Genomic DNA, 86,750 nt, shown 5'->3' on the forward strand with positions numbered 1-86,750 from the left:
CCGCCGACCAGGCCCTTGATCGCGCCATCGATGACGCGGGACGAGGCCACGAACTCGGCGGCGCTGGCAGCGTAGGTGATCGAGAATTCCAGAGCTTTACTGTTCAGGGACACCAGTGCGTCCTCGGCAGTGCCCAGGGCGCGCATGTCACCCAGCGCCCGGTTCACTTCCAGCGCCGGTTCCAGGGATTCAGTGATGGCTGTGCCCGCACCCACCATGCCAGCCAGGCCGGCGCCCATCTGAATGATGTTCTGCTGACTCTGGGCGGCAAGGTCGCTGAAACTGGTTTTCACCTTGCCCAGGGGCGCACTGACCTTGTCGGTCAGGTTCAGGATGAAAGCCAGGCGGGCGGAACGGTCAGCCATCAGGGTTATCCGTTAAAGGCAGTGGAGATGCCGTTGGCCACGGCGATCTCCATGCGTCTCCAGTATTCGTCTTCAAGCCACTTGGCGGTGCCCATGACCTCAATCGTGGGTTCTGCGCCAGGCAGCCAGCGGTGGGTCAGGGCCAGCAGTTGGCCCAGCCCGTCTTGGGTCAAGCCTTCGGCGTGCTCAAGGACTTTTTTACGATCACTTCCACGTCCGGCGAATACTCTTCAAGCAGCGCGCCGGCCAGGGTCATGGTGGTGATCGGGTTTTCCAGCAGCGCTTTGAGCGCGGCCTTGTCCTCGTCCTTGACGGTGCCCATCAGCAGGTTGTGAGCCGGGGCGACCTTGTTGGCCTGGGTGGTGGCGTTGAAGTACTTGGTGATGACCTGGGGGCTCAGGTTGAACGTGAATTCCTTGTCGCCACGTTCCAGGGTGATGCTGCGGTTTACTTCGCTCATGTCTGTGTATCCGTAAGGTTGAGTTGCAAAAGGTCAGGGTTGTGCCGGCGTGCGTTGCACGACCTGGCGGATGTAGTCCTGCAGGGCGAGGATCATTTGCCGGCTGCGGGCAAGCTCGTCTCGTAAGGTGAAATAAGCCGATCGAGCGTCGGCTGTGAGTTCGGCGGTTCCTGCATCAGCCAGGCTGGCGGTGCCGGCGGCACCGGATCCGGCTGGACAAGTGGCGTGGACACGCAGCCGCTCAATGCCAGCAGCGACAGCGCGCTGCAGATCGCTGTTCTTGGTAAGCGCACGGTTCAATTCCTTCGTGTGTTGGGTGTCGAGCTGGTCACGCGCTGCGAGCATCTCGCCGCTGATGCGTGCGGCTTCGCGTAAGCCATCGCGCTCGCTTACGGCGCTGTCGCGCTCCTGGACAACGGTTTCGTACCGACCAAGCGCCCAATCGACGGCAAGCCAAATGACGAGGCCGACGAACAGGGTGCGAAATAGCAGCTGCAGCGGGCTGATGGTCATTTCAGGCAAAGCCTCATTTCAGCCAGCCGGCGGTTGTGCAAGCCACGCACGAAGGTCTTGCGGCCATCGCCACCGGTCACATAGGCCCACACCGGTGTTGTGCCGTCTGCGGACCAGGCCAGCGCCTTGCAGCCCTCGGCAATGCGGCCCGCGTTGATCAGGCCCACGGCCCGGCTCGCGCACGTCGTCGGCACGCCGAAGTTGTGGCCATGGCTGCTCAGGGCATCGAACGTGTTCTGTCCGATCGCCTGGTTGGTCAGGCAATCGGCCAGGCTCAGTTGCCCCTTGGCGATGACCAGGCTTTCCACCTCGGCGCAGCGCGCGTCGGACCAGAAGTCACCGACCCGCACCGGATCCGGGCTGGTGTACCGGGTGATGCCCTTGCAGACGGTGGGCAACCCGCCGGCCAGCTTGTCGGCGTACACCACGTTCTGGCCGTTGCCTTCCCACTCGCCCAGGAACGCGGTCAACGTGCCGCTGCAGACCAGCAGGACGCCGGTAAGGATCTTGACGCGCAGGCTCATGGCTTGATCCTCCAGTCACGCAACATCTGGCGGTATTTGGGAATCAGCAGCAGGATCTGCAGCACCATGTAAATGGCGGTCAGCATGTAGGCCACCGACGACCAGTCGACGGTCCCTGTCGCGCCCGTGGCGGCCACGCCGATGGCCGGCGATGCCTTCACCAGGGCGATGGCGGTGTCCTGCGCGACCTGATTCGTACTCATCGGCGCTGTCCTTTTTCGGTCAGGGATTGGCAAGGCACGCAACGGGTCATGCCGCCCAGCGCCTGGCGCGCCGATGGGATCTCCTTGTCGCAGTCCTGGCAGTGGGTGAGGCTTGGCCCGCTCGCTCGCGGCTTGGCCAACTGGGCAGCAATAGCCTGGTCGCGTTGCCGCTGCTCCAGGGCCTGGGCGCGATCGAACGGGCAGACCATTACGTCAGGCCCTCGATTTCAGCAGCAGCCAGGTATGGCACGCCGTTGATCTTGATGAAGTCCGGACTGGTGACATCGAACGGCACCTTGTGGGTGTTCTTCGCGCCGCCCTTCGGATCGATGCTCAGCAGGCTGGAAACGCGGACCTTGCAACCGAACGCCTCGATGCGCAGTTCCTCTTCGCCGGCCTTGGCAAAGAACACGATGTCGAACGGCTCCAGCTCGCGGAAGCTGCCGGACGCTTTCGCCTGCTCGATCAGCAGATTGAAGTTGGTGGTGTCCAGCTCCAGTTCGCCAGCTGCAGCCACATCGCCGTCGACGTGGCCGTTGGGCACGCCCTTGGTTTGGGCCACGGTGCTGTTGTCCGTGATGTCCAGGGTGCCGGCCTCGACGTGAACGAGCAGATCGCCCAGGTTCACGTCGAAGTTCTTACCGCCAATTTTTGCGGCCATGGGTTACTCCGAATCCGTAACGGAAAGGTCCAGCGCGATGTTCGCGGTCAGGTCTTTCGGGCAGTTGAGGGGGCGCAGCTTGAGGTAGGCCACGACAGAGGTTTTGCTCGTCCAGGTCAGCACGATGTCGCCGTCCTTGGGCTGCTCGATCTCGCCTGGAAACACCTGGCCGGCGAACTTCGTGGACTTGGCCATCGCACGCAGCGGGGCCATCAGCTTGGACGTGGTGGTCGCCATGCTGTTGGCCGAGCTGTTCAGGGTCCGATCACCCACATAGCGGATCAGCAGGATCCGGACACGGCGCGCAGCCTTGTCCACGACGCGCAGGTTTTCGATCACCTGGAAGTCACTGCCTGGGGTGTCCAGCAGGTTGCCGTCGCCCCAGTAGGTGCCGGGATAGTCCGGGTAGGTCTGCGGTACTGACAGACGCGCTGCGTCCAGTTGCGTCAGCACAGCGGTGGTCAGCGGAATACCGTCCAGATCCTTGGGCTCAGCGCCCAGCCCCACGACCGCGCCGGTGGCCACACGCATGGGGGTGTCCGCAACGCTGACGGCGGCGTTGGCCAGGCGGCCGGCGAGCACGCCGAGGTTGTTGCCGTGCAGTTGCGGTACCGGCAGCACGCGAGGCGCGGCCAGACCGTCGACAACGGCTTTCTGCTCGACGACGTATGCGCTCCAGGTCTGCTGCGGAGCGATGCCGGCTGTGGCGGCCATCACGAAGATGCGTCGACCCAGCTTGTTGCTCAGATCGGTGGCGGCGACGTGCATCGCCGACAGCTCGGCCTGGGTGGTCGACGGCTTGACGATCACGACCGCTTCGAACGAATAGGTGCGGGTCGCGCTTTCCAGTGCCTGTTGCCAGGTGACGTCGTCTGCGATCGGAGCGGCCACGCAGGCCCAGCGATCACCGCCATTGCTGCGCGCTGCCAGGATCTGGGTTTTCAGGTCGCTGTCCGGAACGCCCAGCTGGACGTCCAGATCGCTCTGGGTGTCCAGCGGGACCAGCTTGCCGACGTTTTTGGCAGCGGGACCGATGAACAGGAAATAGCGTTCGATCTCGGTCACGGCACCTTGGCCGAGGTTGAGATTGTTAACGCTGACTTTGCCGAGTGCCATAAAGCGGTGCCTCGTTAGCGGGGTGAAGTTAGGATTTGTTGCAGCACCAGGTTCACCAGCTGGCTGGTTTCGCTGTCGCTGGCACCGAGGAACTGACGCGCAGGCAGCTTGATGTCCCAGCTTTGCGCACCCGTGGATTCGGCTCGTTCGTCGTCCAGGACGCGGATCAGCAATCCCGCCCTGGCGTAGTTCAGGTGTTGCTGGATCCACGCCACGGATGGGCGGGTCAGGGTCTTTTTGCCTTCCTGGCGGGTCTTGAAACCCAGACGGCGCAGGCGCTTGGCCTGCTTTTCGGTAGCGGCGGTGCCCTCGGGCACCTTGTTCCACTGGCGCATCTGCGCGGCAGTACGTCGCTCCGACACCCCGTTGTGTTGCTGGGAAGCAACCCAACGGGTCAGGGTATTGCGCCAGCCCAGTTCGGCCTCGTTGCCGGTCAGCCGGGTGACATCGAGCAGCTTGCCCAGCCCCGCTTCCATCTTCTTTTTGCCCTTGGACGTGTCCTTGCGGGCTTCGAACGGGGTGCCGTCCAGGTTCTGCTGGTTGCGGATCCGCTGTCGGCTCATGCTGCGCACGCGCTTGGCCACGTTGTTCAGCAGCCGCTTGCGCTTGGGCGTTGGCAGTTCCAACAGGGACAGCAGATCCTGCGCATCTAGCATGCCGCGAATGTCCAGATCGAACGTGCTACGCGCCATGGCTGGTCACCTCGCCCGACTCGGCCACCCACAGTTCGAAGGGCACAAACGACCAGGTCTTGCCGTAGGCCTCGATTTCGCCGTTCAGATCTTCGGCCAGGTACTGGGCCTCGGTGAACTGCAGCTTGATGTCGACGTCAGCCAGGTCGTTGTCGAGCATGGTCACGTCGAACACCACATTGGGCAGGCCGTCGCGGTCCTGATCGTGGGTTTCCAACCAGCTGCCCACCAAGGCGAACAGGCGCGCCGGGTGATCCGCGAACCGCTCGATCGTGATGGTCGCGCCATAGTTCATGTCACCCATGTGCATACCGTCGGTGTCGGGCTTCCAGATCAGCTCGACCTGCACCTGGTCGGTCCAGCTGTCGAGCTGCTCCGGGGCGACCAGCTGGCGATCGAGCAGGTAGGCGGTCAACGCCTTGAGCTTGATCACAGCAGTGCCACCGTGATGCGGCCACGGCCCTGCAGCGACCGAACGGCAGCCTGGCTGAAGGCGAGGAACGTTTCCGAACGCTCGGGCAGCTCTTTGCCAATGTTTTCGGCACTTTCGCGGCGATTGACGGTGGCGAACTGGGTCAGCAGGCTGGCTTTGGCCCGGCTGTAAACGGCACGCTTGTACGTGGCCGCCTGAAAGGTGCGCTCTGGCAGGACGGTGGTGTCTGCGGACTCAACGTTGGACACGCCAGCGCCCTGCCATCGCGCTTTAAGCTTGGCGAGGTCGGTATTGACCTCGACCATGGCCATGGTCAGATCAGCAGTCAGCATCTCGACCAGGTATTCCGCCGGCAGGCGGTAACCCTTTTGAAACTCGGCTATGGACAAGTCGGGCCAAAAGCCGTCGTTCTGGATCCGTTCGTCCACCAGCACCGTGGGTTTTCCGGAAAAGCTCATACACTTTTCCTGTCACTAATGGAGGAACACGGGAAATGGACGATGTTGATAGAAAAATCATTTGCTTGAAGGAACGACTTAGAACCCGCGAGATGGCTATGAAGCGAAAACAGACCCTGACGGAAAGGAAGCTCAGACAGGCCCACTCGCTGGCCCTGATGTGTCTGGAAACCCAGGATCTTCCGCCTGAAGCAGTTGCAGAGGCGCTGAAGATTTCTGACCGGTACGTGGAGACGTTGAGAGGTTGTATCCAGATTCTTGGTGGCAGTAATCTGGAGACCACCGTGACCTTTCCCGAGGGGAAGGTGGCGATGGACAAGCTCTCGCAGTAACCCGTTAAACATCAGAAACCTCTCAAAAGCCCCGCCGAAGCGGGGCTTCTTGTATTAGGGGCGGGAAAACTGTTTCAGTGGGTCAGGGCCATAAATGGTTGGCTCACATCCACAGTTTCTCGCCGGGGGGGTAGTCGGTTATTCGGTGCCGTTGCCGGCGTTCTCTTTGGCCTGGACCTTGGCCAGTGCCCTGCGGCAGTCATTCAGGCGCGTCCCTACGCCGATGCTTTCGTAAAGCGCTTCTGCCCGTTCGAAGTGAGCAATCGCGACCGGCCAGTCCTGGCGGTTCAGTGCGATTAATCCCAGCAACTTGTGGTAGCGAGCCGGAATGCGTTCGAAGAGCTGCCATTCCCCATCCACGCGGGGCAACAGGTTGGAAACGTAGGGCTCCGGGCTGCGCCTGGCCTTGAATTCAGCCTCGGCCCAGTCGATCACCTCGTCAGCAACGAACGTCGGAATGTCGCGGTTGAAGCGCTCAGGCAGCGCCTGGCCCTGGGACATGGCGAAGTCAGCCAGCTCCAGGCCCTGGGTGAACTGCTCGGTGTCGAACAGCCAGATCAGGACATACGCCAGCACCGAGTTCTGGAAATTCAATTCCGAATCGCGGTACCGCTGTACGTATTCCAGGTACTTGGGCAGCAGCTCTTCGCGCTTGAGTGTCTGCCGTTGTTCGCGGCTGTTGATTGCGCTGATGCGCTCCAGATCGCCCGCCAGGGCGTCCTCCATCAACTTCAGGTGCTTGCGGGCATTGGCGGGGCTGGACAGCGCGGTGTCAGCCGAGTAAGCCATGGGGGCACCGGCGCTCACGGCCGCAGGGCCATCGGCGATCACGCGGCGCTTGTGCGCCAGTGCCAGGCTCACGCTTTCACCAGTTCGACGTTTTCAGCCATGGCGAATTTTTCCAGCTGCTCGATCACATAGCCTTCGTTGCGGCTGTTGTAATCCTCGACGCGAGAGCGCTTCGGGTTATCAACGGTCTGCTTGCGCCAGCTGGAGTCCTGGAAGTAGATCGACAGGTTGTCGAAGCTGGTGACCACCACGGCGTTGACCGGGAAGAATGGCACGCTGAAGCTTGGCAGACCGCCATAGGTCGCGATGACCTGAGCGTCTTCGATGCGTTCTTTCTCGGTCGGTACGTCGCCTTGCTTGGCGTACAGCTTGGCCTTGTCAGCGGCCAGCAGGTCGCTACCGATGAGTGCGATCAGGTCGCCGCCATCACGGACACGTTCATCGACCATCTGCTTGGTGTCATGCACCAGGGCGTCGAGGTTGGCATAGTCGCCACCTTCACCCAGCGTGATCTTGCCAGCTGCCAGGCCCTGACTCAGGACCTGCTCCGGGATCTGCTCACGAGCGATCTGCAGCCAGCCCTTGTTCACGTCCTGCAGCATCGGGAATTCGATGAGGTTGGTCTGCGGAGCCGCCTTGATACCGTGGAAGCCGATCATCAAACGGTCCAGGGCGATCTGCTTTTGCACAGCGGCGGAATAGCGCTGCTGGAAGTCCGGGAACTTGGCCCAGGCGTCGATCTTCGCGTAAGGCAGGCTGACGTCAGACTCGGTGGAATACAGCTCATACTGGCTGTCATCCAGCGCCGAGGCGTCCTTGGCTTCGCGATCGGTGGTCTTGGTGTTGGTGCGACCGGTCACAGGACCTGACACGCCGAGGAACACTTTCTGACCCTTGATCTCGGTCACGCCGATGACGTTGATGCGCTGCAGGAAATCGGACTTGTGGGTGATCGCCTCGTTGAGTTCCTGGGCAATCGAAGGCTCGACGCTGAACGTCTTGCTGGCCAGCTCGACTCCGTAGGACTCAGCCAGGGAAACCTGCAGGGCCGCGAACATCTTCGCGCCGTAAGCGCTCAGTGACTGGGCCATGTCAGAGTACCCGCTTCGGTTTCGGGTCATTCGCACCGGTGGTGCGCGACAGATGGCGACCTTCTGGCTTGTCCACCAGTGCGGAGAATCGCGCCTCAAGTTTGGCGAGGCCGGCGATAACGGCAGCGTTGCTGGAGGCCTTGCGGCTCAACTGCTTCTCTTCTTCGGCGGTGGCCACGATGCCGTCGACGGCTGCCTGCACGTCATCGATCGGAGCCTGGTCAGGGGCTGGTGGGGCTTCTGCGAAGCTGTCGATCAGCGCCTGAATGCCGGCGGCAATGATCAGTTGCTGTTCGATCAAGGCCTGCAGCGCTTTGGCTGTAGCTTCATCCATTGGGGGTTTGCTCTCGATAGGGGTTTGCGGGGTGGGTTCTTCTGGCACCTCTTCAATGCCAAAGCGCTTGAACAGGCCGGTGAACAGGTTGAACAGCTTGGCCACCTCGCCCTGCGGTTCCTCTTCACCGATCGTTCCGAACGGGACAGCCGCCGCGTAGTGCACGGGCTTGCCTGTCTTGCGGGAGAAATAGAGTTCCTGGGTGCCCAGGCTCGCCGGCTCGTCAGTGACGGCCAGCCCGGTCAGGTAGGCCCTGCCGGTGCCCGCAAAGTCGGGCATGATCTCGATGCTGGTGAAGAGCTTTTCGCCCTGGTCGTTAAGCCACAGCAGCTTTTGGTTGGGCTTCAACTGCGCTTCCAGCGCGACCTGGCCGGGGGCCAGGCCCTCGACATCTTCGATCAGGCGCACGGCGAACACGGTGCCGTAGGAGCCTGGCCAGCGTTCATGTTCAGCCCAGATGGTGGCCGTGTAGGTGGCGGTGCTGTACGTCTCGGCGATGTCGCGCAGTTCCTGGGGCGTAATGACGCGACCATCGACGGTAGGACCGCTGGTGGCGACGCGTTTCCAGAAGCTGACAAGGGAACGGGGCATGGGAGGAACTGCGCTCATCGGTTGGTTGAGGCCCCAAGATAGGGAGCCGCAACCCTTCCAACAAACGGTTTACTTTCGCGCTTCTCCTATATCCAACTTCTAGGAGAGACGCGGAATTTAACAGCACGTTTTCCGCGTTTTCGCCGCATAGACTGCGGCCCATGTACTACTCAACCGAAGTCAAAGAAGCCGCCAAACGTCTGTTTCTGCGCCGTCACAAGGCCAAGGAAATTCAGGCGCAACTCAACCTGCCCAACATCCGGATCGTCTACCACTGGATCCGCGTGGGTGGCTGGGAAGACATGCTGACGGATGAAGAGCCGCTGACTGCCGTCAGCCGGCGAATCACGCTGCTCCTTGAAAAGACAGAGAGCCTGAGCAAAAGCGATCTGGACGAGCTGGACCGGTTGACGACGGTTCGAGAGCGGCTGGCCAAGCAATGCGCAAAACCAGCTCCCGCGCCGGCGCGTGATGAACAGAATGACGATGGCCATCGACGTGACGAGCAGCGCGGCGAACGTCGGGATCGCGGCAAGCGCGACGGCAAGAAGCGGGAAAAGAAGGTAAAGAACGACGTCAGCGAACTGACCGAAGTCGACTTTCTCGACAAGTTCATCAGCAAAATGTACGGCTACCAGAAAGAGCTGTTCGCGGCCAAACAGAACCCGCTGACCGCCAGGATCCGGAACATCCTCAAAAGCCGCCAGGTGGGCCTGACGTACTACTTCGCCGGCGAAGCCTTCATGGATGCGGTGCTGACCGGTGATAACCAGGTGTTCCTGTCGGCCAGCCGCGCACAGTCCGAGATTTTCCGCAGCTACATCATCGCGTTTGCCCAGTCCTGGTTCGGCCTGGAGCTGACCGGCAACCCGATCGTGCTCAGCAAGGATGGCAAGCCGTGGGCCGAGCTGCGCTTTCTCAGCACCAACAGCAGCACCGCGCAGGGTCACCATGGCCATGTGTACGTCGACGAATATTTCTGGATCCGCGACTTCGAGAAACTGAACACCGTGGCCAGTGCCATGGCGACCCATAAGAAGTGGCGCAAGACCTACTTCTCAACGCCCAGCGCCGTCTCACACCAGGCCTATCCCTTCTGGCAGGGCGAGAAATTCCGCAACAGCAAGCGCAAGACCGCGAAGGATCCTTGGCCGAGCGATAAGCAGATATCAGCCGGCGCACTGTGTCCGGACGGTCAATGGCGCAAGGTGATCACCATCCTGGACGCGATCGCCGGCGGCTGCGATCTGTTCGACCTTGAGCAGCTGCAGCTGGAGTACGACGACGACAAGTTCCAGCAACTGTTCATGTGCAAGTTCATCGACAGCAGCCAGAGCGCGTTTTCCCTGGCAGATCTGGAGCGCTGCTATTCCGACCTGTCGCTTTGGGCCGACTTCGATCCGGACGATCCGCGACCGTACGGCAACAGTCCAGTCTGGATCGGTTACGACCCGAGCCGGACCCGCGACGACGCCACCTGCGTGGTCATCGCACCGCCGCTGGAGAACGGTGGCAAGTTCCGGATCCTGGAGAAGCACAGCTGGCGTGGCCAGTCGTTCAAGTACCAGGCCGAGCAGGTCAAGAAGCTGACCGAGCGCTTCAACGTCCAGCACATCGGTATCGATACGACCGGCATCGGCTACGGCGTTTTCGACCTGGTGCGCGACTTCTACCCGCGTGCGACCTCGATCCACTACAGCCTGGAGACCAAGAACCTGTTGGTGCTCAAGGCGCAGGACACCATCCAGGGCAGCCGCATCGAGTGGGACGCCGGCTGGAACGATATCGCCCAGGCTTTCCTGACGATCAAGCGCGGCACGACCGCCAGCGGCCAAGTCACCTACAGCGCTTCGCGCACAGACGCTACCGGCCACGCGGACGTGGCCTGGGCGGTCATGCACGCCCTGCAGTACGAACCCCTCAACACGGACAAAAAGCGGCGCAGTCGCTACGCACTCACTGGATCAACTTCCCATGGCAAAACCCAAAACCCTGCAGCAGGAAAAACCGGCGCAACGGCCCATGCGAGCGTTCACATTCGGCGCGCCGGAATCGGTGCTGACCGACAACATCGCGCAGTACCTGGGCGTGTTTCCCAGCGACGACGGTCGTCTCTACACGCCACCGGTTTCGCGCAGGGGCCTGGCAAGGCTGCTCAAGGCCAACGCGCACCACGGCGCGATACCAGGGTTCAAACGCAACCTGTTGCTGCGTGAGTTCATCCCTTCAGCCGGCCTAACCGTGGCCGATATGAGTCGGGCCGCGTTGGACTTCATGGTGTTTGGCGAAGCCTACTTCTACCGGGTGCCTAATGCGTTCGGCCAGATCCTGGAGCTACGGCACCTGCCCGCCATCAACATGCGCGTGAAGGTCGACGGCGGGTTCGCCCAGCTGGAGCAGAACGGGCGTGAAACCGAGTTTGAAGCGCACGAGATCGAGCACGTCCTCAACTACGACGTCGAGCAGAACATTTATGGCGTACCGGAGTACCTGGGCGGCCTGCAGGCGCTGCTACTCAACGAGGCCGCCACACTGTTCCGCCGGCGCTACTACAGCAACGGCGCGCACGCGGGCTACATCTTCTACACCAACGACCCGAACCTGACTGAGGAAGACGAGGACGAGCTGCGTGCCCAGATCACAGCCAGCAAGGGCGTGGGTAACTTCCGCTCGATGTTCGTCAACATTCCGGGCGGTTCCGAGAAGGCGATTCAAATTATCCCGGTCGGTGATTTCCAGGCCAAGGACGAGCTGGAGAAGGTCAAGAACATCACCCGCAACGATGTGATTGCTGCCTGGCGCATGAACCCTGCTCTGGCCGGGATCATCCCGGAGAACAGCGGGGGATTTGGCGACATCGAGAAGATCGATCGCGTTTACACCAGCAACGAGATCAGGCCGATCTGCCAGTTGTTTGATCAAGCCAACGCGACATTGCGAGAGAACAGGCGGTTTGCCTGGAGACCAATACCGGAAATATCTGTAACGGCCTGATTTGACCGAAGACACACATAGTGCCATCAGTTATATGGCAAAATACTGGCTACAAGCTGGCCCTAGGGAGGGAAGACATGCGGATTTATTGCACAACATGCGGGCACAAGGGACGGATTAGCTCAAGGGAGGAAGTGACCAGGGCTTACGTGAAACTTTACTGCCAGTGTCTCGACGCAAGTTGCGGCCACACTTGGGTGGCCAACCTCACTTTCTCGCACACACTTCGGCCATCTGGGCAGCAACTGGACGTGATGTTGTTCGACCGGCTACGTGATCTGGCGCCTGACAAGCAGAAGGAATTGTTTGATCAGTTGGGACGGCAGGCAGTTGCATAGGGGGTGGATCGCCGCCCTGCAGGACGACGACCAAACGCGCTATCCGTTGTGGGTTGGCTCTTCGGGCACGACCAATAGGAGATCAGCAAAACGTCTCAGTTTTTTCTGATCCTTATTATCAAGCATCCGGTAATGTCCGACGAGATGACGCTCAAACTCACTGAGAGCGTTCCAATCTAGATGCTCTTGTGTCGGCAGAGGGCCAACCATTTCTACGCGATTCAACATGCTTTTTACTCCATAAGCGCATGGCTGATTCGACGTAATTTTGATTGAACAGCTCACATTACGAAGCTTTGTACCAACACTGCGAACGCTCTAGTGGGCAGCTTTAAGGCTCTCTGGCAGCGTCAATAGCCATAGCGCGCACGATACGTTTCACTGCTGCACGATCGTCATCGCTGATCGTGCGGTAATGCTCAATCAACGCATCCTCATCGGAGTTTAACGATTCCTTAGACTTCGGGCTCCGCGCTCCAAGAATTATGTAGTTCACGTCAAAACCAAGGTTTTCTACAGCTCGGTAAAGATATGCGGCTGGAGCATCACTGCTGCCGGCCTCGTAGTTAGCTTGGGTCCGCTTAGAAACGCCCAAGGCTTCGGCAACCTGGTCTTGAGTTAGACCACGCCTTCTTCTTTCCTCGCCAAGACGGGAACCAATGTCGACGGAAACGTGCAATATTTTTCATCCAAGGCATTTACAAATGCACATTTGTGCATCATTCTGCATTTCACACCACATGAAAATGCATGGAATTGCACTATGCCGAACACCTGTATCAACGAGCAAGCCCGTCAACAAGCGCGTGAAGCACTTGAACGTCGAGGCCAAACCGCTAAAGGGTTTGCAGATCAGCACAACCTGAACCCCAGCACCGTCTATGCAGTACTGAGTGGGCAGAGCCAGTGCCGTCGAGGGGAGGCTCACAGAGCTGCCGTTTTGCTGGGGATCAAAGACGGCGTGATTCCACAATAATGGCGCGGATCAGCAGGGAAAAGCAGAACATGAAAAGTCCGGTTCTAAAAACGCGACGCGAAGTAGTGAGCGCAATCATCTGTAGTTATCCAGGTGGACGCGAGTGCGCAGCTGCTCGCATCGGTTTGGCATTGAAGAAGTTCGATAACCACGCATACGAAAACAACAACAGCAGACCACTCAATGACGCCCAGTTGTTCCAGCTGGAGCAGGACGCTGGCACTCAGCATCTGCCCAACTATGTGGCGTCAATGTATGGCGGTCTATTTGTCCCGGTGTCTGACCCTGAATCGCTCGATAACGTTGAGATGTACGCCCTCTCGATTCAAGCGGCGGCAAAGCGCGGGTGCGTCGACCAGGAGATAGCCAAGGCTCTTGCAGACGGGTACATCAGCGCAGCGGAGGCCGAACACATCCTAAACGCACACAACCTGCACATGGCGGCTCGACATGCCGAGGTGCTCGCAGCCATCGATCTGTACCGCGCAAAAACAGGGACCGAACAATGAACAACGTATCCGTCGAAAGGGATTATCAAGAAACCATCCGCGCCGCAGCTCAGGCGTTCATCGAGCGTCATCAAGGCGAACACCTCGGCGATCTCGGTCAGTTGCTTGGGCGAGCAATCGACCATCTGGTGGAAAGCCTCGAAGTCAAAGAGCCACTCGCGAATCACCTGGTGCATCAGGCATACAGCAACGTATTGGCGGTCATCGGTCGCCAGCGCATAGATCTGCAGGCAAGTGCAGAAATGTCGGTTGTGATCAGCGACCCTGTTCGGGGACTCGCCTGGTCAGTGCCCGTTCACTTGATCTATGAACACCTGATTGCTGCCGGTCACGGCAAACCTATCTCCCCCGCTACCTAAAACCACCCTAATTATTGCCTGCCCCACAGCCGTGGGTATGGGTGAGCTGCGCCCGAATTCGAGGTTTAACGATGGCCAACGCCGTGATCGTCACCACCCAATTGCCGAAAGCCCAGGCAAAAGCACTGCTGGAATCCCTGCGTGAACAGTACCGCTTGAGGCTCAACGAATACTGGTATGACGATCAATACCGCTTCGTTGCGGACGGCCAACGTCATGGCGCAATTCTCGCCCGTGTCCCGGTAATGGCAGCACAAGTACGCCTTATGGCAGCCCTGAGCCAAAGCCTCAAAGCAGTGAAAGATTAATGAGAGACGACCTGCGTCACGACGTACTGCACCGCATCCAGTCCGACTTCGGATTGAAGCATCGCGCCCCGACCAAATACATGCGCGGCGGCACTTGCCCGAAGTGCAACAAGAAGGAGCTTTACACGCGCTTTGACAGCCCGTGGCAGCTGATCTGCGGCAGGCAGGAAAAGTGTGGCCATACCCTGCACGTAAAAGAGCTTTACGACGACCTGTTCGAAGACTGGAGCAAACGCGCACCGGCTACCGAGAATGCGCCGACTGCGACCGCAAGGGCCTACATGGAGTTTGCACGCAGCTTCGACATATCGCTGATCGCTGGCTGGTTCACGCAGGAAACCTATTTTTCGTCACACCATGACGCCGGTAGCGCCACAGTGCGTTTTGCGCTGGAGAAAGGCGGCTATTGGGAACGGCTGATAGATCGCCCTGCCCGGTTCGGCAAGATGAAGGCGCGGTTCAAACCAGGTGAAAGCTACAAGGGTGTCTGGTGGTGTCCGCCCTGCGTCGAGCTGCTGGACGTCAAAGAGCTCTGGATTGTCGAAGGGATCTTCGACGCCATCGCACTGGTGCATAACGGCGTGGCAGCCGTATCCGCAATGTCTTCCAATGCGTTCCCCGATGAGTCGTTGAAGCGCTTGGCCAAGGAGCGTGATGGGAAACTGCCGAAGCTGGTGTGGGCATTGGACAACGAACCCGGCGCACACGCTTACACCAAGCGCTGGGTTCGCCAGGCGCGTGAGCTGGGCTTTGTCTGCGAAGCGGCTCAGATCCCCCAGCGTGACGGCCGCAAGGTCGACTGGAACGACCTACACCAACGCTGGTGGGCCATTGATGAGGATGACAAGCGGGCCGAGCAGATCCAGAAGGACCTGACCGTCGCCAGGCACCACGGTGCTCTGCTGATCGCCGACAACGCCACCGAGAAGGCATTGGTGCTTTTCGACTGGAAGCGCCGTAGCGAATTCCACTTGGAGTTCGGCAACCGCCTCTACTGGTTCAAGCTCGATCTGGAGAAATTCAACCGGGCGATGCAGGACCTTGAGGACAGCGAGCATCAGGACGATCAACTGCTGAACGACAAGCAGCGTCGGGCCAAGGCTATGCAGCAGTGCGGCGCGATTCAGCGGATCGCAACCTGCAACCCCAAGGCCCTGTACTACCAGGAGAACAAGCTGACCGACGAGTCCTGGTATTACTTTCGGATCACGTTTGCCCACGACGCCGCACCCATCAAGAACACCTTTACCAGCTCGCAGATCGCCTCATCCGCCGAGTTCAAGAAACGACTGCTCGGGATCGCACCCGGCGGGATGTTCACCGGCAGCACGCAGCAACTGGACGCGTTCATTGAAGAGCAGACAAACGCGCTCAAGACGGTGCAGACCATCGACTTCACCGGCTATACCCGCGAACACGGTGCCTACGTGTACGGCGACGTGGCTGTGCGTGACGGCAAGGTCTACGAACTGAACGAGGAAGACTTTTTCGACATGGAGAAACTGAGCATTAAAACGCTCAGCCAGTCCGTCATGCTGAACATCAACACCGACCTGAACAAGTTCACCACGCGCTGGCTCGACATTCTGTGGCAGTGCTTTGGGGCCAAGGGCATCGTCGTTCTGGCGTTCTGGCTGGGGGCGTTGTTCGCGGAGCAGATCCGGCAGCACCAGAAAAGCTATCTGTTCCTGGAAGTGGTAGGCGAAGCCGGTGCGGGTAAGTCCACACTGATCGAGTTTCTATGGAAGCTACTCGGTCGCCTCGACTACGAAGGGTTTGACCCGTCCAAAGGTACGCCGGTCGCCCGCGCCCGTAACTTCGCCCAGGTCGGCAACCTCCCCGTCGTGCTGATTGAGTCCGAACGGGAAAAGACCGACGGCAGCGCGACAAAGCAGTACGACTGGGACGAGCTGAAAACCGCTTACAACGGTCGTAGCGTCCGCTCGACCGGCGTCAAGAACAACGGTAACGACACGCGAGAACCACCGTTCCGCGGTGCTTTTGTATTTGCGCAGAACCATGCCGTCAACGCTTCGGAACCCATCCTGCAGCGGATCGCCCACGTTGGGATGACCAAGGACGGCCAGACCGCCAAAACCAAACTGCTGGTGGAAGAGCTCGAGCAGATGCCCGTCGACAAGGTGAGCGGCTTTCTGTTGATGGCTACAACTCGGGAAGCGCAGGTGATGCAAACCGTGAAAGCGGGTGTGCCGATCTACGAACAGCGGCTGCTGCAGCTGCCCGAGATCCGCACGGTGCGTATCGCCAAGAACCACGCCCAGTTACACGCGCTGGTCGACGCGCTGGTACATGTCGTCCCGCTGCAGCAGCACCAGGTCGATGCCGCCCATGCCGAGGTACAAAGCATGGCCAAAGAGCGACAGCTGGCAATCAATGCCGATCACCCGATGGTCGTTGAGTTTTGGGAGCTTTATGAATACCTCAACAGCCACGCCGGCGCGTTGAATCATTCCCGCAATGAGGGGCTGATCGCCGTCAACTTGAACGACTTCGCCGAGGCGGCTGCGAACAGGCGGCAGAAAGTCCCGGACCTGGCTGAGCTCAAGCGCCACCTGAAAACCAGCAAATGCCCGAAGTTCATCGAGACGAACCGCAACGTCTGTTCGTCGTGGGACATCGATGCCGCCGATAAACCGAAAACCGTCCGGTGCTGGATTTTCCAGGCCGCTTGATCATCACCAGAGGGAAGCGCGATGCAGGTTCAAGTGATGGATGAGGCCCGCACCAACGAAGCAGAGGACGCCGTTGGCTCGTTACTGGCCGGGCTTAAGCGAACAGAGCATGGCTATCCATTGATCCATGCGGATGCATACGCCGTCGGAGGGCTACTAGGAATTCTGGATGTGCGCGCTGCTCGGGGTGAGCTGGAACTGATGGTGCTGCAGTGCAGCCGTGAGCAGATCCAGGCGGTGCTGGAGTGGCAGTCCGAGACGGAAGACTTGCTGGATCTGGAAGACCTGATGATTCACCTAGTGCGTAAAGCAGAAATTTAGCCATCGGACAGGGACATCGAAGAAGTCGGCAAAAAACGGCACTGGGGAGTTGCAGCTCCCCAGTACACACCACAACCAAGGAGTACGGCTATGAAAACGAAACACCTCAATCGCGAACGTGCGAAGGCTAGCACACCATCCCGAAAACACATCTTTGTTGCCATGATTGGTGCGGCACTCATCGGCTATCTGGTGCACAAGACTCCCGATGCACGAGGTCGACTTGAAAAACTGGCCAGCCTGGCGCAACGCCAGGGGGAGCTGACCGCCAGCGATGCGTTGGTCATCGCTCAGGTACTCGCCCGTCCCACCGTCAGTAACTGAGCCTTTAGGTTCTGGCTTTTAGCACCAGGGCGAAGCGATACACTTCCCCTGGTGCTGCTTCCTCGCAGAGAGCAATCATGAATTCCCCAACCAGCAATGTCCTCACTTTTGAGGACCTGCAGCGCATCACCGGCTACCAGCGCCGCTCCGACGTCGAACGCTCGCTGATCACCCAGGGCATCCGCATGTTTCGCGGCCGCACCGGCCCCTGGACGACGCTTGACCTCATCCATCACGCGGCGGGCATCGAGTCTGTCACCTCTGAGCGCTACGACACCAACATCCTATGAGGAAAGCGCGTAAGCGGAAGCACAATCCGCATATTCCCCCCCACATCGATCAGGCCGCCCTTCCGGCGGCCATCTATTTCGATCATCGCAATGCCGGCGTCTGGTACACGCTACATTACGACGAGACCGGCAAACAGCGTCGGCGCAACGTGGCACCGGCTGACGTGACCCTGGCCGAGCTGCACCAGATCATGGAGCAGACCTCGGGCGTCGATCGGGGCACCTTGCGTTACGTCTGCGCCCAGTTTCACCAGAGCGATCGTTACCAGAAGCTCAGCCTCAAGACTCATGACGACTACTGCTATTCGCGGGACGTGCTGCTGGGCATACCGACCCGGCTGGGCAAACCGTTGGGGGATCTGCTGGTCAGGAAATTCACAGCGGCGTTGATCCAGCGGATTGTCGATCGCCTGGCCGATGAGGGCACGCCGTCCAAGGCGGCGCATGTGCTGCGCTATCTGCGTCGGGTGCTGCAGTGGGGCCGCAACCGGGGCTACCTCGACAGCAACCCTGCGCAGGGTATTGAAGCGCCGGTGGAGCGCAAACGTCGGCGCTTGCCGGAGCATCGAGTCATGGACGCGCTGGTCGACCGTGCCCTGGCGTTCGGCCGTCTGGCCCGAAACGAGAAAGGCGGTTGTCCGGAGTACCTGAGCTACGTCATGGAGATCGGTTACCTCTGCCGCTTGCGGGGCATTGAAACCATCACCCTGACCGATGCGCACGAGCTGGCCGACGGGGTCCTGACCAACCGGCGCAAAGGCAGCCGGGACAACATCGTGCGCTGGACGCCGCGTCTGCGCGCCGCCTGGGAAGGGGCAAAAGCCTATCGGGAGAAGGTGTGGGCCGGCAAATCAACGGCCGTTCCGATCCGTCCTGATCGACGCTACATCATCGTGGCCAGCCACGGCGGCCCATTGCGCAAATCCAGCCTGGACACCGCATGGCAACGGTTTATTATCTCGGCCATCGAGGACGGCACCATTGCGGTCGAGCAACGGTTTGGCCTGCATGACCTCAAACGTAGAGGCATCACAGACACGGTAGGCACCCGGGCGGACAAACAGGAAGCCAGTGGTCACCGGGATGGGGCCATGATGGACGTCTACGATCTAAGCATTCCGCTGGTAAATGCCTCGCAAACATAGCTAGAGCCTTTTGGCTCTATTAGTAGCCGTCCGGAGCGGTAGCGTATCCACATTATTGATGTAGTGATGGCCGGGCTCTCGGGATGATCGTTTCCAGAAGCAGCAAAAAAACCGCCGGAGCGGGCTTAGGTGCAGGGATCCGACTGAACATAAGCGCTATTGCGCTCATCTCATCGGGATTAACAGGCGCACCCTTTTGCTGCAGCACCAAGCGCTTTAGCTGCCACAATTCGAAGCGAATCCGTCTTCAGACCATCTTTCATTATTTTTGACAGCGCCTTACAAGCGACCGGACCTCCTGCGTGACCTAATCCTTCAGCCGCTGCAGCACGAAGAGACTCTGTCTTAAGTCCATCCTCCAATATTTTAATAAGTTCTTTAATAGCTTCTTCGCTTTTCATTTTGTACCTTCCTTTGAACCGCTGGCTTTAATTTCCAGCCGAATTGGCATGAGTACCAAGTCAGGCACACACTTTTACGCCAGAAACCAACTCATCTACTGAGAACTTATTTATATCTTCAATCAGCTCTGGATGCTTGTCGAGCAAATACATTATCAAAACCAACGACTTAGCCGGTGTAACTTCCGCTTTTTCATATCTAGAAAATGCATTATGGCCACCACCAGATATCTTTTCCACTGCGACCTTTTGCGTTATCTTCAACTTGCTTCTGACTTGTTTTAAATACACACCAACTGCTTTCTGTTTATCTAAAACCAATTCATCTAAAGCTTTTGAGTAGCGTAATGCACTTTCAGCATCGAACTCAATCTCGCCACACTCGGGGCATTCGAAGCCAACTAGCCCATGAAGGCCCCTTTTCAGGGACCCACGGCCTATATCATAGCTCCTGTCCTTGAAGGGATGCAGACCTGCCGCACCACAGCAATGACACATTTCTTTGTTCATGTTTCCTCTCTTCTCTTGAAGGAGATAACAGTAACATCACGATCAGCGTGCAAAGTAAACTTAATGTATAACGGAATGCCGCTGGGCGAAACCGCATAGTACACGTCTTGCCAAATAGTAGAATTATTATAAGTACTCATGGACTTATAAAAATTTTGCTTCCTGGTAAGACTATTAATCACACCAATCGCAGTGCTTAACACCATATCTAAATCAGCAATGCCATCCAAAGCGGATTTAGTAAAAGCTGGTGCCTTAATTACTGCAACTCTACGTTTAACATCGTCCAAATTGTGAGATGGCTTGTTTTTCTCGCTCATGCACTGCGCTCCCGATTACTAGAATTTTCATAAGTCACCTCACTAATAGATTTGAGCCTTAAGATTACCCTTTATGGGTATTCCTGTCAACCAAAATTACCCATAAAGGGTAATCGTGAAAGCGCTGTGAATTCAGTGCGTTACGAAGCATCAGGATCGCAGCATGAGTTCCGAGCCCTCAATTCTTCAGCTATACCCCCTCCCTCCGGAAAGAAATCCGATCTTGGGCTACAGCAGCTGAGTCAATGGCCAAGCTACGAGCGGCTTCAACCACGACGAGCTTTCCATTGAGCAATGACGAGACGTAATAAGGAAGTGCAACGCAAAGCGGACCAGGGTCTTAAAGAAAGCATCACGTAATAGGAAAATCTATAACTCATTGATTTATATCTTAAAAGCATCTTCCTTGTAATCAGTAGGTCCCGGGTTCGACTCCTGGTGCCGGCACCATACGCAACACCGAAGAAGGCTCACCGAAAGGTGGGCCTTTTTTGTTTTCCCATTCCCGAGCTCTCCCCTCACCGCACGCAAAGCGTGCTAAACAATCTGACTCCGATTACGAGCCCAATCTGCGCGCTCACAAAATGCGTCAGAGCGCGATATCAAAAGAGTGGCACTCCTGCCCACTGACTGGCTATTCTCTCTCCGATTTTGGCGAGCGCTTTTGCTCGCCGTCACAAGGACGAGTAAAGCTGATGACCATTGCACAACACGAACTGAAAGACATGAATCAGATGCTGGAAAGCGGCGTCAACATCTCTCAGATCGCAATCAAATACCCAAGCTATGACTATTGGGAAATCTACGGAAGCGTTAAGGATTACAGCCTACTCGGTAAGAAGCGGATCATTACCAATCGTCTTAATACCCTGCGGGACAGCACAACCAAGGCGGAACGCTCGGACTTGATTGACGAAATCGACACGCTGATCACCGAGATGTACAACCTGACTAAAAGCAATGGAAAAAAACTGGTGGAGATCAGCGAGGTTCTAAACCGTTGATTTCACGAAGGGTTGTGGACTACTTTCGAAGCGTTCTTGGGCGTAGAGCACCGGTCTTAAACCGCGCCCCTAAAACGGGTTGTCACGCCCGCGGGTAACCAGATAGAGTCTACACACCAAACACGTGTCTACACCGTAGACAGCACCATCAGGAGTGTTCTCATGGCCTCGCCTGTCCTGTCTTTCCGTGTGGAAGCAGAACTGATCAATCAGCTCGATCAGCTCGCCGAAGCAACCGATCGGGATCGTCAGTATCATCTCAAGCGCGCCTTGGCTCGTTACGTGGAATCGGAATCCTGGCATTTTCAAGCGGTAGCTGAAGGCATTGCGGATGCAGAAGCAGGCAACCTGGTCGATTTGGATGCCGTGAAGGCTAAGTGGGTAGCTCGTGCTGAAAATCGCATTAACCAGCAAGGCGGAAAGTGATCTCTACGGTATTTACGAGCATTACGAACCGTTGTTGGGCGCTGAGGCTTCTGAAGGCGTCGTCTTTCACATTATCAGTGCGATAGAGATGCTGGGGACCTTCCCACAGCTGGGGAAAGCTTCAGATCTGCCCGACTGCAGGGAATTGATAATTTCGAAATATCCCTATCGGGCGGTCTACTCGCTGATAGACAAGACGATCCGAATTTATCGAATTCTGCATCAACGCATCGAACGGGCCGAGGATTGGTAAGCTCGGCTCCTGCTAACCCAGGCAAGCATGCGCTCTTGGAAAGCCCGTAAGGCGCTTGTCTGGAGGAGGATAATGCCCAAGACGAGCCTCATATTCTGTAACTCCCCCGACACACCGCCCGTCACCCCCCTCTAAAGCTACACCCCCACCCCGTCGATACCCTGTGGACAAACACAATCATGGATCGATGAATATGCTTACCTCTCTAAACCCATCCGCTATCCCATCTATCGTCGCCAAGCTCACCCCCTCCGACGTCAAGCTCACGCCTCAGCCCATGAGCGATGCCGCGAGAGAAGCGTTGCTGAATGCCAAGCCGATCGTGGTTTCGCCTCCCGTTGTCGTACCTCCGACCACCACCGGGCCCATCGTAGTGATCGACACGGTTATAGGGCCTGAGCAGTCGCCGGATTTTCCTCGACTGGCGGAATTGAATAAATCCATCACTGCGCAGATGAAGGGCTCGTTCGAGGACTTCAAGGCTGGCTTGGCGTATCTGTATCCGGACCTGGCTGACAAGAAGTTCGGTTTCACGGTGCAGGAAGATGGCAGTCTGAAGGCGATCAACAGTTCCGGGCAGTTAAGTGACTCCGATATGGAGCGTTTGAATTCGCTGTTGAATGCGTCCAGTGATTTGAAATCAGCGGCGGTGGCTTATCGCGATTCGGCCATCGATATGGTGAATGCGGATTCCGCTTTCTCGGGCAGCTACCTCGGTATGTACAACCTGACCAAGGAAAACTTCGCCAATACGCTGGATCTGGGAGCGTTGTTGATCCCCAAGACCTCGACACCGTCCAAGGAACAGTTTGACGGGATGTTCTTCAATCAGATGGCCTCCAAGGCCGAGCGGGCGACGCCGGAAGTTCTGACGGCGAGGATGGAAGCGCGTTCGAAGGGGTTTGCAGCGACGGCGTGATGACTGATCAGGGTTTCCGATAGAAATAGCGGTGATCGAACTCGCTGATTTCATTAACTGGAAGCCGTGGCGGATGTAGAAGCGGTTTGAGTCGTTTTCCTTGAGAGCGCCGACTCAAACCGCTCAGATCATTGGAAGAACAGGCAGCTCGACTTCCGGGGTCACTTCCGGGGTGACTTCCGGGGTCAGCCCTCAATCAGCCATGCCACGTTCCATACGCCCCACCCACTCCTCCCGCGTCATCTCCCAGATCTCCTCCGCGAACCTGCCGCTCACGTAATCACTTTCCCCCGTCGACACCAGCCGCATGCCTTCCTTGATCGAAACCCGCCGCGACCCTCCATTTGGCGCAGCCTTGGGAACCTGCATCACGGGTTGGCCGAGGGTTTCAAACCAGAACGCGTTGATCACCACGCAGGCTTCCTGCATGTAGCCGTTGCCTTGCCAGTCCGGGTGCAGCCAGAAGCCGCGGTTATTGCCGGGGGTGGTCATCAGGCTGATGCTGCCGATGATGTTATTCGGCGCAGTATGCAGGCGGATCATCCAGTGCCACTGGGTGCCTTGCTCGGAGGCTGGCAGGGCGACGTCCTGGATGTAGCGCAGCGCGCCGTCTTGGGGATACGGCCAGGGCACGCGGTTGTTCAAGAATCGTACGATTTCCCACTGCGGGAAAAGCTGCTGCATGGCGGGTGCGTCGGCCAGCTGGAGAGGTGTCAGCAGCAGGCGCTCGGTTTGCAGGGTTGGGGTCGTGCTCATGACGAGGTCCTTGTCGTGTCGCCGGATTTACAGGATGAACGGTCCCCGTTCGGGCAATTTTGGTCGAACTGCTCAACTTGAATCAGGGTCTACCCAGCATCTTTAACATTCGGTATCAATTAACTGTGTCCAGAATTATCACAGACGAGACGCCCGAGCACGTCGTCGACGAGCAACAGGTCAAATTGTTCGGCTCGCCCAAGGAACGGCTGGATTTCTATCGGCGCGAGATTCATTACGAAACGACCAACCTGTCGAACCGCACCAACGCCTATTTGTCGGCGCAGTCGTTTCTGGTGATCGCCTATGCGTCGTCGATGGCGAATGCCAATACGGATTGGGGTGTGATGTTCACGCTGGTGGTGCCACCAATGCTGGCGTTGTTGGGGCTGTTCTGCACGATTGCGGCATGGCCGGGCATTCGGGCGGCGTGCGACATCATCATGCACTGGCATCGCAAGCAGGCGGGGTTGCTGCGCAGCGAGCCGGTCATCGGGCTGACCTATGACGACTCGCCGCTGTTCAGCGACTGGGAATCCAGCGAAACCGGGCCAAAGAAATCACTGCTGTTCTCCAAGCGCACGCCTTGGCTGTTCAGTTTTTTCTGGCTGTTTCTGGGCAGTTTCGCGGTGTTCGTGCAGTTGCTTGCACTGGACAACTAATCGCCGTTTCAAGGCACCAGAATGATCTTGTCCCCCCTGCCCTCGTTGACCTCCGTATAGCGCGCGACACCTTCGCTCAAGGGCGATTCAACCAGATCGCCCGGTAGCGCCAGCAGCCCCTGATCGAAGAACTGACCGAACTGATCCAGCATGGTGGCGCAGGTCGCGCAGTCGTAGAGCAGCGAGTTTATGCCGACCACCGATCCACCCTTGCGATACAGCGCCAACGCAGGCAGTTGCACGTGGCCGTCAGCGGGCGCGGCAATGATTGCGATGCGCCCGAACGGCGCCAGTGCAGGGACGGCGGCGGGCAGCCAGAAGCCGGTGGTATCAAAGATCACGTCGGCGCCACCTTTGAAGACTTCGTTGACCTGACTGCCGAGGCTCTCCGGGGTATCGAGCAACAGTCCGGCGAAACCATCGGCTTTCAGCGCCTGAAGTTGCTCGGGACGACGCACCGCACCCAACACCTGAGCACCGAGAATCTTGCCCAGCGCCATGGCGGCACTGCCGACCGCGCCATTGGCACCGATGACCAGCAGGCGCGCTTCACTTTTTACCAGGCTGCGCTGCAGAGCATCCCAGGCGGTGGTGTACGGCACGCCAAGGCTCGCGGCCTGAACGAAGCTCAAGGCTTCGGGTTTGAGGGCGACGCCTGCGGCAGGCAGGGTGATGTATTCGGCGTGCGAACCATCGCGAAAGAAGCCGGGCTCTTTACCGGTGCCCCAGACTTGCTGACCGATCAGCGCTTGCGGGCCTTCAATGACCACACCCGCAAAGTCGCGACCGGGAATGCGCGGCAGTGTGGTGTAGGGGAAGCGACCCAGCACGTTTTTCACATCACTGGGGTTGAGGCCAGCGGCTTTTACCTGGATCAGTACTTCGCCTTCGGCAGGCTTGGGTGTTGGCAGTTCGACGTATTGCAGGGCGGCGAGGTCGCCTGTTCGGGAGAATTGCAGGGCATTCATTGGGGAGGCCTTTTTTGAAAATGGAAGACTGAAGATCAGGAAACCCAGGAGGTCAGCAGGTGCTTGCCCATCGGCCAGGCCTGTTCACCCAGTTGCATGCCCAGCAGACCGACCAGCGCAATGGCAGGCGGTGCGGGCGAGCGGAAATCCAGTGCGCCGTACAACAGGCCGACGGCTGCGCCGATGGCGAGGGAAATGAGGTAACTCATGCAGAAGCTCCGAAGAGGTAAGCGATGAGCAGAGTGTATGGAAGGGCTGGAATGCGGATCGGCCAAGGGCTTCTGTTTATCGGCCAGATGTAGGCGTTATCGTGATCTTGCTCTGCGCGTGCATGCCTTCGGTGAAGCTCTGCGTCGCGTGCGAGATCTGACGCGGAGCGTCCTGGGCGGCGTTACCACGCAGGAGCGTGGGAACGATCATCGGTCATACACAAGTCTCGCGGCAACCAAGCCGCCTCTTATCAAACAATCTGCAACCCACTGAAGAAACTGGATTTTGTGGGAGCGGACTTGTCCGCGAAAAGGCCGGTACATCCGACGCATATGCAGTGGCTGAAATACTGCATTCGCGGACAAGTCCGCTCCCACGGGTTTGCTGCGCGACAGCGCTACGTCGAAGACGTGGTGGCGCCTCCCACGGGGGTATGTATTCAGTCAGGCACTTTCGCGTTGATCGTTGCTGGCAACATACTGCGATGGCGCGACGCCCAGTTCGCGGCGGAACATGTCGCTGAAGCTGCTGGGTGAATAGCCGAGTGAGCGGGCGATGCGGCTGACGGGCACGCCCTGGATGACTTCGGCCACGGCAGTGGCCAACTGCACTTGCCTGCGCCATTCGGCGAACCCCATGCCGAGGGCGCTTTGAAACAGGCGCGATAGCGTCCTTACGCTGGCGCCGGCATTTTCGGCGTGCTGTTCGAACGGGATGTCCAGTGAAGGCTCGCTCATGACCGCCTGACACAGGTTCATCAAGCGCCGGTCCGAACCGTCGGGCATGGGGATTTTCAGCAGCGAGCGGCGGGCGCGCTTGAGTTCCAGCAGACCCAGATTCACCAGCGCGTCGTAATACTCCTGCTCGCGGTCGCGATCCAGCGCCACCAGATTGAGGATGACTTCGCGCAACAGGCCGCCGACTTCGAACACCTGCACGGTGCTTTCCAGCGTCTGGGCAATGGCCGGGCGCAGGTAGATGTTGCGCATCTCCAGGTCCGACACCACGCGTATCCCGTGCTCGACGCCGGGCGGCAACCAGACCGCGCGTTGCGGCGGTACGACCAGCGCTTCCAGCGGTGTTTCGACCCACATCACGCCGGACATGGCGTACAGCACCTGCCCCCACACATGCTGATGCGGCTCGATGAAGCGCCCACGCGGATAGGTGCGCGACAGCGGCTGAACGGGAACGGCGATGTCAGAAAGATCGGGCGGTGCGGCAAGGGCCATGACAGTGACCGGCTCGGGGAAGTGAGCGCATGGTAGCAAAGCCGTCAGCGCACGTTGAGCGGCCTGAGGTCAGCGCAAACAAAAATGCCCCGGTCCGGAACCGAGGCATTTTGATGAAGCGCTAACCCGTCAAACGATCAGAAAACGTTGATCGGGTAATCCACAAAGATGCGGGTTTCGTTGCCTTCGCTGTTGTACGCCTGAGCATCGGCCGACACGCGCAGGAACGAGTTACGCAGACGAATCGACAGATCCTTTGCCGGGCCGCTCTGCACGACGTAGGTCAACTGGCTGAAGATTTCGCGTTCGGTACCGTTGCCGCTACCTGCAGTGCCGTCGTCGATGTTGTCGCCACGCACGTAAGCAGCGCGGTAGCTCAGGCCAGGAGTGACCAGACCGGACAGATCGACGCCATAGGCAGCCTGCCACGAACGCTCGTCCTTGCCGTTGAAGTCGGACCAGTAGGAGTTGGCCAGGTAGATGGTGTTGCCGCCATCGCTGGTGCCGCCGTCGTTGCGATAGCCGCCGTACACATAGCCGATGTCGCCGCTGCTACGCTGGTGAGCGAGGGTGAACGAGTGGATGCCCACCGCCCAGGTCGCCGCCAGGCTCCAGATCTTGTTGTCACGGTCGTCGCTGTTGGCGAAGTCCTTGTCCAGTTTGGTCTTGTAGCCGTTGAAGTCCAGGGTCAGCGACTGTTCCTGCGGCAGAGCGAACACGTAGTTCAGGTTCACGTACTGCTTCTTCAGGACGTCTTCGTCGTCGGACGCGTAGAAAGCGGCAGAGAATTCCTTGGTGAACTTGTAGCTGGCACCGTAGACGTTGATGCTTTTCAGGTCACCGCTGTCACGGCCTTCGGCGCTCTTGCGCGCCTGCTGGGTGAAACGACCCGCCACCACTTCAAGGCCATCGATCTCCTTGGAAGTGATCATGGTGCCGGTGTAGCTTTCCGGCAGCAGACGGGAGTTGTCGTAGCTCAGCACGGGCAACTGAGGCATCTGGTCGCCGTACTTGATGACGGTGTTGGAAATACGGGCCTTGACGGCCGCGCCAGCACGGGTCAGGTCATCGGCGGCGTCGCCCTGACCGTTGTCGCTTTTCTTGAAGAAGTCGATACCGCCGGCACCGGCGCGACCTTTGCCGCCATCCAGACGAATGCCATACAGGCCGAAGGCGTCTACGCCGACACCGACAGTGCCCTGCGTAAAGCCTGACGTGAACACGCCCATGAACGCCTGGCCCCATTCGGCCTTGTCTTCACGGTCGTTCTTGTAGTCGCGATTGATGTAAGCGTTGCGCAGATTAACGGTCAGGCTGCTGTCTTCGACGAAACCCTTGGAGTCTGCCTGCCCTTGAGCCATGGCCTGGCCAGCGCTGATGATGCCCAGTGCGAGCATACCCATACGTGTGTTAAGCATCTGTCTTCCCTTTTTATACGAGTTGACACGCGCTGTGGCGACGGCGGGAGCCGTTCAGGACTCTCAGGTTCCAAACCTGACAGCCGCACGATGTCATCGCAGTGGACTACTGATGCACGTACATGGCGCAAAGCCACAAGCGGTGGGACGCGAATCCTAGTCCCAGGGCTTGAAGGGTGTCAAACACGCAGAGGGCCGAAACAGAACAGTCGGCACTTAATCCTTCAGCACACCCAGCAACGCCTCCAGTTCGGCATCGTTGAATAAACCGGCCGGATAGCGCTGCAGCAACATGGCGCGTACATCCGGTCTTGGTTTTACAGGCCTGGTCGTCCTTAACCAATCCGCCATCAACTGACGGGCCTCGTTACTGGAAGAAGCAGACAACCCACGAGCACGATGCTGGCTGATAACTGCGTTCATAGTGACAACCTCTTAATTCATGAGGGGCTAAATTTACGGACGCTGTGTGACAGTCACGCGAAGAAAACGAATCAGGCCTCCTGTTGATTAAAGATGAGATTCCGATAAACGCTACGAGGTATTTCGCAAAAAAAAGCCCATCGGACGATGGGCTTGAAGCAGCAAGAACAGGACCAGTTGGCCACTATCAGATGTTACTAATCATTACTGACTAGTCCTTGTGAGGGGCCGGTTGCTGCTGTGTCAGGCAGTGAATATTGCCGCCGCCCAGCAGCAATTCCCGACCTGGAACCATCACCACTTCGTGCTCTGGAAACAGTTGTTGCAGTATTTGCCGGGCTTTTTCGTCCATCGGATCGTCAAAACTCGGGGCGATGATGCCGCCGTTTACAATCAGGAAGTTCACGTAGGAACCGGCCAGGCGCACCGATGGATTGCGCTCCTGACTGCCATGCACCTGATCGACGCCCGCGCATTCTTCGTCCGTTGCGAACAATGGACCCGGAATCGGCATTTTGTGCACGATAAACTCGCGACCCTGGGCGTCACGGGTGTTTTCCAAAATACTCAACGCGGCGTGGCAGCGTGGGTAGTTGGGGTCTTCGGGATCATCGGTCCAGGCCAGCAGGACTTCACCCGGACGGATGTAGCAGCAGAAGTTATCCACATGCCCGTCGGTCTCGTCGTTGAACAGGCCGTCCGGCAGCCAGACGATCTTGTCCACCGCCAGGCTGTCACTCAGTACGGTCTCGATCTGCTCGCGGGTCATATGAGGATTGCGGTTGCGATTGAGCAGGCATTCCTCGGTGGTGATCAGCGTGCCTTCGCCATCGACGTGGATGGAGCCACCTTCCAGCACGAAACCTTCGGTCACGTAGCGCGGGCAGCGCTCGATTTCCATGATCTTGCTCGCCACTTGCGAGTCGAGGTTCCACGGCGCGTAAAGACCGCCGTCAAAGCCGCCCCAGGCGTTGAAGTCCCAATCCACACCACGCACTTCGCCACGGTTATTGATAACGAACGTGGGGCCGGTGTCGCGCACCCAGGCGTCGTTGTTGCTGATCTCCACGACGCGGATGTTCGGCATGTCCAGGCGAGCTCGGGCGTTGTCGTACTGCGCGGCGGAAACGGCAACGGTCACCGGTTCGAAACGTGCGATGGCCTTGGCAACTGCTACGTGTGCAGCCTGAGCAGGCTTGCCACCCAGACGCCAGTTGTCCGGGCGCTCGGGCCAGACCATCCAGACCTGAGTCTGCGTGGCCCATTCGGCAGGCATGTGAAAGCCATCGGCGCGTGGCGTGCTGTTGAGTGTGGTCATGTCAGTCAGGACTCCAGTGGGAGGTCGAAGGTGTTGATCGTGACCTTAACAGACCGGCCATGACAATCTGGGCGACTTTATAGCGGATAAAAATCCGCATAAGAAGGGCTAATTGGATTATTTTGGTACCTTACCGCTTAATTTATCGATATTAATCTGGATTTTATATCAGCCGATCCAATGTGACGCGGAGCGTCACGGGCTGCATACCCACGCGGAGCACTCATCGTTATACACAAGTCGCAATGAGCATCTGGAGCGAGCACTATTTCGACCGTGGGAGCGGACTTGTCCGCGAAAGCTGGTACATCCGATGAAGATGCAGCGTATGAAATGCAGTATTCGCGGACAAGTCCGCTCCCACTTTCAGATACCGCATTCCTTCAGGTCGATTTGTGTATAACGATGAGCGCGGAGCATGGGCATGATCGGTGTGCTTGAGACCCCTGATCGTTCCTACGCTCCAGCGTGGTAACGCCTCTCAGGACGCTCCGCGTCCGCTCTCGAATGCGACGCGCAGTCATGGGCACGATCATTCTGGCCCTCAGCTCACTCAAGCTCGCGCAGCACCTTCGACACCATGTCCACGAAGAAGTCGGCGCTCTGGCGGGTGGTGCACATCGGCGGTTTGATCTTGAGGATGTTCAGGTAGTCGCCAGTCGGCTGCATGAAGATGCCCAGCTCGCGCAGGCGTTCGCAGAGTTGCGCGGTTTCTTCGGTCGCGGGTTCGAGGGTCTGGCGGTCACGCACAAACTCCACGCCCAGATAAAACCCCATGCCATGCACCGCCCCCACCAGCGGATGATGATCGGCCAAGGTCTGCAGACGCGCCTTGAAGTGATCCCCGATGACCCGGGCGTTTTCCCAGAGCTGTTCTTCTTCCATCACATCCAGCACGGCCATGCCGATCCGACAGCTGACGGGGCTGCCACCTGAAGACGAGAAGAAATAACCCTCGGCCTCCAGCGCCTCGGCGATCTCACGGCGAGTGATGACAGCGCCCAGTGGATGGCCGTTGCCCATGCCCTTGGCCATGCTGATGATGTCCGGCACCACACCCTGCTCTTCGAAGCCCCAGAAGTAATGGCCCAGACGCCCGTAACCCACTTGCACTTCGTCGGCGATGCACACGCCGCCCGCAGCACGAACCTTGTGATAGACCTGTTGCAGGTAACCCGGCGGCAGGGAAATACCGCCTGCGTTGCCATACACCGGCTCGCAGATGAAACCCGCCACCTGGCGCTGCTGCCCGGCCAGTTTTTCCAGCACCTGATCGACGCTGCGCACGTACTCGGGCGCACTGTCAGGACCGCGATACGGCCCGCGATAAACGTTGGGCGCCGTCACCGGATGCACCCAGTCTGGCCGGGTGCTGAGCGCCTGAGGGTTGTCGGCAATCGAGGTGGAAATCGCATCGGTCGCCACCGACCAGCCGTGATAGGCCTCCAGCACGCTGAGCATGTCGCGCCCGCCGCTGTAGGCCCACGCCAGCCGGATCGCCAGATCATTGGCTTCAGTGCCGCTGTTGACCAGAAACACTCGGTCCATGCCCTCCGGCGCCAGCTCGAGCAGGCGCTCGGAAAACTCGGCGATGGCCGCGTAGTGAAAGCGTGAGTTGGTATTGAGCAGCGACCACTGACGACTCGCCTCGTGAGCCATGCGCGGATGACCATGGCCCAGCACGGCCACGTTGTTGAGCATGTCCAGATAGGAGCGGCCATGCATGTCGATCAGGTGGTTGCGCCAGCCGCGCTCGATCTGCGGCGGCGCGTGGTAATAGTGCTTTTGCGAGCGGGCGAAACTGGCGTCACGTCGCGCCAGCAGATGCGCAGGGTCTTCCAGCGCCGGTGCATCGCAATCGAAGCCCAGCAGCGCAGCAGGAGACGGACAGAGCGTGCGCCAGGCACCGGCCCATGAGGCTGTGGTGAATAACGGCGGGCTGAGATCTGACACGGTACACAGTTGCAGCAGCAGCGAGCCTGCGCCGTGCCCGATCAGGTCACCCGCGCTCACCGCCCCCTGCACAGCCAGAACAGGCATGACGCCCCACAGACGCAGGTTCACACCCTCGCCTGCCAGCATCACAGCGCCATCGGCCATCAATCGGAGCGCGCCCGCGAAAGGTGCGTGCAGCGGCGTTTCGGCCGGCACATGAAGCTCGACGTACAGGGCAAACGTCTCAGGCTCTCTGGCGCTGTCGGGCATCGTGCGCGACAGGCGATATTCGCCAAAACGACTGGCAGCCAGACCCGTGTGCTCGGCGGCTTCGCTGAGCAGGTATTCATCGATACCGCTCTGCTCCCAGTTGCCTGCGACGAAGTGCTCGCTTAGGACGCCCAGATCGACCAGCGCCGGCTTCACGCCTGCCAGCGTCGGCAGCAACGGTGCGTACGCAGGTTGCTCGAACGGTGCAGGGTTCAAGCCCACCGCCTGCAGAATCGCCGCCTCCATCAGAACCATGGGCACTGAAGTCGCAACGTCGAAGATGTTCCACTCGCCTTCAAGGTTGGCCTGGATATACGCATTGCCCGGCTCGACGCTGGCCTGCTGCTCGCTGCTGAGCACCAGCACTGCCGAGCGGGCGACGATCAGCGGCCACAGCGCCTGTAACTCTTCGGTCTTGAGCGGGTTGATGGCGTGGTAGGCCTGAATGGCCGGGAGGATATACAGCGGATCGCCTTCGGCATGGTGCAGCAGCGCCGCGCAGGTGACCGACAGATCCGCCACTCGCCAGGTGGTCAGCAGATCGCCGAAATCGATCAACCCTTGCATCTGCCATTGCCGCTGGGCGTCGCGCAGCCAGACCACGTTGTGCTCCGTGATATCCAGATGCACGGCCTGAATGGGCAGCGCCGGGATCAACGGCAGCAGCCGTCGATGCGCCTGCTCGCCCGCCTCGATCAGACAGGCGCGGGCGTCAGCGCTCTCGATCACCGGCAACAGGTGCTTGATCAGTGCATAAGCATGGCGCGGGTCCCATTGCAGAATGCGCTCAAGGCCCGGATGTTCGAAGTCGGCCAGCGCCCGGTCGACCTTTGCACACAGCTCGCCAAGCCCGACCACGACGTCACGTCCCAGATGCGCGACATGCCCCAGTGACTGCCCGTCGATGAACTCCAGAAGGCGTACGTGCACCGGCTGGCCATCGATTTCGAGGGAGAGCAGTTGTTCGGTGTCATTGGCGCGGATCACGCCAGGAACGCTCAGCCCACCGTGCCCGGCAAGATGTTTGAGCGCGCCGTGCTGGGCGTCCAGCTCTTGGATCGAGTAGGCGCCGTGACAGATTTTCAGCACATAGCGCCGCTTTTCGGTCTCCAGCAAAAAATTGCGGTCCTGCTGGCTGCCCAGGGTTTTCAGCGTGCCACTGAGCCCATAGTGTTGCTGGAGCAGTTGCAGGGCCTGCTCGGCACTCACCTCCGGACAAGGCAGGCTGGAACGACGGATAAGCGTGGCGAGCGGCATGTGGACCTCTGTTTTTATTCGCTGGAACGGCAGAGCGCTTTATTTTCGGTGCAGCAACTATAAGGGGATTGGCCCGCCGTACCCAATCACGTTCGGGAATAAAAAGACGACGTCGGTTTCGTGTCGTATTCAGCAACAGGAATTGATTTATTTAATGCCCCGAGAGCCGATTAATGCCCGATCCTGTAGGTCGTATTCGGGCAGCTATGCTGCTTTACACTTCACCCACACCAAAGGTCAGTTCATGCGAATTCTTGTTACAGGAGGTGCAGGTTTCATCGGTTCGGCATTGATTCGACACCTGATCCAGAACACCGATCACGACGTGCTGAACTTCGACAAGTTGACCTACGCGGGCAACCTGGAATCGTTGCACCCTATCGCAACCAATACCCGTTATGAATTCGTCCAGGCCGACATCTGCGATCAGGCGGCCGTCAGCGCCGTACTCTCACGTTTCGAGCCGCAGGCGATCATGCACCTGGCGGCCGAGTCCCACGTCGACCGCTCCATCGATGGTCCGGCCGAGTTCATCCAGACCAACATCGTCGGCACCTACAGCCTGCTGGAAGCCACACGCGCCTATTGGCTGAAATTGCCCGAGGCCGAGCGCCAGGCGTTTCGCTTTCATCACATTTCGACCGACGAAGTGTACGGCGACCTGCACGGCGTCGATGACCTGTTCACCGAGACCACGCCCTACGCGCCCAGCTCGCCGTATTCGGCCAGCAAGGCGGCGTCCGACCATCTGGTCCGCGCCTGGCATCGCACCTACGGCCTGCCGGTGGTGCTCACCAACTGCTCGAACAATTACGGGCCATATCACTTTCCCGAAAAGCTGATTCCGCTGGTGATCCTCAACGCTCTCGCGGGCAAGCCGCTGCCGGTCTATGGCAACGGCCTGCAAGTGCGTGACTGGCTCTATGTGGAAGACCACGCCCGCGCACTGCTCAAGGTCGTGACCGACGGCGTGATCGGCGAGACCTACAACATCGGCGGCCATAACGAGCAGAAGAACATCGATGTGGTGCGCGGCATCTGCACGTTGTTGGATGAACTGGCGCCGCAGAAACCGGCGGGCGTGCAGCAGTACAGCGAGCTGATCACCTACGTGGTCGATCGCCCGAGTCATGACCTGCGCTATGCAATCGACGCCGGCAAGATTGAAAGGGAGCTGGGCTGGACACCCGAAGAAACCTTCGAGTCCGGGCTGCGCAAGACCGTGCAATGGTATCTCGATAACCTGGACTGGTGCCGCAGGGTTCAGGATGGCAGTTATCAAGGAGAGCGACTGGGCTTCACTGACCACAAGGACCTGATTGCATGACCAAAGGCATCGTTCTGGCCGGGGGCTCCGGCACCCGCCTGCACCCCATCACGCTTGGCCTGTCCAAGCAGTTGCTGCCGATCTACGACAAACCCATGATCTATTACCCGCTGTCGGTGCTGATGCTGGCCGGTATTCGGGAAATCCTGATCATCTCCACGCCGGAGGATTTGCCGCAGTACCGCAAGCTGTTGGGGGATGGCAGCCAGTTCGGTGTGCAATTCAATTACGCCGAGCAGCCGAAACCGGACGGTCTGGCGCAAGCCTTTCTGATTGGTGAGCAATTCATCGGCGACGATTCGGTGTGCCTGATCCTGGGCGACAACATTTTCCACGGTCAGCATTTCAGCGTGCAGTTGCAGCAGGCTGCGGCCCAGAAGACCGGCGCGACGGTATTCGGTTACTGGGTCAAGGACCCTGAGCGTTTCGGCGTGATCGACTTCGACGAGACTGGCCGAGCGCTGTCCATCGAAGAGAAGCCCAGGGCGCCCAAATCCAGCTACGCCGTGACCGGGCTGTATTTCTACGACAACGAGGTGATCCGGATTGCCAGAGACGTCAAGCCGTCACCCCGTGGCGAGCTGGAAATCACCGACGTCAACAACGCCTATCTGCAGCGCGGCGACCTGCGTGTAGAGCGCTTCGGACGTGGCTTCGCGTGGCTCGATACAGGCACTCATGATAGTCTTCTCGACGCCTCGGCCTACGTACAGACCATCGAACACCGACAGGGCCTGAAAGTTGCCTGCCTTGAGGAAATCGCCTATCAGAACGAATGGATCGACCGTGACCATTTGCTCAGGCGTGCCGACTACTTCGGCAAAACCGGTTACGGTCAGTACCTATTCAAGATCGCAGGGGAAACCACGTGAATGTAATTGCAACAAAGCTGCCCGATGTCCTGATTCTGGAACCCAAGGTGTTCGGCGACGAACGCGGCTTTTTCTATGAAAGCTTCAATGCCAAGGCGTTCAGTGAAGCCACCGGCCTGGACAGGCAGTTCGTGCAGGACAATCACTCCCGCTCGCAGAAAGGCGTACTGCGTGGCCTGCACTACCAGATCGACAATGCCCAGGGAAAACTGGTGCGCGTCACCGCAGGCAAGGTTCTTGACGTTGCAGTGGATATTCGTCGCAGCTCGCCGACCTTCGGTCAGTGGGTAGCCGTTGAGCTGTCTGCCGAGAACGCCCGTCAGCTGTGGGTGCCGGAAGGCTTCGCACACGGCTTCGTGGTACTGAGCGACTACGCCGAGTTTCTGTACAAGACCACCGACTACTACACGCCGTCGGCAGAGCGTTGCATCAGCTGGAACGATCCGGACCTGGCCATCGACTGGCAGCTCGACGCAGCACCGCAGTTGTCGGCGAAGGATCAACAGGGCAAAAGCCTGAAAGAAGCCGAACTGTTCGCCTGACCGTTCCGGCAGCGGCGGTTTGTCCGGGTGCCTGACGCGGTCATGGCGGGCATAATAGGCTTTTGATGCCCACGTCAGGATCGACCGGGTTTTCCATTGCCCGCAGGGACATCATCGCGAGGCGCCGCAGTCGCTGCCAGGGGTTGAACCTCTGTTCGACGCCAGCGGCGGCGTCCGCGATAGCCGCTGCAGGCACCGCCAACCACTCGGCGATTGCCAATGACCACGACCTCTGCCCTGCCTCCCCGCCCCCGCTGGCGCAGCCTCGCCCTGCTGGCCATCTGTCTGGCACCGCTGTTGTGGCCGCTGGAACACCTTGCCGAGCGCTATTACCGCAACGAGCTGGCCAATCAGAACCGCCAGACGCTGGACCTGTACGTCGCCAACCTGCTCGGCACGCTGCATCGTTACGAAACCCTGCCACAGATCCTCGGTGACCTGCCCGCCTTGCGCGCGGTTCTGACATCTCCTGGCGACGGCACCGCACAGGGCAACGCCAACCGCCTGCTCAGGGACATCTCGCAACAAACCGGCGCGGACGTCATGTACCTGATGGACGCCAAGGGCCTGACCCTGGCGGCATCCAACTCTGATCAACGCGACAGCTTCATCGGTCGCAACTTCTCGTTTCGTCCGTACTTCACGGACGCGCTGGCGGGCAGAACGGGCCGGTTCTTTGGTCTGGGCACCACGTCGGTCAAGCGCGGTTATTTCTTCGCAGGGCCCGTGCACGATGGCGAGCGGGTGATCGGCGTGCTGGTGGTCAAGGTCGATCTGGACCACACCGAAACGCTCTGGGGCAAGACACCCGAGCAACTGTTGCTGACCGACCAGAACGGCGTGGTCATTCTGACTTCCAACCCGGAATGGCGCTTTCGGGCGACGCGGGATCTGACTGACGACGAGAAAAAAGCCATCGTTGCGATCCAGCCCTATCCGACCCGCGATCCGCGCCCGCTCAAGATCGATGACCACGCGTGGCTGACCCAGAGCCAGGCCATCACCGAGACCGGCTGGAACGTGAACATCCTCGCGCCCCGTGCGCTGATCGACCGTCCCGTACGCACCGTGCAGGCGATCGGAGGCGCAGCGTTGCTGGTCCTGATGCTGTTGCTGGGTCTGATGATGCAGCGTCGGCGTCACTATCTGGACCGCATCGCCTTCGAGGCCAAGGCCCGGCGTGAACTGGAAATGCGCGTCATCGAACGCACCAGTGACCTTGAAGGCCTGAACAGCCGGCTGCGTCAGGAAGTGCTGGAGCGTGAACAGGCGCAGCAGGAGCTGGTGCGGGCTCAGGACGAACTGGTGCAGACCGGCAAGCTGTCGGCACTGGGCACCATGTCGGCCAGTATCAGCCATGAACTCAACCAGCCGCTGGCCGCTATTCGCAGTTATGCGGAAAACGCCGAAGTGTTGCTCGATCATCAGCGCACCGAAGAGGCACGCGGCAATCTGAAGCTGATCAGCGAACTGACCGGGCGCATGGCCTCGATCATCGCCCACCTGCGCGCCTTTGCCCGGCGCGACCGGCATGCGCCGGAAAGCGTGGCGCTGCAACCGGCACTGGACGACGCGCTGGCGTTGCTGACCAAACGTCGGCGCGCCATGGAAGTCGAGTTGATCCGTGACGTGCCCGACGCGACACTGTGGGTACAGGCGGGCGAAACCCGCCTGCGCCAAGTGCTCGGCAATCTGCTGGCCAACGCGCTGGATGCTCTCACTGAAAAGGGACCGCCGCGCAAACTGTGGATCAGTGCCGAGCAGACCCGCGAAGGCGTCAATCTGTACATTCGCGACAACGGGCCGGGCTTTTCCCAAGAGGCGCTGACACGGGCACGCGAGCCATTCTTCACCACCAAGACCCGCACTCAGGGCCTTGGGCTGGGGCTGGCGATCTGTGACACCCTGATGCGTGCGCTGGACGGCGAACTGCTGTTCGCCAATCACTCGAGCGGCGGCGCACTGTTGACCCTGCGCCTGCGTGCCGGCGCTTCCGGCGCCAACCTTCAACCGCCAGAGGACCTATCTGCATGAGTTCGGACACAGCCATCGACAGCCAGATTCAGGTGGTGCTGATCGACGACGACTCCCACCTGCGTCAGGCACTGCGCCAGACCCTGGATCTGGCGGGCCTGAACGTTCTGCCTCTGTCCGAAGCCGACGGGCTGGCCGAGCGCATCGGTCGCGACTGGCCGGGCGTGGTGGTCAGCGACATCCGCATGCAGGGCATGGACGGACTGGAGTTGCTGGTGCAACTGCATGAACAGGATCCGGACCTGCCGGTGCTGCTGATCACCGGGCACGGCGATGTACCGCTGGCGGTGAAAGCCATGCGCGCCGGAGCTTACGACTTTTTGGAAAAACCGTTCGCCAGCGATGCCATGCTCGACAGCGTCCGCCGTGCCCTGGCCTTGCGTCGGCTGGTGCTGGATAACCGCAGCCTGCGTCTGGCACTGAGCGATCGCCAACAGCTGAGCACGCGTCTGGTCGGTCAGTCGGCGCCCATGCTGCGTCTGCGCGAACAGATCGGTGCGCTGGCAGGCACTCGCGCCGATGTGCTGATACTGGGCGAAACCGGTGCGGGCAAGGAAGTGGTTGCGCGGGCGCTGCACGACCTGTCCAACCGTCGAAACGGTCCGTTCGTGGCAATCAACGCAGGAGCGCTGGCCGAGTCGGTGGTGGAAAGCGAGCTGTTCGGCCACGAGCCGGGCGCCTTTACCGGCGCGCAGAAACGCCGCATCGGCAAGTTCGAATTCGCCAATGGCGGCACGCTGTTTCTCGATGAAATCGAAAGCATGAGCCTGGATGTTCAGGTCAAGCTGCTGCGCCTCCTGCAGGAGCGTGTGGTCGAGCGCATGGGCAGCAATCAGCAAATCCCGTTGGACATTCGCATCATCGCCGCCACCAAGGAAGACCTGCGTCAGGCGGCGGATCAGGGGCGCTTCCGTGCCGACCTGTATTACCGGCTGAACGTCGCCTCGCTGCGCATTCCGCCGTTGCGAGAGCGGGGTGAAGACGCGCTGATGCTGTTCGAGCACTACGCCGATGCGGCCAGCATGCGTCACGGCATTCCCACGCAGGAACTCAAGCCGGGCCAGCGCGCATTGCTGCTGCGTCACAGTTGGCCCGGTAACGTTCGGGAACTGCAAAACGCTGCTGAACGCTTCGCGCTGGGGCTTGAACTGGAACTGGAGGGCAATGCGATGCCGGACGCGCCGCCCGTCAGTGGCGGCTTGAGTGAGCAGGTGGAAAGCTTCGAACGTGCATTGATCGCCGCCGAACTGGCCCGCCCGCACAGCTCAGTGCGCAGCCTGGCTGAAGCGCTGGGCGTGCCGCGCAAGACCCTGCATGACAAGCTGCGCAAGCACGGTCTGAATTTTGGCGACAGCAGCGGAGCGTCCGATGAAACCGACTGAGCCACAGGCACCGTTGTCCGGCAACGCAGCGGCCGAACTTGAGCAGGTGCTGCACCATGACATCCCGCTGACCCGCGAGATGGGCATCCGCGTCATCGATTGGCAAAACCATCGACTGCGCCTGCACCTGCCGCTGGCACCCAACGTCAACCACAAGAGCACGCTGTTCGGCGGCAGCCTGTATTGCGGCGCGGTGCTGGCCGGATGGGGCTGGCTGCACCTGCGCCTGCGTGAAGCAGGGATTGACGACGGGCACATCGTGATTCAGGACGGGCAGATCAGCTATCCGCTGCCGGTCCGCGAAGATGCCATTGCCGTGTGCGATGCGCCGGATGTGGCGCAGTGGGACCGGTTCATTACCACCTACCAGCGGCGCGGCCGCGCACGCTTGGAGCTGCCGACCCGCATTCATGCGCAGGACAGCGATGAACCGGCAGTGAAGTTTACCGGGCAGTTTGTGTTGCATCGGTGACCGGACGCGGAGCGTCCTGAGCGGCATTCCCACGCGGAGCGTGAGGAACGATCATCACATGCCACGGGCATGCAGCAATCAGCTCAAGACTGCGCCAGCACCAGTAATTTCTCGCGCCATTCGGCCTTGGCGGGCAGCGCCAGGAAAAACGGGTTGAGCAGCGACTCGCGGGCGGGATAGGAGAAGCGCTGGCCGTCGAGTTGCAGGACTTCACCGCCGGCGCCTTCGAGAACACCCTGCGCCGCAGCGGTGTCCCACTGCGAGGTCGGGGCCAGACGCGGGTAGCAGTCGGCAGCGCCTTCGGCCAGCAGGCAAAACTTCAACGAACTGCCGATGTTGGTCAACTGCAGCGGACCGAGGCCTGCTGCCAAACCTGCCAGCAAATGCTCCTGCTCGGGGCTTGAGTGTCTGCGGCTGGCGACGACAGTGAACGCTTGCCCGCTGTGCAGTTCGTGACGCACCTGAATCGGCGCGCAATGACCGGGTGAGTCACTGCGCCACGCGCCCAGTTCTGCGCCTCCGAAATAGCAGCGGTCATTGGTCGGCATGGACACCACGCCAAACACCACGCGACCGTGCTCGATCAGCGCGACGTTGACCGTGAACTCCTCGCTGCCGGAAATGAACTCCTTGGTGCCGTCCAGCGGATCGACCAGCCACCAGCGCTCCCAGGTCGCACGCTCGCTGAGCGGGATGTCGGCGTCTTCCTCGGACAGCACATGAATCGTCGGATCCAGCGCCAGAAGGCCCTCGACCAGTACCTGATGGGCCGCCAGATCAGCCGCCGTCACCGGCGAATCATCGGCCTTGGAGGTCACGCTGACGTTCGCGCGCCAGAACGGCAGAATGGCCTCGCCCGCCAGACGCGCAAGGTCGATGACGGGAGCGAGCAGCGGATGCGGCAGGTTGTCGAGCGAGTCGGTCATGATTGGAACAGTCCACGTTGGGTCAACAGGTCACGGGTGAGGTACAACGCAGCCAAGGCGCGCCCTTCGCTGAACTGCGCATTCTGGGCCAGACTCGCCAGCTCCCTGAGATTGATCTTGTCCACACGGATCGGCTCAGGCTCGTCACCTTCCAGCCGCTCTTCGTACAGATCGGTCGCCAGCACGACCTGGATTTTCTGGTTCATGTAGCCGGGCGACAGCGACAGCTCGGTCAGGTGCTCCAGTTGGCGCGCGCCGAAACCGGCCTCTTCCTTGAGTTCACGGTTGGCCGCGGCGAGGATGTCTTCGCCCGGCTCGATCAGCCCTTTGGGCAGCGACAGCTCGTACTCATCGGTGCCACCGCAATATTCTTCGATGAGAATCGCGTGATCGGCATCGAGCATCGCCACGATCATCACCGCGCCATAGCCTGTGCCTCTGCCAACCAGACGCTCATACGTACGCTCGACCCCGTTGGCAAAGCGCAACTGCAGCTCCTCCACGCGGAACAGACGGCTGCTGGCGACGATGGCGCGGGCGAGAACGGTTGGTTTCTGACGCATGACAGGCTCCTTCACATGGACGGGGTACTATAACGCGGCTTTTCCGAATGTTCGTGTCGGATATGCTTACTCATCAGAACCCACTTCCATGAGGCAACCATGCTTTCCATGCCCTGGAGCGAAATTGATACCGTCCTGCTGGATATGGACGGCACCTTGCTCGATCTGCATTACGACGACCACTTCTGGTTGCACCACCTGCCGCAGCGTTACGCCGAACTGCATGGCATCAGTTTCGCCATGGCCTGGTTGGAATTGAAACCGTTGTTCGAGCGCAACGCAGGCACGCTCAACTGGTATTGCCTGGACTTCTGGAGCGCCGAGCTGAAGCTGTCGGTGCGCGACCTGAAGCGGGAAATCGCCCACATGATTGCGCTGCGTCCGGACGCAGAGACCTTTCTGGCGGCGATCAAACAGGCAGGCAAGCGGGTGATCATGATCACCAATGCCCACCGCGATTCGCTGTCGTTGAAGATGGAGCGGATTGAACTGGCGCCCTACTTCGAGCGGTTGATCAGTTCCCATGACTATGGCTTTCCCAAGGAAAACCAGCAGTTCTGGGACGCGCTGCACGCCGACACGGCCTTCGACCCGGCGCGCAGCCTGTTCATCGACGACACCCTGCCAATCCTGCGCAGTGCTGGCCGTTTCGGTGTCGCGCATTTGCTGGCGGTCAGCCAGCCCAACAGCCAGAAAGCCCCGAAGGACACTGAAGAGTTCGCGGCCGTCGAGGATTATCGGGAGTTGATCAAGGGATTGTGATGGGCCCGCAGACACTTTGCGTCGCACCGCAAAGCGGACGCGGAGCGTCCTGGGAGGCATTCCCACGCGGAGCGTAGGAACGATCAGCGTGAGGGCTGGCATCTGTACCCGATCATGCCCATGCTCCGTGAGGGTATGCAGCTCGTGACGCTCCGCGTCACATTCGAGAGCAGACGCGGAGCGTGGGGACGATCAGTTGCCCGAGCGACTACTCACTCCGGAATGCGCAGCTTCTGCCCCGGATAGATCTTGTTCACATCCTTGAGCATGGGTTTGTTGGCGTCGAAGATTTTCTGGTACTTGTTCGCATCGCCATACATCGCTTTCGAGATCGCACTCAGAGTGTCGCCTTTTTTGACCTCATAGAATCTGGACTCGGTCGCGGCTGGCGCGCTGCTGGCGACGGTCATCTGGTCGTCCACTTTCTCGACGCCCTCGATATTGCCCAGTGTCACCAGGATTTTTTCCTTCTCTTCCTGACTGGCCACCTCGCCCTTCACGATGACTGTTCCGCCGTCGACTTCTGTCTGAATGTTGGGGTTGCCCAATCCGACCCTGGAAATATGATCCTTCAGGACTTCATCTGCGTTGGCATTGCCGGGCGTGATCGCATCAAGGATCTTTTCTCCCGCCTCTTTCACAAAACTCCAAATGCTCATAATCCGGTTCTCCTCAATTGAGTTGTCAGATGTGCACCATCAACCATAGCCCTTATAAACCGTGGCCTGCAGAGTTCCGACCAACGTGGACTGACCATCGTTCAGCCTGAACGCGTAGAATCGACCACCTGGACTGCCCACCGGAGTGAATATGGACATCAAGCAACTCAAATTCCTGATCGCCCTCGACGAAACCCGCCACTTCGGGCAAGCGGCTGCGCGCTGCAATATCACCCAGCCCACGCTGTCGATGCGGTTGCGCAATCTGGAAGAAGAGCTTGGCTTGCCGCTGGTCAATCGCGGCCAGCGCTTTGAAGGTTTTACCGCACCGGGCGAGCGCGTGCTGGCCTGGGCACGCACGGTGCTTGCGGCCTACGACGGTCTGCAGGCCGAAGCGGCGGCCTGTCGGGGTCATCTGGTCGGTACGCTGCGCCTGGGCGTGGTGCCGCTGTCGAGCTTCGATCCTCTGCCGCTGCTGCACCGGCTGCATCAGATGCACCCCAACCTGCGCTTCGAACTGTCTTCGCTCAGCTCCGAGCAGGTGCTGGAGCAACTGGCGAGCAATCGTATCGATCTGGGCGTCTCGTACCTAGAGCGGCTGGACAACGACCGTTTCGACTCGCTGGCGCTGGACGACACGAAAATGGGCCTGCTCTACGACCGACGCCACTTCACCTTCGGCGATGAGCCGTTGAGCTGGGCGGATCTGGTCGAGCTGCCGTTGGGCATGCTGACCAGCGGCATGCACTTCCGCCAATCCATCGATCACAACTTCCACAGCCGGGGTCTGCAGCCCCAGCCTTTGCTGCAGACCGATGCCGTTCATCAGTTACTACAGGCCGTACATGGCGGTTTCTGCTGCGCAATCATGCCGCTGGACGGCGGATTGGAGACGCTGACCGAGCATCTTGCCATGCACCCGATTGCCGATGCCCGCACGTTGGCCCAGCTGGGGCTGATCATGCGCCGCAGTGCACCTCGCTCGGCGCTGGCGGAAGCGTGCTTTGCGCTGGTGGCAGAAATCCCTCGATAAGACATTGATCGACGTCATCTATCAGTGCATCGGAACTAGCGATTAGACGATACCGGACAACACGCCTAGTCTTACAGGTGTCAATCTGCCGGTATCTCTGCCCATGCAAGCCAAGCGCACGGTCGGCACCGCGTCTGCTTTCGCGCCCGCCCCCGAAGCCAGCCAGTCCTACAGCTACGCGACCCTCGAAGGTCAGGACGGCGCACGCACCGAGCTTGCTGAAGAAGTGGCGCTGGCCATCGCCTACAACGGCATCAGCCAAGCCGTCATGCTGGTCAGTCCGACCGATCTTGAAGACTTCATCGTCGGTTTCAGTCTGGGCAGCGGAATCATTGCCTCTCGCGATGAAATCTACGACTTCAAGCTCAGCGGCTGCGGCTCTGCGATGCAGGCCGAAGTCGAAATTGCCAGCCGTGCCTTCTGGGAAATGAAACAACAGCGCCGCCAACTGGCTGGCACCAGCGGCTGCGGCCTGTGCGGCGTCGAAGCGGTCGAACAGGCGCTGCCGGAACTGAACGTTCTGCCCGGTGCACCGCTGCCACCGATCCAGTGGCTGGAAGGCCTGCGTCAGCGCATCGGCGAATTCCAACCCTTGGGCCGACACTGCGGTGCGGTGCATGCCGCCATCTACATGGACGGCAACGGCCAGTTGCTGCTGGGCCGCGAAGACATCGGTCGCCACAACGCGCTGGATAAGCTGATCGGCGCGCTGGTTCGTCAGGACATCCCGCTGGCCGGTGGCGTTGCCATCGTGACCAGCCGATGCAGCCTGGAGTTGATTCAGAAAGTTTTGCGCGCAGGCATCCAGACACTGGTCAGCCTGTCGTCGCCCACCGGCCTGGCCCTGCAATGGGCACGTCGGCACAACCTCAATTTAATTCACCTGCCGCAGCACAGTGCGCCGCGGGTCTATAGCCCTGCGATGGAGATTCAAGCGTGAGCACTCATCACCAAGCCGACAAGACACCGACCCCTCGCTACAAGCCATACAAAGGTGCGGCAGGCGGCTGGGGCGCACTGATCAGCGTGACGCAGGCCTGGCTGGGCAGCGACAACGCGCTGAAAAACCTGCGCATGATGCTCAAGACCAACCAGAACGGCGGCTTCGACTGCCCTGGCTGCGCCTGGGGCGATTCGCCGGAAAGCGGCATGGTCAAGTTCTGCGAGAACGGCGCCAAGGCGGTCAACTGGGAAGCCACCAAGCGTCGCGTCGACCCGGCCTTCTTCGCCCGCCACAGCGTCACTTCGCTGCTGGAGCAGAGCGATTACTGGCTTGAATATCAGGGTCGCCTGACCGATCCGTTGGTCTATGACGCCGAAACTGACCGTTACAAGCCGATCGCCTGGGACGCAGCGTTCGCGCTGATCGCCAAACACCTGAACAACCTGCCCAGCCCGAACATGGCCGAGTTCTACACCTCGGGCCGCGCCAGCAACGAGGCGGCGTATCTGTATCAGCTGTTCGTGCGCGCCTACGGCACCAACAACTTCCCCGATTGCTCGAACATGTGCCACGAGGCCAGCGGCGTTGCGTTGTCGCAAAGCGTGGGCGTCGGTAAAGGCACCGTCACCTTCGACGACTTCGAACACGCGGACGCGATCTTCGTGCTCGGTCAGAACCCAGGCACCAACCACCCGCGCATGCTGGAGCCACTGCGTGAAGCGGTGAAGCGTGGCGCGCAAGTGGTCTGCGTGAACCCGCTCAAGGAGCGTGGCCTGGAGCGTTTCCAGCATCCGCAGCACCCGGTGGAAATGCTCACCAACGGTGACCGTCCGACCAACACCGCCTACTTCCGCCCGGCTCTGGGTGGCGACATGGCGCTGCTGCGCGGCATGGCCAAGTTCCTGCTGCAATGGGAACGCGAGGCACAGGCTGCCGACGCGCCGTCGGTTTTCGACCACGCGTTCCTCAACGAACACACCGAAGGCGTGCTGGATTACCTGGCCGCCATCGATGACACCTCGTGGGACGAGCTGGTCGAGCAGTCCGGTCTGACGCTTGCCGACATCGAGCAGTCGGCGCGCATGTACGCACTGGGCAAGAACGTCATCATGTGCTGGGCGATGGGCATCACTCAGCATCGTCATTCGGTGGCGACCATTCAGGAAATCGCCAACCTGATGATGCTGCGCGGCAACATCGGCAGGCCGGGCGCAGGTCTGTGCCCGGTTCGCGGCCACAGTAACGTGCAGGGCGACCGCACCATGGGCATCAACGAGCGCCCTCCGGTGTTCCTGCTCGACGCGCTGGAAAAACGCTTCCAGTTCAAGGTGCCACGCGAGAACGGCCACAATGTGGTCGAAGCCATTCACGCCATGGCCGAAGGTCGTTCCAAGGTATTCATCGCACTGGGCGGCAACTTTGCCCAGGCCACACCTGACAGCCATCGCACTGCAGAAGCACTGAGCAACTGCGACCTGACCGTCCAGATCAGCACCAAGCTCAACCGCAGCCACCTGTTCCATGGCAAGGACGCGCTGATTCTGCCGTGCTTCGGTCGTACCGACATCGACATTCAGGCCAATGGCCCGCAAGCGGTCACGGTGGAAGACTCGTTCAGCATGGTTCACGCCTCGAACGGTCAATTGCAGCCTTCGTCGTCGCAGATGCGCTCCGAGCCTGCGATCCTGGCCGGTATCGCCAACGCCACGCTAGGCAAGCAGCCTGTGGACTGGCTGTGGCTGGTCGAGGACTACAACCGCATTCGCGACCTGATTGCCGATACCATTCCGGGCTTCAAGGATTTCAACGAGCGCATCAAGAATCCGGGCGGCTTCTATCTGGGCAACGCGGCGGGTGCACGTCGCTGGAACACGCCATCGACCCGCGCCAACTTCAAACCCAACAAGCTGCCAGGCACTCTGTTGCACGAGGGCATCAGCTCGACTGGAGAGGTGCCGGACCTGATCATGCAATCCATGCGTTCGCACGATCAGTACAACACCACTATCTATGGCCTGGACGACCGTTATCGCGGCGTCAAAGGTCAGCGCGACGTGCTGTTCGTCAACGAAGCCGACATCATTCGCCTGGGCTTCCAGCCAGGCCAGAAAGCCGACCTGATCTCGATCTGGGACGACAAACGCGAACGCCGCGTCAAAGGCTTCACCCTGCTGCCGTTCGACATCCCGGCCGGTCAGGCTGCCGCCTACTACCCAGAGGTCAACCCACTGGTGCCGCTGGAAAGCGTCGGCGAAGGCAGCAGCACGCCAACATCCAAGTTCGTGGCGATTCGTCTTGAGCGTTCCACTGAGTCGGCGCGGATTATCTGACGCCCACAAAAAAGGCCCGTTTCGCTGGAAACGGGCCTTTCACAAGTAACCTCAGACTGCGTTTTCAGGTTTAAGTTCCTTAGCCAAAACAATAACTTAGCATTCTGTGTTGCATTCGTGTTACTCGTCGGATTTGCATTGCTACATTCTTCACTTGACACGAATATCGCGCCGTCATCCCTATGAGATTCCCTACATGAAGTATTCCTCGATACTGTTGTTGTCTCTTACCCTGACCACCGGTTTCGCCTCTGCAGGCGATAACGTGACGGCAGGCGTAGGCGGAGCATTGGGTGGGGTACTCGGTTCAGTCGTCGGCCAGCAGCTCGGCGGTAGCACCGGTTCAGCGATTGGCGCTGGCGTCGGCGGCGCAGCCGGTGGTGCAGTCGGCGCAAACCGCCATAACCGCACAGAAGCAGCCATTGGTGGCGGTCTGGGCGCGGCAGGCGGTAACGTGATAGGCCGCAGCGTAGGCGGCAATACCGGCAGCCTGGTTGGCTCGGCTGCTGGTGGCGGCGCAGGTGCGGCGCTGGGTAACTACATGGGCACTGAAAGCCAGAAAGACGAGCGTGGCTATCGTGGTGGTCGTGATGACCGTCGTGAGTATCGTGGACACGGCAACCGTGGCAAGCATTACGGCCATCGCAAACATGGTCGTGGCTACTACCGCGATCGTTGATCGTCAAAATGTCTGAAAACCGGCCGCTCTTGAGCGGCCGGTTTTCGTTTGGGGCTGACAGCGCGCGCCAGCTCTATTGCCGGCAAGCCGCCTCTTATCAAACAACACGTAATCTGCTGAATGGAAACGTTTTTTTGTGGGAGGCGGCTTGCCGGCGATGCAGTCGACGCGGTGTGTCAGGAAAATCGCGTAATCGTTCATCGCCGGCAAGCCGCCTCCCACGGTCCGGTGTTTGCTGCGCGACAGCGCTACGTCGAAGACGTGGTGGCGCCTCCCACGGTCAGGTGTCTGCTGCAGATAAGCGCTGTGTCAGGCTTATAGGCCTTGGCCGTCGTTATGAGTCCATCCGACCCTGCACCCACGTCCTGACCTGCGCATACGGATAGTCCTCAAGCTCGGCAAACCCTGCGGTCGCCCGCGCCTTGAGTTTGGTGAACAGCGGCACGCTAATACCGCACAGAAAACGCGTCAGGCATTCAGCGCTGGGTAACTGGCCGTTGTAGTCATGGTGCTTGCGGATGAAATCGCCACACAGGTGCTGAAAATCCCTGTCCTCAAGCGGCTGTAGTGCGGGCGGCTCTGGCAGGTAGGCAACCTGGCCGTGACATACCGAACAATGCCCGCAACGCTCGGGCGCATTATCGTCCCCGAAGTACCGGGCCAGGCGATGAGTCAGGCATTGATCGCTGGCAAACACCTCTATCATGGTGTGAATCCGGGCGACCTCGGTCGTTTCGTGCTCACTGAAGTAGACGTGCAACTCGTTACTCAGCGCATCCGGGTCAAAGTCGGTGCGCAGCAGGCTGTAGACCTCGGTCATCTGCTTGCTTTCCAGCTCGATCCAGCCCTTCTCCTGAAAGTAATCCAACGCCGTGACCACACGCCCGCGCTCGGCGCCGTATTGCTGATACAGCGCGTCGAAATCCACCGTCGCCCAGGTTCGCGCCCGGCTGGACGTCTGAATCACAGCTTCGACAAACTGACGCCGCTCGCCTTCGAAGCGCGCCATCAATTCAGCGGGCTCGATCAGGAATTTGAAACGGTATTCGGCAAAGTACGCATAACGCGGCGCGATGATCCCGCGCAGCTCCAGTTGCACCAGCAGGGTCTTGAGCGGCAGCTGGCGGATGTTGCTGAGATCGGCCAGCGGGTTCAGCAGAAACTCCCACTGTCCGTCACCACGAGCGCTCAGCAGGTCGTCCAGCACCCGTGCTATACCCTCGCGCTCCGGCGTGTCGCCATACACGAAGTTTTCCAGCACGTTGAGGCTGTCGCGATTGGCCAGCACCAGACAATCGGACGCCGCGCCGTCTCGCCCTGCCCGACCGATTTCCTGGCTGTAGTTCTCGATGGACTTGGGCAGATCGAAATGCACCACGTTACGAATGTCGCTCTTGTCGATGCCCATGCCGAAGGCGATAGTCGCCACGATGCAGTTCAACTGGCCACTCATGAACTGTTTCTGGATCGATTCACGCTTATCGTTCGGCAGACCGGCATGATAGGCACTGGCGGGAAGTCCGTTCTGCTGCAGATGCGCGGCGATGTATTCAGCGGTCTTCTGCAACGTGACGTAGACAATGGTCGGCTGGCCGCCTCGCTCGCTCAGCCACTCGACCAGCCGCCGACGCTTGTCGCGTCCGGCAACCGGCTCGACCCACAGGTGCAGGTTGGGGCGGTAGAAGCCGGTGGTGACCACGTCCTGCGGGGCGATGGCGAATTTCTCCTGCATGTCGATGATCACCTGCGGCGTGGCCGTGGCGGTCAGCAGCAAGGCTTGGGGGATGTTGAACTCACGCTGGTAGTCGGGCAGCTTCAGGTAATCGGGACGGAAGTTGTGGCCCCATTCGGAAATGCAGTGCGCCTCGTCCACCACCAGCAGCGAGATCGGCACTTGCGTGATGAACTGTCTGAAACGCTCGTTCTTGAGGCGCTCCACGGAGATCATCAGAATCTTCAGCTCGCCGGACCGCGCCCGCGCCATGACCTGCGCGACATCTTCCCGGCTCTGCGCCGAATCGATACTTGCCGCCGAAATACCGTGACGCTGCAGAAACGCCAACTGGTCCTGAATCAACGCCAGTAACGGCGAAACCACCAGCGTAAGGTGCGGCAACATCAGCGCAGGCAACTGGTAACACAGGGACTTGCCCGAGCCGGTGGGGAAAATGGCTGCGGCAGAACGCCCGGCAAGCACGGCGCTGATCGCAGCCTCCTGCCCTGGACGAAACTGCGAGTAACCGAAAACCTGTTCAAGACGCTCGTGCATAGGCAAAATTCCCTGGTGAATCAAAACGGACTCGACCTTAGCCTGTCGAGCACCGCGAATACACCTCTAAAACATTTCAGAAATCCCGCCGAACGCCGATATCCTTGAAGTTTCATGCCCGCTGGACGGCAACAAGACCTGACAGCGCAAGATGGATGACTCAAGGAGCAGGGATGAATTCCAATCAGCAGCAGCCTGACGATGACGGCATTATCCGCATCCAGCGTCTGGTGCCCGGTCAGGTCGATGTGGTGTTGGGTTCGCATCCGGCCCGGCGATCAACGCCACGTCCTCGCAAGCCGCGCGCCTACGGCCTGTGGCTGGCAGGTCTGATCGTTGTGGGTTGCCTCGGCGGCATGATTGCTTCGCAGCTGCGCAAGCCCAAGGTCATTGTTCCTGCCATTGAGCAGCCCGCCGTTGAGGCGCAAACACCCGAGACGGACTCCGAGCCCGCACTGCCTGCCAGCACGCCTTCTGCCGCCTTGCGCCAGGAGCCTTACGTGGTGCCGACACCTGCTCCTGTGACCACGGCGGCACAAAACGTCCCGGTGCAACCGCTGGATAACTGCCTGAAGAACGGCAATGTCATCGACGAAAGCGTTCTGAACTGCCGCTTCGGTCAGGTCCCGCGAGCCGTTCAGGCCGAGCCTGCCAAAGGCATGGTGTCCGCAACCTACATGGCTGAATTCAAGGCCGATGCCGCTCGCCCCGCGGCCCGTCCGTCACGCCCTTACAAGGTCGCAACGGTGTCGATACGCGAATGGGACGGCCGCGACCGCTATCGCGCGCAATGGCGTGTCTATGACAACACCATCGACGGCGACAGCGTATGCGAAAACTTCCTCGCCCGCTCGGTGGAGCGGCGCGAATGCCGCAGATCCGCTCAGGTCAATTTCCGCGAAGAATGCCGGGACTGGACCAAGCGCGCCGGCCGGGACCGCGATCAGGAAAGCAGAAACGCCGAACAACGCTATTGCGAAGCAGCGGCGACCTTTACGCCCTGATCGGTCTGGCCATTTTTCGCCCAATCCCGTAGCAGAAACTTCTGGATCTTGCCGGTCGAGGTTTTCGGCAGCGGTGTGAACACCACGGTTTTCGGGACCTTGAAACCTGCCAGGTGCTCGCGGCAAAAACGCATGATCTGCTCGCCCGTCACCTCGTCACAGCCAGTCTTGAGTGTGACAAAGGCACAAGGCGTCTCGCCCCACTTTTCGTCGGGTCTGGCCACCACAGCGGCCTCCAGCACGGCAGGATGGCGATACAGAACGCCCTCGATCTCGATGGTCGAAATGTTCTCGCCGCCAGAAATAATGATGTCCTTGCTGCGGTCACGGATCTCCAGGTAACCGTCGGCATGCCAGACGGCCAGGTCGCCGGAATGAAACCAGCCGCCCTCGAAGACCTTGTCTGTTGCGGCCGGGTTGCCCAGATAGCCTTTCATGACCGTGTTACCGCGCATGTAGATCTCGCCAATGGTCTGGCCGTCCTTCGGCACCGGCTGATGGGTATGCGGGTCGGCGACCATGACGTCTTCAAGCGTCGGGTAACGCACGCCCTGACGCGCCTTCAGTGACGCACGCTCGTCAGGCGGCAACTCGTCCCACTCCGCCTTCCAGGCGCAGACGGTGACCGGACCATAGGTCTCAGTCAGGCCATAGGCATGAGTAATACAGATGCCCATCGCCTCGACCGACGCAATCACCCGGGCAGGCGGCGCAGCACCAGCGGTCATCGCATTGACCGCGTGCCCGAACGAGACGTTCGCAGCATTGGGCAGATTGGCCAGCGCATTGAGTACGATGGGCGCCCCGCACAAATGGCTGACCTTGTGCTCGCTGATCAGTGTGATGATTTTCTGCGGATCGACCCGCCTCAGGAATACGTGCGTACCGGCCTGCGCAGTGATCGTCCACGGATAACACCAGCCATTGCAGTGAAACATCGGCAGCGTCCATAGATAGACGGGATGCAGACCTATGCCCCACGCCATCTGATTGCCGATGGCGTTCAGAAACGCGCCGCGATGGTGATAGACCACCCCCTTGGGATCGCCGGTCGTGCCGGAGGTGTAATTCAGGGAGATCGGCGCCCATTCGTCCTCAGGCCATTGCCACTCGAACTCGGGATCGCCCACGGCGAGCAGTGCCTCATAGTCGAGCTCGCTGAGTGCCCGCCCTTCGCCGTATTCAGGATCGTCCACGTCAATCAACAGCGGCGGATGCTCCAGCATGGCCAGTGCCGCATGCACCACCGCATGAAACTCCCGGTCAGCGATCAACACCTTGGCTTCGCCGTGCCCGAGCATGAAAGCGATGGCAGACGCATCCAGGCGCACATTCAGCGTATTGAGCACCGCCCCCAGCATCGGCACCCCGAAATGCACTTCAAGCATTGCCGGAATATTGGGCAGCATCACCGCAACCGTATCGCCGCTTTGCACGCCCAACTGGCTTAACCCTGAAGCGAGCTGACGACAACGGCGATACGTCTGCGCCCAGTCCCGACGGACCGCGCCATGGATGACCGCCGGATAATCCGGGTAGGTCGCGGCAGTACGCTCAAGAAAACTCAGCGGCGTAAGCGCCATGTGGTTGGCCGGGCCTTTGGACAGCCCCTGATGGAAGATCGACATAGACACACCCTGGCGAATTATTAGCTCTGGACCCCAGCGGGCCGGTGATTTCGTGATTCTGCTGTGCTCAGTTATAGCTTGCGCAGGCAGGACTGCATCACCCGACCTTCGACTAAATCCCACGCAGGTATAGCGAAAGGCTTACACGCTAATGAGCCATCAGCTATTTTTGAACCTATGACATAGCCGTAATATTGGATCCAACAACTGGTGAACAAGGAGTTCGCCAGGATCAGGGACGATCGACCATCGCCACGAAGGCAGCCGACAGGGAGTTGGAATGGTCTTGGTACAAACCCGCTTCGGCGGGTTTTTTATTGCCTGCGATTTGTGAAGCGTCATGAACGACTGATCAAAATATGTACGCCTTCCTCCTCCCACGCATCACTTGTCACATTCCCACGGCATGTTGGATGCAGGAACAGGGCTGCAACGGCCTCGTATAGCCAAAGGCTTACACGCCCTAGGGGTAGTTGGCTATTTTTGTCCAACAACAAGAGCCGTAATATTGGATCCAACAAGTGGTGAGCAGGGAGCTCACCAGGATCAAGGATGATCGACCATCGCCTAGGAGGCGTCCGACAGGAAGTCGGGATGGTCTTGGGAAAACCCGCTTCGGCGGGTTTTTTGTTGCCTGTCGAAAACGCCCCCGCTATCGACGGCTCGCCTTCCTCTCGCGCAGCATGGCCCTGCGACTCTCGATATGGCGCTTACGCGCATCCCTGAGCTTGTACTCTTCACGTAACACCTTGCGCTGAGCGCGATTGAACACAAACTGCTCACGCAACTCCCGGTGACGCTTGCTGTTCAACGACAAAAAGCCAAGCAACGGAAACAGCACGCCCAGCATCGAACTGATCACATCGACACGCCGATCAGGCAAAGCCCAGGTCACCAGCACCGCTGCCAGACAGATTGCCAGCAAAGCCACCAACACCCACATCCCCCACAGCCGCCCTCTTGCCAGCAAAATGCCCCCGGCTGACATGATCACACTGGTGCCCATCATGAGCTTGAAGGCATCCATGGAAGCATCGCGGTCATGAGCAAACCAGGCCTGCGTGATGATGCTTGTCGTGATGGCCAGCGAAAAAATGCACATGAAAATGGAAAACATGAACATCGGAAAGTAGCGGGCGCGAAAGGTGTACGGGGCGTAGAAATACATCAGCTTTGGGTCGAGGGGGCCTGGCTTGTTGCGGGATTGTTTGCCCAATTTCGGTCTTCCTTGATGGGGTCATGACCTGTCCTGCAGAACGAACTGCGTGGAGCCTATTTCAACCGCAACTGGACACGGTCCGGGATTCTTTTTGCAGGGGCTTTTGTCAGCATGGCATCACGGTAAATGGCGTAGTGAGATTTGGCATCGACGCATGCGAACGGCCCGAAAAATTGGTAGGTATAACGATAACAGCTCTCAGAAAATAAGGGGGAGCGAACTATTGACGATTAACATCGGCTATCCTTTTTATTCTGCATTTCTTCAGCTCAGCTACCTCATGCAAAGCAAGCACCTGATTCAACATAAAAAACGCAGCAATTATCGAAAGTCTTCATCGCTTTTATTAATCGAATGGATACCCTTATCGGCCTTTCGGTTGATAAATGCATACCCGCCCTCATTACACGTACGCCTCAATACCACTTTTTTGCCCTTCAACACAGTCAGATAACTCACAAATGCCTGCGACAACAGATACGTATATTGCCCATTTTTGAATTTGATAATGTTTTTATTAACACTACCCTCTGAGGCATCCACAAGGGAAAAAAGATTTTTTGGTGAAACCTTCTCATCAGGATAATACATTTCTATATTGTCAGCCGTACCGTAGCGATATTGAACGTATCCAGCGGTGGGACTGGTGTTGTTAGATGCACATATTGATACGATCTTATCCCCCGGCAAAGGGCAACTGAAGTAGATATCTTCATCTGCCGCGCACAGTGTTAAGCCTAGACTTTCTGGATCACTTGGAGCGGCGCATACCGAGGTCATGAATAGGAAAAGCGATGCTAATTGATACACTATTTTGCCAGGGAAATTCTTCACGCCCATTTCACTTTATGCTCCAAACATTGACGACATAATAAAATAACAAACAAACTTATTTTCCTCAGCCTTCGCTTTTGGAGCATTCAAGTTCGTATATCGTATAATTTGAGACAGGAATGACGCAAGCTTAAGACTCATCTTTAATCGGCGTCAAGGGTGTAACATACAAATCAAAATTGATACCGCCGCTCGAGAGGAAAATATTTTTCGTCTTCGCAAAATCAAAATCAAAATCAAAATCAAAATCAACCAGCAACGATTTCGAACCCGAACTACAAATATTTTTTCAGATACGACATGCCTAGATTTACTGGGGTCTAAAATCTGGATAACCAGACAGAGCGAAACGAATTCTTTTGTAATTAACACATAAGCTCGCAACTGGAAATTCCCTGCAATAGCTCATTTGAAATCCTCGGCACTTTTAAGCACGTTCTCAATACCCTCTCTAGCCTCTCTAGCCTCTCTAGCCTCTCTAGCCTCTCTAGCCTCTCTAGCCTCTCAGCTTATGACTTTATTTCCGCCCTTATCACATAATTTCCTCAGAACCACTTTTCCGTTTTTTATCACAGTTAAATTACTCGCTGTCATCTGTGAGACAAGGTAGGTACAGCTTCCACCCTTGAACTTGATAATATCTTCACTCACGCTTCCTTCGGAAGCATTCACCACAAAAATTCTTTTCTTGGGTGGAATCTTTTCCTGGGGGAAAGTCATCTCAATATCGTTTGGAGTGCCATATCTATACTGAACGTATCCAGTATAAGGACTGATGTTACCGGAAGCACAGATAGAAACTATTTTCTCATCCGGAAAAGGACAACTAAAATAAATTTTCTCGCCAATGCTACATAAGGTTGTTTCTGTTTTTTCCTCATCCGCTTGCGCCCAAGGCGTGCAAAGCATTGAACAAAAAACAAAGTTAATGGTAGTGACTTTAGACCTGATCATAGAACCCGCGCATTCATGCAGATTATTCTGCCAGCTTCTTAAATTGGTTTTCCACACTACGAAGCAAGCTAAAATAATAAGTAGCCCTTAACCGTCAGCCATTCTTGCGATTACTCTTTCTGGAATGTTTATTTTCTTCCCAGCTGCCAATATAAGTTTGTAGTATCTCTTATAATTTTCTGTTGCTTCAATTTTCTTACTCATTCCCCAATAGGCATCCGCCAAATTTAGGTAAGTGACTTTTCTATCTGAATTACCTTTTGCTGCCCAATGGAGGCTACCACAGGCGGATGCAGGTGTCCTATTGACGGACTATCAACAGCCCAACATTTTGGAATGCTTAGCCCAATAAAAAAGCATTACCTCCTAATCCTTTAGATGCCTTCAACAATCTTTTAATTTTGTATATACCTTCCCCCCCAGCGCTCACCTTGTTTCTTTGGTCTTTATTAATGCTTTCTCGCTATCACTTTAAATCATAACGATCCATTACCCGGCTAGGTATTTTTTTTTGCTTACCCTGCTTGGTCATAATAGAAACGTAAATATTGTAGTTTTTTTGTGCAGCTTGCTTTTCGCCTTCTGACCAATAGGCATCTGCAAGATTCAGATATGCAACCACTCTTTCGGGATTGTTATCAATTACTTTCTCAAGTAGCCAGATTGCATCACTATTGAAATTGGCCTGTTGCCAAAAATAGGCTATATCATTAAGCACCTGCTGATCATTTTTTGAATAACCATACTTATTCAAGTAAGGCTCCATGAAAGCTTTTTTCGGAAATTCGGCGAATTTGGTTTTTTCTTTATATAACCGGGAAGTAGCATTTTTAAACTCAGTTAAAAATTGCTCTTTATATTTCTTACCAAAATCTGCGGCGATTTTTTCTTTATCCATGCATGTTTCAGACAGACACGATTCTGCCGAATCTTGCTTCATCAATGAATAGCAATAAGGCGCCCCAGCAGATGCATTACTTGGTATCTTTTCAAGAAAAACAAGCCTACTAGAATGTGACTGCACTGCACTGCAAAAAGGAACGACCCCGAAAGTATCAGGCACACCTTGCTTATTTTTAATTAAATCCACTGAACTTGTTACTTTGCTCGCATCAAGAGACTTAACATTTCCACTCGAGTTTATAATCCAAAAGCGGTTTTCCTGTGCAGTGCAGTCACACTCACAGCTTAGCACATACTCTCCACTCAACATGTTCCATCTCGAAGTAGCAATCTCGCCATCGTCACAATAATTTTTTTCAAGTTGAATAGAACACAAGCTACTATCTGGATCACATACTATTTTATCTGCGTCGGCGCATGCAGAAGAGACAAACGTAAAAACAACGGCAAATAACAATTTATTAGAAATCACAGACGTGCCCTTCGATTATCATATTGTAGTTCGTATTCGTACGCGCAGAACTTTCGCCACTCATACTTACGGGATATGTCTGCCCCGTGATAATACCCATGCGCCTACTAAAAGCGTCAGCGCGATATTTCGTGGCCGCTTTTTCTGCTCTTTTTCTACATACGAAAATTAATAGTTCTTTTTGGCTAGTTATATTAGCACTAGGGAATTCGGACCTGATAAGCTCTTCAGCTTTAGCCAGATTATTTTGCTGAACACATAGATCGTACAAGGCGCAGTACGTTCGTAACTCTACCTTCTCCATCAAATTCGGTGAAAGTTCACGCATTAATTTCACACAGGAAACTATATTACTATTGTACTTCGCCGCATGATTAAGTTGTATTTTCTGAAAAGCCTCAACTTCTCCTATTTTTTTGAACGCAGACTTCCAACCGGCTCTGTTACTGGCGATAATACCAACAGCCCAGTTCATCTGATCTGCCTTGTTGGCGGAGGTCAGAGAGTTCAACAATGCCTGAAAATTCATATTCGCCCCAAAGCAGCTATCGAACACTGCTTGGTTTGCCGCTCTCATTTCTAGCAATACCGGCCCTAGAGTTCCTTGGCCAAAGTTCCATTGTATCACCCCAAATGACATACCCTGCCCGTCAAAATTGTCAGCCAACGCCTCATAATCAAGCTTACTCTTGCCTTCGTATCCCGACGAAACGAGTAGCGCGATCTCTTTAGCTTTATCTAAAGGAATGCAGCTGACTGAAAGAAGATTGTTTACAAAAGCAATCGGATGTAAATGCCATAAAACGCCTTCGTTAAAGGGCGCAGACTGTGATACGACATCTTTCCAAAAAATCAAACCATCAATGCGCTTTTTTTCATGTTCCAATACACTTGGACTATCTTTTAACAAATCTGTCAAGCGGCTCCACTTCGGACTATCAGCGCTGTCCTTCCACTCTGTAGGATGATAAGCAACCAGGTTCGACCACTGGTCTCTAAGCTCGCTATTTTTGAGTGCCTGCGTAAGATCGTCTGACGTGACTTTTCCGTCGGAATTACCAAATTTATCCAAGCTATCGTAAAGCCCCTTGAAAAAACCCGGTATATCATCAGGGTCTAGAAAGCCGTCAGCATTGGTATTTTGTTCTTTTATAACTCGGAATCCTAACTTTTCCCAATCATGTTGCGTGATCAACTTGGCTTCGCTTTTTTTAATGAGCCCCGTTTTGGTCACATTTTCATCCAGTACAGAAACCTCATACCAATCTACCGTATCTTTAAAAGGGATAGCTTTAGTCAGATCAACCGCATGCTCTTTTTTCAGATCGATCTGGCCGGTTTCAGGGGCCTTCTTATTTAGCTTGGTGTCGGCCGTCAGGTGAATGTATTGCTTGCCCTCCTTCACACCAGCCTTATTCTTCAAAAAATCCTCAATTCTAGGATCAGCCGAAAAGACCTCCACATGCACCTGATGCTTGCTGGAAACCCCACCTGTTGGTCCTGCAATGTTTTCGTTAAGACCCAGATACCCGATTGGATCTCCTGCTTTTATCGCCGTATCCATTGGAACGACGACATCGAAAACGGTAGGCGTCAGCTCTTGCCATTGAACAAAGCGATTGGGGGAGACATCCTCGACGCAAGCCCAGAAAGACGCTGGCACTGGCATGGTATGGCCTTTCAAGCCCGTCGTCGGACCTGAGGTGCTCGGAATGAACGTACACTCAGCCATTCGAACTGTCTTGGTTCCAATCTTGAGATTGAGCACTTTTGCACTATCGAACTCAATCGTACTGTTCGTGCATAAAACAAGGCCCTGACTGGTGCCCTGGGTCGTTGCGGCGCTTATGGGTTGTCCTGCCGGAGCACCATGAGTGAGTGAAGCAGGCGGCTGGCGGAGCGTGAGCCCGCTTGCGGTAACCACCGCTCTGACCTTGCCTTTCCAGTAGCCTGGCTTGGTTCTCTCAGGCGGGACTACTTCTTGCCAACTGGGAGTGCCATCAGATTTGGGGTATGAAGCGCCATTCTGTTTGTAGGCAAACCAGAACTCCTGCCCTTCTGTGCGCCCACCAACTGCACCTTTTATGAGTTTACCTTTCGCATGAACGCGATCAGCGTGTTCTTCCAGAATTTCAATTTCGGCCCCTGCGGAAATAGCCCCGTATTCCTTACAGTCGGTTGCGCCTTTGACATCGCTTCTCGCCCTGAAGCCGCTTGCAATCATCTTGATTCTTGGCGCGGGGATCTCGTCTTGCGGAACAGGATACCGCTCAAAAGGCAACAGATGCATGTACAGGCTGTAGAACGTCAATTCGTTGCTAGTGCCAGGCTGCACTTCAGTGTTAGGCGGTGATTTGTAGTCATGACGCACGAGACAGAACGAATTTGAATATTTCAGGGTTTGGGTTGCCTCAGCACCTGCAAATTCGCTTGTCAGGTAATCCTTGTTCAGGCGGTAGGCGACGACTACACCGTTGCCTATACAGCGTACAGGTTCTTCTCGAACGCATTGCGGCGCGCTCTGATCGCTGATGTGGATGCCACCGTGCCAAAATTTATGGCTTCCCAAAAGATAGTGGCCTGAAGTTTCTTTCTCCAGAGCGGCAAACAGTTCTTCCGCATCCTTGAATGGCGATCCTCCCGCCTTGCGAATAGGAAATTGCCAAGCACCGCCGGCCGCTACAGCTTCGGCAGGCGCGGGGGCTGGTGCAGCGGGGCTGACGCCATCAGGATGGGTCAAGTTCGAAATATCGAAGCCGCGGGGATTAACAGTCGCATGCCCGAGTGCTAGATTTGGCTGGCCTTTAGTGCCGTTTCTCAGCACTTCAAAATGTAAGTGTGCGCCTGTCCCTATACCGGTATTTCCACAAGGACCTACTGTGGCTCCTTTGGCAACGGATGCCCCCAATGCTAGCGGAGACGGCGCACTCATATGCGCATATAGGGTATGAACAATTTCAGTTCCGTTGGCGTGCTCTAGCACTACCAGATTCCCATACCCATTCATAGTGCCTTTGTAAACCACCTTTCCTGCGCCAGCGGCGGGGATAGATGTGCCAGCAGGAGCGCCCCAATCTTCGCCTCTGTGCGGACGGACCTGTCCGGTAACAGGGTGAGTGCGGGTAGGGTTCCATTCGCTTGTATAATGAAAAGCTGCACCTGGATTGTAGAGTTCCATATTATTACTCACTGTACTCATCACAGTAGAAAACTGAACTTCCCTGTTGTTTTGGGTTCGTTATCAAAATGGGTGACTTACCATCTTTTTGATTCAGCTTGAGATTGGAAAACCTGGCTCTCAACGTAGCCTCAACGGTAGTAGGGCTGTCTTTTAAATAAATAGCATGGACGCTAAACGGCCCTTTGTAAGGTATAGCTATTTGATTTACTGTCAAGCCATAGAACGTATCGTTTACGCAGTAAAAGGCAGCTTCGTCAACCCTGCAAGGCTCAAGCTTTCGTTCAGTAAAATACGCACCGCTGGCTTTTTTCGTTACAGGATCAAGGTAGATATTATTGATCTGACAAGCTTCAATTCCGCGAAATTGCTCTTCCAACGTGGTATTCGAGCATGCGCTTATAGCGATCAGAGCTAAAACAGAAAAAGTCAGCCTTAAGCTTCTCAACGTCGACAGTGAATTAGTGTTAATCATGAGTTTATCCTTATTCAGAAAACACAAAAAAAGCCTTCGGCTCAACCTTCCCGGGCGGCGCATTCACCAACGCCTGATCCATCAAACTTCCCGCCTTGTCCTTATCCACAACCCCCGGCAATACCGGCGGTTTGATGCCGATCCCGGTGCCGTTCCCTGCGGAGCCTCCAGCGTTGACCTTCACGATCGGTCCGACCATGGTGATTCCGCCGGCGTCGAGCTTGATGAAGCTTCCGCCCGCTTTCACGGTGAGTTCCACGCCCGCTTCGATGACGATCTTCTCACCGGCTTTCAGGTGGATCTCGGTGCCTGCACTGGTCAGTTGCGCGGTGCCCAGTTTGACGTGCTGGTTTTGCGCGACGGTCAGGTGGTCGTCCATGCGGACTTCGGTTTTGCGGTCGGCGTAGGTGGTGCGGTGTTCTTCGGCCTTGAGTTCGGTGTAGGTGTTCTTTTCGACGGTGTCGTGGCGTTCGTTGCCGACGCGGATTTTCTGGTCGTGCTCGATATTCTCGTCCCAGTCGCGCTGGGCATGGATGAAGATCTGTTCGGCACCTTTTTTATCTTCGATGCGCAGTTCGTTGTAACCGCCGCCGCCCGGCGAGCTGAGGGTCTTGAACACCGTGCGGGTTTTGTTGGTGGGCAGCGGGTACGGAACCTGGTTTTCCTTGTGGTACAGGCAGCCGGTCACCAGTGGCTGATCCGGGTCGCCCTCAAGGAATGACACCAGGACTTCCATGCCGACGCGCGGGATGCTGATGCCGCCGTAGCGGTCACCCGCCCAACTGCTGGAGACGCGCAGCCAGCAGCTGGTCTTGTCATCGGCAAGGCCTTCGCGGTCCCAGAAGAACTGGACCTTCACCCGCCCATACTGGTCGCAGTGGATTTCTTCGCCCTTGGGGCCGGTGACCACGGCGGTCTGGCTACCGAGCACGCGTGGTTTGGGGTGTTCCAGCGCAGGGCGATAGAAGACGGCCCACGGGGTCGCCAGGAATCGATTGCGATAACCCTGGTGGAAGTCGTCCTTATTGTTGGTGGTGTCGCTGGTGACCGACTCTTCGAGTACTTGCGGCTGTTTGCCCTCATGGAAGATTTCGGTCAGCAGCCACAGGTCGTTCCACTCGGCGCGAGGGTGCTCGGATAGCTGAAGAAAATGCCCGCTCTTGAGCGCGGTCTGATCGCCCCAGCCGTCGGCTTGCTGGTAGTCGGCACGATGACGCTCCAGCGCTCGCTGGCTCAGGAACTTGCCCCGTGCGCGATCAATGAAGCGGCCCGGATAGTCATAGTCCTCCAGGTCCGGCTCGTTGCTTTCGTTGGCGGGTTTGTAAGCGGCTTCAAGTTGCAGTTTCGGTTTCTCGAAGTCGTAGTCGCGTCGGGTCACACGGCCTGTGCGGGTTTCCAGGCGCAGCTTGAAGCCCTTGATGACAGGCACGTCAGCGACCAGACCGCTGCCTTGCACATACGCCGTGGGCTCACCCAGCTTGGGGAAGACGGTCTGGTCATCGCCGAACACCAGTACATGCCCTTCCTGGCTGTGCTGGAAGTGGTAGTGAACACCCTCTTCCTCGCAGAGTCGCTGCACGAAATGCAGGTCGGTTTCATCGTACTGCACGCAGTAATCACGCTCAGGGCACGGCTGGCCGAGCTGGAACTTGTAGCCGTTACCCTTGATGCCGTGCTCTTCCAGGATCAACGCGATGATTTGCTGCGCCGACATCTGTTGATAGATACGCTGGTTGGTACGGTGATGCAGATACTGCAACTGCGGCACCAGAGACAGGGTGTAACGCGTCAGACGCTTGCCCGCGTCCCCCTGGGCTGCGCGGTAGATCTGCCCGTGGATGCCATTACCCTGAGGGTCGAACGCCAGAAACGCCTGCTTGTGCAGAAGCGCTTCCAGATCGATGTCCGGGTTTTCGCTGACCAGTTCCAGGTCGAAACGAAACGGCTGGCTGATACCTTCAGTACCTGTAAACGACAGCACCTGCAGATCGCCCGAAAAGTCTTTGACGGTCAGGCTGAAGTGCGTTTCGTTAGATGGATTGAACATCATTTGCTCCCTGTTCGGTCGTCATCCGTTACACCATGGCATCAAGCGTTGCAGCCTGGACGAAGTGACGGCGAAAGCGTCACGCAGTTGTTTGGCGGTGATCTTGCGATCCCGTGCATCGAATGTCAGTGCCGTCCGCAACGCAGGCCAGCAGTGTTTCGGTAAATTCCCCGGGGCCTTCAGCTCACGCTCAAGACGCTCGTCGCGGGCCTGGGTCGATGGCAGGCGGCGAAACGGATGCTTGCCTCCCGCCAATTCGAAGATCACGCAGGCCACACCGTACACATCGGCACTGGCTGACAGTGCATGGCCTTCCAACAGTTCCGGCGCGGCGTAGCCCGGTGTCCAGGCATTGAAACGGTCGCGACTCAGATGAGGCAATCCCGGCATCACGCCCTCCTCGGCCTGGCCAAGTCCAAAGTCGAACAGGCGCACGCCGTCTTCGCTGAGCATGACGTTGCTGGGTTTCATGTCGCCATGCAGCACACCACGAGCATGGGCGTAGGCCAGTGCATCGAGCAGCGGCAGCGCGATGTCACGCAATTCTTTCCACGGCAGGCCAAGAGGCCGCTCGCAGAGCAGTTTGTCCAGGGTCAGCCCACGCATGAGCTCCATGGTGATGAAAGCCCGCTGGCACTCAGTGTCCACTTCGAACGTGTGCAAGCGCAGCACGTTGTTATGGCGAAGGCGTCGGGTCAGGGCGAACTCGCTGTAAAGCAAGGCACTGGCGTCCGGCGACTCGGCAAATTCTTCGCTGAGGATTTTCAGCGCAACATACGGATCAGGCTCGCCGAACTGTTCGCTCAGCAAGTCCCGTGCACGGTAGACCGCGCCCATGCCACCGGCACCCAGCAGACGCTCGATACGGTAACGCCCCGCCAGCACCTCGGGCATCTCACCGATACTGGCCTTGGTCGGTGCCAGTGCAGGTTCGGCCTTGTGCGACTTGGCAAACGCAAAGTAGGTCAGGTTGTTGTCCTGCTCCTCGTTCACCTGCAGGTCGTCGGTCGGTCGCATGAGTTCAGTCATTTGCGGATCACCACCGCCGTCAGATTATCCCGCGCCGAGCCACGCAAGGCGCCATCGAACAGACGCTCCAGCGCGACTTGGGGTGCGGTCAAACTCAGGGCGCTACCCAGTGCATCACTGCTGAGTCCCTGGTACAGGCCATCGCTGCACAGCAGAAACGCATCACCGGGATACACCTCCAGTTCCAGTACATCCAGGGTCAGTTGTTCTGCTGCACCGACCGCACGCGTCAAGGCATGCGCGGCAGGATGGGCGCGGGCCTGCTCGACGCTCATTTTCTGCTCGTCGATCAGTTGCTGTTGCAGTGAATGGTCCTTGGACAGCTGATACAGACGCTGTCCACGCCACAGATAACAACGGCTATCGCCCGCCCAGATGCAGGCGGCACGATTGCCTTCGACCATCAACGCCACCACGGTGCTACCCATGATGCTGTCATGGTGACCCGCAGTGACCGTCAGCTCCTGACCCAAACGGCGGTTGAGCCAGTGCAGACATTGACGAATGCCTTTGAGGCGCTCGTCAAAGCCTTCCTGCACCGGCAATTCCGCCAGACTGGCGACGATCAACTGGCTGGCGACATCACCACCCTGATGACCGCCCATGCCATCCGCGACCACCCACAGCCCATGCTGTGGGGAGTCCAGAAAAGCGTCTTCGTTGCGCGCCCGAACCTTGCCGGCATCGGTGCGCGCAGCGCTGCGCCAGGGGCTGGCTACCAGCATCAAAGCTGCCCCGGCATACGGAAGCTGCGCAGCGTACCCATGTCGAACGGGTTAGGCGTGCGCTGGCTGGTCAACAGGTAGTTGGCGCGCAGACCACCCACGTCGGCCTTGAGCACCAGGACGTCACGCCCCTTCAGGTATTCGGTCTGCATCAGATCGAACAGGCGGAACAGCGACCATGGGCCGGTGTTCTTTTCGAGACCCAGCGGACGGCCAGCCATTCTGTCGAGTACCAGACTGGTGCGACCGTCTTCGGCATCAGTAGGCCATTTGAACGACACCGGTACGATCGGACCGTGACGGTATTCAATGGTCTTGTCGCCAAACTTGAACTCGGAGCGGCTGACAGCCGGGTCGAGGGTGTAAGGCTCCAGCTTGAACTGCACTTGCGGTTCGGCAGGGTTGTCGGCAAAGAAGCTCTGACGGATCACCAGTGCCGAGGCCATCTGATCGAGGTAGACCTTGGAAACCGGCAAGGTGTAACCATCGACGCTGCGCATGCGGTAGTTGCCCGGATCGCCACTGACGAACGGACGCATGTAGCTGTCGAAGAAGCGATCGGCAATACCCTGAGCCTTGAAGAACTCACGGAAATCGCTGATTGCGACGTCGCTGGCGCTGTGGGCATCGAACGGATAACGCTTGCTGATCGCCTTGCCGTAGAAGCTGTACAGCTCACTCTGGTAGCGCTGGTTCAGGTATTGATAGGCATCGCCCAACACCAGACGCCAGGTGTCTTCTGCCAGCACGTTGAACCACACACCCACCGGACGTGGCAGACGACCGGATGTCGTGCGCAAGTTGCTTAGCGCATCACGCTGACCGCCCATGCGGTTTTTGGCCATTTCGAAAGCAGCCTGATCCGGCGAGCTGGAACGGGCCAGACTTGCCATCTGCAGTTGCAGCTCGTTGAGCGCGGCCAGAGCCGGGGTCAGGTCGGCAGTCGGGCCATTGTTGTCATCCAGCAAGCGATGCAATGGCTCGAAGCGGCTTTGCAGAGACTTTCTGGCGGTATCCGGAAGGTTTTTTGCCAACGCATCGGATGCCTTGCCCGCTGCAGCGGCCGCCAGCTTACCGAGCTTGCCGCCATTCTCCGCCAGTTGGCCTGCTGCATCAGCGGCCTCATCAGCCGTGTCGGCGACCACCGGGAAACGGGTGTTCTCGCGCACTTCAACCAGCATCTGGATGATCGGCGAGTTGGCCGACGTCAGACCTGCCAGTTGCTCGGCGCCTTCGCCGAAGTCATTGATCGCAGGCAGTTGAACCTGGCCTACCGCTTCGCCCCAATAGTTGGCGTAGTCACGGAAGTACAGCTGCTCTAGTTCAACCATCAGACGACGCAGGTCCATGGTGCTCAGGCCAGTGCCCTCACCCAGAACCCAGTTGTCGCTCAGGATATCGGTGACCAGTTTCGTGCCCTGAACAGAGAAGTACTGCTGGTAGCCCTGTTGGGTGTAGAAGCCGGGGATTTTGTAATCGGTGCCGACAAACAGTGCGCCCTGAGGACCAAGGTGCTGGCTCAAGGTGTATTCCGGCAGATTACGGGCCTGCTCGCGCAGCATGCGGTAAACCACAGTCGCCAGGGACTCGCTGCGCAGAATCTGACGCGCCTGAGCCACAAGCGGATCATTCAGCGGGTAGCTGAATGGCTGCTTCAGCAAACGATCAAAATGGGTGTTCAAGCCGTTCTGTACCGCTGTATTGCCGGTATAGCGCTGAGACCACTCGGTGGCGACCCAGTCCTTGAGCCATTGCGCGTCGCGGCGATCCGTCATGTTCAGCATCAGGTATGCACGCAGGCTGTTGAGCAGGCGGTCGCGATCCTTGGTGTTGGCGCGGATCTGGCTTTCCAGCAGGTTCGCTACGCGGGGCAGCAACTGATCATGAAGCTCGCGCTCATAAGCTACCCTGACCACCGGGTTGACCTCTTCGCCCTGATACAGACCAACAAGCTCGTGGTAACTCACGTCGCCTTTTTCGGGAAACACCTGAGTGGCCGCGTAGCTGGTGTCGAGCGTCTTGAGGACCGCCATGGAGTCATCGCGGGCGGTCAGTGCCGAACGCTGCTGCGTCCAGTTCTGGGCCAGATTGCGCAGATTCTCCAGCCGTGAATAGTTTGCAGAGAACCCGCCGGCCCAGAGCACGCCAAACAGCGCCAGAGAAGCAAGTGCACCCACGTACAAGGCACGCTGGCCCCAATGAATACGGCTGCGCTCGCGCTTGTCCAGGCCAGCAAGATCGGCCTCTGGAAAGATGACACGGCTGAGCAGGTGATGGATAAACCGTGACCGGCCGCTGCGCAGGGTTGGCAGCACGCCAGCACTCATGCCCAGATTGGCACCGATACCTGCGGTGGTGGCGTCCATTTCCTCTGTGAGATGCGGTGCGCTGGTCAGGTAGAAACCGCGCAGCTGGCTGACACGCTGGTAGCGGTTGCCAGTGAATGCGAGGTCAACGAACAGACACAGGCGTTCGCCGATCTGCCCCAGTCGATGCGGGAAGTCGAGAATGCGGCCACGGCGTTGGGTATCACGCTCCTGGTGCATGCGCATGATCACCTGACTGTTCAGGCGACGCAGCAACTCCTCGAACTCGGTACGCAGCACTGCGACATCGGTGCCCTTCTGCTCTTTGCGAAAGCTCGTGCCGAGGACCTGATCGCTTTCTTCACGCGTCAGTTGATCGAAGAATTCGTCGAAGCCCAACAGACGGTCGGCTTTGCTCAGAACCAGATAGACAGGCACATCGACGTGCAGTTTCTGATGCACATCCTGCAGGCGCGCACGCACCTGACGAGCCAGTGTTTCCAGGTGCTGCTCGCTGCTGTTCAGCAGGGTTTCCACCGGAATGGTCACCAGCACACCGTTCAGCGGACGATTGCGACGACGTTTGCGCAGCAGATCCAGCAAGGTGCTCCAGGCACTGCCATCGACTTCGGCATCCGGCTGGGTCAGGTAGCGGCCAGCGGTGTCGATGAGCACGCCGTGATCGGCGAAGTACCAGTCACAATGGCGAGTGCCGAGGGTGTCGCGGGTCAGTTTGCGTTCGATCTTGTTGATCGGAAACTCGAGGCCCGAAAAATCCAGCAGACTGGTTTTGCCACTGCCCTGCGGACCAATCAGCAGGTACCACGGCAAATCACTGCGCCAGCGCTCGCTGCGACCGCGATACAGGCTTGAGGTCTTGAGGGTTTTCAACGCGTCCTTGAAGCGCGTTTTCAGCTCTTTCTGCTCTTCGTCGATCTGCTCTTCACGGCGGATACGATCCTGGCCATCTTCGCTTTCTTCGAGGGCTTTCTTGCGAACACCCGCGCGCCAGCTGACGAACACCATCGTCAGGCCCCAGATCAGGAACAGCACGCTGATGGTCAGCAGGCGCGAGGTGGAGCTTTCCCAGAACTTGTAATCATCGACCGCCAGCAGCGGCCCGACGAACCATACCAACAGCGCAACGAACAGCACCAGCAGCAGCGTCCAGACCCATGTCTTGCGCAGGAATGCGCCGACTTTCTTGAAAAAGTTTTTCATCATGCGTCCCTGTTTACGGCTGCGACTGCGGCTGGACCGCGGCCGGATCAAACGGCTGATAAGGTTGCAAAACGGTTTCGCGCTGTTCACCCAGTACCCAGGCGAAGCCGAAATACATCACCGCCAGGCAGACCAGGGTAAACAACACCACCATCCAGGCAGGCACGATGCGCACCAGACTGCGGCGCTGATTGTTCAAACCTTCCCAGTGGGGTGACAGTTCGCGAGGCACGTCGCCGCGCAATTGGCGAATCTGGCGATACAGCGCATCGCGGATGCCTTCAAGCTCGAGCATGCCGCGCGCCTGTACCCGGTACTTGCCCTCGAAGCCGAGCGACAGACACAGGTACATCAACTCCAGCATCGGCAGATGCTTGACCGGGTTTTTCGACAGCCTGTCGAGAAGCTGGAAAAACTTTTCGCCCCCGAAGGTTTCGTTGTGGAAGCTGCTGAGCAGGCTCATCTGCGACCACTCGCTTTCGTTACCCCACGGGGTGGTCACCACTGCCTCGTCCACCACCGTGCACAACACGTAACGGGCGGCCATCACCTGGCTGCTTTCAGCACCGTTGTGCAATGCGCGGACTTCAAACAGCTTCAGGCCGGCAGTCAGTCGCTCGTTGAGCGCGTACATGTCTTCGCGGGTGTCGCTGTGCTTGAGGCGTACCACTTCCGACAGCAGATCGGAGGCAGCCGCGACCAGCGAATTGAGGCTGATGTTGAAGGCCTCGGCCGGGCGCAGACGTGCCGCGTAGATCATGCGTTCTTCCAGTTGCTCGAACCGTGGCGGCGCAGCGAAGTCCGTCAGCGGGCTCGCGGCCGGGCCGTGGCCCTGGCGGTCGAGCAGGACGGTTTTATCGTCCTGGTTGTAATCCGTGTCCTTGCTCATGTCGGTCAGTTCCTGATAGCCCAGAATTTCAGTTCAAGCTCGGCGAATTCGCCGGACACGTGGAACGCGAAGCCGCCGGAGCGCTCGAGTTGTGCCAGGTCTTCGGAACTGAGTTCGAGGATGAAATAGGTTTTGTTGGAGTGGAACGCGATCTGCCGCGGGGCCACCGGTAGCGGTTTGACCTTGATACCTGGCAGATGCAGGTTGACCAGTTGGCGGATACGCTCCACAGGACCGACCTTGAGGTGCGCCGGCAAGCGGTGGCGCAGCTCTTCGGAGTCGCAGTTGGCGCTGGCTGCCAGCACGAACGACGCCGAGCCCAGCAGTTTGTGATCGTGCAGCGGCGATACGATGATGCCGTACTGACGGGCCTGCAGAACCAGCTCGATGGCGTGCTGCTCCAGCACCATGGACAGCACCTGACGGATCGCCTCCATCAGTTTGCGGAAGCTGGCGCCCTGATCGCTGTGCTGATAACGGCTGTCCAGACGCGGTCTCTTGCTGTCACTGGAGAAGGTCGCCAGATCGCCGAGCATGGTGAGCAGCGTGCGATACAACTCTTCAGGGTGTACTTGCTCAAGGCCAAGATAGTGGCGCAGCAGCAACTCGGTGCGGTTGATCAGTTGCAGCATCATGAAGTCACCGACTTCAGCGCCGCCCACCTTGCCGTTGGAGCGAATCCGGTCAGCGATCGTGTCGCCCCGGTGGCTGAGCATGCTGATGACTTCCTTGAGGCAGGACAGCAGGTAGCTGGACGCGTGAGCCTGGATGTAGGTCGGCACAAAATCGGGGTCGAGGCTGATCACGCCATCCGGCGTGGTATCGAGCACTTCGCAGACCTTCAGCTTCACGTAAGCCTGGTCGCTCTGCTGCTGGCCGAGCAGCAGTTTGAAGTCGGGACGACCGCAGCTGACCTGACTCGAAGAGTCATCACCCGCGTTGGAGTCGGACACCTCCGCCTCGTAAGCAGTGTAGCGCGCCAGCACATCGGACTGCTCCGGACGACGCGATTCGATGTGGTTGCCCGTGACCAGCGGCAGTGCGAGATAAATCGGCGTATTACCGGTGTTGGGCGGCACGTCGAGCGCCAGCGGCTCGGTGTTGCCTCCCAGCTCGAACAGGCTGCCGTCCGGCAGAATTCCCGAGGCATTGCTGATGACCAGCTTGCCCATATTGAGAAACTGCAGGTCGATGTCCAGGCTCAGAAAACCCCAGGTATAGCTACCCAGCAACTGGGTACGGGTTTTCATCTGGTGATCGTAATAGCGATCGTTGTGCTGGAAGTGCTGCGGGCGCAGCAACATGCCTTCCTGCCAAATGACTTTATGGGAATTCATGGTCAGTCATCTGCCTTGGCGAGCGGTTCATTAGTGTTGCGAATGCCGTTCTGGTCGAGCGTCAGATCGGCGTCAGTGATCTCTACCGGCGTCACTTGCAGCGTGTAGCGCCATCTGCTGTCCGGCAGGTCCCGATAGGCTGCAAGAACGCCGACGTAGCGGCTGCCTTCCTGCAGGCTGAGCTTGAGCTCGACGGTTTCACCCGGACGCAGTTCCAGTTCCTCGGAGGCAACCATGTCTGGCGCCAGCGATTCCTTCGCGCGTTCATACAGGCTGAAGAAGTCCGCGTTTTCAAACGCCACCGGGTGCTTGAGTTCGAACAGTCGCACTACGACAGGCGACGGGCGACCATTCAGATCCGGGTTCACCTGATCGCTGGCGGTCAGCTTCAGGTTGAGTTTGGTGACGTGTGAATACGGCGACAACGTAGAGCAGCCAGCCAGCACCACCAGGGCGGTCAGCGCAGCCAGCATGTTGAAGAAAGCAGTCGAGCGGCGAGACATGCGTATCATCCTTGGTGGTCAGTGTGGAGTGTGGAAATCAGACGAATCTGCTCTTCGTAGGCCTGAGCGAAATCGCGGGCCAGAAGGCGCTCGCTCCAGTCGGTATCCTGGCGCAACGCCTGGTGATAGCGGCCATAGGCTCTCCAGCGGCTGCCGGAGGTGGCAATCAGCGGCTTGTTGTCGCGCTCGAAACGCAGCGTGAGCTGTTGCGGAGAGAAGTGTTCAAGCGTGCCGCGAACAGCCGCGCGGCTGGCTGTGAGCAAGGCGACCTGATGGGCCTGCAGATCACGGAAGGCGCGCGATATCGCCTGATCGGCCGGCAACTGTCCGGGCTTGTTGCCGTGCAACAGAATGTCCAGCGCTTCACCGGCATCGACGGCAAACTTCAACGGGTTTTTCTGCGAGCCTTGCACCGTGGTCTGCGCCAGACGCAATTCGTTCTTGAGCTCGCTGCGCGTGCGCAGGCTCTGCTGCAAACCGCCGACGCTTTGCTTGAGCAAGCGCGCTGCGTTCAGAGCCAGAGCCTCTTTCGCATCGTGGTCGAGCCCTTTGAGGTCAACGCCCAGCGCAGCCCCGAACTTCTCCCAAAAGCCGTCAGACTGACGCTCGACCGGTGGCGGGGCTGGCGCAGGTGCGGGCTCTTTTGGAACCTCGACCAGTTCCGGCACCAGCAGGCTTTCCATGTCGATACGGGCATAGTCAGCGCGTTGACGGCCGTCATCGATTACGTTGCTGGGTGAAATCAGCTCTTCGATTTCCGAGTAAACGCGCTCCTGCTGATCAAGCGCATTGAGCGGATCAAGATCAAGGAATGCGTCGTCCGGAATGATGCTGCCAGCCGCCTGCGGACGACCGACTTCCACGTCGAAGGCTGCCGGGTCACGTACCAGTCGGGCACGGATTTCGAAATCACCGAGAATGTATTCACTGCCGTGCTCGATGCGTACCGCTTCGCCCTTGCGCAGGCGCGTGCCGTTGGTGCTGTCCTGGATACCGTTGCTGCTGGTATCGGTCAGAAAAAACGAGCCGTCGCGATAGCTGATCAACGCGTGATGATTGGACAAGTGCCGCTTGCGGTCCGGGATGATCCAGTCGCAATCGTCCCCCCGGCCAATCACGCCGCCAGCCTGTTTGAAGGTCTTTTGGCACAAGTCAGTGGGCACGAACTGCTTGGTGTTCAGCATTTCGAAAACCAGTTCCATAATGATGCTCCTTGCGGTCACTTGCCGCGGTTGACCGCCTGCGGATCACCCAATGGGCGATAGGTGTTGTCGTTGAATTTGTAATTGCCGCTGCAGCCCCCGAGGCCGCATAGAACGACAACAGTGAGCAGGACGGCTTGCCAGTGACGAACAGACATCAGAGGGTCTCCAGAAGTGAGCAAAAAGCGCCGCCCCTTTCGGGGAGCGCTGTCAGAAGCGAATAAGGTGAAAACAAGTGCTTTTGCCTACCCATTGAAGTCACCCAGATTGATATTCAGGCGCCCAAGGCGGTAAAGCAGCGTGCGCCTCGGCAGGCCGAGTTCACGCGCGGAAAGGGTCTGGTTGCCATCGTTCTTGCGCAGGCAGTCGAGCAGCAGGCTGCGCTCGACCTGTTCCAGCCGCTCGCGCAGATTGAGGCTGCTGTCCTCGGGCACAGCGTCCGGGCGCAGAGAGAAATGCTCGGCCAGCAACTCATTGCCCTCACACAAGAGGACTGCACGTTCGACCAGGCCTTTGAGTTCGCGCACGTTGCCGGGAAACGCATAACCGGACAGGTGATCAAGGGCCGCATCCGACCAGCGCAACGCGCCGCGCTGCAGGAACGCACACGTCTTGTCGGCGAAGTGCCGGGCCAGGTCGAGAATGTCACCCTCACGATGTCGCAGGGCCGGAAGCTCAATGGGAAACTGCGCGAGTCGGTAATACAGGTCCTCGCGGAACTTGCCTTCGCTGACCATCACAGCCAGGTCCCGGTGCGTCGCGGCCAGGATGCGCACGTCGATCTTGCGCGTGTCGTTGGAGCCCAGCGGGCGAATCTCGCCCTCTTGCAGCACGCGCAGCAGCTTGGCCTGAAGCGACAACGGCATGTCGCCGATTTCGTCGAGCAACAGCGTGCCGCCATTGGCAGCCTCGAACAGCCCGGTGCGATCACGATCAGCGCCCGTGAACGCGCCTTTGCAGTAACCGAACAGTTCGCTCTCAAGCAGGTTCTCTGGAAACGCGGCACAGTTCTGAACGATGAAAGCCTGAGAGCGACGCGGACCGAAGTCATGAATCGCCCGCGCAACGACTTCCTTGCCGGTGCCTGTCTCGCCGCGCAGCAATACGGTGTAAGGGCTGTGCAGCACCTTGCTGATCATGGAGTAGGTTTGACGCATGCTTGCGCTTTTTCCGATCAAACCGTATCCGCTGATGCTCGGCGTGCTGACAACGGCCGGTCGCACCTCATCCACAGGTTGATGCAAGCGTTGCAGCAGGTTGAGTTGACCCAGTGCGAACGAACCAAACTGACCGAGGGAATCAGCAAACCCCTGCAGATCGACATGCCGGTGGCTCGCACACAACAACACGCCTTCAACGGCCTGCTGATGGTTGATGACCGGCACACACAACAACGACTGCCACGGCGTGCTTTGCGTCGGCAGAAAACTGGTTTCGTGCAGGCTGCCGCTCAGTTCGCCCAGACACACCACGCGGTTCTGGCAAAGGGCGAACTGCAACAACTGCTCGCCGTTGTAATCCACCGGCAGGCCTGCGGCTTCCCGTGGTTGCAGGATTCCGTCCAGGCACTCGGCTCTCATTTTCAGGCAGGTGTGAGTGGCATCCAAAAGATAAAGCTGTGCCAGCTCGCAGCCGCTGAGTTCAGCAAGACCGCGCACAAAATCACCCAGCAATTCGGCGCCGTTGGCCGCCCTCGCCAGGCTGGCGAACTGCGCCAGCAAGGCTTCGGCGTACGCCAACGGCTGCGGCATCTGAGTGAACATCACGCCCACCTCAGGCAAACTCGCAAGTCACACTGCCGGAGCTGTCCAGCGTGGCATGAACACGCTTCAGACTTTCTCCGGTAGCCATGGCGTCGAGCAAGCGGTCAGCAACCAGCGGCAGGACATGAAGGTCCAGCAGATGGTCGATCAGACGCGCACCGCTGTCGCTTTGCGTGCAGCGCTCGGCCAGATGATCGACAAGGTTCTGGCAGTACGTGAACTCCAGCTGACGACGGTTCAGACGCTCGCCCAGACGACCAAGTTTGATTTCGATCAGCTCGCGCAGCACCGGCCCGCTGACCGGGTAGTACGGCACCACGCGCATGCGCGCCAGCAGAGCGGGCTTGAAGTGCTTGCTGAGGACCGGGCGAATGGTTTCTTCAAGCACTTCGGCGGTTGGCCGTGCGCCGTCTTCGCACAAGGCGCTGATCTGGTCGCTGCCCAGGTTCGAGGTCATCAGAATCAGCGTGTTGCGGAAATCGATCTCGCGGCCTTCGCCGTCGTTGGCCACACCCTTGTCGAAGATCTGATAGAACAGGTTGAGCACGTCGGGGTCGGCTTTCTCGACCTCATCGAGCAGCACGACCGAATACGGCTTCTGACGCACCGCTTCGGTGAGCATGCCACCCTCGCCATAGCCCACGTAGCCCGGTGGTGCGCCGATCAGGCGAGAAACGGTGTGCTTCTCCTGAAACTCGGACATGTTGATCGTGGTGATGAAACGATCACCACCGTAAAGCAGATCAGCCAGCGCCAGCGCGGTTTCGGTCTTGCCGACGCCGCTCGGGCCAACCAGCAGAAACACGCCGACCGGCGCATCGGGTTTGTTCAGACCGGCAGCGGTCGCGCGCATCGAACGGTCGAGCGCGTGAACAGCCTGCTCCTGACCACGGATACGAATACGCAGGTCCTTGGCGAAGCTGGCCACCTTGGCGTTGTGCTCACGAGCCAGTTGCGCCAGCGGTACACCGGTCCAGGCACTGATCACTTCAGCCACAAGGCGCGGGCAGACCTCGAAGCTCACCAGTCGCTCCTTGACCTGCAGTGCGGTCAGGGCCACGTGCGTTTCGTTCAGAGCAGCGGTCAGCGCTTCGACGCTTTGCGTTTCGTCCAGCGCCACGGCTTCGATGACTGTGCCCTCCTCGTCCTCTTCGATTTCGACGGTCGGCTCGACAGCGGCCGCTTCACGCGCCTTGGCCAGTTGTTGACGCAGTTCCAGCAAGCGCTCGGCGAGCGTCTTCTGCTCAAGCCACAACGCTTCCAGTGCCGCCCGCTCTTCTTCGGCAGCTTCCAGACGCGTTTCCAGCGCTTCCAGCGCCTCGTGATCGATCAGCAGGCCAGCTTCGGCGTCACGACGCAGTGCCTGACGCTGGCGACCGCCTTCAGCCAGTTCGCCACGCAGGCGCTCGAGGCTTTCCGGAGCAGCAGCAAGACTGATGCGCACGCGGGCACACGCTGTATCGAGGACATCAACGGCCTTGTCAGGCAGCTGGCGGCCAGCGAGATAGCGAGCGGACAGCTCGGCGGCGGCAACTACGGCGTCATCGCGCAGGTAGATGCCATGGCTCTTCTCATAGACCTGCGCCAGGCCGCGCAGGATCGTGACGGCTTCGCTGACGGTCGGTTCATGCAATTGAACAGGCTGGAAACGACGGGCCAGTGCCGGGTCTTTCTCGAAGTACTTTTTGTACTCCGCCCAGGTCGTGGCAGCGATGGTGCGCAGCTCGCCACGCGCCAGCGCCGGCTTGAGCAGGTTGGCTGCATCCGAGCCACCCGCGTTACCGCCCGCACCGATCAGCGTGTGGGCTTCGTCGATGAACAGAATGATCGGCTTCGGCGACGCCTTGACCTCGTCGATCACACCTTTGAGACGACGCTCGAATTCACCTTTGACGCTGGCACCGGCCTGCAGAAGGCCCATATCCAGCGACAGCAGTTCGACGCCCTTGAGCGCCTGCGGTACTTCACCCGCTGCGATGCGCGATGCGAGGCCTTCGACGATGGCGGTCTTGCCGACGCCAGCCTCACCGACCACGATCGGATTGTTTTTGCGGCGACGAGCCAGAATGTCGACCATCTGCCGAATCGCGCCATCACGGCACAGCACCGGATCAAGCTTGCCGTCGCGGGCCTGCTGCGTCAGGTTGTGAGTGAAACGCTCCAACAGCGACTCGCCCTGGGCAGCCGGTTTGCCATTGGCAGGCTGCTCCTGTTGAGACAAGGCAAACTCTTTCAATCGATCGATATTCAGCTTGGCCAGCAAAGGCTGATAGCGGCTGCCTGCGTAGCGCATCGGGTTACGCAGGAGTGCAAGAATCAGCGCGGCCTGCTCGACCTGGGTCTGGCCCAGTTCAAGGTTGGCGACCAGCAGGGCGTCCTGCAGCCACTGCACCAGTTCCGGAGCAAATACCGGGTTACGCGAGGCGCTGTGCTCGACCCGAGATTGCAACGAGGCGCTCAACTCGCCAGCGTCCACTTCCGCATCCTGCAGGGCGCGCGCGAGCAGACCTTGCGGACGCTCAAGCAGCTCCAGCAACAAATCTTCAACCAGAATCTTGCTGCCGCCACGGGCGACGCAGCGCTCCGCAGAACTTTCCAGATCACGGCGGGTTTCGGCGTCCAGCGCTTGAATCAGTTGTTGCAGGTCTACGTTGCTCATCAGTCATTGATCCTTAATGAATTTTGCTGCCCAGGGTCACCACGCCGTCCGCTTTCTCGCGGCCGAGCCAACTGGTCCATCCCAGGCGACAGGCGTTCTGTTCACCGATACGCAACTCGCGGATTTCTTCCTGGCGCAGAACCAGTCGAATGTCGTAGTCGAGCGGGTCACGCAACGTGAACCGCACCAGCGCGCACAGCGGTTGATAGCCGAAACCGATCGGCAGGAATTCGTGAAAGCGTTGCCAGTCCAGCTCGCGGATATGAATGCGAAACTTGCCGCTGCGGTCGCGCACGTGATCGCCCAGCACCAGATCCTCACCGAGCATGCTGTTGGCACGTCCCAGGCGGTTGCGCTGTTCGTCTAGAATTTCCACCCGGCGCTCGATGCATTGCTCGATGGTCAGTTCGGCGTGCTTGAAGTAATAACGCAGCACCGCTTCGATCAGCGCAGCCGAGTGCGCACGCAGGCTGAGCAGGCCCAGATAGGGCAACAGGCGTTTCCAGTTCAACTCCTGGGCGCGCCGGATTTCTTCGCCGCCCAGGCCGATCAAGGCAAATAGCTGTGCCGAAAATGGATCGAGCGCGCCGCTTTCAAAACTGGCGCGGTAACGATATTTCTTCCAGATCGGCAACATCAACCGTTGCAGGCGATGGTGGAACAGGTCGAGGAAGTTACGCGTCGGGTTGCCGTCTTCGCTGTCGCCCAGCGCCTGCTCACCGTAGAACGCCGGCAGTGGCGAACCCGAACCGACCAGACCGATCAGGTTGAACTGCATACGCGCGCGCAAATGCCCGTGCTCGTGGAAAAACTCCACGCGACTGACGTCACTCGACGGGAAGCCAAGGCTCGGGTTGGCCTGAAACTCCAACTGGTCGTACAGGTCGTCTTCGCTCAGGTGCGGGTGTGCATCGCGCAGCCGGTCGACAACCAGCAGCACGGCCTGAAACAGCGAGTACTCGCGTATACCCAGGGTCAGCCCGCTTAAAGCAGGGGCTGGAGGCCCATACGTGGTGTCCATTGGTACACCTCTCCCTGTGTGCTTTTTACCCGCAGCTCGTGGTACGAATTGAGACTGGCGTAAAGCGCAAAAAACTCGTTGAGAACCGAAGCGAACACAAACATGTCGCCTTCGCCGATATACCCCTCAGGGTCGATGGTCAGCTCAGTGCGCAGTCCGCGTACCGGCAACCCTCGGTGCAATCTGTCCACGTGTTTGTGCTTGATCGATTTCAAACCGCCCAGCAGGCGCTTGCTGACCTTCTCTGCATGCTGGTCGTAATAGCGCGGCAAATCGTAGGTTTCGAGAATCACCTTCAACGCATTGACGTCGGCCAGCGACAGGTAGTTGAGCGACATGTTGCTGATCAGCTTCCAGAGGAAGTCACGGTTCAGCGGTGGCGCGAAACTGGAGGTGGCTGGCGTGATGTTGCGGAAACTCAAGAATTCCGGCGTGTCTTCGCAGGCCTGGTTGATATCGCCCAGTTTGAGTTTGCGCGGCAGGTTCTGATTGGTGCACATCAACTCGATCGACAGGGTTTCATGTGCTTCGATGTGGCGAATACCGAAGCTCAGATAAGTGTCGAGACCGTCGTGCAACAACGAGGAACGCTGGCGAATGCTGTAGTGCGGACGGCTGTTGGGCACATCGAAACTGGGATCGTGTTCGAAGGATTCGAACGGCACGTAATCCTGATAACCGAGACCGCCCGGCTTCCAGCCGGTCACGGTTTCAACCGAAAACACCCCGCAGGTCTCCAGATCGTACTCGGCGGGCAACAGCAGGTACTCGTCCTGCTTGCCATCGAGGCGGATCGGCAGCGCGTCATGCTTGAACAGATTGACGATCGGCGTGCAATGCAGCTTCACGTTGTCCAGCGTGGGCCGCAGGCGCTGGATGCCGCTCTTGCGAATATCGAAACGCAACTCAACGCCGCGGACTTGCTTGAGTGTCTCTTCAGGTAACGCGTTAAGCAGATCCAGGCCATTGATATCGACGAACAGAAACTTGTCCTGAAACGCGAAGTATTCCTGCAAATAGCGGTAGCCGCGAAAGGTGTTCAGCGGATACGGGATCAATGCTTCTTCTTCGGCAAACCCTACCGGCTGCACGCGGTCGCCGGGCATCTTGAACGCCATCGGCGTGCCGTTGACGCCATTGATGGGTTTGCCGGCACCGTCCAGAGGAATCAACTCGATGCCATCAAGGTTGCGCAACAAGCTCAGGTACAACATCTGGCTGATGTAACGTTCGCCCGCAAAATGCAGGCGCAAGCGGCTCAGTTCCAGCTCACCCAGATGACCCTCAGCGCTCATCTCCAGACGCAGGCTCAACAACGAACCACCGCCCTTGATCGAGTAGTTCAGCGCCGTTAGATCCAGCGCCTGAACCTCGGTCGGATAGCACGTGCGGAAACGGCAGCGCACATCATTGATCGGCAGGCTCTCGACCGGCGTATCGCGTTCGACCATCAACGCAGGCCCCGAACGCTTCAACGGATCGAACTGCAAAATGCTGAACGCAGGCAACGGCCGCATGTAATTGGGCCACAGCAAATGCATCAACGAATGGCTGAGCTCCGGCAGCTCGTCATCCAGCTTCTGACGCAGTCGACCCGTCAGAAACGCAAAGCCCTCGAGTAACCGCTCCACATCCGGATCCCGCCCGGCCTGCCCCAGAAACGGCGCCAACGCAGGACTACGCTCGGCGAAGCGACGACCAAGCTGGCGCAGTGCAGTGAGTTCGCTTTGGTAGTAGTGGTTAAAGGACATGTCTGGCTGCCTGGGTATAGATTCGTTTGATGTGCGCTGAAGCTGCTGAGAGCACAACTATGGAAAAAGAAGTTTATTTGAGGGCCCTAGAGAGCCAAAACCGTTCAAACTTGCCAGCCACCACAATTGCCAGAGCAGTAAGCCCACCTGTCAAAGCGCCATAAGCTAGGGCTCGAATGGGGTAAAGTGGTAATAGATAGACCAATATCAACACAACCATGAAAGCAACAATGCACCACTTAAAAATTTGCCGTGGAATGACGGCAATCACTATATTCAAAAAAACAAACAAATAGAAAACCATGTACATGGCAATTCCAATGGAAGCGCCACGAGAGGTCAACCCGCCAAAAATAACTTTATAGAGAGAAACCCCATAGTAATTAGCAACGACATAAATGACGCAGGCAAAAAAATGTATGAGCAAGCTTCGTGCTATCTTGGAGATCATTTTTTCCACTCTCCATACTTATCTACAGAGCCTTGCGTTATAGAAGTTCTCAATTTTTGGTCAGAGGCGACGCGGTACACAGTGCTCGTCACAATATTTTCGCGATAGCCCATTCGGCCCGCAAATACTCTTACCTTTTCAGTGCGCAGTTCAAAATTCTCGGAGGCCCATAGGGCACCGCGCAGCACCATGTAATTATCGTACTCATTGGTTTTGTCCTCCGTTGGAAATATAGGAAGACCATCACCATACTTCATACCTGTTTCAACGGTTTTCTTAATAGCAGCTTCCGCAAGCTTGGTTTCTTCAAGGTATAAACGGTAGGTATCAGTGGCGAAAGGGATCTGTCCAACGCCATCAGCCCAATAGGGTTCGCCTTCGATCATTACCATTAAAAATCCAGCCCCCCCTTCTGAGCTGTTTTTCCAATCGCCGGGCATGTTAGGAGCAAAGCTAATTGACATTCTATCAACAATCGAAAACTTTATAATTTGAGCCCAAGTCATTTGCTTATAGGCATTGTAAGCATCGGTACCAGCCGTGCTGGACTCAGGATTCACCCAACACTTTTTACGGTAATTATCCGCCAGCGGTTCAAACCATTGAATTGCTTCTGCGTACAGTTTCTCAGCCTTCATAATTCTGAACTGAACATCTGATGCATTTGGTTTTAGAGCAAAAAGAGGTACACCATTTCCTCTCGTTATCAGCCACACACTGGGCAAAGGAAGCTTTTTCGGTTCTTTATCTTCACTTGGCGTCGTTTCGGCTTTAATTTTTAACTCCGTTTTCCCATCGGAGGTCTCGAATATGTGCGCGGAGCCATCGATAACAATAGAGGTTTCCACGCGCTTACTCCGCCGAAACGTAGATGTTAACCATCTCGCCTTGTTTACCGGTGGAGAAACATCCTGTATTACCGGTTGCTGACGTACAGCCTGCTTTCTCTAGACCGCTATCAGAAACCATTCTGTAATTCAGATTCGTAACTGGCTGGCCATCCGCAGTATGAAAAGCAAAAATACGGTTAAAGACGCCTGGAATAACTATTGCCTCGGGCGCCACAAACGCCGCAGGCGTGTGCGAATTACCAATAATCACCGTCCCGGACCCGGCTGTGACCTTGTTGCCATGGGTCCCGACGGAGTCAACCGTGGCGGCCGGTTTTCCGTTGATCAGAACGGTTGTCGCCAAACCGCCCGACATCGCACCACCACATGCCGAGGCATCGCCTTGGCGGGCGGCCGGGAGGCCGTCGAAAAATACGTCGCCGGAGCCAGCGACGATAGGATTGGTACCGTGGCCGGGGAGCGGGCAAGCCGTGGGGTCGGTGACGCGTGCTGCGGGTTTTCCGGACATAGGAATCTCCTTAGTTGACCTTCACTTGACCGCTACCATCCAGGCGAGCGGCGAAACTGACCTGACGCTTGAAACCCTCAACTTCCAACAGCCCTTCGATGCTGAAGGACAGACGAAGCTGATCGTGATCACGCGGCAGGGAAATGACACGCACATTGCTCAAGCGCGGCTCGTAGGCTTCGATGAAGCTTTCGATGGCCAAACGGGCCTGACTCAGAGAGTCGTGCAGGCTCAGACGCATGTCATTGAGATCGGGTAGCCCGTAGTCGGACAGCGTTTGCACGCTGCCCGCACGGGTGCTGAGCATCTTGGCCAGATGGGCAGCCACGGACGCCGTGGCGGAAACCTCGCGGCTCCAGCTGACGCGTTTTTCCGCATCGCCATTCAGGCGTTCGAAAAGGCTGCCGTATCCAGTCATGAGTGAGCTCCGTTTACTCTTTGTCCAGCTTGCCAACCAGCGACAGGGTGAAATCAGCCCCCATGTACTTGAAGTGCGGACGCACGTTCAGGCTGACGCGGTACCAGCCAGGCTCGCCTTCGACGTCGCTGACGGTGATCTGGGCGGCGCGCAACGGGCGACGACCACGCACTTCGGCGCTCGGGTTTTCCTGGTCGGCGACGTACTGACGGATCCACTTGTTCAGTTCCAGCTCGAGATCGGTACGCTCTTTCCACGAACCGAGTTGCTCGCGCTGCAGCACTTTCAAGTAGTGAGCCAGGCGGTTGACGATCATCATGTACGGCAGCTGGGTGCCCAGCTTGTAGTTCAGCTCTGCAGCCTTGCCTTCAGCGCTGTTGCCGAAGAACTTCGGCTTCTGCACGGAGCTGGCGGAGAAGAACGCCGCGTTGTCGCTGCCCTTACGCATGGTCAGGGAGATGAAGCCTTCCTCAGCCAGTTCGTATTCACGACGGTCGCTGACCAGAACCTCGGTAGGGATCTTGGTCTCGATTTCGCCCATGCTTTCGAAATGGTGCAACGGCAGGTCTTCAACCGCACCACCGCTCTGCGGGCCGATGATGTTCGGGCACCAGCGGAACTTGGCGAAGCTGTCGGTCAGCTTGGTGCCGAACGCGTAAGCCGTGTTACCCCACAGATAATGCTCGTGGCTGTTGGCAACGGTTTCTTTGTACACGAACGATTTGACCGGGTTTTCTTCCGGGTCGTACGGGTTGCGCAGCAGGAAACGCGGAACGGTCAGACCGACGTAACGGGAGTCTTCCGACTGGCGGAAGCTCTGCCATTTGGCGAACTGCGGGCCTTCGAAGTGATCTTTCAGATCTTTCAGGTCCGGCAGGCCAGTGAAGCTTTCCAGGCCGAAGAATTTCGGGCCGGCAGCAGCAATGAACGGTGCGTGAGACATGCAGGCTACGCTGGAGACGTACTGCATCAGTTTCACGTCCGGCGAGCTTGGGGACATGAAGTAGTTGGCGATGATCGCGCCAACCGGCTGACCACCGAACTGGCCGTATTCAGCGGTGTAGATGTGCTTGTACAGGCCCGACTGCATCACTTCCGGCGAATCTTCGAAGTCTTCCAGCAAGTCATCCTTGGAGACGTTGAGGATTTCGATTTTGATGTTTTCACGGAAGTTGGTGCGATCGACCAGCAACTGCAGACCACGCCACGACGATTCCAGGGACTGGAAGTCAGGGTGGTGCAGGATCTCATCCATCTGACGGCTGAGCTTGGCATCGATCTCGGCGATCATGCGGTCGACCATTGCCTTCTTGACCGGCTCGTTGCCGTTTTGCGGCTTGAGCAGTTCTTCGATGAAGGCCGATACACCACGCTTGGCGATGTCGTAGGCTTCGTCGTCACGCGTCAGGCTGGTCTGGGCGATGATGCTGTCGAGAATGCTTTGTTCGCCTGTCTCAACGTTTTTTTGCTTTGCTGTACTGTTGCTTGGCATGGGTTTGACTTCCTTGGCTGATAGGGACTCAGGCGTCTGGGGCTGGCTGCTTCAGGCCCAGTTCGCCCAATACGCGACCGCGGGATTCGTCGTCGGCGAGGACGCTTTCGATGGCTTTGCGGAACGCAGGCGCATTACCCAGCGGGCCTTTGAGCGCCACCAACGCATCGCGCAGTTCCATCAGCTTTTTCAGCTCCGGCACCTGTTCAACCAGGCTGGCCGGGTTGAAGTCTTTCATCGAGTTGACACGCAGCTTCACGGGCAGCTCTTCCGTTACGCCTTCTTCATCCTGAAGACGGTTCGGTACGTTCAGGGTCAGCTCCAACTCCTGCTTGGCCAACACTTCGTCGAAGGTCATCTTGTCGATGCTGATCGGCTTGCGATCTTCAACTTTGCGCTCGTCCTTGCGATGGGTGTAATCACCGATTGCCAACAACTTCAGCGGCAGCTCGATCTCTTCCTGATTACCGCCGGTAGCGGGTTTGAAAGTGACGTTGATGCGTTCCTTTGGGGCTACAGAGCCTTCTTTGGCCATGGCTTTTCTCCTTTCGGTTGTGGCCCTGGGGCCTATTCGAGTACCACTTCGAGGTCTAGGTGGCACAGCCTGCGATAAATCTCTTCCTTGCGTTCGCGCACTACATGGTTCTGCGGTAACAGCTCACAGCAGCTATGCAGCAGATGCAGTACTTCCAGTGCAAGATCGGGCTCCCATGCATGAAGGCCCGATTCCTGTAACGTCTGATCCAGCGTCTCGAGTTGCGCCTTGGCCAGTTCGTATTTCTTGGCCACGAAGCACAGCCGGGCCAGGGCGAACTGCCAGAAAAATCGAGCGCGTCCGCCCTGCGCCTTTTGCAGCCCCTGCTTGAGAAGCTGCACGGCGGCTTTCAGACCGTCCTTGCGCAGAATGGGCAGCGCCGCTTCGAGGGCTACTTCCCAGGCTGGCTGGGTATCGGCAACTTCGACCTTGCGCGGTGCGCTGTTGGTTTGCAGGTGCGGCATGACGCTTGCGGTGACCCATGCCCGGGTAGCCGGATCGGCAAAGGGTGTGCCGTCGTGATAGCGCAGTTCGATGATGCCGGGCAGGCGCTGAAGCAGAAGCGCAAAATGGATTTCCACTTCGCGCATGGCCATCTCGGCGTTCAGTCCTTGCAGGCACTCCCACGCCATTCGCTGGCCGTCGAACCAGAATGGCGCCTTCGCCAGACTCGCTTCCAGTTCGACCAGAAGATCGGCATATTTGGCCTGATCGTAGCGATCCTGATAGGCCTTGAGCTTGTCTGCAGGCAACCCGCGCAGAGCCGTGATCTGCTCGGCGTTTCGCTCGGGGATTGCATCGATCGGCAGCCACAGCAATGTGCGGTTGAGGCGCAAGGCTCGCAGATCGCTGGCCTTCTGTTTAAGCCACCAGGCACACAGAGGACGTGCGTTTTCCTGCTGGGCACGCAGGGCCTTGTGCGCTTCCTTTTCGTTATCGATAGGCGCGCCGGGCGTGAACAGCTGTGTGGCCGCCTGTTTGACCTGCGCCACCGCTGCACCAACCACGCCTGGCTCCGGCTGGTTGTCAGCCGCGCGCTGAACCATGCTTTTCAGACGGCGGGAAATCGGCAGTAATAATGGAGCGTCGTCCCCCAGATGCTCAGTGCACGCTTTATCGAGGCCTTCAAGGTGTTCGACCAGACGCCGGAACATTGGCAACTGTTCTTTGATCGCGACGTTTTCGTTAAGCACCTGCTCGAGACGCGGCACCAGCCAGCCGACGGCAGCGGCGCGCGTGCGGGCTTTTCTGGGATGAATATCAGCCCAGTGATGTTCGCAAAGGTGGTGCAGAACGCCGAGTCCGGCCAACAGTCCTTGAAAGGACTCTCGCTGGTAGAGCGCCCACGCAAGCCATGCGCCTACGCGCAAGTCCTTGGACTGAGTGCGAAGCAGGCTCTCACTGTTTTCTCGAATTTTAAGCCAGTCGATCTGACCGGCTTCGTGCATGGACTGCGCTTTACCCAGCTCGCTTTCCAGTGCCTCGAACTCGACCGAAAAGCGCACGTCCTCTCCCGCGAAGTTTTCAGCGGAAACAGGAACTTTGGCAAGTTCAAGGTAGTGGGCAGAAAGTTTGCTTGAGTAGGACATCCTTGACCTTCGATTACGACGACATCCGTTGGGCCATTAGAGGGTGCGATGGCATAAAGCGCCAAAAAGCGTCGACCACGCGGCTGGCCGGTCGAGAGTCTTACGCTTTCAGAGGTCGGAATCTTACTCACGGAGATGGCCACTAGCAAGCATTCGATTAAACATCAAGGAGACGCGTTTTCATTTTCTGTAGGAAATTTCTTTTTATAACGAAAACGCATTGCCGAGCCGCTCGAAATGCACCTTGGCCAGTCGCCTGAAAGCAGCGACACAGAGCCTTTTCAGCAGAAAATTCTGTTATGGGATGTCTACGCGACGGAACGAAAAAGTTGAAAAAATAAATGCGAAAATTTCATAAAAAAAATAATAAGGTTGTATGACACACGTCATGAGAACTAGGTTTCAAACTGCACCCAAAAAGATGCAATAAATTTCATAAACATCTCTATGACTGGATTACACAACAACTACACGGAAGAGCATCATATCGCCATCATGCGCAAGAAATGGCGCACCAGATCTGTGCATAACCTGTGGACACATCTCTACAACCCATAAAAGACGTGCCATACAGCTTAGTGCGCAAGAAGTTGCGCAGTAGTGCGCAACTTCTTGCGCACATTCAGCGGTATTTCCCACAGAAATGGCCTCCTTTTCCCACGCTATGTCAGGTAACTGCCTGATTTACAGACGCTGCCTGCAAGCTGGCACGAAGCTTGATATCTGCAAGGCACCCTCCGGGCGATTTCGCCTCCGGGCACCTTCACTTATTCAGCAAGGAGCACCTCCATGGCTACGCCAGCGTACATGTCCATCACCGGCACCAAACAAGGCCTGATCACTGCCGGTGCCTTCACCGCTGATTCGGTCGGCAACACCTACCAGGAAGGTCACGAAGACCAGGTCATGGTTCAGGGTTTCAGCCACGAAGTCATCATCCCGCGGGACCCACAGTCCGGTCAGCCAACCGGTCAGCGCGTTCACAAGCCAGTCAAGATCACCAAGGTGTTCGACAAGTCCTCGCCACTGCTGCTGGCAGCACTGACGTCGGGCGAGCGCCTGACCGAGATCACCATCCAGTGGTACCGCACTTCGGCTGCCGGCACCCAGGAACACTACTTCACCACCAAACTTGAAGACGCGATCATCGTCGACATCAAGGACTACATGCACAACTGCCAGGACCCGGCGAACGCGCACTTCACTCACCTGGAAGATGTAGAGTTCACCTACCGCAAAATCACCTGGACCCACGAAGTATCCGGTACTTCGGGTTCCGATGACTGGCGTTCCCCGGTCGCCGGCTAAGTCGCGCCGACCGCTTCAAGCATCGGCCAGCTCTGCTGGTCGATGTTGTTTACGCCCCTCCAGAATTTCGCGTGTGCCGGGCCGCTTTATTTGAGCCTCGACGCGCGCAGCAGCACTGCACGAGGAACAAGGGATGTTCGCGCCGGCCAATCAGACTCACTTCAGCCTGACCGTAGAAGGGCTTTCGAACGACCTTCAAGTGTTCGCCCTTACCGGCCGGGAAGCCATCAGCCAGCCATTCGCCTTCGAGGTGGAGCTGGTCAGTGAGCAACCGTCCCTGGACCTCGAAACGTTGCTGCACAAACCGGCCTTTCTGCAGCTTTCGCCTGACGGCAGCGGCATTCACGGCCAGATCTACCGCGCCGCCCAGGGCGATTCCGGCAAGCGGCTGACCCGCTACGCCGTGACCCTGCGCCCGCAGTTGGCGTACCTGGCGCACCGCATCAACCAGCGCATCTTCCAGAACCTGAGCGTGCCGAAAATCATCGGCCAGGTCCTCGAAGAACATGGCATTCAGAGCAACGCCTATCAGTTCAAGGTCGGGGCAACGTACCCGGAGCGCATTTACTGCGTTCAGTACGATG

General features: G+C 58.1%; 90 protein-coding genes (1 of these 90 running past the window's edge). 32 read left to right on the plus strand and 58 right to left on the minus strand.

Annotation, left to right across the window (positions count from 1 at the left end; genetic code table 11):
• The 12 genes in view from QRN20_RS23355 to QRN20_RS23410 are tightly spaced (at most 33 nt apart) and all read right to left on the minus strand, a layout consistent with a single transcriptional unit that may run on beyond the window.
• Positions 1–365: the 5' end (the start) of a phage tail tape measure protein gene (locus tag QRN20_RS23355; RefSeq protein WP_285361325.1), read on the minus strand. Its footprint begins 1,999 nt before the window's first position; the window shows 365 of its 2,364 coding nt (coding positions 1–365); it begins with the start codon at positions 363–365; its stop codon lies off the left edge, out of view.
• Between the two features lie 5 nt (positions 366–370).
• Entirely contained in the window at positions 371–514 is a 144-nt protein-coding gene (locus QRN20_RS23360) for a DUF6890 family protein (RefSeq protein ID WP_413817181.1), read from the minus strand.
• A gap of 20 nt (positions 515–534) precedes the next feature.
• Positions 535–825 carry a putative phage tail assembly chaperone gene (locus tag QRN20_RS23365; RefSeq protein ID WP_025994403.1) on the minus strand — a complete coding sequence of 97 codons (291 nt, stop codon included), beginning with the start codon at positions 823–825 and terminating at the stop codon, positions 535–537.
• 33 nt (positions 826–858) lie between these two features.
• On the minus strand, positions 859–1,338 hold the full coding sequence (locus tag QRN20_RS23370) for a lysis system i-spanin subunit Rz (RefSeq protein ID WP_043305063.1): 480 nt from the start codon (positions 1,336–1,338) through the stop codon (positions 859–861).
• On the minus strand, positions 1,335–1,862 hold the full coding sequence (locus QRN20_RS23375; RefSeq protein ID WP_025994405.1) for a lysozyme: 528 nt from the start codon (positions 1,860–1,862) through the stop codon (positions 1,335–1,337). Before QRN20_RS23375 ends, QRN20_RS23370 begins: the two co-directional genes overlap by 4 nt.
• Positions 1,859–2,065: a hypothetical protein gene (locus tag QRN20_RS23380; RefSeq protein WP_025994406.1), complete on the minus strand. Its 207-nt coding sequence runs from the start codon at positions 2,063–2,065 to the stop codon at positions 1,859–1,861. Before QRN20_RS23380 ends, QRN20_RS23375 begins: the two co-directional genes overlap by 4 nt.
• Complete coding sequence (locus QRN20_RS23385) at positions 2,062–2,274, minus strand: TraR/DksA family transcriptional regulator (protein WP_025994407.1); 213 nt, start codon at positions 2,272–2,274, stop codon at positions 2,062–2,064. Before QRN20_RS23385 ends, QRN20_RS23380 begins: the two co-directional genes overlap by 4 nt.
• Positions 2,274–2,726, minus strand: coding sequence for a phage protein (locus QRN20_RS23390; protein WP_025994408.1), 453 nt, complete (start codon positions 2,724–2,726; stop codon positions 2,274–2,276). The genes QRN20_RS23385 and QRN20_RS23390 overlap by 1 nt, the downstream gene beginning before the upstream one ends.
• 3 nt (positions 2,727–2,729) lie before the next feature.
• Positions 2,730–3,842 carry a DUF2586 domain-containing protein gene (locus QRN20_RS23395; protein WP_025994409.1) on the minus strand — a complete coding sequence of 371 codons (1,113 nt, stop codon included), beginning with the start codon at positions 3,840–3,842 and terminating at the stop codon, positions 2,730–2,732.
• Positions 3,843–3,856: 14 nt separating this feature from the next.
• Entirely contained in the window at positions 3,857–4,534 is a 678-nt protein-coding gene (locus tag QRN20_RS23400; RefSeq protein ID WP_122521610.1) for a phage virion morphogenesis family protein, read from the minus strand.
• Positions 4,524–4,967 (minus strand): phage tail protein, encoded by a 444-nt coding sequence (locus QRN20_RS23405; protein ID WP_122521608.1) that lies wholly within the window; start codon positions 4,965–4,967, stop codon positions 4,524–4,526. The genes QRN20_RS23400 and QRN20_RS23405 overlap by 11 nt, the downstream gene beginning before the upstream one ends.
• Complete coding sequence (locus QRN20_RS23410; protein WP_122521606.1) at positions 4,964–5,425, minus strand: head completion/stabilization protein; 462 nt, start codon at positions 5,423–5,425, stop codon at positions 4,964–4,966. Before QRN20_RS23410 ends, QRN20_RS23405 begins: the two co-directional genes overlap by 4 nt.
• A gap of 35 nt (positions 5,426–5,460) precedes the next feature.
• Between QRN20_RS23410 and QRN20_RS23415 the strand changes: the two genes are divergently transcribed.
• Positions 5,461–5,757 carry a hypothetical protein gene (locus QRN20_RS23415; protein WP_122521604.1) on the plus strand — a complete coding sequence of 99 codons (297 nt, stop codon included), beginning with the start codon at positions 5,461–5,463 and terminating at the stop codon, positions 5,755–5,757.
• A gap of 138 nt (positions 5,758–5,895) precedes the next feature.
• Here the strand turns inward: QRN20_RS23415 and gpM are convergent, their stop codons facing one another.
• From gpM to QRN20_RS23430, 3 genes are read right to left on the minus strand one after another with little or no spacing between them, the layout of a single operon-like run.
• Positions 5,896–6,618, minus strand: a complete 723-nt coding sequence (gene gpM, locus QRN20_RS23420) for a phage terminase small subunit (protein ID WP_122233129.1) — start codon at positions 6,616–6,618, stop codon at positions 5,896–5,898.
• Positions 6,615–7,637, minus strand: a complete 1,023-nt coding sequence (locus QRN20_RS23425; RefSeq protein WP_122521602.1) for a phage major capsid protein, P2 family — start codon at positions 7,635–7,637, stop codon at positions 6,615–6,617. Before QRN20_RS23425 ends, gpM begins: the two co-directional genes overlap by 4 nt.
• A 1-nt stretch (position 7,638) precedes the next feature.
• The gene (locus tag QRN20_RS23430; protein ID WP_058431338.1) at positions 7,639–8,562 is read right to left on the minus strand and encodes a GPO family capsid scaffolding protein; all 924 of its coding nucleotides are present in this window, start codon (positions 8,560–8,562) and stop codon (positions 7,639–7,641) included.
• A 161-nt stretch (positions 8,563–8,723) separates the two neighbouring features.
• Here QRN20_RS23430 and QRN20_RS23435 point away from each other — a divergent pair, with 161 nt between their 5' ends.
• The 3 genes from QRN20_RS23435 (at position 8,724) to QRN20_RS23445 (ending at position 11,894) form a co-directional block, all read left to right on the plus strand.
• On the plus strand, positions 8,724–10,778 hold the full coding sequence (locus QRN20_RS23435) for a terminase large subunit domain-containing protein (RefSeq protein WP_285361332.1): 2,055 nt from the start codon (positions 8,724–8,726) through the stop codon (positions 10,776–10,778).
• A complete protein-coding gene (locus QRN20_RS23440) occupies positions 10,705–11,556 on the plus strand; it encodes a phage portal protein (RefSeq protein ID WP_285361369.1) in 852 nt (283 codons plus the stop codon). The genes QRN20_RS23435 and QRN20_RS23440 overlap by 74 nt, the downstream gene beginning before the upstream one ends.
• A 77-nt stretch (positions 11,557–11,633) precedes the next feature.
• On the plus strand, positions 11,634–11,894 hold the full coding sequence (locus QRN20_RS23445) for an ogr/Delta-like zinc finger family protein (protein ID WP_025994419.1): 261 nt from the start codon (positions 11,634–11,636) through the stop codon (positions 11,892–11,894).
• A 331-nt stretch (positions 11,895–12,225) separates the two neighbouring features.
• Here the strand turns inward: QRN20_RS23445 and QRN20_RS23450 are convergent, their stop codons facing one another.
• Positions 12,226–12,573, minus strand: a complete 348-nt coding sequence (locus QRN20_RS23450; protein ID WP_122435124.1) for a helix-turn-helix domain-containing protein — start codon at positions 12,571–12,573, stop codon at positions 12,226–12,228.
• Between the two features lie 84 nt (positions 12,574–12,657).
• Between QRN20_RS23450 and QRN20_RS23455 the strand changes: the two genes are divergently transcribed.
• From QRN20_RS23455 to QRN20_RS23495, 9 genes are all read left to right on the plus strand, one after another.
• Complete coding sequence (locus QRN20_RS23455) at positions 12,658–12,870, plus strand: DNA-binding protein (RefSeq protein WP_058431342.1); 213 nt, start codon at positions 12,658–12,660, stop codon at positions 12,868–12,870.
• 29 nt (positions 12,871–12,899) lie between these two features.
• A complete protein-coding gene (locus QRN20_RS23460; protein ID WP_043305052.1) occupies positions 12,900–13,379 on the plus strand; it encodes a YmfL family putative regulatory protein in 480 nt (159 codons plus the stop codon).
• Entirely contained in the window at positions 13,376–13,738 is a 363-nt protein-coding gene (locus tag QRN20_RS23465; protein WP_029242400.1) for a hypothetical protein, read from the plus strand. Before QRN20_RS23460 ends, QRN20_RS23465 begins: the two co-directional genes overlap by 4 nt.
• Before the next feature lie 71 nt (positions 13,739–13,809).
• Entirely contained in the window at positions 13,810–14,046 is a 237-nt protein-coding gene (locus QRN20_RS23470; protein WP_029242399.1) for a hypothetical protein, read from the plus strand.
• The gene (locus QRN20_RS23475; RefSeq protein ID WP_122521598.1) at positions 14,046–16,739 is read left to right on the plus strand and encodes a toprim domain-containing protein; all 2,694 of its coding nucleotides are present in this window, start codon (positions 14,046–14,048) and stop codon (positions 16,737–16,739) included. The genes QRN20_RS23470 and QRN20_RS23475 overlap by 1 nt, the downstream gene beginning before the upstream one ends.
• A 21-nt stretch (positions 16,740–16,760) precedes the next feature.
• Positions 16,761–17,060, plus strand: a complete 300-nt coding sequence (locus tag QRN20_RS23480; RefSeq protein WP_122521596.1) for a hypothetical protein — start codon at positions 16,761–16,763, stop codon at positions 17,058–17,060.
• Positions 17,061–17,150: 90 nt separating this feature from the next.
• Positions 17,151–17,384 (plus strand): hypothetical protein, encoded by a 234-nt coding sequence (locus QRN20_RS23485; RefSeq protein ID WP_122521594.1) that lies wholly within the window; start codon positions 17,151–17,153, stop codon positions 17,382–17,384.
• A 77-nt stretch (positions 17,385–17,461) separates the two neighbouring features.
• On the plus strand, positions 17,462–17,674 hold the full coding sequence (locus tag QRN20_RS23490) for a hypothetical protein (protein ID WP_122521592.1): 213 nt from the start codon (positions 17,462–17,464) through the stop codon (positions 17,672–17,674).
• Positions 17,671–18,819, plus strand: coding sequence for a site-specific integrase (locus QRN20_RS23495; RefSeq protein WP_285361336.1), 1,149 nt, complete (start codon positions 17,671–17,673; stop codon positions 18,817–18,819). Before QRN20_RS23490 ends, QRN20_RS23495 begins: the two co-directional genes overlap by 4 nt.
• A gap of 179 nt (positions 18,820–18,998) precedes the next feature.
• On the opposite strand, the gene QRN20_RS23500 is transcribed toward QRN20_RS23495, so the two are convergent.
• The 3 genes from QRN20_RS23500 to QRN20_RS23510 are packed head-to-tail and all read right to left on the minus strand — an operon-like array spanning position 18,999 to position 20,050.
• Positions 18,999–19,220: a HEAT repeat domain-containing protein gene (locus tag QRN20_RS23500; RefSeq protein ID WP_122521588.1), complete on the minus strand. Its 222-nt coding sequence runs from the start codon at positions 19,218–19,220 to the stop codon at positions 18,999–19,001.
• A 60-nt stretch (positions 19,221–19,280) separates the two neighbouring features.
• On the minus strand, positions 19,281–19,730 hold the full coding sequence (locus tag QRN20_RS23505) for a type II TA system antitoxin MqsA family protein (protein WP_285361338.1): 450 nt from the start codon (positions 19,728–19,730) through the stop codon (positions 19,281–19,283).
• On the minus strand, positions 19,727–20,050 hold the full coding sequence (locus QRN20_RS23510) for a type II toxin-antitoxin system MqsR family toxin (protein WP_122521584.1): 324 nt from the start codon (positions 20,048–20,050) through the stop codon (positions 19,727–19,729). The genes QRN20_RS23505 and QRN20_RS23510 overlap by 4 nt, the downstream gene beginning before the upstream one ends.
• Before the next feature lie 491 nt (positions 20,051–20,541).
• On the opposite strand from QRN20_RS23510, the gene QRN20_RS23515 reads away from it, so the two are divergent.
• The 4 genes from QRN20_RS23515 to QRN20_RS23530 all read left to right on the plus strand — a co-directional run bounded on the left by QRN20_RS23515 (position 20,542) and on the right by QRN20_RS23530 (position 22,652).
• Complete coding sequence (locus QRN20_RS23515; protein WP_134743276.1) at positions 20,542–21,054, plus strand: hypothetical protein; 513 nt, start codon at positions 20,542–20,544, stop codon at positions 21,052–21,054.
• Between the two features lie 162 nt (positions 21,055–21,216).
• A complete protein-coding gene (locus tag QRN20_RS23520; RefSeq protein ID WP_122418882.1) occupies positions 21,217–21,480 on the plus strand; it encodes a CopG family ribbon-helix-helix protein in 264 nt (87 codons plus the stop codon).
• Positions 21,443–21,733 carry a type II toxin-antitoxin system RelE/ParE family toxin gene (locus tag QRN20_RS23525; RefSeq protein ID WP_088236246.1) on the plus strand — a complete coding sequence of 97 codons (291 nt, stop codon included), beginning with the start codon at positions 21,443–21,445 and terminating at the stop codon, positions 21,731–21,733. The genes QRN20_RS23520 and QRN20_RS23525 overlap by 38 nt, the downstream gene beginning before the upstream one ends.
• A 193-nt stretch (positions 21,734–21,926) precedes the next feature.
• The gene (locus QRN20_RS23530; RefSeq protein WP_163003490.1) at positions 21,927–22,652 is read left to right on the plus strand and encodes a hypothetical protein; all 726 of its coding nucleotides are present in this window, start codon (positions 21,927–21,929) and stop codon (positions 22,650–22,652) included.
• Between the two features lie 192 nt (positions 22,653–22,844).
• Here QRN20_RS23530 and QRN20_RS23535 read toward each other — a convergent pair whose 3' ends face one another.
• Complete coding sequence (locus tag QRN20_RS23535; protein WP_029242386.1) at positions 22,845–23,408, minus strand: GNAT family N-acetyltransferase; 564 nt, start codon at positions 23,406–23,408, stop codon at positions 22,845–22,847.
• 125 nt (positions 23,409–23,533) lie between these two features.
• On the opposite strand from QRN20_RS23535, the gene QRN20_RS23540 reads away from it, so the two are divergent.
• Positions 23,534–24,070: a hypothetical protein gene (locus tag QRN20_RS23540; RefSeq protein WP_050562175.1), complete on the plus strand. Its 537-nt coding sequence runs from the start codon at positions 23,534–23,536 to the stop codon at positions 24,068–24,070.
• Positions 24,071–24,078: 8 nt separating this feature from the next.
• Here the strand turns inward: QRN20_RS23540 and QRN20_RS23545 are convergent, their stop codons facing one another.
• From QRN20_RS23545 to QRN20_RS23575, 7 genes are all read right to left on the minus strand, one after another.
• Positions 24,079–25,038: a quinone oxidoreductase family protein gene (locus QRN20_RS23545; RefSeq protein WP_122413261.1), complete on the minus strand. Its 960-nt coding sequence runs from the start codon at positions 25,036–25,038 to the stop codon at positions 24,079–24,081.
• 35 nt (positions 25,039–25,073) lie between these two features.
• Positions 25,074–25,247 carry a DUF1427 family protein gene (locus QRN20_RS23550; RefSeq protein WP_004883022.1) on the minus strand — a complete coding sequence of 58 codons (174 nt, stop codon included), beginning with the start codon at positions 25,245–25,247 and terminating at the stop codon, positions 25,074–25,076.
• 444 nt (positions 25,248–25,691) lie between these two features.
• The gene (locus QRN20_RS23555; protein WP_096767332.1) at positions 25,692–26,480 is read right to left on the minus strand and encodes an AraC family transcriptional regulator; all 789 of its coding nucleotides are present in this window, start codon (positions 26,478–26,480) and stop codon (positions 25,692–25,694) included.
• A 137-nt stretch (positions 26,481–26,617) separates the two neighbouring features.
• The gene (locus tag QRN20_RS23560) at positions 26,618–27,898 is read right to left on the minus strand and encodes an OprD family porin (RefSeq protein WP_004883019.1); all 1,281 of its coding nucleotides are present in this window, start codon (positions 27,896–27,898) and stop codon (positions 26,618–26,620) included.
• Positions 27,899–28,114: 216 nt separating this feature from the next.
• On the minus strand, positions 28,115–28,321 hold the full coding sequence (locus tag QRN20_RS23565; RefSeq protein ID WP_096767334.1) for a hypothetical protein: 207 nt from the start codon (positions 28,319–28,321) through the stop codon (positions 28,115–28,117).
• A 211-nt stretch (positions 28,322–28,532) separates the two neighbouring features.
• Positions 28,533–29,639 (minus strand): agmatine deiminase, encoded by a 1,107-nt coding sequence (gene aguA, locus QRN20_RS23570; RefSeq protein WP_058431359.1) that lies wholly within the window; start codon positions 29,637–29,639, stop codon positions 28,533–28,535.
• A gap of 549 nt (positions 29,640–30,188) precedes the next feature.
• Positions 30,189–33,101, minus strand: coding sequence for an aminotransferase (locus QRN20_RS23575; RefSeq protein ID WP_122606308.1), 2,913 nt, complete (start codon positions 33,099–33,101; stop codon positions 30,189–30,191).
• Between the two features lie 244 nt (positions 33,102–33,345).
• On the opposite strand from QRN20_RS23575, the gene rfbB reads away from it, so the two are divergent.
• The 6 genes from rfbB (at position 33,346) to QRN20_RS23605 (ending at position 39,730) form a co-directional block, all read left to right on the plus strand.
• Positions 33,346–34,428 (plus strand): dTDP-glucose 4,6-dehydratase, encoded by a 1,083-nt coding sequence (gene rfbB, locus QRN20_RS23580; protein ID WP_285361347.1) that lies wholly within the window; start codon positions 33,346–33,348, stop codon positions 34,426–34,428.
• On the plus strand, positions 34,425–35,300 hold the full coding sequence (rfbA, locus tag QRN20_RS23585; RefSeq protein ID WP_058431362.1) for a glucose-1-phosphate thymidylyltransferase RfbA: 876 nt from the start codon (positions 34,425–34,427) through the stop codon (positions 35,298–35,300). The genes rfbB and rfbA overlap by 4 nt, the downstream gene beginning before the upstream one ends.
• A complete protein-coding gene (rfbC, locus tag QRN20_RS23590; protein ID WP_004883011.1) occupies positions 35,297–35,842 on the plus strand; it encodes a dTDP-4-dehydrorhamnose 3,5-epimerase in 546 nt (181 codons plus the stop codon). The genes rfbA and rfbC overlap by 4 nt, the downstream gene beginning before the upstream one ends.
• 219 nt (positions 35,843–36,061) lie before the next feature.
• Positions 36,062–37,876: a sensor histidine kinase gene (locus tag QRN20_RS23595; protein WP_096767335.1), complete on the plus strand. Its 1,815-nt coding sequence runs from the start codon at positions 36,062–36,064 to the stop codon at positions 37,874–37,876.
• On the plus strand, positions 37,873–39,258 hold the full coding sequence (locus QRN20_RS23600) for a sigma-54-dependent transcriptional regulator (RefSeq protein WP_088236257.1): 1,386 nt from the start codon (positions 37,873–37,875) through the stop codon (positions 39,256–39,258). The genes QRN20_RS23595 and QRN20_RS23600 overlap by 4 nt, the downstream gene beginning before the upstream one ends.
• Complete coding sequence (locus QRN20_RS23605) at positions 39,245–39,730, plus strand: thioesterase domain-containing protein (protein WP_032663863.1); 486 nt, start codon at positions 39,245–39,247, stop codon at positions 39,728–39,730. The genes QRN20_RS23600 and QRN20_RS23605 overlap by 14 nt, the downstream gene beginning before the upstream one ends.
• A gap of 83 nt (positions 39,731–39,813) precedes the next feature.
• On the opposite strand, the gene cysQ is transcribed toward QRN20_RS23605, so the two are convergent.
• Positions 39,814–40,656 carry a 3'(2'),5'-bisphosphate nucleotidase CysQ gene (cysQ, locus tag QRN20_RS23610; protein WP_025996597.1) on the minus strand — a complete coding sequence of 281 codons (843 nt, stop codon included), beginning with the start codon at positions 40,654–40,656 and terminating at the stop codon, positions 39,814–39,816.
• On the minus strand, positions 40,653–41,219 hold the full coding sequence (nudE, locus tag QRN20_RS23615) for an ADP compounds hydrolase NudE (RefSeq protein ID WP_088236259.1): 567 nt from the start codon (positions 41,217–41,219) through the stop codon (positions 40,653–40,655). The genes cysQ and nudE overlap by 4 nt, the downstream gene beginning before the upstream one ends.
• A gap of 99 nt (positions 41,220–41,318) precedes the next feature.
• On the opposite strand from nudE, the gene yrfG reads away from it, so the two are divergent.
• Positions 41,319–41,981: a GMP/IMP nucleotidase gene (yrfG, locus tag QRN20_RS23620; protein WP_029244059.1), complete on the plus strand. Its 663-nt coding sequence runs from the start codon at positions 41,319–41,321 to the stop codon at positions 41,979–41,981.
• A gap of 212 nt (positions 41,982–42,193) precedes the next feature.
• On the opposite strand, the gene lysM is transcribed toward yrfG, so the two are convergent.
• Positions 42,194–42,640 (minus strand): peptidoglycan-binding protein LysM, encoded by a 447-nt coding sequence (lysM, locus tag QRN20_RS23625; protein ID WP_122413271.1) that lies wholly within the window; start codon positions 42,638–42,640, stop codon positions 42,194–42,196.
• Between the two features lie 151 nt (positions 42,641–42,791).
• On the opposite strand from lysM, the gene QRN20_RS23630 reads away from it, so the two are divergent.
• The 4 genes from QRN20_RS23630 to QRN20_RS23645 all read left to right on the plus strand — a co-directional run bounded on the left by QRN20_RS23630 (position 42,792) and on the right by QRN20_RS23645 (position 47,625).
• Positions 42,792–43,673 (plus strand): LysR family transcriptional regulator, encoded by an 882-nt coding sequence (locus tag QRN20_RS23630; protein WP_004883001.1) that lies wholly within the window; start codon positions 42,792–42,794, stop codon positions 43,671–43,673.
• A gap of 103 nt (positions 43,674–43,776) precedes the next feature.
• Positions 43,777–44,613: a formate dehydrogenase accessory sulfurtransferase FdhD gene (fdhD, locus tag QRN20_RS23635; protein WP_029244058.1), complete on the plus strand. Its 837-nt coding sequence runs from the start codon at positions 43,777–43,779 to the stop codon at positions 44,611–44,613.
• Positions 44,610–46,946 carry an FdhF/YdeP family oxidoreductase gene (locus QRN20_RS23640; RefSeq protein WP_029244057.1) on the plus strand — a complete coding sequence of 779 codons (2,337 nt, stop codon included), beginning with the start codon at positions 44,610–44,612 and terminating at the stop codon, positions 46,944–46,946. The genes fdhD and QRN20_RS23640 overlap by 4 nt, the downstream gene beginning before the upstream one ends.
• 196 nt (positions 46,947–47,142) lie before the next feature.
• Positions 47,143–47,625 carry a glycine zipper domain-containing protein gene (locus QRN20_RS23645; RefSeq protein WP_004882998.1) on the plus strand — a complete coding sequence of 161 codons (483 nt, stop codon included), beginning with the start codon at positions 47,143–47,145 and terminating at the stop codon, positions 47,623–47,625.
• A 334-nt stretch (positions 47,626–47,959) separates the two neighbouring features.
• Here QRN20_RS23645 and QRN20_RS23650 read toward each other — a convergent pair whose 3' ends face one another.
• A complete protein-coding gene (locus QRN20_RS23650) occupies positions 47,960–49,894 on the minus strand; it encodes a RecQ family ATP-dependent DNA helicase (protein WP_122425593.1) in 1,935 nt (644 codons plus the stop codon).
• Between the two features lie 173 nt (positions 49,895–50,067).
• Between QRN20_RS23650 and QRN20_RS23655 the strand changes: the two genes are divergently transcribed.
• Positions 50,068–50,898, plus strand: a complete 831-nt coding sequence (locus QRN20_RS23655; RefSeq protein ID WP_096767342.1) for a hypothetical protein — start codon at positions 50,068–50,070, stop codon at positions 50,896–50,898.
• Here the strand turns inward: QRN20_RS23655 and QRN20_RS23660 are convergent.
• The 27 genes from QRN20_RS23660 to tssA form a co-directional block, all read right to left on the minus strand.
• Complete coding sequence (locus tag QRN20_RS23660; RefSeq protein WP_285361355.1) at positions 50,865–52,526, minus strand: acyl-CoA synthetase; 1,662 nt, start codon at positions 52,524–52,526, stop codon at positions 50,865–50,867. The two genes, QRN20_RS23655 and QRN20_RS23660, sit on opposite strands and share 34 nt — an antisense overlap.
• A gap of 652 nt (positions 52,527–53,178) precedes the next feature.
• Positions 53,179–53,742 carry a CCDC174 family protein gene (locus tag QRN20_RS23665; RefSeq protein WP_088236267.1) on the minus strand — a complete coding sequence of 188 codons (564 nt, stop codon included), beginning with the start codon at positions 53,740–53,742 and terminating at the stop codon, positions 53,179–53,181.
• 324 nt (positions 53,743–54,066) lie between these two features.
• Positions 54,067–54,585 carry a hypothetical protein gene (locus QRN20_RS23670; RefSeq protein ID WP_122413274.1) on the minus strand — a complete coding sequence of 173 codons (519 nt, stop codon included), beginning with the start codon at positions 54,583–54,585 and terminating at the stop codon, positions 54,067–54,069.
• Between the two features lie 498 nt (positions 54,586–55,083).
• Positions 55,084–55,533, minus strand: coding sequence for a hypothetical protein (locus QRN20_RS23675; RefSeq protein ID WP_122543893.1), 450 nt, complete (start codon positions 55,531–55,533; stop codon positions 55,084–55,086).
• A gap of 466 nt (positions 55,534–55,999) precedes the next feature.
• The gene (locus QRN20_RS23680) at positions 56,000–56,908 is read right to left on the minus strand and encodes a tetratricopeptide repeat protein (RefSeq protein WP_063625678.1); all 909 of its coding nucleotides are present in this window, start codon (positions 56,906–56,908) and stop codon (positions 56,000–56,002) included.
• On the minus strand, positions 56,898–60,086 hold the full coding sequence (locus QRN20_RS23685; protein WP_163005852.1) for a M23 family metallopeptidase: 3,189 nt from the start codon (positions 60,084–60,086) through the stop codon (positions 56,898–56,900). The genes QRN20_RS23680 and QRN20_RS23685 overlap by 11 nt, the downstream gene beginning before the upstream one ends.
• A gap of 4 nt (positions 60,087–60,090) precedes the next feature.
• Positions 60,091–60,561 carry a hypothetical protein gene (locus QRN20_RS23690; RefSeq protein WP_058431373.1) on the minus strand — a complete coding sequence of 157 codons (471 nt, stop codon included), beginning with the start codon at positions 60,559–60,561 and terminating at the stop codon, positions 60,091–60,093.
• A gap of 10 nt (positions 60,562–60,571) precedes the next feature.
• Positions 60,572–62,608: a type VI secretion system Vgr family protein gene (locus tag QRN20_RS23695; protein WP_122413278.1), complete on the minus strand. Its 2,037-nt coding sequence runs from the start codon at positions 62,606–62,608 to the stop codon at positions 60,572–60,574.
• A 21-nt stretch (positions 62,609–62,629) separates the two neighbouring features.
• Positions 62,630–63,637, minus strand: a complete 1,008-nt coding sequence (locus tag QRN20_RS23700; RefSeq protein ID WP_058431374.1) for a serine/threonine-protein kinase — start codon at positions 63,635–63,637, stop codon at positions 62,630–62,632.
• Positions 63,634–64,362, minus strand: coding sequence for a PP2C family protein-serine/threonine phosphatase (locus tag QRN20_RS23705; protein ID WP_004882986.1), 729 nt, complete (start codon positions 64,360–64,362; stop codon positions 63,634–63,636). The genes QRN20_RS23700 and QRN20_RS23705 overlap by 4 nt, the downstream gene beginning before the upstream one ends.
• A complete protein-coding gene (gene tssM, locus QRN20_RS23710; RefSeq protein ID WP_285361358.1) occupies positions 64,362–67,889 on the minus strand; it encodes a type VI secretion system membrane subunit TssM in 3,528 nt (1,175 codons plus the stop codon). The genes QRN20_RS23705 and tssM overlap by 1 nt, the downstream gene beginning before the upstream one ends.
• A 13-nt stretch (positions 67,890–67,902) precedes the next feature.
• A complete protein-coding gene (gene icmH, locus QRN20_RS23715) occupies positions 67,903–68,778 on the minus strand; it encodes a type IVB secretion system protein IcmH/DotU (protein WP_004882984.1) in 876 nt (291 codons plus the stop codon).
• A 5-nt stretch (positions 68,779–68,783) separates the two neighbouring features.
• Positions 68,784–70,115: a type VI secretion system baseplate subunit TssK gene (gene tssK, locus QRN20_RS23720; protein ID WP_004882983.1), complete on the minus strand. Its 1,332-nt coding sequence runs from the start codon at positions 70,113–70,115 to the stop codon at positions 68,784–68,786.
• Positions 70,116–70,117: 2 nt separating this feature from the next.
• The gene (tssJ, locus tag QRN20_RS23725) at positions 70,118–70,618 is read right to left on the minus strand and encodes a type VI secretion system lipoprotein TssJ (RefSeq protein WP_004882982.1); all 501 of its coding nucleotides are present in this window, start codon (positions 70,616–70,618) and stop codon (positions 70,118–70,120) included.
• A 5-nt stretch (positions 70,619–70,623) separates the two neighbouring features.
• Entirely contained in the window at positions 70,624–71,820 is a 1,197-nt protein-coding gene (gene tagH, locus QRN20_RS23730; protein WP_004882981.1) for a type VI secretion system-associated FHA domain protein TagH, read from the minus strand.
• Between the two features lie 17 nt (positions 71,821–71,837).
• The gene (locus tag QRN20_RS23735; RefSeq protein WP_004882980.1) at positions 71,838–71,978 is read right to left on the minus strand and encodes a hypothetical protein; all 141 of its coding nucleotides are present in this window, start codon (positions 71,976–71,978) and stop codon (positions 71,838–71,840) included.
• Positions 71,979–72,065: 87 nt separating this feature from the next.
• Positions 72,066–73,583: a sigma-54 interaction domain-containing protein gene (locus tag QRN20_RS23740; protein WP_004882979.1), complete on the minus strand. Its 1,518-nt coding sequence runs from the start codon at positions 73,581–73,583 to the stop codon at positions 72,066–72,068.
• Positions 73,584–73,593: 10 nt separating this feature from the next.
• Complete coding sequence (tssH, locus tag QRN20_RS23745; protein WP_058431376.1) at positions 73,594–76,242, minus strand: type VI secretion system ATPase TssH; 2,649 nt, start codon at positions 76,240–76,242, stop codon at positions 73,594–73,596.
• A gap of 13 nt (positions 76,243–76,255) precedes the next feature.
• The gene (gene tssG / locus QRN20_RS23750) at positions 76,256–77,263 is read right to left on the minus strand and encodes a type VI secretion system baseplate subunit TssG (RefSeq protein WP_004882977.1); all 1,008 of its coding nucleotides are present in this window, start codon (positions 77,261–77,263) and stop codon (positions 76,256–76,258) included.
• Positions 77,227–79,014 carry a type VI secretion system baseplate subunit TssF gene (gene tssF / locus QRN20_RS23755; RefSeq protein WP_122468814.1) on the minus strand — a complete coding sequence of 596 codons (1,788 nt, stop codon included), beginning with the start codon at positions 79,012–79,014 and terminating at the stop codon, positions 77,227–77,229. Before tssF ends, tssG begins: the two co-directional genes overlap by 37 nt.
• A gap of 73 nt (positions 79,015–79,087) precedes the next feature.
• Positions 79,088–79,465, minus strand: coding sequence for a hypothetical protein (locus tag QRN20_RS23760; RefSeq protein WP_122468817.1), 378 nt, complete (start codon positions 79,463–79,465; stop codon positions 79,088–79,090).
• Positions 79,462–80,313: a hypothetical protein gene (locus QRN20_RS23765; RefSeq protein ID WP_004882974.1), complete on the minus strand. Its 852-nt coding sequence runs from the start codon at positions 80,311–80,313 to the stop codon at positions 79,462–79,464. Before QRN20_RS23765 ends, QRN20_RS23760 begins: the two co-directional genes overlap by 4 nt.
• 4 nt (positions 80,314–80,317) lie before the next feature.
• Positions 80,318–80,824 (minus strand): PAAR domain-containing protein, encoded by a 507-nt coding sequence (locus tag QRN20_RS23770; RefSeq protein WP_058431378.1) that lies wholly within the window; start codon positions 80,822–80,824, stop codon positions 80,318–80,320.
• Positions 80,825–80,834: 10 nt separating this feature from the next.
• Positions 80,835–81,242, minus strand: a complete 408-nt coding sequence (gene tssE / locus QRN20_RS23775) for a type VI secretion system baseplate subunit TssE (RefSeq protein WP_003413694.1) — start codon at positions 81,240–81,242, stop codon at positions 80,835–80,837.
• Positions 81,243–81,255: 13 nt separating this feature from the next.
• On the minus strand, positions 81,256–82,734 hold the full coding sequence (tssC, locus tag QRN20_RS23780) for a type VI secretion system contractile sheath large subunit (RefSeq protein ID WP_004882972.1): 1,479 nt from the start codon (positions 82,732–82,734) through the stop codon (positions 81,256–81,258).
• Between the two features lie 28 nt (positions 82,735–82,762).
• Positions 82,763–83,269: a type VI secretion system contractile sheath small subunit gene (gene tssB, locus QRN20_RS23785; protein ID WP_029244033.1), complete on the minus strand. Its 507-nt coding sequence runs from the start codon at positions 83,267–83,269 to the stop codon at positions 82,763–82,765.
• Between the two features lie 32 nt (positions 83,270–83,301).
• Complete coding sequence (tssA, locus tag QRN20_RS23790; RefSeq protein ID WP_004882970.1) at positions 83,302–84,858, minus strand: type VI secretion system protein TssA; 1,557 nt, start codon at positions 84,856–84,858, stop codon at positions 83,302–83,304.
• Positions 84,859–85,647: 789 nt separating this feature from the next.
• Here tssA and QRN20_RS23795 point away from each other — a divergent pair.
• Positions 85,648–86,166, plus strand: coding sequence for an Hcp family type VI secretion system effector (locus QRN20_RS23795; RefSeq protein WP_004882969.1), 519 nt, complete (start codon positions 85,648–85,650; stop codon positions 86,164–86,166).
• A 133-nt stretch (positions 86,167–86,299) separates the two neighbouring features.
• The coding region (locus tag QRN20_RS23800) for a contractile injection system protein, VgrG/Pvc8 family (RefSeq protein WP_285361367.1) at positions 86,300–86,750 on the plus strand (451 nt) is incomplete at its 3' end.

This window comes from Pseudomonas sp. fls2-241-TYG-175 (assembly GCF_030209155.1).
Classification (GTDB): domain Bacteria; phylum Pseudomonadota; class Gammaproteobacteria; order Pseudomonadales; family Pseudomonadaceae; genus Aquipseudomonas; species Aquipseudomonas viridiflava.

Coding starts and splice junctions, on each gene's coding strand:
- QRN20_RS23365 (WP_025994403.1), bottom strand. CDS start 825: ATGAGCGAAGTAAACCGCAGCATCACCCTGGAACGTGGCGACAAGGAA.
- QRN20_RS23370 (WP_043305063.1), bottom strand. CDS start 1,338: ATGACCATCAGCCCGCTGCAGCTGCTATTTCGCACCCTGTTCGTCGGC.
- QRN20_RS23375 (WP_025994405.1), bottom strand. CDS start 1,862: ATGAGCCTGCGCGTCAAGATCCTTACCGGCGTCCTGCTGGTCTGCAGC.
- QRN20_RS23380 (WP_025994406.1), bottom strand. CDS start 2,065: ATGAGTACGAATCAGGTCGCGCAGGACACCGCCATCGCCCTGGTGAAG.
- QRN20_RS23385 (WP_025994407.1), bottom strand. CDS start 2,274: ATGGTCTGCCCGTTCGATCGCGCCCAGGCCCTGGAGCAGCGGCAACGC.
- QRN20_RS23390 (WP_025994408.1), bottom strand. CDS start 2,726: ATGGCCGCAAAAATTGGCGGTAAGAACTTCGACGTGAACCTGGGCGAT.
- QRN20_RS23395 (WP_025994409.1), bottom strand. CDS start 3,842: ATGGCACTCGGCAAAGTCAGCGTTAACAATCTCAACCTCGGCCAAGGT.
- QRN20_RS23400 (WP_122521610.1), bottom strand. CDS start 4,534: ATGGCGCGTAGCACGTTCGATCTGGACATTCGCGGCATGCTAGATGCG.
- QRN20_RS23410 (WP_122521606.1), bottom strand. CDS start 5,425: ATGAGCTTTTCCGGAAAACCCACGGTGCTGGTGGACGAACGGATCCAG.
- QRN20_RS23415 (WP_122521604.1), top strand. CDS start 5,461: ATGGACGATGTTGATAGAAAAATCATTTGCTTGAAGGAACGACTTAGA.
- QRN20_RS23425 (WP_122521602.1), bottom strand. CDS start 7,637: ATGGCCCAGTCACTGAGCGCTTACGGCGCGAAGATGTTCGCGGCCCTG.
- QRN20_RS23430 (WP_058431338.1), bottom strand. CDS start 8,562: ATGCCCCGTTCCCTTGTCAGCTTCTGGAAACGCGTCGCCACCAGCGGT.
- QRN20_RS23435 (WP_285361332.1), top strand. CDS start 8,724: ATGTACTACTCAACCGAAGTCAAAGAAGCCGCCAAACGTCTGTTTCTG.
- QRN20_RS23445 (WP_025994419.1), top strand. CDS start 11,634: ATGCGGATTTATTGCACAACATGCGGGCACAAGGGACGGATTAGCTCA.
- QRN20_RS23455 (WP_058431342.1), top strand. CDS start 12,658: ATGCCGAACACCTGTATCAACGAGCAAGCCCGTCAACAAGCGCGTGAA.
- QRN20_RS23460 (WP_043305052.1), top strand. CDS start 12,900: ATGAAAAGTCCGGTTCTAAAAACGCGACGCGAAGTAGTGAGCGCAATC.
- QRN20_RS23465 (WP_029242400.1), top strand. CDS start 13,376: ATGAACAACGTATCCGTCGAAAGGGATTATCAAGAAACCATCCGCGCC.
- QRN20_RS23470 (WP_029242399.1), top strand. CDS start 13,810: ATGGCCAACGCCGTGATCGTCACCACCCAATTGCCGAAAGCCCAGGCA.
- QRN20_RS23475 (WP_122521598.1), top strand. CDS start 14,046: ATGAGAGACGACCTGCGTCACGACGTACTGCACCGCATCCAGTCCGAC.
- QRN20_RS23480 (WP_122521596.1), top strand. CDS start 16,761: ATGCAGGTTCAAGTGATGGATGAGGCCCGCACCAACGAAGCAGAGGAC.
- QRN20_RS23485 (WP_122521594.1), top strand. CDS start 17,151: ATGAAAACGAAACACCTCAATCGCGAACGTGCGAAGGCTAGCACACCA.
- QRN20_RS23490 (WP_122521592.1), top strand. CDS start 17,462: ATGAATTCCCCAACCAGCAATGTCCTCACTTTTGAGGACCTGCAGCGC.
- QRN20_RS23495 (WP_285361336.1), top strand. CDS start 17,671: ATGAGGAAAGCGCGTAAGCGGAAGCACAATCCGCATATTCCCCCCCAC.
- QRN20_RS23500 (WP_122521588.1), bottom strand. CDS start 19,220: ATGAAAAGCGAAGAAGCTATTAAAGAACTTATTAAAATATTGGAGGAT.
- QRN20_RS23505 (WP_285361338.1), bottom strand. CDS start 19,730: ATGAACAAAGAAATGTGTCATTGCTGTGGTGCGGCAGGTCTGCATCCC.
- QRN20_RS23510 (WP_122521584.1), bottom strand. CDS start 20,050: ATGAGCGAGAAAAACAAGCCATCTCACAATTTGGACGATGTTAAACGT.
- QRN20_RS23520 (WP_122418882.1), top strand. CDS start 21,217: ATGGCCTCGCCTGTCCTGTCTTTCCGTGTGGAAGCAGAACTGATCAAT.
- QRN20_RS23530 (WP_163003490.1), top strand. CDS start 21,927: ATGCTTACCTCTCTAAACCCATCCGCTATCCCATCTATCGTCGCCAAG.
- QRN20_RS23535 (WP_029242386.1), bottom strand. CDS start 23,408: ATGAGCACGACCCCAACCCTGCAAACCGAGCGCCTGCTGCTGACACCT.
- QRN20_RS23545 (WP_122413261.1), bottom strand. CDS start 25,038: ATGAATGCCCTGCAATTCTCCCGAACAGGCGACCTCGCCGCCCTGCAA.
- QRN20_RS23550 (WP_004883022.1), bottom strand. CDS start 25,247: ATGAGTTACCTCATTTCCCTCGCCATCGGCGCAGCCGTCGGCCTGTTG.
- QRN20_RS23555 (WP_096767332.1), bottom strand. CDS start 26,480: ATGGCCCTTGCCGCACCGCCCGATCTTTCTGACATCGCCGTTCCCGTT.
- QRN20_RS23560 (WP_004883019.1), bottom strand. CDS start 27,898: ATGCTTAACACACGTATGGGTATGCTCGCACTGGGCATCATCAGCGCT.
- QRN20_RS23565 (WP_096767334.1), bottom strand. CDS start 28,321: ATGAACGCAGTTATCAGCCAGCATCGTGCTCGTGGGTTGTCTGCTTCT.
- aguA (WP_058431359.1), bottom strand. CDS start 29,639: ATGACCACACTCAACAGCACGCCACGCGCCGATGGCTTTCACATGCCT.
- QRN20_RS23575 (WP_122606308.1), bottom strand. CDS start 33,101: ATGCCGCTCGCCACGCTTATCCGTCGTTCCAGCCTGCCTTGTCCGGAG.
- rfbB (WP_285361347.1), top strand. CDS start 33,346: ATGCGAATTCTTGTTACAGGAGGTGCAGGTTTCATCGGTTCGGCATTG.
- rfbA (WP_058431362.1), top strand. CDS start 34,425: ATGACCAAAGGCATCGTTCTGGCCGGGGGCTCCGGCACCCGCCTGCAC.
- QRN20_RS23595 (WP_096767335.1), top strand. CDS start 36,062: ATGACCACGACCTCTGCCCTGCCTCCCCGCCCCCGCTGGCGCAGCCTC.
- QRN20_RS23600 (WP_088236257.1), top strand. CDS start 37,873: ATGAGTTCGGACACAGCCATCGACAGCCAGATTCAGGTGGTGCTGATC.
- QRN20_RS23605 (WP_032663863.1), top strand. CDS start 39,245: ATGAAACCGACTGAGCCACAGGCACCGTTGTCCGGCAACGCAGCGGCC.
- cysQ (WP_025996597.1), bottom strand. CDS start 40,656: ATGACCGACTCGCTCGACAACCTGCCGCATCCGCTGCTCGCTCCCGTC.
- nudE (WP_088236259.1), bottom strand. CDS start 41,219: ATGCGTCAGAAACCAACCGTTCTCGCCCGCGCCATCGTCGCCAGCAGC.
- yrfG (WP_029244059.1), top strand. CDS start 41,319: ATGCTTTCCATGCCCTGGAGCGAAATTGATACCGTCCTGCTGGATATG.
- lysM (WP_122413271.1), bottom strand. CDS start 42,640: ATGAGCATTTGGAGTTTTGTGAAAGAGGCGGGAGAAAAGATCCTTGAT.
- QRN20_RS23630 (WP_004883001.1), top strand. CDS start 42,792: ATGGACATCAAGCAACTCAAATTCCTGATCGCCCTCGACGAAACCCGC.
- fdhD (WP_029244058.1), top strand. CDS start 43,777: ATGCAAGCCAAGCGCACGGTCGGCACCGCGTCTGCTTTCGCGCCCGCC.
- QRN20_RS23645 (WP_004882998.1), top strand. CDS start 47,143: ATGAAGTATTCCTCGATACTGTTGTTGTCTCTTACCCTGACCACCGGT.
- QRN20_RS23650 (WP_122425593.1), bottom strand. CDS start 49,894: ATGCACGAGCGTCTTGAACAGGTTTTCGGTTACTCGCAGTTTCGTCCA.
- QRN20_RS23655 (WP_096767342.1), top strand. CDS start 50,068: ATGAATTCCAATCAGCAGCAGCCTGACGATGACGGCATTATCCGCATC.
- QRN20_RS23660 (WP_285361355.1), bottom strand. CDS start 52,526: ATGTCGATCTTCCATCAGGGGCTGTCCAAAGGCCCGGCCAACCACATG.
- QRN20_RS23670 (WP_122413274.1), bottom strand. CDS start 54,585: ATGGGCGTGAAGAATTTCCCTGGCAAAATAGTGTATCAATTAGCATCG.
- QRN20_RS23675 (WP_122543893.1), bottom strand. CDS start 55,533: ATGATCAGGTCTAAAGTCACTACCATTAACTTTGTTTTTTGTTCAATG.
- QRN20_RS23685 (WP_163005852.1), bottom strand. CDS start 60,086: ATGGAACTCTACAATCCAGGTGCAGCTTTTCATTATACAAGCGAATGG.
- QRN20_RS23690 (WP_058431373.1), bottom strand. CDS start 60,561: ATGATTAACACTAATTCACTGTCGACGTTGAGAAGCTTAAGGCTGACT.
- QRN20_RS23695 (WP_122413278.1), bottom strand. CDS start 62,608: ATGTTCAATCCATCTAACGAAACGCACTTCAGCCTGACCGTCAAAGAC.
- QRN20_RS23700 (WP_058431374.1), bottom strand. CDS start 63,637: ATGACTGAACTCATGCGACCGACCGACGACCTGCAGGTGAACGAGGAG.
- QRN20_RS23705 (WP_004882986.1), bottom strand. CDS start 64,362: ATGCTGGTAGCCAGCCCCTGGCGCAGCGCTGCGCGCACCGATGCCGGC.
- tssM (WP_285361358.1), bottom strand. CDS start 67,889: ATGAAAAACTTTTTCAAGAAAGTCGGCGCATTCCTGCGCAAGACATGG.
- icmH (WP_004882984.1), bottom strand. CDS start 68,778: ATGAGCAAGGACACGGATTACAACCAGGACGATAAAACCGTCCTGCTC.
- tssK (WP_004882983.1), bottom strand. CDS start 70,115: ATGAATTCCCATAAAGTCATTTGGCAGGAAGGCATGTTGCTGCGCCCG.
- tssJ (WP_004882982.1), bottom strand. CDS start 70,618: ATGTCTCGCCGCTCGACTGCTTTCTTCAACATGCTGGCTGCGCTGACC.
- tagH (WP_004882981.1), bottom strand. CDS start 71,820: ATGGAACTGGTTTTCGAAATGCTGAACACCAAGCAGTTCGTGCCCACT.
- QRN20_RS23735 (WP_004882980.1), bottom strand. CDS start 71,978: ATGTCTGTTCGTCACTGGCAAGCCGTCCTGCTCACTGTTGTCGTTCTA.
- QRN20_RS23740 (WP_004882979.1), bottom strand. CDS start 73,583: ATGTTCACTCAGATGCCGCAGCCGTTGGCGTACGCCGAAGCCTTGCTG.
- tssH (WP_058431376.1), bottom strand. CDS start 76,242: ATGAGCAACGTAGACCTGCAACAACTGATTCAAGCGCTGGACGCCGAA.
- tssG (WP_004882977.1), bottom strand. CDS start 77,263: ATGGACACCACGTATGGGCCTCCAGCCCCTGCTTTAAGCGGGCTGACC.
- tssF (WP_122468814.1), bottom strand. CDS start 79,014: ATGTCCTTTAACCACTACTACCAAAGCGAACTCACTGCACTGCGCCAG.
- QRN20_RS23760 (WP_122468817.1), bottom strand. CDS start 79,465: ATGATCTCCAAGATAGCACGAAGCTTGCTCATACATTTTTTTGCCTGC.
- QRN20_RS23770 (WP_058431378.1), bottom strand. CDS start 80,824: ATGTCCGGAAAACCCGCAGCACGCGTCACCGACCCCACGGCTTGCCCG.
- tssE (WP_003413694.1), bottom strand. CDS start 81,242: ATGACTGGATACGGCAGCCTTTTCGAACGCCTGAATGGCGATGCGGAA.
- tssC (WP_004882972.1), bottom strand. CDS start 82,734: ATGCCAAGCAACAGTACAGCAAAGCAAAAAAACGTTGAGACAGGCGAA.
- tssB (WP_029244033.1), bottom strand. CDS start 83,269: ATGGCCAAAGAAGGCTCTGTAGCCCCAAAGGAACGCATCAACGTCACT.
- tssA (WP_004882970.1), bottom strand. CDS start 84,858: ATGTCCTACTCAAGCAAACTTTCTGCCCACTACCTTGAACTTGCCAAA.
- QRN20_RS23795 (WP_004882969.1), top strand. CDS start 85,648: ATGGCTACGCCAGCGTACATGTCCATCACCGGCACCAAACAAGGCCTG.